Annotated in this window: 108 protein-coding genes and 5 pseudogenes (1 of these 113 cut by a window edge); 59 read left to right on the plus strand and 54 right to left on the minus strand. The window is 59.5% G+C overall.

The window, feature by feature from the left end; translation table 11 throughout:
• The 5 genes in view from FHT85_RS05240 to FHT85_RS05260 are tightly spaced (at most 19 nt apart) and all read right to left on the minus strand, a layout consistent with a single transcriptional unit that may run on beyond the window.
• Positions 1-606 carry the 5' portion of a ring-opening amidohydrolase gene (locus tag FHT85_RS05240; RefSeq protein WP_112410224.1) on the minus strand. Its footprint begins 450 nt before the window's first position, so the window shows 606 of its 1,056 coding nt (coding positions 1-606); the start codon lies at positions 604-606; the stop codon falls past the left edge of the window.
• Positions 606-1,319, minus strand: a complete 714-nt coding sequence (locus FHT85_RS05245) for a cysteine hydrolase family protein (RefSeq protein ID WP_112410225.1) — start codon at positions 1,317-1,319, stop codon at positions 606-608. The genes FHT85_RS05240 and FHT85_RS05245 overlap by 1 nt, the downstream gene beginning before the upstream one ends.
• An 11-nt stretch (positions 1,320-1,330) precedes the next feature.
• On the minus strand, positions 1,331-2,257 hold the full coding sequence (locus tag FHT85_RS05250) for an ABC transporter permease (protein ID WP_112398939.1): 927 nt from the start codon (positions 2,255-2,257) through the stop codon (positions 1,331-1,333).
• Positions 2,257-3,387, minus strand: coding sequence for an ABC transporter permease (locus tag FHT85_RS05255; protein ID WP_112336055.1), 1,131 nt, complete (start codon positions 3,385-3,387; stop codon positions 2,257-2,259). The genes FHT85_RS05250 and FHT85_RS05255 overlap by 1 nt, the downstream gene beginning before the upstream one ends.
• Before the next feature lie 19 nt (positions 3,388-3,406).
• Positions 3,407-4,534: a BMP family ABC transporter substrate-binding protein gene (locus tag FHT85_RS05260; protein ID WP_112398810.1), complete on the minus strand. Its 1,128-nt coding sequence runs from the start codon at positions 4,532-4,534 to the stop codon at positions 3,407-3,409.
• Between the two features lie 338 nt (positions 4,535-4,872).
• Between FHT85_RS05260 and FHT85_RS05265 the strand changes: the two genes are divergently transcribed.
• The 8 genes and pseudogenes from FHT85_RS05265 to FHT85_RS05300 all read left to right on the plus strand — a co-directional run.
• The gene (locus tag FHT85_RS05265; RefSeq protein ID WP_015343694.1) at positions 4,873-5,544 is read left to right on the plus strand and encodes a GntR family transcriptional regulator; all 672 of its coding nucleotides are present in this window, start codon (positions 4,873-4,875) and stop codon (positions 5,542-5,544) included.
• A gap of 357 nt (positions 5,545-5,901) precedes the next feature.
• Complete coding sequence (locus FHT85_RS05270; protein ID WP_112410226.1) at positions 5,902-6,705, plus strand: MetQ/NlpA family ABC transporter substrate-binding protein; 804 nt, start codon at positions 5,902-5,904, stop codon at positions 6,703-6,705.
• A complete protein-coding gene (locus FHT85_RS05275; protein WP_112410441.1) occupies positions 6,693-7,850 on the plus strand; it encodes a methionine ABC transporter ATP-binding protein in 1,158 nt (385 codons plus the stop codon). The genes FHT85_RS05270 and FHT85_RS05275 overlap by 13 nt, the downstream gene beginning before the upstream one ends.
• Entirely contained in the window at positions 7,831-8,484 is a 654-nt protein-coding gene (locus FHT85_RS05280) for a methionine ABC transporter permease (protein ID WP_112336051.1), read from the plus strand. Before FHT85_RS05275 ends, FHT85_RS05280 begins: the two co-directional genes overlap by 20 nt.
• 28 nt (positions 8,485-8,512) lie before the next feature.
• Positions 8,513-9,772, plus strand: coding sequence for an SfnB family sulfur acquisition oxidoreductase (locus FHT85_RS05285; RefSeq protein WP_112410227.1), 1,260 nt, complete (start codon positions 8,513-8,515; stop codon positions 9,770-9,772).
• Positions 9,763-11,022 (plus strand): SfnB family sulfur acquisition oxidoreductase, encoded by a 1,260-nt coding sequence (locus tag FHT85_RS05290; protein WP_246779888.1) that lies wholly within the window; start codon positions 9,763-9,765, stop codon positions 11,020-11,022. The genes FHT85_RS05285 and FHT85_RS05290 overlap by 10 nt, the downstream gene beginning before the upstream one ends.
• 17 nt (positions 11,023-11,039) lie before the next feature.
• Complete coding sequence (locus FHT85_RS05295) at positions 11,040-12,401, plus strand: LLM class flavin-dependent oxidoreductase (RefSeq protein ID WP_183774013.1); 1,362 nt, start codon at positions 11,040-11,042, stop codon at positions 12,399-12,401.
• Between the two features lie 65 nt (positions 12,402-12,466).
• Positions 12,467-12,628: pseudogene (locus FHT85_RS05300) on the plus strand (SDR family NAD(P)-dependent oxidoreductase); the annotation flags it as partial.
• 116 nt (positions 12,629-12,744) lie between these two features.
• Here the strand turns inward: FHT85_RS05300 and FHT85_RS05305 are convergent.
• Both FHT85_RS05305 and FHT85_RS05310 read right to left on the minus strand, forming a co-directional pair.
• Positions 12,745-14,193 carry an aromatic amino acid lyase gene (locus FHT85_RS05305; protein ID WP_112410230.1) on the minus strand — a complete coding sequence of 483 codons (1,449 nt, stop codon included), beginning with the start codon at positions 14,191-14,193 and terminating at the stop codon, positions 12,745-12,747.
• A 253-nt stretch (positions 14,194-14,446) separates the two neighbouring features.
• Positions 14,447-15,562, minus strand: a complete 1,116-nt coding sequence (locus FHT85_RS05310) for an NAD(P)/FAD-dependent oxidoreductase (RefSeq protein ID WP_112410231.1) — start codon at positions 15,560-15,562, stop codon at positions 14,447-14,449.
• A 212-nt stretch (positions 15,563-15,774) separates the two neighbouring features.
• Between FHT85_RS05310 and FHT85_RS05315 the strand changes: the two genes are divergently transcribed.
• Genes FHT85_RS05315 through FHT85_RS05330 form a run of 4 tightly spaced genes read left to right on the plus strand, consistent with a single transcriptional unit; the run spans position 15,775 to position 21,541 of the window.
• Positions 15,775-17,856, plus strand: coding sequence for a hydantoinase/oxoprolinase family protein (locus tag FHT85_RS05315; protein WP_112410232.1), 2,082 nt, complete (start codon positions 15,775-15,777; stop codon positions 17,854-17,856).
• A gap of 6 nt (positions 17,857-17,862) precedes the next feature.
• Complete coding sequence (locus FHT85_RS05320; protein WP_112410233.1) at positions 17,863-19,857, plus strand: hydantoinase B/oxoprolinase family protein; 1,995 nt, start codon at positions 17,863-17,865, stop codon at positions 19,855-19,857.
• Entirely contained in the window at positions 19,854-20,177 is a 324-nt protein-coding gene (locus tag FHT85_RS05325; RefSeq protein WP_112336043.1) for a (2Fe-2S)-binding protein, read from the plus strand. The genes FHT85_RS05320 and FHT85_RS05325 overlap by 4 nt, the downstream gene beginning before the upstream one ends.
• Entirely contained in the window at positions 20,174-21,541 is a 1,368-nt protein-coding gene (locus FHT85_RS05330; RefSeq protein ID WP_112410234.1) for an NAD(P)/FAD-dependent oxidoreductase, read from the plus strand. Before FHT85_RS05325 ends, FHT85_RS05330 begins: the two co-directional genes overlap by 4 nt.
• A 29-nt stretch (positions 21,542-21,570) precedes the next feature.
• Here the strand turns inward: FHT85_RS05330 and FHT85_RS05335 are convergent, their stop codons facing one another.
• Complete coding sequence (locus FHT85_RS05335; protein WP_112410235.1) at positions 21,571-22,479, minus strand: LysR family transcriptional regulator; 909 nt, start codon at positions 22,477-22,479, stop codon at positions 21,571-21,573.
• Positions 22,480-22,538: 59 nt separating this feature from the next.
• On the minus strand, positions 22,539-23,864 hold the full coding sequence (locus FHT85_RS05340; RefSeq protein ID WP_112410236.1) for an NAD(P)/FAD-dependent oxidoreductase: 1,326 nt from the start codon (positions 23,862-23,864) through the stop codon (positions 22,539-22,541).
• 225 nt (positions 23,865-24,089) lie between these two features.
• Between FHT85_RS05340 and FHT85_RS05345 the strand changes: the two genes are divergently transcribed.
• The gene (locus tag FHT85_RS05345; RefSeq protein WP_015343674.1) at positions 24,090-24,566 is read left to right on the plus strand and encodes an Lrp/AsnC family transcriptional regulator; all 477 of its coding nucleotides are present in this window, start codon (positions 24,090-24,092) and stop codon (positions 24,564-24,566) included.
• Positions 24,567-24,596: 30 nt separating this feature from the next.
• Here FHT85_RS05345 and FHT85_RS05350 read toward each other — a convergent pair whose 3' ends face one another.
• From FHT85_RS05350 to FHT85_RS05380, 7 genes are all read right to left on the minus strand, one after another.
• On the minus strand, positions 24,597-26,252 hold the full coding sequence (locus FHT85_RS05350; RefSeq protein ID WP_112410237.1) for an ABC transporter ATP-binding protein: 1,656 nt from the start codon (positions 26,250-26,252) through the stop codon (positions 24,597-24,599).
• Positions 26,253-26,254: 2 nt separating this feature from the next.
• Positions 26,255-27,106: an ABC transporter permease gene (locus FHT85_RS05355; protein ID WP_112410238.1), complete on the minus strand. Its 852-nt coding sequence runs from the start codon at positions 27,104-27,106 to the stop codon at positions 26,255-26,257.
• Complete coding sequence (locus FHT85_RS05360) at positions 27,103-28,053, minus strand: ABC transporter permease (RefSeq protein ID WP_112336037.1); 951 nt, start codon at positions 28,051-28,053, stop codon at positions 27,103-27,105. The genes FHT85_RS05355 and FHT85_RS05360 overlap by 4 nt, the downstream gene beginning before the upstream one ends.
• A 94-nt stretch (positions 28,054-28,147) precedes the next feature.
• A complete protein-coding gene (locus FHT85_RS05365) occupies positions 28,148-29,758 on the minus strand; it encodes an ABC transporter substrate-binding protein (protein ID WP_112336036.1) in 1,611 nt (536 codons plus the stop codon).
• Between the two features lie 64 nt (positions 29,759-29,822).
• Complete coding sequence (locus tag FHT85_RS05370) at positions 29,823-30,539, minus strand: HAD-IA family hydrolase (RefSeq protein ID WP_112410239.1); 717 nt, start codon at positions 30,537-30,539, stop codon at positions 29,823-29,825.
• A 230-nt stretch (positions 30,540-30,769) separates the two neighbouring features.
• Complete coding sequence (locus FHT85_RS05375) at positions 30,770-32,146, minus strand: aspartate aminotransferase family protein (RefSeq protein WP_112410240.1); 1,377 nt, start codon at positions 32,144-32,146, stop codon at positions 30,770-30,772.
• Positions 32,147-32,159: 13 nt separating this feature from the next.
• Positions 32,160-32,999: a GNAT family N-acetyltransferase gene (locus tag FHT85_RS05380; protein ID WP_112410241.1), complete on the minus strand. Its 840-nt coding sequence runs from the start codon at positions 32,997-32,999 to the stop codon at positions 32,160-32,162.
• Between the two features lie 325 nt (positions 33,000-33,324).
• Between FHT85_RS05380 and FHT85_RS05385 the strand changes: the two genes are divergently transcribed.
• Positions 33,325-33,993: a haloacid dehalogenase type II gene (locus FHT85_RS05385; protein ID WP_112336127.1), complete on the plus strand. Its 669-nt coding sequence runs from the start codon at positions 33,325-33,327 to the stop codon at positions 33,991-33,993.
• A gap of 14 nt (positions 33,994-34,007) precedes the next feature.
• A complete protein-coding gene (locus tag FHT85_RS05390) occupies positions 34,008-35,282 on the plus strand; it encodes an NAD(P)/FAD-dependent oxidoreductase (RefSeq protein WP_112410242.1) in 1,275 nt (424 codons plus the stop codon).
• Positions 35,283-35,424: 142 nt separating this feature from the next.
• On the opposite strand, the gene FHT85_RS05395 is transcribed toward FHT85_RS05390, so the two are convergent.
• Complete coding sequence (locus FHT85_RS05395) at positions 35,425-35,988, minus strand: TetR/AcrR family transcriptional regulator (protein ID WP_112410243.1); 564 nt, start codon at positions 35,986-35,988, stop codon at positions 35,425-35,427.
• 84 nt (positions 35,989-36,072) lie between these two features.
• On the opposite strand from FHT85_RS05395, the gene FHT85_RS05400 reads away from it, so the two are divergent.
• A complete protein-coding gene (locus FHT85_RS05400) occupies positions 36,073-37,137 on the plus strand; it encodes an aldo/keto reductase (RefSeq protein ID WP_112410244.1) in 1,065 nt (354 codons plus the stop codon).
• A 205-nt stretch (positions 37,138-37,342) separates the two neighbouring features.
• Here the strand turns inward: FHT85_RS05400 and FHT85_RS05405 are convergent, their stop codons facing one another.
• The 6 genes from FHT85_RS05405 to argE form a co-directional block, all read right to left on the minus strand.
• A complete protein-coding gene (locus tag FHT85_RS05405; protein ID WP_112410245.1) occupies positions 37,343-38,800 on the minus strand; it encodes an NAD-dependent succinate-semialdehyde dehydrogenase in 1,458 nt (485 codons plus the stop codon).
• Positions 38,801-38,821: 21 nt separating this feature from the next.
• Complete coding sequence (locus tag FHT85_RS05410) at positions 38,822-39,862, minus strand: tartrate dehydrogenase (RefSeq protein WP_112410246.1); 1,041 nt, start codon at positions 39,860-39,862, stop codon at positions 38,822-38,824.
• 11 nt (positions 39,863-39,873) lie between these two features.
• Positions 39,874-41,337, minus strand: a complete 1,464-nt coding sequence (locus FHT85_RS05415) for an aldehyde dehydrogenase family protein (RefSeq protein WP_112410247.1) — start codon at positions 41,335-41,337, stop codon at positions 39,874-39,876.
• 170 nt (positions 41,338-41,507) lie between these two features.
• Entirely contained in the window at positions 41,508-41,864 is a 357-nt protein-coding gene (locus FHT85_RS05420; RefSeq protein WP_112336026.1) for a cupin domain-containing protein, read from the minus strand.
• Positions 41,865-41,886: 22 nt separating this feature from the next.
• Positions 41,887-42,810 carry a 2-hydroxyacid dehydrogenase gene (locus FHT85_RS05425; RefSeq protein ID WP_112410248.1) on the minus strand — a complete coding sequence of 308 codons (924 nt, stop codon included), beginning with the start codon at positions 42,808-42,810 and terminating at the stop codon, positions 41,887-41,889.
• 27 nt (positions 42,811-42,837) lie between these two features.
• Positions 42,838-43,962 (minus strand): acetylornithine deacetylase, encoded by a 1,125-nt coding sequence (argE, locus tag FHT85_RS05430; protein ID WP_112410249.1) that lies wholly within the window; start codon positions 43,960-43,962, stop codon positions 42,838-42,840.
• A 220-nt stretch (positions 43,963-44,182) separates the two neighbouring features.
• On the opposite strand from argE, the gene FHT85_RS05435 reads away from it, so the two are divergent.
• From FHT85_RS05435 to FHT85_RS05470, 9 genes and pseudogenes are all read left to right on the plus strand, one after another.
• Positions 44,183-45,097 (plus strand): GNAT family N-acetyltransferase, encoded by a 915-nt coding sequence (locus FHT85_RS05435; protein ID WP_112410250.1) that lies wholly within the window; start codon positions 44,183-44,185, stop codon positions 45,095-45,097.
• Between the two features lie 112 nt (positions 45,098-45,209).
• Positions 45,210-45,614: pseudogene (locus FHT85_RS30960) on the plus strand (hypothetical protein).
• 275 nt (positions 45,615-45,889) lie between these two features.
• Positions 45,890-46,330 (plus strand): helix-turn-helix transcriptional regulator, encoded by a 441-nt coding sequence (locus FHT85_RS05440; protein ID WP_310233984.1) that lies wholly within the window; start codon positions 45,890-45,892, stop codon positions 46,328-46,330.
• 9 nt (positions 46,331-46,339) lie between these two features.
• On the plus strand, positions 46,340-48,148 hold the full coding sequence (locus FHT85_RS05445) for a hypothetical protein (protein WP_112410251.1): 1,809 nt from the start codon (positions 46,340-46,342) through the stop codon (positions 48,146-48,148).
• A 12-nt stretch (positions 48,149-48,160) separates the two neighbouring features.
• Positions 48,161-48,379 (plus strand): hypothetical protein, encoded by a 219-nt coding sequence (locus FHT85_RS05450; protein WP_112336020.1) that lies wholly within the window; start codon positions 48,161-48,163, stop codon positions 48,377-48,379.
• 14 nt (positions 48,380-48,393) lie between these two features.
• Positions 48,394-49,566 (plus strand): YcaO-like family protein, encoded by a 1,173-nt coding sequence (locus FHT85_RS05455; protein WP_112410252.1) that lies wholly within the window; start codon positions 48,394-48,396, stop codon positions 49,564-49,566.
• The gene (locus FHT85_RS05460; RefSeq protein WP_112410253.1) at positions 49,563-50,267 is read left to right on the plus strand and encodes a TfuA-like protein; all 705 of its coding nucleotides are present in this window, start codon (positions 49,563-49,565) and stop codon (positions 50,265-50,267) included. The genes FHT85_RS05455 and FHT85_RS05460 overlap by 4 nt, the downstream gene beginning before the upstream one ends.
• Before the next feature lie 105 nt (positions 50,268-50,372).
• The gene (locus FHT85_RS05465; protein ID WP_112336017.1) at positions 50,373-50,594 is read left to right on the plus strand and encodes a hypothetical protein; all 222 of its coding nucleotides are present in this window, start codon (positions 50,373-50,375) and stop codon (positions 50,592-50,594) included.
• A gap of 881 nt (positions 50,595-51,475) precedes the next feature.
• A complete protein-coding gene (locus FHT85_RS05470; RefSeq protein ID WP_112410254.1) occupies positions 51,476-53,815 on the plus strand; it encodes a methyl-accepting chemotaxis protein in 2,340 nt (779 codons plus the stop codon).
• Positions 53,816-53,931: 116 nt separating this feature from the next.
• Here FHT85_RS05470 and FHT85_RS05475 read toward each other — a convergent pair whose 3' ends face one another.
• The 3 genes from FHT85_RS05475 to FHT85_RS05485 are packed head-to-tail and all read right to left on the minus strand — an operon-like array spanning position 53,932 to position 56,100.
• A complete protein-coding gene (locus FHT85_RS05475; RefSeq protein WP_112410255.1) occupies positions 53,932-54,585 on the minus strand; it encodes an NADPH-dependent F420 reductase in 654 nt (217 codons plus the stop codon).
• A complete protein-coding gene (locus FHT85_RS05480) occupies positions 54,563-55,315 on the minus strand; it encodes an SDR family NAD(P)-dependent oxidoreductase (RefSeq protein ID WP_112336014.1) in 753 nt (250 codons plus the stop codon). Before FHT85_RS05480 ends, FHT85_RS05475 begins: the two co-directional genes overlap by 23 nt.
• A 50-nt stretch (positions 55,316-55,365) precedes the next feature.
• Positions 55,366-56,100: an SDR family NAD(P)-dependent oxidoreductase gene (locus FHT85_RS05485; RefSeq protein ID WP_112410256.1), complete on the minus strand. Its 735-nt coding sequence runs from the start codon at positions 56,098-56,100 to the stop codon at positions 55,366-55,368.
• 139 nt (positions 56,101-56,239) lie between these two features.
• On the opposite strand from FHT85_RS05485, the gene FHT85_RS05490 reads away from it, so the two are divergent.
• Entirely contained in the window at positions 56,240-56,818 is a 579-nt protein-coding gene (locus FHT85_RS05490; RefSeq protein ID WP_112336012.1) for a TetR/AcrR family transcriptional regulator, read from the plus strand.
• A gap of 190 nt (positions 56,819-57,008) precedes the next feature.
• Here the strand turns inward: FHT85_RS05490 and FHT85_RS05495 are convergent, their stop codons facing one another.
• Positions 57,009-57,806 (minus strand): TetR/AcrR family transcriptional regulator, encoded by a 798-nt coding sequence (locus FHT85_RS05495; RefSeq protein ID WP_409527322.1) that lies wholly within the window; start codon positions 57,804-57,806, stop codon positions 57,009-57,011.
• An 88-nt stretch (positions 57,807-57,894) separates the two neighbouring features.
• Here FHT85_RS05495 and FHT85_RS05500 point away from each other — a divergent pair, with 88 nt between their 5' ends.
• Positions 57,895-59,118, plus strand: coding sequence for a multidrug effflux MFS transporter (locus FHT85_RS05500; protein WP_112398844.1), 1,224 nt, complete (start codon positions 57,895-57,897; stop codon positions 59,116-59,118).
• A gap of 117 nt (positions 59,119-59,235) precedes the next feature.
• On the opposite strand, the gene FHT85_RS30790 is transcribed toward FHT85_RS05500, so the two are convergent.
• Both FHT85_RS30790 and FHT85_RS05505 read right to left on the minus strand, forming a co-directional pair.
• Entirely contained in the window at positions 59,236-59,496 is a 261-nt protein-coding gene (locus FHT85_RS30790) for an aldo/keto reductase (RefSeq protein ID WP_312861325.1), read from the minus strand.
• Positions 59,481-60,194 (minus strand): aldo/keto reductase, encoded by a 714-nt coding sequence (locus tag FHT85_RS05505; protein WP_281412920.1) that lies wholly within the window; start codon positions 60,192-60,194, stop codon positions 59,481-59,483. Before FHT85_RS05505 ends, FHT85_RS30790 begins: the two co-directional genes overlap by 16 nt.
• A gap of 174 nt (positions 60,195-60,368) precedes the next feature.
• Here FHT85_RS05505 and FHT85_RS05510 point away from each other — a divergent pair, with 174 nt between their 5' ends.
• Together FHT85_RS05510 and FHT85_RS30420 are read left to right on the plus strand one after the other, a co-directional pair.
• On the plus strand, positions 60,369-61,076 hold the full coding sequence (locus tag FHT85_RS05510; RefSeq protein ID WP_246779891.1) for an AraC family transcriptional regulator: 708 nt from the start codon (positions 60,369-60,371) through the stop codon (positions 61,074-61,076).
• 15 nt (positions 61,077-61,091) lie between these two features.
• Positions 61,092-61,268 (plus strand): annotated as a pseudogene (locus FHT85_RS30420) (helix-turn-helix domain-containing protein); the annotation flags it as partial.
• Positions 61,269-61,358: 90 nt separating this feature from the next.
• On the opposite strand, the gene FHT85_RS05515 reads toward FHT85_RS30420, so the two are convergent.
• The 6 genes from FHT85_RS05515 to FHT85_RS05540 all read right to left on the minus strand — a co-directional run bounded on the left by FHT85_RS05515 (position 61,359) and on the right by FHT85_RS05540 (position 67,825).
• Positions 61,359-62,609 (minus strand): MGH1-like glycoside hydrolase domain-containing protein, encoded by a 1,251-nt coding sequence (locus FHT85_RS05515; protein ID WP_112336008.1) that lies wholly within the window; start codon positions 62,607-62,609, stop codon positions 61,359-61,361.
• Positions 62,610-62,640: 31 nt separating this feature from the next.
• Complete coding sequence (locus FHT85_RS05520) at positions 62,641-63,699, minus strand: ABC transporter ATP-binding protein (protein WP_112410258.1); 1,059 nt, start codon at positions 63,697-63,699, stop codon at positions 62,641-62,643.
• A 13-nt stretch (positions 63,700-63,712) separates the two neighbouring features.
• Entirely contained in the window at positions 63,713-64,573 is an 861-nt protein-coding gene (locus FHT85_RS05525) for a carbohydrate ABC transporter permease (protein WP_405048029.1), read from the minus strand.
• Positions 64,570-65,421, minus strand: a complete 852-nt coding sequence (locus FHT85_RS05530; RefSeq protein WP_112410259.1) for a carbohydrate ABC transporter permease — start codon at positions 65,419-65,421, stop codon at positions 64,570-64,572. Before FHT85_RS05530 ends, FHT85_RS05525 begins: the two co-directional genes overlap by 4 nt.
• A 72-nt stretch (positions 65,422-65,493) precedes the next feature.
• On the minus strand, positions 65,494-66,768 hold the full coding sequence (locus FHT85_RS05535; RefSeq protein WP_112410260.1) for an ABC transporter substrate-binding protein: 1,275 nt from the start codon (positions 66,766-66,768) through the stop codon (positions 65,494-65,496).
• Positions 66,769-66,814: 46 nt separating this feature from the next.
• Positions 66,815-67,825 carry a LacI family DNA-binding transcriptional regulator gene (locus FHT85_RS05540; protein ID WP_112336004.1) on the minus strand — a complete coding sequence of 337 codons (1,011 nt, stop codon included), beginning with the start codon at positions 67,823-67,825 and terminating at the stop codon, positions 66,815-66,817.
• A 656-nt stretch (positions 67,826-68,481) separates the two neighbouring features.
• Here FHT85_RS05540 and FHT85_RS05545 point away from each other — a divergent pair.
• Entirely contained in the window at positions 68,482-68,778 is a 297-nt protein-coding gene (locus FHT85_RS05545; RefSeq protein ID WP_112336003.1) for a PRC-barrel domain-containing protein, read from the plus strand.
• A gap of 439 nt (positions 68,779-69,217) precedes the next feature.
• Here FHT85_RS05545 and FHT85_RS05550 read toward each other — a convergent pair whose 3' ends face one another.
• Positions 69,218-70,897 (minus strand): FAD-dependent oxidoreductase, encoded by a 1,680-nt coding sequence (locus tag FHT85_RS05550; protein WP_112410261.1) that lies wholly within the window; start codon positions 70,895-70,897, stop codon positions 69,218-69,220.
• A gap of 395 nt (positions 70,898-71,292) precedes the next feature.
• On the opposite strand from FHT85_RS05550, the gene FHT85_RS05555 reads away from it, so the two are divergent.
• On the plus strand, positions 71,293-72,315 hold the full coding sequence (locus tag FHT85_RS05555) for a FecR domain-containing protein (RefSeq protein WP_112410262.1): 1,023 nt from the start codon (positions 71,293-71,295) through the stop codon (positions 72,313-72,315).
• A gap of 136 nt (positions 72,316-72,451) precedes the next feature.
• Here FHT85_RS05555 and FHT85_RS05560 read toward each other — a convergent pair whose 3' ends face one another.
• The 8 genes from FHT85_RS05560 to FHT85_RS05590 form a co-directional block, all read right to left on the minus strand.
• On the minus strand, positions 72,452-74,626 hold the full coding sequence (locus FHT85_RS05560; protein ID WP_246779893.1) for a CHASE2 domain-containing protein: 2,175 nt from the start codon (positions 74,624-74,626) through the stop codon (positions 72,452-72,454).
• 639 nt (positions 74,627-75,265) lie between these two features.
• Positions 75,266-75,469, minus strand: a complete 204-nt coding sequence (locus tag FHT85_RS05565) for a hypothetical protein (RefSeq protein WP_112335991.1) — start codon at positions 75,467-75,469, stop codon at positions 75,266-75,268.
• Between the two features lie 43 nt (positions 75,470-75,512).
• On the minus strand, positions 75,513-75,755 hold the full coding sequence (gene rpsU, locus FHT85_RS05570) for a 30S ribosomal protein S21 (protein ID WP_015343608.1): 243 nt from the start codon (positions 75,753-75,755) through the stop codon (positions 75,513-75,515).
• A gap of 28 nt (positions 75,756-75,783) precedes the next feature.
• A complete protein-coding gene (locus tag FHT85_RS05575; protein WP_112335990.1) occupies positions 75,784-76,065 on the minus strand; it encodes a cold-shock protein in 282 nt (93 codons plus the stop codon).
• 110 nt (positions 76,066-76,175) lie between these two features.
• On the minus strand, positions 76,176-76,385 hold the full coding sequence (locus FHT85_RS05580) for a cold-shock protein (RefSeq protein WP_075852595.1): 210 nt from the start codon (positions 76,383-76,385) through the stop codon (positions 76,176-76,178).
• 481 nt (positions 76,386-76,866) lie between these two features.
• Positions 76,867-77,034 carry a hypothetical protein gene (locus tag FHT85_RS30350; protein ID WP_210293601.1) on the minus strand — a complete coding sequence of 56 codons (168 nt, stop codon included), beginning with the start codon at positions 77,032-77,034 and terminating at the stop codon, positions 76,867-76,869.
• Positions 77,028-77,285 carry a hypothetical protein gene (locus FHT85_RS30355; RefSeq protein ID WP_210293602.1) on the minus strand — a complete coding sequence of 86 codons (258 nt, stop codon included), beginning with the start codon at positions 77,283-77,285 and terminating at the stop codon, positions 77,028-77,030. Before FHT85_RS30355 ends, FHT85_RS30350 begins: the two co-directional genes overlap by 7 nt.
• An 84-nt stretch (positions 77,286-77,369) precedes the next feature.
• Positions 77,370-78,308, minus strand: coding sequence for an AraC family transcriptional regulator (locus FHT85_RS05590; protein WP_112410263.1), 939 nt, complete (start codon positions 78,306-78,308; stop codon positions 77,370-77,372).
• Between the two features lie 192 nt (positions 78,309-78,500).
• Between FHT85_RS05590 and FHT85_RS05595 the strand changes: the two genes are divergently transcribed.
• Positions 78,501-79,349 carry an oxidoreductase gene (locus FHT85_RS05595; protein WP_112398854.1) on the plus strand — a complete coding sequence of 283 codons (849 nt, stop codon included), beginning with the start codon at positions 78,501-78,503 and terminating at the stop codon, positions 79,347-79,349.
• 382 nt (positions 79,350-79,731) lie between these two features.
• On the opposite strand, the gene FHT85_RS05600 is transcribed toward FHT85_RS05595, so the two are convergent.
• Positions 79,732-80,532 (minus strand): BtpA/SgcQ family protein, encoded by an 801-nt coding sequence (locus FHT85_RS05600; RefSeq protein ID WP_112335981.1) that lies wholly within the window; start codon positions 80,530-80,532, stop codon positions 79,732-79,734.
• A 54-nt stretch (positions 80,533-80,586) separates the two neighbouring features.
• The gene (locus tag FHT85_RS05605; RefSeq protein ID WP_112398856.1) at positions 80,587-81,441 is read right to left on the minus strand and encodes a DeoR/GlpR family DNA-binding transcription regulator; all 855 of its coding nucleotides are present in this window, start codon (positions 81,439-81,441) and stop codon (positions 80,587-80,589) included.
• Between the two features lie 150 nt (positions 81,442-81,591).
• Here FHT85_RS05605 and FHT85_RS05610 point away from each other — a divergent pair, with 150 nt between their 5' ends.
• The 7 genes from FHT85_RS05610 to atzF are packed head-to-tail and all read left to right on the plus strand — an operon-like array spanning position 81,592 to position 88,866.
• On the plus strand, positions 81,592-82,407 hold the full coding sequence (locus FHT85_RS05610; RefSeq protein ID WP_112410264.1) for an SDR family oxidoreductase: 816 nt from the start codon (positions 81,592-81,594) through the stop codon (positions 82,405-82,407).
• A 42-nt stretch (positions 82,408-82,449) separates the two neighbouring features.
• Positions 82,450-83,613: an ABC transporter ATP-binding protein gene (locus FHT85_RS05615; RefSeq protein ID WP_112410265.1), complete on the plus strand. Its 1,164-nt coding sequence runs from the start codon at positions 82,450-82,452 to the stop codon at positions 83,611-83,613.
• A 14-nt stretch (positions 83,614-83,627) separates the two neighbouring features.
• On the plus strand, positions 83,628-85,115 hold the full coding sequence (locus tag FHT85_RS05620; RefSeq protein WP_112410266.1) for an FGGY-family carbohydrate kinase: 1,488 nt from the start codon (positions 83,628-83,630) through the stop codon (positions 85,113-85,115).
• Positions 85,112-85,723 (plus strand): HAD family hydrolase, encoded by a 612-nt coding sequence (locus FHT85_RS05625; protein WP_112410267.1) that lies wholly within the window; start codon positions 85,112-85,114, stop codon positions 85,721-85,723. Before FHT85_RS05620 ends, FHT85_RS05625 begins: the two co-directional genes overlap by 4 nt.
• Positions 85,720-86,391 carry a cysteine hydrolase family protein gene (locus FHT85_RS05630; RefSeq protein ID WP_112410268.1) on the plus strand — a complete coding sequence of 224 codons (672 nt, stop codon included), beginning with the start codon at positions 85,720-85,722 and terminating at the stop codon, positions 86,389-86,391. Before FHT85_RS05625 ends, FHT85_RS05630 begins: the two co-directional genes overlap by 4 nt.
• The gene (locus tag FHT85_RS05635) at positions 86,384-87,016 is read left to right on the plus strand and encodes a cysteine hydrolase family protein (RefSeq protein ID WP_112410269.1); all 633 of its coding nucleotides are present in this window, start codon (positions 86,384-86,386) and stop codon (positions 87,014-87,016) included. The genes FHT85_RS05630 and FHT85_RS05635 overlap by 8 nt, the downstream gene beginning before the upstream one ends.
• Positions 87,017-87,027: 11 nt before the next feature.
• Positions 87,028-88,866, plus strand: a complete 1,839-nt coding sequence (gene atzF / locus FHT85_RS05640) for an allophanate hydrolase (RefSeq protein WP_112410270.1) — start codon at positions 87,028-87,030, stop codon at positions 88,864-88,866.
• A gap of 136 nt (positions 88,867-89,002) precedes the next feature.
• On the opposite strand, the gene FHT85_RS05645 is transcribed toward atzF, so the two are convergent.
• From FHT85_RS05645 to FHT85_RS05655, 3 genes are all read right to left on the minus strand, one after another.
• Positions 89,003-89,809 carry a carbohydrate ABC transporter permease gene (locus tag FHT85_RS05645; protein ID WP_409527323.1) on the minus strand — a complete coding sequence of 269 codons (807 nt, stop codon included), beginning with the start codon at positions 89,807-89,809 and terminating at the stop codon, positions 89,003-89,005.
• Between the two features lie 11 nt (positions 89,810-89,820).
• A complete protein-coding gene (locus FHT85_RS05650) occupies positions 89,821-90,765 on the minus strand; it encodes a carbohydrate ABC transporter permease (protein WP_112336122.1) in 945 nt (314 codons plus the stop codon).
• A 170-nt stretch (positions 90,766-90,935) separates the two neighbouring features.
• Positions 90,936-92,153, minus strand: a complete 1,218-nt coding sequence (locus tag FHT85_RS05655; protein WP_246779924.1) for a sugar ABC transporter substrate-binding protein — start codon at positions 92,151-92,153, stop codon at positions 90,936-90,938.
• A 307-nt stretch (positions 92,154-92,460) separates the two neighbouring features.
• On the opposite strand from FHT85_RS05655, the gene FHT85_RS05660 reads away from it, so the two are divergent.
• A complete protein-coding gene (locus FHT85_RS05660) occupies positions 92,461-93,924 on the plus strand; it encodes an FAD-dependent oxidoreductase (protein WP_210293603.1) in 1,464 nt (487 codons plus the stop codon).
• Complete coding sequence (locus FHT85_RS05665) at positions 93,921-94,946, plus strand: questin oxidase family protein (protein ID WP_112410273.1); 1,026 nt, start codon at positions 93,921-93,923, stop codon at positions 94,944-94,946. The genes FHT85_RS05660 and FHT85_RS05665 overlap by 4 nt, the downstream gene beginning before the upstream one ends.
• Positions 94,947-94,989: 43 nt before the next feature.
• Here FHT85_RS05665 and FHT85_RS05670 read toward each other — a convergent pair whose 3' ends face one another.
• From FHT85_RS05670 to FHT85_RS05685, 4 genes are all read right to left on the minus strand, one after another.
• Entirely contained in the window at positions 94,990-95,688 is a 699-nt protein-coding gene (locus FHT85_RS05670) for a transporter substrate-binding domain-containing protein (protein WP_112335968.1), read from the minus strand.
• Between the two features lie 124 nt (positions 95,689-95,812).
• Positions 95,813-96,577 (minus strand): 4-hydroxy-2-oxoheptanedioate aldolase, encoded by a 765-nt coding sequence (hpaI, locus tag FHT85_RS05675; RefSeq protein ID WP_112410274.1) that lies wholly within the window; start codon positions 96,575-96,577, stop codon positions 95,813-95,815.
• 7 nt (positions 96,578-96,584) lie between these two features.
• Positions 96,585-97,367, minus strand: a complete 783-nt coding sequence (hpaH, locus tag FHT85_RS05680; protein WP_112410275.1) for a 2-oxo-hept-4-ene-1,7-dioate hydratase — start codon at positions 97,365-97,367, stop codon at positions 96,585-96,587.
• 20 nt (positions 97,368-97,387) lie between these two features.
• On the minus strand, positions 97,388-98,281 hold the full coding sequence (locus FHT85_RS05685; RefSeq protein WP_112410276.1) for a dioxygenase: 894 nt from the start codon (positions 98,279-98,281) through the stop codon (positions 97,388-97,390).
• A gap of 252 nt (positions 98,282-98,533) precedes the next feature.
• On the opposite strand from FHT85_RS05685, the gene FHT85_RS05690 reads away from it, so the two are divergent.
• The 10 genes from FHT85_RS05690 to FHT85_RS05735 are packed head-to-tail and all read left to right on the plus strand — an operon-like array spanning position 98,534 to position 105,897.
• Entirely contained in the window at positions 98,534-99,271 is a 738-nt protein-coding gene (locus tag FHT85_RS05690) for a GntR family transcriptional regulator (RefSeq protein ID WP_112410277.1), read from the plus strand.
• Positions 99,271-100,092 (plus strand): sugar phosphate isomerase/epimerase family protein, encoded by an 822-nt coding sequence (locus FHT85_RS05695; RefSeq protein ID WP_112410278.1) that lies wholly within the window; start codon positions 99,271-99,273, stop codon positions 100,090-100,092. The genes FHT85_RS05690 and FHT85_RS05695 overlap by 1 nt, the downstream gene beginning before the upstream one ends.
• 49 nt (positions 100,093-100,141) lie before the next feature.
• A complete protein-coding gene (locus FHT85_RS05700) occupies positions 100,142-100,810 on the plus strand; it encodes an amino acid ABC transporter permease (RefSeq protein ID WP_112335962.1) in 669 nt (222 codons plus the stop codon).
• Between the two features lie 9 nt (positions 100,811-100,819).
• Positions 100,820-101,470: an amino acid ABC transporter permease gene (locus FHT85_RS05705; RefSeq protein WP_112410279.1), complete on the plus strand. Its 651-nt coding sequence runs from the start codon at positions 100,820-100,822 to the stop codon at positions 101,468-101,470.
• Between the two features lie 44 nt (positions 101,471-101,514).
• Positions 101,515-102,339 (plus strand): transporter substrate-binding domain-containing protein, encoded by an 825-nt coding sequence (locus FHT85_RS05710; RefSeq protein WP_112410280.1) that lies wholly within the window; start codon positions 101,515-101,517, stop codon positions 102,337-102,339.
• A gap of 19 nt (positions 102,340-102,358) precedes the next feature.
• On the plus strand, positions 102,359-103,120 hold the full coding sequence (locus FHT85_RS05715; RefSeq protein ID WP_112336121.1) for an amino acid ABC transporter ATP-binding protein: 762 nt from the start codon (positions 102,359-102,361) through the stop codon (positions 103,118-103,120).
• 12 nt (positions 103,121-103,132) lie between these two features.
• Positions 103,133-103,993, plus strand: a complete 861-nt coding sequence (locus FHT85_RS05720; protein ID WP_112410281.1) for a shikimate dehydrogenase — start codon at positions 103,133-103,135, stop codon at positions 103,991-103,993.
• Positions 103,994-104,008: 15 nt separating this feature from the next.
• Entirely contained in the window at positions 104,009-104,377 is a 369-nt protein-coding gene (locus FHT85_RS05725; RefSeq protein WP_112410282.1) for a 5-carboxymethyl-2-hydroxymuconate Delta-isomerase, read from the plus strand.
• A gap of 30 nt (positions 104,378-104,407) precedes the next feature.
• Positions 104,408-104,857: a type II 3-dehydroquinate dehydratase gene (gene aroQ / locus FHT85_RS05730; protein WP_112335959.1), complete on the plus strand. Its 450-nt coding sequence runs from the start codon at positions 104,408-104,410 to the stop codon at positions 104,855-104,857.
• Between the two features lie 5 nt (positions 104,858-104,862).
• Positions 104,863-105,897, plus strand: coding sequence for a Gfo/Idh/MocA family protein (locus tag FHT85_RS05735; protein ID WP_112410283.1), 1,035 nt, complete (start codon positions 104,863-104,865; stop codon positions 105,895-105,897).
• Between the two features lie 75 nt (positions 105,898-105,972).
• Here FHT85_RS05735 and FHT85_RS30965 read toward each other — a convergent pair.
• Positions 105,973-106,097 (minus strand): annotated as a pseudogene (locus FHT85_RS30965) (transporter substrate-binding domain-containing protein); the annotation flags it as partial.
• 187 nt (positions 106,098-106,284) lie between these two features.
• Here FHT85_RS30965 and FHT85_RS05740 point away from each other — a divergent pair.
• The 8 genes and pseudogenes from FHT85_RS05740 (at position 106,285) to FHT85_RS05775 (ending at position 114,313) form a co-directional block, all read left to right on the plus strand.
• Positions 106,285-107,448 (plus strand): diguanylate cyclase, encoded by a 1,164-nt coding sequence (locus FHT85_RS05740; RefSeq protein WP_112335957.1) that lies wholly within the window; start codon positions 106,285-106,287, stop codon positions 107,446-107,448.
• A 41-nt stretch (positions 107,449-107,489) separates the two neighbouring features.
• Complete coding sequence (locus FHT85_RS05745; protein ID WP_112335956.1) at positions 107,490-107,681, plus strand: hypothetical protein; 192 nt, start codon at positions 107,490-107,492, stop codon at positions 107,679-107,681.
• A gap of 64 nt (positions 107,682-107,745) precedes the next feature.
• Positions 107,746-108,488 (plus strand): annotated as a pseudogene (locus FHT85_RS05750) (FadR/GntR family transcriptional regulator).
• A 169-nt stretch (positions 108,489-108,657) separates the two neighbouring features.
• Positions 108,658-109,725, plus strand: a complete 1,068-nt coding sequence (locus FHT85_RS05755; RefSeq protein WP_112410285.1) for an ABC transporter ATP-binding protein — start codon at positions 108,658-108,660, stop codon at positions 109,723-109,725.
• Positions 109,726-109,878: 153 nt separating this feature from the next.
• The gene (locus FHT85_RS05760) at positions 109,879-111,192 is read left to right on the plus strand and encodes an ABC transporter substrate-binding protein (protein ID WP_112335953.1); all 1,314 of its coding nucleotides are present in this window, start codon (positions 109,879-109,881) and stop codon (positions 111,190-111,192) included.
• Between the two features lie 66 nt (positions 111,193-111,258).
• On the plus strand, positions 111,259-112,194 hold the full coding sequence (locus FHT85_RS05765) for a carbohydrate ABC transporter permease (protein ID WP_112335952.1): 936 nt from the start codon (positions 111,259-111,261) through the stop codon (positions 112,192-112,194).
• A 15-nt stretch (positions 112,195-112,209) separates the two neighbouring features.
• Entirely contained in the window at positions 112,210-113,109 is a 900-nt protein-coding gene (locus FHT85_RS05770) for a carbohydrate ABC transporter permease (protein WP_112410286.1), read from the plus strand.
• 208 nt (positions 113,110-113,317) lie between these two features.
• Complete coding sequence (locus FHT85_RS05775) at positions 113,318-114,313, plus strand: aldo/keto reductase (protein WP_112410444.1); 996 nt, start codon at positions 113,318-113,320, stop codon at positions 114,311-114,313.
• Positions 114,314-114,383: the final 70 nt, after the last annotated feature.

Consider the following 114,383-nt stretch of genomic DNA (forward strand, 5'->3'; position numbering starts at 1 on the left):
TCCTTCGTCAACCTCGCCGAGCGCGACCGCCACGCCGAGCGCCGATGCGCCGCGCGACAGGCCCATCGATTTCAACGTGTCGCGGGTGGCGAGTGTCTTTCCCTCGGCTTCAGCCGCGCTGATGCGGCTGAGCGTGAGGAGCGGGCATTTGATCTGGACGAAATGGACATCGCTTGGGTCGTCGATGCCGGCGTCACGCATCGCTACACGCACAGCTTCAGCCACAAGCAGAACCTGTTCGCGCCGTCCGAGATGTTGGGCTGGCAGCGAAGGCGTACGCGCAACCCCGATCGCCAGCGCGCGTTCGGCCGGCGCATCTACCACTTCTCGCGCGAACACCGTCCAGTGTGGCGAGAGTGCCCCCTCCGTCCCCCCGGACATGACGAGCGAGACGTCATCGGCGCCGTGCTGTCGAAAGAGTGTTTCGAAGCTGCGGGTAGCATAGCCGCGGCTGAAATCGTTAACGCAGCCATTGCCCTCGGTCTTGCCGAGTATAGCTACGACATTCTTGGCCGCCAGGCCGTCGGCAAAAAGCGCTTCGACCCCGGAGGTATCGTCCGGTCCTTGCGCAGAAACACGATAGACATGGGCACGTAGTGAAGGCATCAGGGCAATGCCTCGATCAAGGCCTTGGAATTGGAAACCGAGCCGAAGACGCCGCCCTGCATCTTCACCATCTTGATGGCGGCAAGGTGATTTCCGTAATCGGTCGCGCCACAGCAATCTTCGAGCAACAGGCACTCAAAGCCGCGATCATTCGCCTCGCGCATGGTGGTGTGAACGCAGACGTCGGTCGTGATGCCGGTGAGAATGATGTTCTCGATGCGCTTCTGGTTCAGGATCAGCTCCAGATCTGTAGCACAGAAGGAACCCTTGCCGGGTTTGTCGATGATCGTCTCGCCGTCTATCGGTTTCAGTTCCTCGATGATGTCCCAGCCGGGCTCGCCGCGCACGAGGATGCGGCCACAGGGGCCGGGGTCGCCGATGCCGGCATTGATGCGCTGCGAGCGCCAGCGCTTATTGGCAGGCAGGTCGGCAAGATCGGGGCGATGACCCTCGCGGGTATGAATGATATGATAGCCCTTGGCGCGCATGGCGGCTAAAACCCGTTTGATCGGCTCTATCGGCGCGCGTACCAGCGAAAGATCATAGCCCATGTGATCGACATAGCCGCCAGGCCCGCAGAAATCCGTCTGCATGTCGATGATGATGAGCGCTGTGTTGTCCGGTCTGAGGGCGCCATTATAGGGCCATTTATAGGGATCGGCGTTGATGTAAGTCAGTTTCTGAACGATGGCTGCGGCTGCGAGACTGTTCATGGCTGATCTTCCTATTTGGTGAGCGAAAGCGCGCCGGGAGCGCCGCTAAGCGCGCGGGTGGGCGAGGAGGTGATGATCATGATGACGAGCGTCAGCACGTACGGAGCGGCGTAGAAGAGATAATATCCCTGCGTCACGCCGACGGATTGCAAAGCTGGGCCAAGCGCGCCGGCACCGCCGAAGAGAAGTGCGGCAACGAAGCAGCCGATCGGGTTCCAGCGCGCAAAGATCACCAGCGCCACGGCCATCAGGCCCTGTCCAGAGGAGATGCGCTCGTTCCAGGAGCCTGGATAGTAGAGCGATAGATAGGCGCCGCCGATCGCAGCCAGCGAACCGCCGACAGCGGTTGCCAGCAGCCGGACACGATCGGGGTCGATGCCCATGGCGCGCGCCGCGTCCGTACTGTCGCCCACGACGCGCAGCATGAGGCCGATCCTGGTGTTCCTGAATGCCCACCAGAGGACGAGGGCGAGAGCTGCACCGAGAATAAAAAGGATGTTGATGTTCAACGCTGCCTGTACCGGCTGCAGGTTTGACCAGAAACCGAAGGGGATCGCCGGCAGGTGCGGCGCGACAGGCTGGATGAAGGACTTGCCGAGAAAGAAAGCGAGGCCGAGGCCGAATTGCATCATGGCGATGCCGATGGCGATGTCGTTGACCTTCGGCCATTTGCAGATCCAGCCGTGTACAGCGCCGAAGATCGCCCCGGTTGCCATCGCGCCGAGCACGCCGAGCCAGGCCGAACCGCTCATCACGGCGACCGCATAGGCCGTCATGGCGCCGAATACGAGCGTGCCTTCAAGGCCGAGATTGATGCGGCCGGAACGCTCGGTGATCGTCTCGCCGAGGCTGACGAAGATGAAGGGCGTCGAGACGCGGATCGCGCCGGCGAGGATGGCGAGAGGCACGCCCCAGAGACCGATTGCGGTATCGTCCATCATGCGCTCCTTTTCCAAAGGTCGGGATTGAAGATCTTGAAGCGGCCATAGAAGGTTTCGCCAAAAAGGATGACGACGAAGAGCGTGCCCTGCAGCACGAGGACGGTCGCGTCGGGCAGGCCCATGCGGCGCTGGATCAGGCCGCCGGATGCGTCGATGCCGCCGAGAAGGATGGCGACCGGGATGATCGCAAGCGGATTGTGACGCGCCAGGAAAGCGACAAGGATGCCGGTATAACCATACCCGGCGGCAAGCGAAGCATTGGCACTGCCCTGGACCGCGGCGACCTCGATCATGCCGGCAAGGCCGGCGAAGCTGCCGGCAATTGCCGTGAAACCGGCAATCAGCCGCCCCACGGGCAAGCCCTGGATCTGCGCGGCTCGAACATTGCCGCCAGCGATGCGAGCGGCGAAACCGTAACTGGTCATCTCGAGCAATATCCACGAGAAAACACAGGCGATAATGCCGATGACGAGGCCCCAATGCACGTCCATGCCTGGAATATTGCCGAGCATATAGTCGTGTGGCAGTGGCTTGGTGGAGGGCTTGTTGAGGCTTGCCGGATCGCGCAGCGGTCCTTCGACGAACTGGTTCATCAAGGCGATGGCTATATAGGCGAGCAGCAGTGAGGAGATGGTTTCGTTGACGCCGCGATAATGGCGAAGGAAGCCGGCAAGACCGATCCAAATGCCGCCGATTGTCATGGCGGCAAGCGCCATGAGGACAAGAACGATGATCGGCGACAACAGGCCGATGATCGGCAATGTGATCGCCGCGGCCGCCACACCGCCGAGGACGACGGCGCCTTCGCCGCCGATGATGACGAGACCGAGTCTGGCCGGCAGCGCAACGCAAAGCGCAGTGAGTAGCAGCGGGGAGGCGCGGCTCAAGCTGTTCTGGATGGAAAACCAGCTGCCGAAGCCGCCGGCATACATGAAGCGAAAGAGGTCGGCCGGCGATTTGCCGACGGCCAGGATGAAGAGGGAGAACAGTGCGAGGCCGACCAGGATTGCGCCAAGCGTGATCACCACAGGCTCGGCCCGTCGCGCGAGCCATTCGAGGGCCGGGCGCAGCTGCGCCCGCCTCTGCTGGACGATGGACAATGCGGGCTCGTTGACTTCAACCGTCATGACGGTTCTCCCTCGATAATCAGGCCGTGGAGCCGACAACGCCTTCGACGAGATAGTTCATGCTTTCGAGTTCGATTGCGTCCTCGGCGAAGCTCTTGTCCGAGGTGATGACGACATTGCCCTTGTTGTCCTTGATCGGGCCTTTGAAGACCGAGAATTTTCCCGCCATCATCTCGGCAAGCGTCGCCTCGAATTTCTTGCGGGATTCATCCGAAACGCCGGGGCCGAGCGGGCTCATCTTGACGAAGCCGTCCTTCAGACCGCCGCGAACGAAATTGCCGAGCTTTCCGCCGGCCTGCGCCTTCTTGACGAAATCGGAGTACACATTCCCCCAGGCCCACTCCGCGCCAGTCAGATACTTCGCCGGTGCAAGGGGGCTCTGGTTGGCGTGATAGCCACAGACGAAGGCACCGCGGCCGGCGGCGGTTTCGACGACAACCTTCGGGCTGTCGACATGGCAGGTGATGACATCCGCCCCCTGGTCGATCAGCGCGTTGGTCGCTTCGGCCTCCTTGACAGCCAGTGACCATTCGCCCGTGAAGATCACCTGGCAGGTGATGGCCGGATCGACGGAGCGCGCGCCGAGCAGAAAGGCGTTGATGTTTTGCAAAACCTGCGGGATCGGCTTGGCTGCAACAAAGCCGATCTTCTTGCTCTTCGTGGCATAACCGGCGGTCACGCCGTTCAGATATTGACCCTGGAAAATGTAACCGAAATAGGAGCCGGTATTGACCGGGTTTTTGTCGGCCTGCCAGAGACCGCCGCAGTGGCGGAACTGGATGTTGGGATATTTGGCGGCCATGGCCAGCATATGCGGGTCGAAATAACCGAATGAAGTCGGGAAGATCAGCGTGGCACCGTCAAGGTTGATCATCGATTCCATCGTCTTTTGAACATCGACGGTTTCAGGGACGTTTTCCTCTTCGACTACGGTGACACCAGGAAGCGCCTTGACGACGGCAGCGCCTTCGGCATGGGCTTGGTTGTAGCCATAATCATCTTTTGGGCCGACATAGATGAAGCCGACGGTGAGGGCGGTTTGGGCGTAGGCGCGAGATGACAGAAGGCCCGGCGCCACACTGGTGACTGCACCTGCAGCCGAAGCCTGGAGAAAGTTGCGGCGAGTCATGTGAAGGAGTCTGGTCATGGGAATGCTCCTTGGGGCTGGCGCCCGGTTCGTAAAAAGGATCACATGAAAGTGTATGCAATCATCATGCCAGATATTAAGTGAATGATATCATTGTATTAAAGTCTAATAGAAGTCTTAGCCGCAAAAAGTGTATGCAGATTCTATTGAAATAATGCCCTGAAATAAGCAATGCACTTTTTTTAATCTTCATTTTGCGAGGAACGCCGCAGAGACCAATTCGACAGAGATTTTCTGTTAAAAAATATCATTGAAAAACAACTAATTAAATTGACAATTGACTTTGGTTCGTTCGTGCATACATCTGTATGCAAGATGTTGAGGATTCGCCTATTTCTGTGAAGCAGATCAAGCGTAGGGAAGTTGTGAGGCCGGGAACGACCGTCGAACAGATGGTGCGGGCTGTGGCCGATATGATTGTAACGGGAGCGCTCCTGCCGGGCGAGAAGCTTGACGAAATAACGCTGGCGGCCCGCTTCGAGGTATCACGGACCCCGGTTCGCGAAGCCTTACGCGAACTTGGCGCGATGGGGCTTGTCGGCCGTGAACCGAACCGCAGTGCTGTTGTGACGAATGTTAGTGGTGCCTATCTGCATTCGATGTTTGAGGCAATGGCGGAGCTTGAAGCCATTTGCGCGCGCCTATCGGCGGAACGAATGACCGTTGATGAACGTCGCACCCTTGAGCGCCAACATCACGCTTCCGCCCGGCTGGTGCGTGCCGGCGCCGAGGAAGATTATGCCACATACAATGTCGAGTTTCACAATCAGCTCTATCGTGGCGCGCATAACGACCATATCCTCGAGCTTGTGACGCAAACGCGCGCCCGGCTTGCCCCCTTCCGTCGCGCACAATTCCGCCTTCCCGGACGCCTTGCCAAGTCCTTCGATGAGCACGATATCATCGTCACCGCAATCATGCGCGCAGACGCCCAGGCGGCCAGACAGGCGGCCTATTCGCATGTCGCCATCGTCAGCGATGCCAGCGTTGCTTTTGTCGAACATCGTTAGCGATTTGAAGTCTAGGTGACCGCCAGCCCATAGGGGGCACAGGACATAACGGCGAGTGCGTCATTATCGATGCGGAAACGCCTCATCCATCATGGTCAGAAGCGATCGGTAAGCCGGGACGTTATATCGTCCGGCTTACCGAAGCCGACAGGCTAGTCCACCTTTTTCCTGCTCCCGATGCAATAGGGCGCAGAAGAAGGATTGCGGCTTTTGCCTAAGCAGTTTTGAGAGACATCATGGCAAATCGGACGGACTGGAGAAAAAATATTCCATATAGCCTCGATGGTGGGTATTTCCGTCTTTGCCTATAAAATTTGTGGTCTTTATCTTCCGTGTCATTGAACCCGAGAGGACGACATGAGAATTCATATTGCAGGTCTTTTTTCCGCAATTCTACTTGCAGCGACGGGGGTTGCACAGGCCGAGACAATCAAAGTGGGCGTTGTGCCGGGCGTTTATGCCGACTCCATCGAGGCGGTGATCCCCGAGGCAAAGGCCAAGGGCTTGGATATTCAGGTTGTCGAATTCAGCGACTGGACGACGCCAAACATCGCGCTTCAATCCGGCGATATCGATGTCAACTATTTCCAGCATCAGCCGTTCCTGAACAATGCGATCAAAGAACGGGGCTATGAGTTTGTCAGCGCAGGCATCGGCGTTCTCGCCAATATCGGTATCTATTCTTTGAAGTACAAGAATTTTGCCGATGTGCCGCAAAATGGAAAGGTTGCGATCGCCAATGATCCCGTCAATCAAGGTCGTGGGCTGCTCCTGCTGCAAAAGGCTGGGCTTATCAAGCTCAGGGATGGCGCGGGCTTCAAGGGCACGCTCGACGATATCGTCGACAATCCCAAGAAGCTGACCTTCAACGAAGTCGAGGGTCCACAGCTTGCGCGCGTGACCGGTGATGTCGACCTGGCCCAGGGCTATCCGCACTTCATCGTCGCATCCAAGGCCTTCGATCCGAGCTCGGGCCTTATCTATTCCGGTGTGGACGACAAGCAATTTGCTATCATTTTTGCAGTACAAAAGCAAAAGGTAAATGATGCCGGGATTAAGGAGCTCGTGGCGCTTTATCAGAATTCGCCGGCCGTACGGGCAGCAATCAGCAAAGCATTCGCCAATGATCAGAAGCTTTATACGCTCCCATGGCTGAATTGATCGAGCGGATAAGGCAGGATCCGGAACACAAGACGGCGGCGAGCGGCGGCACCTTGCAGCACGCCGCCGCTGTCGGTCAGCCGCTGTCAAGCTCTCCGATGGGGTCGGTAGCTTTTGACGGTGTCGAGAAGATTTATTCGTCGGCGGCTGGTCCGGTCCATGCCCTCAAGAACATCAGCCTCGATGTGCCGGCGGGTGCGATCTACGGTATCATCGGGCGAAGCGGGGCCGGAAAATCCAGCTTGCTGCGGACTATAAACCGCCTGGAAAAGCCGACCGGCGGAAAGGTCTTGGTCGACGGACAAGACATTTCGGTGCTCGATGAGGATGCGCTGGTCGCGTTGCGACGACGCATCGGCATGATTTTCCAGCACTTCAATCTTCTCTCAGCCAAGACTGTCTGGGGCAATGTCGCTTTGCCATTGATCGTTGCAGGCGTGCCGCGCCGGCAGATCGAAGAAAGAGTGGCCGAAGTCCTGTCGCTGGTGGGATTGGAAGGTAAGGAGCGCGCCTATCCGTCGCGCCTTTCCGGTGGTCAGAAGCAACGCGTGGGCATTGCGCGCGCACTTGTTCATAGGCCGGAAATCCTCCTTTGCGACGAGGCGACATCGGCGCTCGACCCGGAGACGACGCTTTCCATCCTGGGGCTGCTCAAGGACATCAATCGCCGTCTCAAGCTGACCATCATTCTCATCACTCATGAAATGAGCGTCATCCGTGAGATCTGCGACCACGTGCTAGTTCTCGATGAGGGTGAGATTGCCGAAGCCGGGCCGGTCTGGCGCATTTTCGGCAATCCGCAGCATTCTGCCACGCAGGCGCTCTTGCGACCCCTCAACCGCGAAATCCCGGAGGATATAGCCAGGCATCTGCGATCTTCGCTGCGCAACGAGCATTCGCAGGCTATCTGGGAACTGGTCTATACTGGTGAGGGTGGCTTGGAACCCGACCTTTCTAGAATAGCCAGCGCGACCGGCGCTTCCGTGCGGTTGCTGCAGAGCTCGCTCGACCGCATTGAGGGTCGCGTTCACGGCCGGCTGTTGATTGCAGTACGCCGGACGGGGAGCAATCCGACGGTCCCCTCGCAATTTGCCGATCTTGCTCATCAAGTCAGGGTATTGGGTTATGTCGACCATGATGTATGAACGCCTGTGGCAGGCGTTTCTTGATACGATTGCGATGGTCGGTGCTTCCGCTCTCATCGCATTTATCGCCGGCATTCCTCTTGCCGTCTTCCTAGTGCTTTCGGCGTCTGGCGGCCTCATCCATGCGCCGCGGTTGCATGGCATTCTCGCCGCAATCATCAACGGCTTTCGGGCCACGCCGTTCATCGTTCTCCTGGTGGCGTTGTTGCCATTGACGCGATGGCTCACCGGAACGACGATTGGTGTGTGGGCCGCCGTCGTGCCGCTTTCCATCAGCGCTACGCCGTTTTTTGCGCGCATTGCCGAAGTCAGCCTCCGCGAGGTCGACGGCGGGTTGATCGAAGCTGCCCAGGCGATCGGCTGCCGACGCTGGCACATCGTGCGCCATGTGCTTCTGCCAGAAGCGCTTCCGGGCATCGTCGGCGGCTTTACCATCACCATCGTCAGCATGATCGGCGCCTCGGCCATGGCAGGCGCGGTGGGCGCAGGCGGTCTCGGAGACATGGCGATCCGCTATGGCTATCAGCGCTTCGATACCACCGTCATGGCAGTGGTCATCGTCGTGCTCATTGCCATGGTCTGTTTGGTGCAGTTCGCAGGCGACCATGCCGTGCGGCGCCTGCGAGCGCGCTAATATCAGCGACAATATCCGGAGTAGCTCCATGACTGAACCTGATGCCGTGCCGGCTGCGTCCGGCTCGAAAGAAGAAAGCACCATCAGGCGCCCCTTGCCACCGCGTACTCCACATCTGATCCGCTCGGATGCCGAGGCGCTGGAGATTGCCCACGGCCTCGCGGTTCGTTTCGCGGCGGGTGCGGCAGAACGGGACCGCGTTCGTCGCCTTCCTTGGGATGAGGTGGAGGAATATACCGCAAGCGGCCTCGGCGGCATCACAGTGCCGAAGGAATTCGGCGGCGCCGACGTCTCCTGCGTAACGCTTGCCAAGGTCTTCGAAATCCTTTGCGCACCCGACCCTGCACTCGGTCAGATTCCGCAGAACCAGTTCGGCGTGCTGGCGCTGCTGCGCGATGTGGGGTCGCCACAGCAGAAAGCCCGTATCTACGGCGATATCCTTGCCGGTTATCGCATCGGCAATGCAGGGCCTGAGCGTGGCCAGAAGGCGATCAACCACAGCTCAACTCGCCTGGCGCGCGGGGCAGATGGATTAAGATTGACCGGGCGGCGCTTTTATTCCACTGGCGCCATTTTCGCTCATTGGATTCCGACGCGCGCCGTCGACGATGACGGGCGTGCGATCCAGGTCTGGGCTGCCTATGACGCGCCGGGCGTGCGCGTCATCGACGATTGGTCTTCTTTCGGCCAGCGTACGACGGCCAGCGGCTCGGTGGAATTTACAGACGTACCGATAGATGAAGCTTTGGTTTTCCCAGTCTGGTCCTATGCGGACAGACCCGGTATCTCCGGTCCCGTCTCGCAGCTCATTCAGGCGGCGATCGATTCCGGCATAGCAGCGGCCGCGATTGCCGATGCGGTGACCTTTGTCCGCGATCACGCAAGACCTTGGATGGATTCCGGCCTGCAGTCGGCCAGCGAGGATCCGACGATCCTGCATGAAATCGGTGACCTCCATGTGGATTTGCACGCAGCGCAAGCACTTCTTTATGAAGCGGGTGCCGTTATCGACGAGGTGGCAAAGGCGCCTGTCGGCGAAGCGGAGAGCGCCAGAGCCTCTGCCGCCGTTGCCGAAGCCAAGATATTGACGACGGAAGTCGCGCTGAAGGCGGCTGAAAAGCTCTTCGATGTCGCGGGATCCGCGGCGACGCGGGCCGCCCACAATCTGGATCGGCATTGGCGAAATGCGCGCGTGCATACGCTTCACGACCCCGTACGCTGGAAATATCATTTGCTCGGTAATTATCAGCTCAACGGCATATTCCCGGCCCGCCATCAATGGAACTAGCGAGGAAAACCGTGACTGATACCGACTTTCGCATCCCCGTCGAACCCGCACCGCCGCCGCTGCGGCGACCCGATCTCATCTCCGACGACGAGCAGGCGATCGCGGTGGCAACCGTCCTGGCGGCAGAATTTGCCGCCGGTAGCGCGGAACGGGACAGGGATCGCGTCTTGCCATGGCGTGAACTGGAGCGTTTCAGCGAAACTGGTTTGTGGGGCATTACCGTGCCGCGTGAGTTCGGCGGTGCTGATGTGTCGACGCACACGTTAGCTCAGTTGATTGCCATTATCGGTGCCGCGGATGGATCGCTGTCGCAGATTCCTCAAAACCACTTTTACGCGCTTGAAGTCTTGCGTGTCGGAGCCTCGGTCAAGCAACAACGCTTCTTTTTCGAGCGCGTACTGGCGGGCGAACGTTTTGGCAATGCGCTGGCGGAAATCGGCCAGCGCGATTTCAAGCGACGTACCCGGCTTTTTCGCGAGCGGGGAAAGTGGATAGTTCACGGGCAAAAATTTTACTGCACAGGCGCCATTTACGCGCACTGGATTCCGACCCTTGTCGTTGCTGAGGAGGACGCAAGGGACGTCGCTTATCTCGCCTTCATCCCACGAAATGCACCCGGTGTGACGATCGTCGACGATTGGGACGGCTTCGGGCAGCGGGTTACCGGAAGTGGCTCGGTCGGATTCGATCAGGTGGAGATCGATCCGGAATGGATCGTCCCCTTTCAGTCTTCCTTCGAACGCCCGACGACGATCGGTCCGGTCGCTCAAATCATGCATGCGGCCATCGATCTTGGCATAGGGCAGGGTGCCTATCGGGAAATGTTGCAGTTCATCCGCGAACGGGCCCGGCCCTGGCTGGATTCAAAGGTCGAACGTGCCTCGGAAGATCCCTTGACGCTGCAAAACGTCGGGAATGTCTGGCTGCGGCTGCGGGCTGCGGAAGGCTTGCTCAAGCGAGCCGCAGACGCAACGGATGCGGCTCGTGCTGATATGACCGAGGACAGCGTTGCCCACGCCTCGATCGCCGTTGCGGAAGCGAAGATATTGACGACCAAGGCAAGCCTGCTTGCCGCCAACAAGCTGTTCGAGCTGTCTGGCACCTCATCGACGCTTTCGGATGACAACTTCGATCGCTATTGGCGTAATGCCCGCACCCATACGCTGCATGACCCGGTGCGCTGGAAATATCAGGCCATCGGCAACTATTATCTCAATGGCAAACGGCCACCGCGCCACGGCGCGATCTGAAATCGGAATAGCTGAAGATGGCGACCAGGAAAAAACAGATATTGCTCAATGCGTTCAACATGAACAGCGTCGGGCACATCAATCACGGACTATGGGCGCATCCCAGGGATCAGTCGCATCGCTACAAGACACTCGACTATTGGATCTCGCTTGCCGCCACGCTGGAACGCGGGCTGTTCGACGGTATCTTTCTTGCCGACATCTTGGGCGTCTACGACGTCTATCAGGGCTCCGCCGATTTGACGCTTCGTGAATCCATTCAGTTGCCGGTCAACGATCCTCTCCTGCTCGTCTCCGCGATGGCGGCCGTGACCCGGAACCTTGGATTTGGCATCACCGTCAATGCCAGTGCTGACGCGCCGTATATTTTCGCCAGACGGATCTCGACCCTGGATCATCTAACCGATGGCCGCGTCGGCTGGAACATCGTGACGGGCTATCTCGACAGCGCGGCGCGCGGCCTGGGTCTTGACAACCAGATCGAGCATGACACCCGCTATGATCGCGCCGATGACTATCTCGACCTGCTCTACAGGCTGTGGGAGGAAAGCTGGGAGGACGATGCGGTCTTGATCGACAAGGAAAGGCGTATCTATGCCGATCCATCAAAGGTACACGTGATCGACCATCAAGGGCCGTTTTACCGCTCGCAGGCCTATCACCTGGCCGAACCGTCGCCCCAGCGCACGCCGGTTCTTTATCAGGCCGGAACGTCCGGCCGTGGGAAGCAGTTTGCAGCGCGACATGCTGAATGCGTCTTCATCGCAGCCCCTGACAAGAACTCCGCTCGCGCGGCCTCCCGTTCGTTGCGCGAGGCAGTGGCGGCGGCGGGCAGAAAGCCAGAGGACATAAAGATCTTCCTTGGTATCACCGTCATAACCGATCGCTCCGTCTCGGCGGCACGAGACAAGCACGCAGAATATCTGCGGTATGCCAATCCGGAGGCGGGGCTTGCGCATTTTTCGGCCGGCACGGGCATCGATTTTTCCAGGTACGATCTCGATGAGACCATCATCTACGGCAAATCCAATGCGAGCCAATCGGCAACGCAGATTGCTCAACAACGCGGCTGGACAAAGCGACAGTTGCTGCAGGAGCTCGCCATGGGTGGGCGTTACCCGGTCGTTGTCGGCGATGCCACGGAGGTTGCCGATGAGCTTTCGTCATGGATGGATGAAGGCGAGATTGATGGTTTCAATCTTACCCGCACGGTCGTGCCGGAGAGCTTTGAGGACTTTATCGACATTGTGGTGCCGGCGCTTCAGGAGCGCGGCCTCTACAAAACCGCTTATGAACAGGGCTCGCTTCGCAGAAAGCTTTTTGGTGAAGGTGACAGATTGCCGGATCGCCACATAGGGGCATCCTTTCGCCGTCCATGATCAGCCAGATCGGGCACGAGCAAACGCTGAACGCATGTTGAGGTCGGCGCCATCCACGAAAGGGCATGATTGCTCCCTTAGCCAGCAGCTTACGTCGCCAATATGGACGCATCGATATCCTGGTCAATAACTCGGGTGTCTATGAGTTTGGTCCGCCGGAAACGGTCACCGAAGCGCAGTTCTACAAGATGTTCGACAGCAACGTGCTTTATCTGCTCCTAGTCAGGCAGGCGGCTACGGACTGGCCTTCCCCTGGCGATGACATCGAAGCTCTCGTGATCAGCCAGGCGACCGTTCATGAGAACAAGATCCTGGTGATGACTGTGCGAAGACGCAGGGGGCGTCAGGGTGTGAATGCCTTCGAGGTGAACAGTGTTGCCAGGCGCGACAACTCCGGCCCGAGAACGCGATCGTCATCGACCGGAGGCACGACGCCGCGCACCTCCGAAACGAAATCATGCAATGCAGCCGGCGCCTGACGGCCGGTAACGTGAAGTGCCTGCGAAGCGATCATGGCAAGGCTCGCCAGGCAGGCGTCCAGGCAGCGGCCCGCTCGTTCTTCCTTGGCCCAGGCCAGGAAGGCGGTGGCGGCGACATCGTCCTGACCTGATCCTGCCGATTCCGTGCCGGGTATAAAGGTCCGCTGTGCGGCGAGTTTCGCCTGTTCGAGATATCCGGTTGTCGCCATCGGCACGTAGCCGAGGCTGCCGTGGCCATCGCTGTCGCTCGGATGACGGCCGACCATCAGCATGTCGGGCAGATGCGACACCGCGCCGTTCAGGAGCTTGGAGCCATGGCGGTCACACAGGAGGCAGATGTCGGCCCAGATGGCGGCAAGATCATCCAGCGCCGGCGCGGCCATCGCATTATGATAGCCACCCGTGCTGATGCACCGGCCGAGCGGATGCTCCTTGTCGGGCGGAATGTAGACTGGGTTGTCCGAGGCCGAGGCAAGCGACAGATTTGCCGCGCGCTCGGCGGCGGAGACGGCGCGATGGGCATGGCCCAGCACGCGAGGCACGATGCGATAGCTCACCGGAGCCTGATAGTTGCGGCGATCGCTGCCGGCGCCCGCGAGAAGCGTGCGCAATGCGCGAAGGGCGGCTGCTTCATGTTCGTCGCCCCAGAGCTGCTCTAGCGCTGCGTCATAATGCTCCATAGGCGCGCGGAACGCCTCGATCGACAGGGCGAAGACCTGTTCCACAAGATGAAGACGCCGCCGCGCTGCAAGGGCAGCATCCGCCAGAAGGGCCGCCGCGCAGGGCGAGCCGTTGATGAGGGATCCTCTTTCCTTGACTTCGAGGTCGAAGCGAGCCGTCAGCTCGGCAAACAGTGGATAGAGCGCAAGAATTTCTCCGGCGCCGCCTTGGCCTGACGATGCGACTGTCGGCAACGGAGAGCCATCGAGCATGTCGGCGACCGCCAGCGCGATACGTGGGGTGGTCGCAGCGTTGCCCTCGATGAAATTAGTAAGACGGGCAAACACCATCGCCCTGACGACACGTTCGGGATAGGGATCGCCGAAGGATGTCGCGGCGGCAAAGGCCTTGATCCGGGCGTGGCGGTCGCGCTCTTCCCGGGAAAGACGCGTGCTTGCCAGCTCTCCCATCGCCGTCGTGACACCGTAGATCATGATCGTCGGATCATTGTCGATCAGCAGCAGGAATGCTTCACGGCAACGGGCAATCTCGGCGATGGCCGCGTCGGAGATCTTCACATTCTCCCCCTGCCAGGCGACGCGAAGAACGGACTGGAGATTGATATCTGCCCTTTTCGTCAAAGTGACTGTCATGTTCGTTCCTTGAGGTAGGCGGGAATTGCATGGTGCTTGAGCGCGAATTGTTCATCGCTCACCGGAGGCGTCAAGCGGCGACAGGCACCTTCGCCGCTTGTTACGGCGCTATTCGCTGTGCACGATCCCTCTCGCCCTGACATCCAGATGAAAGCGGATCTCGGAGAGCGATCCCAAGTGCTTATGCGGCTCCGTCGTCGATTGTTGACGAAACCAGTTTAGCAGAAGCCGGCGAGGCAAATCGGCCTGAAAGTCAATTCGGCTTTGCGAAGCGCTCGATGCGGAACTCCTGCAGCGGAATATCCGTTTTCCCTGTCGCCATGATTTCCGCCATGACGTCGCCAACGCCGGGTCCGAGTTGGAAACCATGGCCGGAAAAGCCGAATGCGTGGAAGAGCCCCGGTGTCGTCGATGACCATCCCATCACCGGAAGGCCATCCTCGACATAGCCCTCGCAACCCGACCAAGTGCGTATGACCGCAACGTTTTTCAGCGCCGGCAAAATCGGCAGCAGCGAACGAAGCTGTCCCGGCAAGCGAGCCGGGTCTGCCTTGGCGTATCCGGTATCGAGTGAAACGTCGGTGCGCTCGGCGCCGCCACCGAAGACGATGTTGCCCCGTTCCACCTGCCGCAGATAACCGCCTCCGTGATCATGTGCCCAGACGCCGACGACCGCGAGAATGCGATAGGGGAGAGGTTCCGTCACGCCCATTTGCGGACCTTTGGCAACGATCGGAACCTCCTCCCCGAACAGGCTTGCGATGCGCGCACCCCAGGCACCCGTGGTGTTCAGCAACATCGAGGCTTCATGCGAACCCTTCGACGTTTCGACCTGAAATCCACAGGCACTTTTTCTGATGGCGCCGATGCCGACATTTTCGACGATGTCGGCGCCCAATTTTCGGGCGGCATGAGCGAAAGCCGGTGCGATAAGACGCGGATTGCCGCTTCCATCCTTCGGGGAAAAGGATGCCGCGATCGCATCGGGGCCAAGACCGGGAAAGCGAGACCGCACGTCTTTCGTGGTCAGCTCCTCCAGCTCCAGTCCCCACGGCCGGGCCTCCTTGACGAAGGATCGCATCGCGGCAAGCCCTTCCTGGCTGAACGCCAGCCGTAGATGGCCGGTTGCGCGGAATTCCACGTCTCGTCCCAGCATGGCCTCGGCCTCTCGCCACAGGGCAAGCGAGCGGTGAGCAAGCGGCAATTGCGGAATATACCGGCCGCTTCGTCTGACGTTGCCGAATGACGCTATCGTAGCGCCGCTCCCGACCCGATTGCGTTCGATAAGTGTCACGCGGATGCCGCGCCGGGCGAGAAAAAAGGCGGAGGCAGCTCCCATGAGCCCGCCGCCCAGCACGATAGCATCCATTGAGGATCTCCAGGGGCTGAAAACAGTCCCCATCCTGTCCGACCCGGCTCGGCGCTGTCAAAGTCGGGATTACGCAATGCCCATAAGTCCGGCCTATGGGGTTTGCCGGTCGTCAGAGCATAAGTCCGGCTTATGACATTTGGCGTTTTCGCTCTTGGACCTTGCCGACCCGTCCATGCCAGTTTCGGAACAGGCAAAGGAAAGGAACGGATATGGCGGATGCGGCAAGACAAGCAGTAGAGGCTTCGCAGCAGGATTGGAAGATCGGCGTCGATATTGGCGGCACCTTCATCGATTTCTGCGCGCTGGAAAGCCGCTCCGGTCGCATTGCTTCATTGAAGGTGCTGACAACGCCCGATGATCCGGGTGCGGAGTTGATGACCGGGCTTTCCCTGCTTGCCGAGCGCGAGGGGTTGCAGCCGGAGGCAATCAGTCGCTTCGTTCACGGCACCACGGTCGGTATCAACACCGTCATTCAGAGACGCGGCGTGTCGCTCGCGCTCCTGACGAATGCCGGGTTCGAAGATGTCATCGAGCTCGCACGGCTGAAAATGCCTGACGTCTATTCTCTTTTCTGCTCGCGGCCGGAACAGCTGATCGCACGCGACATGATCTTCGGCATCCCCGCGCGCTTGCGGGCCGATGGCAGCGAAGCGCGGGCGCCGGACATGAAAGCGGTTGCCGCGGCGGTGGCTGCCGCAAGAGCCAAGGGCGCGGCGGGCATTATCATATCCTTTCTGCATTCCTGGCGCGACGATGCTCAGGAAACCGCCATCAAGAGCGAAATCGAAAAACTCGCACCCGATCTCTTCGTTTTCACCTCCTCGGAAGTGTGGCCGGTCATTCGCGAATACGAGCGCACGACGACCGCGATCCTCAACGGCTACGTCCATCCGAGGGTTTCGGGTTACCTGACGGCTCTCGAAGACAAGCTCGCATCGCGCGGAGTGAAGGCGCCGGCCCTGCTGACGAAATCGAACGGCGGCGTCATGAACGCGGCGGAAGGAAAGCGTTCCTGCGTCCAGATGCTGCTTTCCGGTACGGCCTCGGGCGTGATCGGCGCCGCCTGGCTGGCGCGTCTCGCCGGTGAGAAACATGTCCTCACCCTTGACATCGGCGGCACCTCGGCAGACTTCGCGTTGATCATCGACGGCGAGCCGCAATTCGGGACAGGCGAATTGATCGGCGAGTTTCCGCTTCACATTCCCTCGGTCTCCGTCAGCTCCATAGGCGTCGGCGGCGGTTCCATTGCCAGCATCGACGCTCATGGCGTCTTGCGGGTCGGGCCTGAATCGGCCGGCTCGACGCCCGGTCCCGCCTGTTATGGCCGCGGCGGCACGCAAGCGACCGTGACCGATGCCATGGCCGTCTGCGGCTGGCTGGGGCACAGCGAAATGGCCTACGGTCAGTTGCAGGTCGATGTCGGGCTGGCGCGCGCAGCCGTCTCGACGCTTGCCGAGCGTATCGGTCGCTCGGTTGAAGAGGTGTCCCAGGCTATTCTCGATATCGCTATCTCGGAGATGTTCGTCGAGGTAGAGAAGCTGGCATCGCGGGCCGGGGTCGACCTGCGGGAGTTTACCCTCATGCCGTTCGGCGGTGGCGGCCCGATGCTGGGCGCGTTCCTTGCTCGCGAATTCCGCATGGCCAAGGTCATCGGACCGCCACGTCCGGGGGTGGTGTCGGCTCTCGGCGGTCTGGTCGCGGATCTGCGCGGCGACTTCATCAAGACGGTCTTCACGCATCTATCGCCGGCAGCCGTGCCGTTGCTGCGCGGTTCCTTGGAGGCGCTGTCGGACGAAGGGCGGAGCTGGCTCATCAAGCAGGGCCATGAAGGACCTGCCGAATTGCGGATTTCCGCCGACATGCGCTATGTCGGTCAAAGCTTTGAAATCGAGGTTCCGCTGCAGGCGGCCTGGGTAGCGGAAGGCAATCTCGCCGCGATGGAAGAGGCGTTCCATGCCATGCACGCCCGCCTCTATGATTTTGCCGACCCGGACGGCGGGATCGAGATCGTCAATCTCCGTCTGTCCGCCATCGGCGCCGGGCCGGCGCCGCAAACGACCGTCGGCCTCGACGAGATTGTCGGCATGGCCGAGCCGGAACGCGAAATACCGGTTTATACCGGCAAGGCATTCGAATGGATCGGGCTATACCGGCGGGACCAATTGCATCCGGGCGGCCGCTTCAGCGGCCCCGCCGTCGTAGCCCAGGACGATACGACTTTTGCCATTCCTGCCGGCACGCAGGTGACGATCGACCGCCACCTGAACCTTCATCTCACCTTTTCGGAGTAACGGCCCATGTTCGACCGTTCGAACCTTCAAGTGTTTGCCAACCATACCCGGGCTGCCGCCGAAAACATGGCCTATACGCTGCAGCGGACGGCACATTCGGCCTTCGTCAAGGAGACGGAGGATTTTACCGTCATGCTGATCAATCGCAAAGGGGAAACCTTCGGCGTCCCGATGAGCCTTGGCGCGACCTGGTATCCGGGGCTTACCTATACCCGGGCCATCGAAATGGTCGGGGATTACAAGCCGGGCGACGTTGCCTTTACCAATGATCCCTATTCCTGTTTCGTGGCGACGCACGCACCGGACACGCATCTCTGGAAGCCGGTTTTTTATGACGGCGAGATCATCGCCTGGACCGGCGGGCATATCCACAATACCGACATGGGCGGTGCCGTGCCGGCTTCCCTGTCGCGCGCGTTAACCGAGATCCATCAGGAAGGCATTCGCTTTCCGCCGATGAAGCTGGTCAACGAAGGCATCTTCGATGAAAACATCCTCAAAATCATGACTACGAATGTGCGTAAACCAGACCTCAACATCGGCGACATCAAGGCGTTGGTGGGGGCGCTCAACACCGGTGAGCGCAAGATCCTGGCGATGGTCGAAAAATTCGGCAAGCAGGCATTTCTCGAAGGCGCTGACGTGCTTCTCGATCACGCTGAAGCGCAGGCGCGCGATCTCCTGCGGACAATGCCGGATGGCACGTGGGAATTCGTCGATTATGCGGATGAGGATTCCGTCGAGGCCAATCCATGCCGCCTGAAGCTGACGCTGACGATCAGGGGCGATGCGGCGATCCTCGATTTTACCGGATCCGATCCGCAGCTTGGCTCGTCGCTCAACGTTCCCTCGGGCGGCGATCCGCGCCACACCATGCTGCTGGTCGGCGTCTACTATATTCTCTATACGCTGAACCCCAAGATCCTGCTCAACACCGGGCTGACCCGTCCTTTCACCTGCATTGCGCCGCAGGGAAGTGTTCTCAATCCGGTATCGCCGGCGGCTGTCGGTATGCGTTCGCTCACCTGCGCGCGCTTGCGGTCCGTGATCTTCGGCGCCTTCTGCCAAGCGGTTCCCGAGTTGTTGCCCGCCGCGCCGGCCGGCAACAATTGCATCGTCAACGTCATGACCACGGACGAGCGGACGGGCCGTAGCGTGATCGCCGCCGTCAACCCGGTGGTCGGCGGCGGCGGCGGGATGCCGCATCGCGACGGGACCAACGGTTCGGGTGCCGATGCAGGTTATCTGAAGAATACGCCGATCGAAATCACCGAAACCGAAGTGCCGATCGAGTTCGTCAAATACGGGCTTGCCAAAGACAGCGGTGGGGCCGGCCGTTGGCGTGGGGGTCTTGCGACCGAGATGGCGTTCCGCGTGTTCTCGCCCGGAAGCCGTATCACGGCCCGCAACCGCGACCGCAGCTTCTTCCGCCCCTGGGGTGTGCTCGGCGGCAAGGCGGCAGGGCTTTCCGACATGGTATTGAACCCGGGCCATGAGGATTATCGCCGGCTCGGCAATATCGATACCGCCGTCCTGCAGCCGGGCGATGTGCTCGAGATCCGTTCGGCCGGGGGCGGCGGTCGCGGAAATCCGCTTGAGCGCGAGGCCTGGCGCGTGCTGCAGGATGTGGAGCGCGGCTATGTTTCCTTGGAAGTGGCCGAGCGCGATTATGGCGTAGTCATTGGCGACGGCAAGGTGGACGAAGCCGAAACATCCCGTCTCAGGGCATCGCGCACGAGTCCAACGGCCCACTTTCACTACGGTGACGAGCGTGAAGGCTACGAGGCACAATGGACACCCGCGGCCTATAACCTGCTCACGGATATTCTCGCCTGTCTTCCGATCCATTGGCGCTTCTTCACCAAGACGGAGATTTTCCGCCGAATGAAGGGACGTGCGGGACATGAGGGCGTTGCCGCGGCTTTTGCCGATGTCCGCGCCCGGTTCCCGGAAATGCCGGAGGTTCGTCTTCAAATCAAAGAGGTGGAGGCGGCCGAATGAGCAAGGGGCCGCGTCCGACTGGAGAAACGGGGCGCATCGTCCGTCTCGCCGAACAGGACCGGCCATCCGTCCGCTTCCTGCTTGACGGCATAGAACGGGAAGCTTTGGCCGGTGACACGGTACTGACGGCGATGCTGACATTCTCACAGGTTCTTCGGCAATCCGAATTCGGGCCGGAGGGGAGGGCCGGCTTCTGCCTGATGGGCGCCTGCCAGGATTGCTGGGTCTGGCAGCAGAATGGAATCCGTCTGCGCGCCTGTTCGACCCTCGTCGGCAACGGCATGTCCCTGTTAACCCGGGCGCCGGGAGATTGGCCATGACGACGAATGATCGGAAGGCAACGGTGATTGTCGGCGCTGGTCCGGCGGGCATCCGCGCAGTCGAGCTTCTGGTAGCCGCCGGTATCCGGCCCGTCGTGATTGACGAGGGGATGAGGGCGGGCGGCCAGATATATCGCCGGCCACCGGCGGGGTTTATGCGGTCAGCCCAGCAGCTCTATGGTTCGGAGGCCGGCAAAGCCCTTGCCCTTCATTCCCTCTTCGATTGTATGGTCGCTCGCGGCGAGGTCGAATACCATCCTCAAAGTTCAGCGATGGCGCTCGCGGACAATATGCTGCAGGTGCTGACGCCCGCTGGCCGCTGGGAATTCGCCTATAACAGGCTGATACTGGCAACCGGCGCGACTGATCGGCTGGTGCCGATACCTGGCTGGCAGGCGCCCGGCGTCTATAGCCTCGGAGCTGCGCAGATCGCCCTGAAGGCGCAGGGCGTCGCCTTGGGGCGAAGGATCGTTCTCGCGGGTTCCGGCCCCCTGCTGACCCTCGTTGCGGCCCAGCTTCTGAAGGCCGGAGCGAATGTTGCTGCCGTTCTCGATACCGCCTCGCTTCGAAACCAGATCCTTGCGCTTCCGCACATGATGGCAAGGCCGGCTCTGGTCCTGCGGGGCCTGGCGATGCGGATGAAACTCGGCCTGATATATCGCGCGGGCGTGACGCTGACGGATATCGTCAGCGACGAGACCGGACCGACGGCTGTTCGCTGGCGGGATGCCGGCGGGGGCGAGCATCGCACCGAATGCGATATGGTCGGCATTGGCTGGCACCTGAGAGCCGAAACGCAGCTTGCAGGCCTGGTCCGATGCGCGTTCGATTACGATCCGGGCTGGGCCCAATGGCTCCCACGGGCGGATCGAATGGGCCGAGCTGCAGATGGCGTATATCTTGCTGGCGATGGCCTGAGGATCCTTGGCGCCGATGGCGCGGAGGTTGCGGGACGGCTTGCCGCGAGCGCCTGCCTTGCCGATATGGGATTGCCTTATCCCAATCCGGCACGGGACCTCCGGCGGCTCGCCCGCTATGAACGCTTTGCTCGCGCCCTTGCCCGCGCTTTCCCCTGGCCTGCCGGCATGGTCCGATCCGTTCCCGATGAAACGATGGTCTGCCGCTGCGAAGGCATCAGCGCCGGCGATCTGCGTGAAAGCGTCGACCATGCCGGGGGTGAGGCAAACCGGGTGAAGTCAATGGTGCGGGTGGGTATGGGACGATGCCAAGGACGGTTTTGTCAGCTCGCCGGCGCCGAACTGATTGCGGAGCGTGCGGGAATCCCGGTTTGCGAGGTCGGTCGCCTGCGTGAGCAGGCGCCTGTTCGTCCGCTGCCTATCGGATCCTGGATAAACGAGACCTGACCAAGTTCGTTTGGCTATGCCGACGCGATTTACTCCGGCGCGGCTTCGCCATTCTTCAGCACGCCGGCGCAGGCCTGGCGCAAATAGTCGCGCATCATAAGGTGGCTACCCGTCAAGGGGCGGTCCCGGCTGGTCAGCAGCGCGATCGGAACTGTCTTTCGTGGCAACAGCGGCCGGCGCACAAGGCCGGGAAACTGTTCCCACGGCAGCAGACCATCGACGATCGCGACACCGAAACCATTGCGGACGAAGGGCAAGGCGGTAATAGAGATATCGATTTCGATTGCGGGATTGAACGACTGATTTTCTAAAGCTGCGGCGTTGGCAAGCAGCTGGCCGGGGAAGGTATCGGCGCGGTAGGAGATCAGCGTCTCGTTCTGAAGATCGGCGAAGGTGATGTAGTCGCGCGCGGCAAGATGGTGCCCTTCCGGCACGATGCAGATGAGTTCGGCATATCCGAGCGTTTCGACATCGATGCCAGGCCGCGCAATATTGTTCATGACGATGCCGAGTGGGGCATCGCCATTGCGGATCATATCGACGACATTGATCAGCGGTGCGATCAGCGAACGGACGACGATATCCGGATATGTCGTTCTGAAGGCGAGAAGTGCCTTGGGAACGATCGACATGGCCGGCGGTGTCGTGGCCGCGATCCTGATCAAGCCGGTCCGCCCGAAGCGCATGTCGGTCGTTCGGCGCCGAAGCGCTCCGAGCTCGGAAAAGATGCGTTCGGCCTCCGGATATAATTCTTCAGCCTCTCTCGTCGGGACCAGCTTGCCGCGCACGCGGTTGAAGAGTTTGAACCCCAGCTGGTCTTCGGCATGCAGCAGGATTTGGCTTAGCGCCGGCTGCGTGATGTTGAGCATGGCGGCAGCGCCGGTCACAGTTCCGGATCGCATCAGCATGCAGAAGACTTCGAGCTGACGGGCCTGCATCAGGAAAATCCGTATTGTCTGGTTCGGTTGCCGGCGAAGTCTAGCATGGGTGACCCATTTCAGAAGTCGGCTACCTTGCCCCATGCGGATTGCAGGAAACGGTCTGGGTGATAGGGTTTCGGGTCGACCATCGGCGTGACGGCGGTGACGATATCGGCGATCAGGTGGCCGGCACCCGGTCCGATGCCGAAGCCGTGGCCGCTGAAACCGGCCGCCAGCACGAAGCCCGGTATGGATGCGATTTCGCCTATGCCGGGCACGCCGTCAGGGGTGGAATCGATATAGCCGGCCCAGCTTGCGGTGATGCGGCGGTTTGCGATGGCAGGAAGCAATTCGCGCGCACGGTCATAGGTAAGCTGGATCGTGCCTCTATCGACGGCCGGATCGAGGATACGCATCCGCTCCATCGGCGTCGGCTGGTCCAGACGCCAGCGCGCCAGGCTTTCGTGGCCGCTGCGAAAGCCCTCGACGCCGCCCAGCGAAAGCGCGCGCCAGCGGCGAACGAACATCGGCAGAAACTGTGCGCCAAACCGAATGTTCTGCGGCGTGGGATCGACGCGGCCCCGCCCGCTGATCGCGAGCGTATGGCCGCCATCGCCTCTGCGCGTCACCGAAACATACGCAGTATGAAGAGCATCCGGGAGCTCGCCGTTGCCGGGGCTGACGGAAAGGATCGATGAGCGGATCGACGCCTGCGGAAAGCGAACGCCAAGCTGACGGCAGAAGGACGAAGCCCAGGCGCCGCCCGACAGGACGGCAACCTTGGTCTTGATCGTGCCTTCCTCGGTCACGACGGCGGAGAGCTTCCCGCCTTCGGTTTCTATGCCGCGCGCCGCGCAATTCTGGCGTAGGCAGCCCCCCAGCTTCATCAGGGCGCGAGCGACAGCCGGGGCGGCGTTGGCGGGATCGGCAATGCCATCGGTTGGGGAAAAGACCCCACCCTTCCAGGTGCGGCCGGTCGCCTTGCCGCGTTCGCTGGCCTGAGCGCTATCCAGCATATGCGTGGTCACGCCCATGCCGCCGGCAAAGTCGCGCCAACGGGCCCATCCGGCAAGCTCTTCGTCACTATTGCTCAGATAGAAGAGGCCGCAGCGGCGAAAGCCGGTGTTCTCTCCGCTCTCCGCGGCGAATCGGTCCCAAAGCTCCAGGCTTTTCGTCGCCATCGGCAGCTCGCGGGCATCGCGGTTCTGCTGCCTGCACCAGCCCCAGTTGCGGCTGGACTGCTCGGCGCCGACGCGACCTTTTTCGAGGAGAACGACTTTGAGGCCCCGCTTTGCCAGATAATAGGCGGTAAAAACGCCGACAATCCCAGCCCCGATGACGACGACATCGGCAGAGGCCGGCAATTCCGGCGAGTTTTCGACAAGGGTAAGCGGTGCGGGCATGGATGCGGGTCTCCTATCGAGCCGACAGCATAGCCAAATGATCGGACATGAAGCTGCCGCACAACCGCGCCATGCGGCATAAGATTCTGCTCAGGGGGAACCAAGCGGTCGATTGTGCCGGTTCGATTCCTGCAGAATGAAATAGACAAGATGGACCATGGTGTTATGCTCAATCTTCGAGAATTCGCAGCATAAAATGCCGCCTTAAATGGGAAAGATCTGCCGATGAAGCTCGACCGTATCGACATCAAGATCCTGTACGAACTTCAGAAGAACGGCCGCATCACCAATGTCGAATTGGCGGAACTGGTCAACCTGTCGCCGAGCCCCTGTCTGATGCGAGTGAAGAAGCTGCAGCAGGAAGGCTATATCGAGGGATACTCGGCCCAGATCAATATCGGTAAACTTGGCCAGACGCTGACAGTCTTTACGGAAGTCACGCTCAAGAACCATCGGCAGATCGATTTCGCCCGTTTCCTTTCGGCAGTCGAAAAGGTCGATCAGGTCATCGAATGCCACCTCGTTTCGGGTGGCTACGACTATATGCTGAAGTTCGTGACGGCTGGGATCGGAGAATATCAGACGATCATGGAACGCCTAACCGACCTGGATATCGGCATCGACAAGTATTTCAGCTTCGTGGTGCTCAAGTCGCCGATCGTCAAGGCGCACATGCCCTTGACCAGCCTGTTTCCCATGTAGCGCCCAGTTGCATTTCCGGACTGTGTCCGGCTAGCCGTGGCCATACTCGCGCTTGAGTTCCGGGTCCTGGACGAGATTGTCGAGCCAAGTCGGATCGAGCTTGGGAACGGACCCGAACAGCAGCTGGGAATAGGGGTGGCGCGGCGCATCTGCGGCCTCGCGCGTGATCTGTTCGACTTTCTTGCCGCCATACATCACGACGATCTCGTCGCAGATCGCTTCGACCACCGACAGATCGTGGCTGATGAAGATGTAGGACAGATGCAGCTCCCGCTGCAGTTCCTTAAGCAGGTCGATAATCGCCGCCGCAACCACCGTGTCGAGCGCGGATGTGATTTCATCGCAAATGATCAGCCGTGGCTCTGCCGCAAGCGCACGAGCGAAATTCACGCGCTGCTTCTGTCCACCTGACAATTCCGACGGATAGCGATAGCGAAGTGCGCGCGGCAATCGCACCATGTCAAGCAACTCGTCGACTCTGGCCGCTCGAGCCCTGCGGTCCATCCCGTGATAGAAGGCCAGGGGCCGCTCGAGAATATCGGCGATCGATTTTGCCGGATTGAGCGCGGTGTCGGCATATTGAAAGACGATCTGCATCTCCCGCAATTGATCGCGCGAGCGCAATTTGGCAGCACGATTCATGTCGCTGCCATTGAAGCCGATAGTGCCTGATACGGCCGGCAATATGCCGGCAATTGCGCGCGCCAGCGTCGACTTTCCGCATCCGGATTCACCGATAATGCCGAGATTCCTCCCCTTTTCCACCTCCAGGCTTACGGATTGAACCGCACAGACCGCGGGTAGGCCATTAGTCTGGATATCGCCATAGCCCGCCACCAGATTGTCGATCCTCAGCACGGATGCAATCGTCCCACCTGTTTTACCGTCGCGGATGGCTTGCTTCGGCTCGAACGCCGCCAGCAGCTCGCGCGTATAGGGATGGCTCGGCTGTCTTAGGATCGTCTCCGTCTCCGCGATTTCCTGAATTTCGCCGCCCTTGAGCACGGCAATCCGATCGGCGATCTGTGCGACGACGGCCAGATCGTGTGAAACATAGACGCCGGCGATGTCGCCGGCACGGATGACGGATTTGAATGCCTTCAGCACATCGATCTGCGTCGTCACATCAAGTGCGGTCGTCGGTTCGTCAAAAATGACAAGCTTGGGTTCGCCGATCAGAGCCATGGCCGCCGCCAACCGCTGCAACTGACCTCCCGAGACCTGATGCGGATATCGTTCGCCGATCGTCTCCGGATTTGGCAGCGACAGCGCACGGAAGAGCTCGATCGCGCGCTGGCGAGCCTGTTCAGGCGGCATCAGCCGGTGAATGCGAGTGACCTCGATCACCTGCTCCATGATCTTCGTAGCGGGGTTGAAGGCGGCCGCTGCACTTTGCGGAATATAGGCAACCGTGGTGCCGCGGACCTTTGAACGCTCGCTTTCCGAAAGGGCGGCCATGTCCTGCCCATCGACTTGGATCTCCCCGCCGGAGATGCGACAGCCCTCGCGCGCATGCCCCATGAGCGTCAGCGCGATCGTCGTCTTGCCCGAGCCGCTTTCGCCGATGAGCGCGACAATCTCGCCCTTGGCAATGTTAAAACTGACGCCCTTGATGATCTCGACGATACGCCCGGAATCGGTCGTCGCCTCGACTTTAAGATTCTTGATTTCAACGAGGCTGGTCATCGTCATGCGCTCCTGTCTCTGATCCTGCGCGGCAGGTTGTCGATCAGCAGGTTGACGCTGATGGTGAGGCTGGCAATGGCAAAAGAGGGCACGAGTACGGCCGGGGCGGCAAAGGGCAGCCCGCCGATATTTTCGCGGACCAGGGCTCCCCAGTCGGCATAGGGCGGCTGCAGGCCGAGGCCGAGAAAGGATAGACCGGACAGCAGGAGAACGACAAAGACGAAGCGCAAGCCGAAATCCGCCAGAACCGGGCGGATGATGTTCGGCAGAATTTCCGAACCGATGATGTAGCCGACCCGCTCGCCGCGGGTGCGGGCAACCGTGATGAAGTCCATCGTGTTGATATTGACCGCGAGCGCGCGAGCAAAGCGATAGGCGCCGGGCGTATAGATGACGGCAAGCGTGATAATCAGCACCGGAATGGACGAGCCGACGGCGGCAACGACGACGAGGCCGAAAAGCTTGCTTGGAATGGAGTTCAATGCATCGAGAAACCGGCTCAGGATCGCGTCGAACCATCCACCGACAACTGCGGCGGTCATGCCGAGCGTCACGCCGCAAAAGCAGCACAGCGCGACCGCAGCCAATGAAATGCCGACCGTATAGCGCGCGCCCATCAAAACGCGCGAGAACATATCACGGCCGAGATAGTCCGAGCCGAGCCACAATTGCCGGCTTATAGGGCCGAAATAGTCCGTATCGACGATATCGCCGACGGAATAGGGGAGCATGTAGGGTGCGAACAATGCGACGATCGTCCAGCCAAGGATTATGGCAAAGGCCACGATGCCAATAAGGCTGACATTATAGCCGAGAAGGGAAGGGGTGCGGGAAGCCAAGCTGTTCGTGGTCATCGCAGCCTCGGATTTGACAGGATTGCGACGATATCGGCCATGGTGATCAGCAGGAGATAACCGAGGCAGAAAATCATTGCGCAGCTCTGGATGAGCGGGAGATCGCGGGTCGCGACGGCGTCCACCATCAATTTCGCGATGCCCGGATAATTGAAGATGGTTTCGACAATGATCACGCCGCCGACGAGATAGGAGAGCGACAGCGCGATCGCGTTGACGATCGGCCCCAGCGCATTGGGCAACGCGTGCCTGAACACCATGCGGCCGCGCGAGGCGCCCTTGAGCAGGGCCATTTCCACATAAGGCGTCTTCAACGTCTCGATCAGGGCCGCCCGGGTCATGCGGATCATCTGGGCTGAGATGACGAAGGTGAGCGTGATGACGGGCATGGCGTAGATCTTCAGAAGGTCGAAGACCGTATGCACCTGGCTGATGGAGGACAGTGCTGGCAGCCAGCGCAGATAGACGGCGAACAGCAGCACCGCAAGCGTTGCGACCATGAATTCGGGCACCGATATGACGCCGATGGAAATGATCGTGACAATCCGATCGTAATAGGAGCCTCGAAGCATGGCCGAAGTAATGCCAAGCAGGAGTGCAAGCGGGACCGAGACGAACGTCGTGATGGCGGCAAGCTCCAGCGTCGCAACCAGACGGCGGCCGATCAGCTCCGCAACGGGCATATTGTTTGCATAGGACGTGCCGAGGTCACCCCTGATCAGGCCCAGAAGCCATTCCAGGAACCGCAGGATCGCCGGCTCGTCGAGATGCATTGCCTTGCGCAAGCCGGCAACCGCTTCTGGCGTAGCTGCCTGGCCGAGCAGAATGGACGCCGTGTCTCCCGGCAGCATATTCGTTGCGAAGAAGACGGCGAATGACACGATCAGCAAGGTGATGAGCGCGATGAAGAGCCGGTTTAGGATGAGATTGGAGACCTCGGATCTCAATGGCGATGCTCCTGCGGCGATCTACGACACGAACGGCGTTCGCGAGACGGAGGTTCCCGGACGGGTTTGCGCCGTCCGGGGGGCTCAGCTGCCGTTAGGCATCGAGCCACAGATACTCCGCCATTGCATAACCCATCATGCCACCGAGCGGATTGGCTTCCAATCCGTGCACCTTGCCCGAAAGCGCATCCACATTCGAGATGTAAGCCGGGATGATGGTGCCGGCTTCTTCAGCGACCATCACCTGCATTTCGGCGTAGATCTGCTTGCGTTTGGCCTGATCGAGCAAGCCGCGGGCTTCGATCAGCATCTTGTCGAACTTTTCCGACTTGTACTGGCTTTCGTTCCACGGTGCATTCGAAGCATAGAGAAGTGAAAACAGGATGTCCGGCGTCGGGCGCGGATTAATGTTGCCGAAATGGATCGGTGCCTTGAGCCAGTAGTTATCCCAATAACCATCGGAAGGAACGCGTTGGACATCGAGCTTCATGCCGATGTTTGCACCGGCCGCCTGGATGATCATCGCCATGTCGATCGACGAAGTTGCAGCGTCGGAGGCTATCACCGGAATGGATTGTCCGAGCACGCCGGCCTTCTGGAAATGGAACTTCGCCTTGTCCGGATCGAAGGCCTTCGGCTTCAGATCGTTGTTGTGATAGATATTGGCGGGGGAAACGGGCTGGTCATTGGCAACTTCGCCAAGGCCGCGCAGGGCCGACTTGACGATCTGCTCGCGATTGACCAGCGACTTCATGCCATCGATGAAGTCCTTCTTGTTGCCCGGTGTCATGTCGAGGCGCATGTTCAGATTGGTGTAATTGCCGCTCGTCGTTTTCGACAGCGTAAAGCCCGACTGTCCGTCGATGAGCTTCATGGCGCGGGGATTGATCGAAGCTGCGTAGTGAATGTCGCCCGAAAGCAGCGCATTGACCCGGGCATTGTCATCGCTGATCGCAAAGAACTCAAATGACTCGAGGTAGGGCTGGCCGGACTTCCAGTAGTTCTTGTTCTTCACCACGACCGAGCGATTGCCCGGATCGAAGGTTTCGAGAACGAAGGCTCCGGTGCCATTGCCCTTCGAGAAGTCCGTCGTTCCGTTGGCGACGATCATGAAGTGATGCAGGGCGAGAATGGTCGGCAGGTCGGCGTTCGGGTCGGCCAACGCGATTTCGACCGTAGACTTGTCGACAGCCTTGAAGCCGGTCATCTGCGCGGCGATCTTGGCGACTTTCGAGCCGACGCCAGGATCGAGATGGCGTTTGAGCGAGAAGACGACATCATCGGCCGTCAGCTCCTTGCCGTCATGGAATGTTACGCCCTTGCGCAGCTTGACCGTCCAGGTCTTGGCGTCCTTGCTTTCGATGCTTTCGGCGAGTTCCATCTGCGTCACGCCGGCCTTGTCGATGAAGGTCAGGCGATTGTAGAGCGAGCAACAGCGCACATAGTCCGTCGACAGCGATGCCTTGGCGGGATCCAGCGTATCGGCGGTCGAGGACGACCAGCCGGCCGCTTTCAGATTGCCGCCGGATTTGGGCGTGGCCGCGACGGCATTCGATGCCCGGCCGAGTACCAGGCCGCCCGCCGACATGGCGACACCGCCTGCCAGAAGCATGGTGAGAAGTTCGCGGCGGGTGGCGCCTCGACGAATGGCGTTCTCGACCATCGCGTCATCCGAGGCAGTCCAGTTCATGATCTTGTCGTTCATGTCATTCCCCTTTTTTCTGGTTGGCAGTCTGCTTTTTATTGGATGCGACGATGATGACGGCTGGTCAGACCGCCTCCAGCGCCCTCACGGCTTCGGCAAGCTCGGCCATGGATTTGAAGTGGTAGTCCGGCGTGGTGAATTTGGCCGGTTCGATCGTGCCGCCGTAACCGGCCTGCGCGTGACGGCGCTGGATCCAGCAGTTCGTCATTCCCAATTGCCGGGATACGCCGATATCGTGGTACTGGCTCTGCGCCACGTGGAGAATATCGTCCTTGCTGGCATTCTCGCCGGCCACGAAGTCGAAGACCTTATGAAAGAACGCCGGATCGGGCTTTTCGGTGCCGGTGTCGTCCGCAGTGAAGGCAGCGTAAAACGGATGTCCCAGTTCCGCCGAGAAATGTTCGAAGGCCCAGCGTCGGGCGTTCGTCATGGCGATCAGCCGATATTTGCGGGCAAGCTGCGCCAGGGCTTCGGCACTGTCGGGAAAGGCTTTCCATTGTCTGGCGGAATCGCGCAGGCGTCGGCCATAGGCCTCTTCGGCCGGCAAACCGAGTTTTGGGGCGATGGCGAGATAGACACGCACGAGATCATCGGGAAACAGATCCGCATCGTCGGCGTAGCGCGCGGCTCGATAGAGCGCGAGCGCCTCCTCGCCGTCGATCGTCACCTTCGCTTCAGCTGCAATTTCGTTGAGGCAGGTTTTGAGGCCGCCTTCGAAGTCGACCAGAGTTCCGACAACGTCGAAGCTCATATATTTGAATTCTGCCAATGACTTAGTCATATCTTACCCCAGTCTGCTTGCCGGCGGCGCCGGGCGGCCGCCTTACGGAAGATTATGCTGTTCCCAGGTCCACTTGTTTTCTGACGCTCCCGAATTCGCCGGGATGGACCTTCATTAAGGATAAGTTTGGCACTTCGACCGCGCCGTTTGCGCCGAATCGGACTAGCGATGCGGCACAAAATTCTGAAAAACGCCTGCGCGCGGTATATCGATCCTAGCCCTCGGCCGGTTCAGTCCTTCAGCGCCCGGCGGATGTCGGGATCTTCGAGCGTCTGATCAAGCGTCGTTTCCGTTCGTTCGATGATCGCGTCGATATCGGCGTCCGTGCAGCAAAGCGGCGGAGCATACCCCAGCACGCCATTGGCGAAGGCGCGGACCACGAGACCGTTTTCCCAAGCCCGGTCGAAAATCCGGCGTGATGGCTGGGCTTCCGCCGGCAGCGGCGTTTTTGCGGCCTTGTCAACGACCAGCTCGATCGCAGCCAGCATGCCGCGGCCGCGGACATCGCCCACCAGGGGATGATCTCTCAGGCTCTCGAGGCCGGCCATCAGCCTCGCGCCGGCCTTTATGCCGTTTTCGAGCAGTCCGCCTTCATAGAGTTTCAAGACTTCCAGCCCGACGGCCGCGCTTACGGGATGGGCGGAATAGGTGTAACCGTGACCTACGGCAGAGGCTCCCGCCCCGTCGGCAATGACCTGATAGACATGATCGGCCATGAACACCGCGCCCATCGGAACGTAGCCGGAGGTGAGCCCCTTCGCCGTGGTGATGAAATCGGGAACGATCTCGTCTTCGGAACAGGCAAAAAGCGGGCCTGTCCGGCCGAAGCCGGTAATTACTTCGTCTGCGACGAAGAGAATGTCGAGTTCCTTGCAGAGCTCCCGCATGGCCTTCATCCATCCCTTCGGAGGGACGATCACCCCGCCCGAGCCCTGGATCGGTTCGGCATAGAAGGCAGCAACCCGGTTTGCTCCAATCGCTTCGACCTTTGCTCTGAGTGCTGCGAGAGACGCTTGGATGATGGCATTCGCATCCTGCCCGACGGGATTGCGATAAGGGTAGGGCGACGGAATTTTGTGCTGCCAGTCGAGCGGAACGCCGAAGCCGGCATGGAAGTTGGGCAGGGCGGTCAGTCCCGCGCCGACCGTGGAAGAGCCGTGATAACCCTGCTCCATCGAGATGAACTGATCGCGCTGCGCCTCACCGCGGGCAAACCAGTAGTACCGGATGAAGCGGACGGTACTGTCGATAGCGTCCGAGCCGCCCAGCGTGAAATAGATGTGGTTGAGGTCGCCGGGGGCACGTTCGGCGAGCTCGGCGGCAAGGCGGATGGCCGATTCACTGCCGAGGCCGAAATAAGCTGTCGCATAGGGAAGCTCGCGCATCTGGCGAGCCGCCGCCTCCACGATCGTTTCGTGACCGTAGCCGGCGTTGACGCACCAAAGCCCCGCGAAGCCATCGATCAACTGGCGGCCCTGAGCATCGGTGACCGTCGCTCCCTTGGCGGATGAAAGCACTCGCACGCCTTGCTGCTCATGGCCGCGATAGGAGGCGACCGGATGCACCAGATGGGCGCGATCGAGCTCGATGAGGGAATTGCTGTACATGGTCTTCTCCGGATCAGCCGAGCGCCTGGTTGGCGAGGGCGAAAGTAGTGACTTTCGAGGAATTGCTACGCTGGATAACGGGGTTCGCCATGGTAATGCCGCCACCGACATGGACGAGCGAATGGCTGGCGAGCCACGGTCCGAGACCGGTTTCCGCACTGGTGTCGACACGCAGGAACGCGCCGGTTTTCCGGCTCATGAAGTGGGACAGCAGCGATTTCGCATCTTCTATGTCTGGGGCGACGACCGGCCCCACGACCTCGCCTCGGCCGAAGGGACGAAGGCAGGCGAAGGCGGCGACCTTGCCGTTGCGGCGGATGATCGCAAATTCACCCAGATCCGCTAATCGTTCAATCAGGGCGGAACGGTCGGCGCCAAAGGCCTCGCGGTCGAGAGCTGTAATTGCCGAGATATCGGCCCTGGTCGCCGCTTCGGTGTTTGCCGGTTTCGCAACCGCCGCCACAAGACCTTGGTGCTGAACGACGGCGCCGGTCTGGCGAAATCCCAGCTTTTCATAGAGCGGCAGGCCATCGGAGGTCGCGGTGAGGCGCAGGGGGCGGGCATCCGCGAGAGCCAAGGCTGCCTCCATGAGGCGGCGTCCCAGTCCGCGTCCGCGCATGCTTGCAGCGACGATCACCATATTGATCGTCGCGCAGTCCGTTTCGTAAGGCGTCAGTAGCGTGGTGCCAACCACCTCACCATCGGCTCCGATTGCAACGACACCTTTGCTGAGGTCCAGGGCGACTTTCCAGTCCTCCAGGCGATGAGGCCAGCCCGCCTCTTGCGACAGCCGGACCGCAGCGTCCAAATGGTCGGGACCGAAAGGCCTGATTTCTATCTGTCGCTCCTGCATGGCGCTCCTCATATTTCTTTTGCCCAAGTGTCGGAGCGTCGGTGCCGGAAGATTATCTGAAGGCGATGTCCTTGACGGTATCTTTGGCCGTAGCTGCTTGCTCTTGCCGCATCTTATGCCGTCACAGTCGCTGACGGCGATCGCGAAACTGGGAGCGAAAGGCGTCTTCGTCGGCTGTCCCTGCAAGCAAATGCCAAACGAACGCCGCTATACGAAACTTTCTGCTCCGAACCTCGCAAAATCAGTGGGCTCACGCGCCGAAAGCAATCCTATTATCGTGTTCTCCACCAAACGCCTCGAGGGGCAACACGTAAGGACGAAGCGCATGACCACCTTCCGCCCGAAATATATTACCTTCGATTGCCACGGCACGCTGATCAATTTCCAGATGGCGGAAGCCGCCCGTGACCTCTATGGCGATCGTCTCGACGAGGCGGCCATGCTGCAGTTCATCAACAATTTCGCTGCTTATCGGCTCGACGAGATCATGGGCGCCTGGAAGCCCTATGCCGACGTGGTGCACAATTCGCTCGAGCGGACGTGCAAGCGCAACGGCGTTGCCTTCAAGGAGGAAGATGCCAAAATTGTTTATGAACGCGTCCCCACCTGGGGGCCGCATGCCGACGTTCCGGCAGGTCTTGCCAAGGTCGCCAAGGAAATTCCGCTCGTCATCCTTTCGAATGCGATGAATAGCCAGATCATGTCGAATGTCGCAAAGCTCGGCGCACCCTTCCATGCCGTCTATACGGCCGAGCAGGCCAATGCCTATAAGCCGCGCTTCCAGGCCTTCGAATACATGTTCGACATGCTCGGCTGCGGCCCGGAAGACATTCTGCACTGCTCGTCCTCCTTCCGCTACGACCTCATGTCGGCCCATGATCTCGGCATCAAGAACAAGGTCTGGGTCAACCGTGGTCACGAGCCGGCCAATCCTTATTATGGCTATGTCGAAATCGCCGATATTTCCGGTCTGCCGGGTGTTGTGGGGCTCTGAGAAAGGGCAGCCAGATGAAATATTCCTCCTATTGGCATGATACGGCGCCCCGCTTTGCGGGTGCCGCCGCCGGCCCCGTCGAAGGGCATTATGACGTCGTCGTCGTGGGCGGCGGCTTCACCGGGCTTGGCGCCGCCCGGCAGCTCGCCATGGCGGGGGCGAAGGTCCTTGTTCTGGAGGCTGAGACCGTCGGCTTCGGCGCGTCCGGTCGTAATGGTGGTCATCTGAACAACGGCCTGGCGCATAGTTACATCGCGGCAAAGGCGGAATTGGGCAAGGAGCGGGCCATCGCGCTCTATCGTGCATTCGATGCTTCGATCGACACGCTCGAAGCGATCATCGCGGAAGAGGGAATCGACTGCAATTTCCGCCGCGCGGGCAAGCTGAAGCTTGCCTCCAAGCCACAGCATTTCGAAGGTCTGGCCAGGAATTTCGAGGCGGTGCATGCCGAGGTCGATCCCGATACCGCGCTGCTTTCCGCCACCGATCTCAAGGATGAGATTGGCTCGCCGTTTCATGGCGCAATGCTCTCGAAGAAAAGCGCGATGATGCATATGGGTCGCTATGTCGCCGGATTGGCCGAGGCGGCCAGGCGACGCGGAGCGGTCATCGTGGAAGGCGCTGCTGTGACGGAGCGCAGCCAAGCTGGCGGTAGGCGCGTCCTCAAGACCACCAAGGGCACCGTCACGGCAGACCAGGTCATGATCGCGACCGGCGCCTACACGACAGCCAATTTCAGCTATTTCCGTCGCCGCATCATGGCGGTCGGCAGTTTCATCGTCGCGACCCGGCCCTTGACGGATGCGGAAGTCGCCTCGGCAATGCCCGGCAATCGCACCTGCGTGAACACGATGAACATCGGCAACTACTGGCGCCTGTCACCGGATAACCGGCTTATCTTTGGAGGGCGCGCCCGATTTTCGGCGACCTCGGATCAGCGTTCCGACGCCCGGAGCGGCGAGATCCTTCGCGAAAGCCTTGCCCGCATATTTCCCCAGCTCGCCGAGGTCGAGATCGATTATTGCTGGGGCGGTCTCGTCGATATCACCAAGGACCGCTATCCGCGTGCCGGCTATCATGACGGCATCTGGTACGCCATGGGTTATTCAGGTCACGGCGCGCAACTTTCCACGCATCTCGGCATGACCATTGCGGATGCGATCCTCGGAAGGCCTGACCGCAACCCGCTCAAGGGGCTCGATTGGCCGGCCGTTCCCGGCCATTTCGGCAAGCCATGGTTCCTGCCTTTGGTCGGCCTGTATTACAAAACGCTCGACAGATTTCAGTGATATCAGCCGGCAGTGGGTTTTGGCGAAAGCGTGACCGCAAAAGAGAGTGGTCGCGCTTGCGTCAGCCACTAACTTAAATGTGGAATCGTTGGCCTGACACACAGGTTACTCTCGGCGCAGTTCCATGGTTCAGAAAGCCAGCCTAGCCACTCTTGGCCCCCAATCCTCTGAAGATGAGTGCTATTATCCTCGCTGCCTGAGCATCGCTATCGGGATGCGATGGAATCTGCCAAAGGACTCCGAGAAGCATCAAAACATCGTCGGCATTTGCACCGCGATCGATCGCGCCGGCGGTCTCGCATGCAGCGATGAGTGAACGCACCGCCAACAGCATCTGCTGATAGGTCTCGCGTTTATCATCCTCGGACGTGGCCGCTTGCAGAAGTCTTGCCACGCCGCGCTTCATGGCGCTGGAATCAGCCACCTGGGCACACCACAGACGAAACGCCTCCAGCGGCGGATGCTCTTGCAAAAGCGTGGATGCGAGAGCCGCAAGGGCATTGATCTCCTTGCGATAAATGGCCAAGGCCAGAGCTTCCCGCGTCGGGAAGTGGCGATAGAGCGTGCCTTGCCCGACTCCGGCTGCCTTGCTGATGGCGCTGAGCGGCGTTTCGGGATCGGCGGTCAGGGCCTTTCGTGCCACCTCAAGTATGCGATCGCGGTTTGCGCGGGCGTCTGCTCGCAACCCATCCTCTTCTATAGCCATATCGCCTCTTGACTAAACGGACAATTGTCCGCTACTTAACGATAAACGGACATTTGTCCGAATATAGCGGATATGGAGACGGACATGCAATATACCAAGCTCGGCCGGACGGGCCTCGATATTTCGCCTATCGCTATTGGCTGTATGGGGTTCGGGGCCTCGTCGCGAGGTTACCCTTCCTGGTCTCTCGACGAGGAAGCAAGCCGACGTCTCGTTCGCCATGCACTTGAGGCGGGCATCAATTTCTTCGACACCGCCAATTTGTATTCAAATGGTTCCAGCGAGGAGATCCTCGGGCGGTCATTGAAGGACTTTGCACACCGTGAAAACGTTGTGATCGCCACCAAACTCAGCGCACCAATGCGCGATGGACCTAATAGTATAGGGCTATCGCGCAAGGCAATCATGACCGAAGTGGATATGAGCCTCAAGCGCCTAAGCACGGACTATATCGACCTCTACCAAATCCATCGTCGTGACAGGACTACCCCTTGGGAAGAAACGCTCGAGACCCTGAACGATGTCGTCAAGGCCGGCAAGGTCCGATACCTCGGTGCATCGTCTATGATGGCCTGGGAATTTGGCAAAGCGCTACACCTGCAGAAATCCAACGGCTGGACCCGGTTCGTGTCCATGCAGGATACCTACAATCTGCTTGACCGCGAAGAAGAGCGCGAGATGCACGCGCTTTGCATCGACGAAGGGGTGCAGACCATTATCTATAGCCCTCTCAACCGTGGTCGACTGGCCAGACCGTGGGGAGAGACCACGCCAAGAGCGGAAACCGAAGCTGTCTACAATCTGGGTGCAGCCACTGCCGACAGCGACGAGCTGATTATCGACGTGGTGGGCGCCATTGCGGAGGAACGGGGCGTCGGACGGTCAATGATTGCGCTTGCCTGGCTGCGTCGCAATCCCGTAGTGGCAGCTTCGATCGTTGGTGCACTGAAAGCGAAACATATCGATGACGCTGTGGCTTCCCTGTCGATCAGCCTCACCGACGACGAGGCAGCAAGACTGGAGGCGCCATATACGCCGCGGCTCGACCATCAGGGAGTGTCAGACCCGGCCATCCTGCGGCGCGCAGCCGAAGCAGCCACAGGACACAGCATCAGCCGTCTCCCGGTCCGGGCATCGCTCGCTAACTGACGTCAGCTCTCGAGCACGCCTTAGCCAAGATCGGACTGTCTCCTTCCCACGAATCCTGGACATGTCCATATCAGTCTTGCAATGGCGGCTCGGGCCATCAGCGGTCACGACTGAGAAATGTGGAACCGTAAAATTTTGCCGATTCCACATTTACGCTAGTGGCGGGCGCGCTTGCGGCCCTTTTTCCAGTCTGAGACGCGACAACTCAGTTAAGACCACCGATGTGGAAGGCCTTTGTTTCCAGATATTCCTCAATGCCGAGCTGAGAACCTTCGCGTCCGAGGCCCGATTGCTTGACGCCGCCGAACGGCGCGACCTCCGTGGAAATCAGGCCGGTATTGAGGCCAACCATGCCGAATTCGAGCGCCTCGCCCACCCGCCACGCGCGCTTCAGGCTCTCTGTATAGAAATAGGCCGCAAGCCCATAGGGCGTGCCGTTGGCAATAGTGATCGCCTCTTCTTCCGTCTCGAAGCGGAAGAGCGGTGCGACCGGCCCGAAGGACTCCTCGGCGGCGAGCTGCATGGCGGTGGTGGCCCCGGTCAGGACGATCGGCGCGGTGTATTGCGGGCCGGCCGGCAAGTCCCGCTTGGCTGTCACGATTGTCGCGCCCTTCGAGAGCGCGTCTTCGACATGGCGGTTGATCTTGGAGATTGCCGCATCGTTGATCATCGGACCGATCGCAACGCCGGCTTCGGTGCCCGGGCCAACCTTCATGGCATCGACGCGGGTGGCGAGCTTCTTGGCGAAAGCATCATAGACGCCGGCCTGGACCAGGATGCGGTTGGCGCAGACGCAGGTCTGTCCGCCATTACGGAATTTGGAGACGATCGCTCCCTCTACGGCAAGGTCGAGATCCGCGTCATCGAAGACGATGAAGGGGGCGTTGCCGCCGAGCTCGAGCGAAAGCCGCTTGATGCTGGCCGCCGCCCCGCGCATCAGCAGCGAGCCGACGGGCGTGGAGCCGGTGAAGGAAATCTTGCGTACGGTCGGATTGGCAAGGATCTCTGCGCCGATCTCGGATGGCATGCCCGTGACGATATTGATGACGCCGGCCGGAATGCCGGCCATTTCTGCAAGCACGCCGAGCGCCAGGGCCGAGTAGGGGGTGAATTCGGAAGGCTTCACCACGACGGTGCAGCCGGCCGCGAGCGCCGGCGCAAGCTTGCGCGTGATCATCGCATTCGGAAAATTCCAGGGCGTGATGATGCCGCAAACGCCGACCGGCTCTTTCAGCACAAGAATGCGGCGGTCGGGCGTCGGCGAGGGAATGGTCTGGCCACCGATGCGGCGGGCTTCTTCGGCGAACCATTTGACGAAGGAGGCGCCGTAGCGGATTTCGCCACGGGCTTCATCAAGCGGCTTGCCCTGCTCGATCGTCAGGATCAGCGCGAGATCATCGATATGCTCGAGCATCAGATCGTGCCAGGCTTCCAGCCGCGCTGCACGCTCGGCATGGGTCCGCTTCTTCCAGGAGCCATAAGCCGCCTCGGCGGCCTCGATTGCCGCCCGGGTCTCGTCGTCGCCCATGTCCGGCACCGTTCCGATGACGGCCTGCGTTGCCGGATCGACGACGGCCACGGTCTTGCCCGAACGGGCGGGAAGCCAGTCGCCGCCGATCAGCGCCTGCTCACGGAACAGGGATGGCATTTTCAGATTTTGCATGTTCGGATCCTTGATGAGACGTCAGATTGCGGCGAGCAGTGCCGTGGTGATCGCGTCGGTCCTGTCTTTGCCCGGAATCGTGCCGATGCCGTTTGCGGTTGTCGCCTCGATCGCCGCCATGACGGCATTTGCCGCGGCCTGCTCGCCCAGATGTTCGAGCATCATGGCGCCGGACCACACCGTTGCGATCGGATTGGCGATGCCGAGATGGGCAATATCGGGCGCAGACCCGTGCACGGGTTCGAACATCGAGGGAGCGTTCCGCTCGGGGTTGATATTGGCCGATGCCGCGAAACCGAGGCCGCCCTGGATTGCTGCGCCGAGATCCGTGAGGATGTCGCCGAAGAGGTTGGATGCGACGACCACGTCGAGGGTTTCCGGCGCCATCACCATGCGGGCGGCCATGGCATCGATGTGATAGCTCGTGACCTCGACATCGGGATAATCCTGCGCGAGCTGCCGGGTAATGTCGTCCCAGAAGACCATCGAATGCTTCTGGGCGTTGGATTTCGTCACCGAGGCGAGCTTGCCGCGGCGGTTCCTTGCTTGCTCGAAGGCGAAACGCAGGATGCGCTCGACGCCCTTACGGGTGAAGATCGACGTTTCGACCGCGACTTCGTCGAGCGTTCCCTGATGAACGCGGCCGCCGGCGCCGGAATATTCGCCCTCGGTGTTTTCGCGGATGCAGAGAATGTCGAAGGCCGATGCCTTGAGCGGTCCCTGGACACCCGGCAGCAGCCTGTGCGGGCGAATATTGGCATATTGTACGAAGTTCTTGCGGATCGGCAGCAGCAGCCCGTGCAGGGATACCGCATCCGGCACTTCGGCCGGCCAGCCGACGGCTCCGAGCAGGATGGCATCGAAACCGCGCAGCGTTGCAATGCCATCGGCGGGCATCATGGCGCCGGTTTCCTTGTAGAAGGCACAGGACCAGGGAAATTCGGTGCCGTCGAGCAGAAAGCCGCCGTTGCCAGCCGCCTTTTGCAGAACCGACCAGGCGGCGGCGGTCATGTCGCGACCGATGCCATCACCCGGGATCAATGCGATCTTGTAGGTTTTCATGTTCACTGTCCTTAAAGACTGATCAAAACGCTCTTGCTCTTGCGATTGGCCTGGAATGCCTCGCGGCCTAGATCCTTGCCGATACCGGACTGCTTATAGCCGCCGGTCGGCAGGATGTGGTCAAGTGAGCGGCTATAGCGGTTGACCCAGATGGTACCGGCTTGGAGACGGCGGGTCAGCCGGATGGCGCGGGAGAGGTCGCGGGTGAAGAGGCCTGCCGCGAGCCCGTAGCTTGGATGGTCGGCAAGCTGCAGGGCTTCTTCTTCCTCCTCGAATGTCTGGAGCGTCAGCACCGGACCGAAGATCTCCTCGATGATGGCTGGAGAAGTCTGATCGACTCCGGCCATCAGTGTCGGGGCGTAGAAATAGCCCGGTGCGTCCATGATCGCGCCGCCGGCAAGACATTCTCCGCCGGCCGCGACGGTGGCGGAGACGATCGCATCGATACGCTGTCTCTGCTTCTCCGATATGATGGGGGAGTAGCGGCTTGCGGCATTCCAGGTGGGACCGGGAGCAACACCCTTCATCCGATTTCGGATGGTGTCAACCAGTTCGGCCGCTATCTTTTTCTCGACGATGAGCCGCGATCCGGCCACGCAGGCCTGGCCGGCATTGCCGACGATACTGGCCGTAACGGCCGCGGCCGCCTTGTCGAGGTCCGCATCGGCAAAGACGATCTGCGGGCTCTTGCCGCCGAGCTCCAGCGTCATTGGCTTTATTCCCGTGCGGGCAATGTTTTCCATGATCGCCGATCCAGCCCGGCCCGAGCCGGTAAAGCTGATCTTGGCGATGTCGGGATGGCTGGTGATAGCCTGGCCGGTCGTCGCGCCGTCACCCAGTACCACGTTGATTAGGCCGGCGGGAAGGCCGGCACGCACGGCGAGCTCTGCCAGATAGATGGATGAAAACGGCGTCATTTCGGATGGCTTCAGGATGACGGCATTTCCGGCAGCCAGCGCCGGGCCAAGTTTCCAGGCGGCCATGTTGATCGGAAAGTTCCAGGGCGTGATGGCACCCACCACCCCGTAGGGCTCGGTCATGATCATGCCGATATTGCCGTCGTCGGTCGGCACGAGGTCGCTGCCTTCCTTGTCGGCGAATTCGGCGAAGAAGCGGATCTGCTCTGCCGAGATCGCGATATCGCCCTCGACAAGCTGGCCGACGGGGCGCGTCGAAGCGACGGCCTCCAGCCTTGCCAGCGTTTCGGCTTCCTCCTCGATGAGCTTGGCCCAACGGTGCAGGACATTCAGGCGCTCGCGTGGGCGGACGCCGCCCCAATTGCTTTGCTTCAGCGCGGCCTTGGCCGTCTGAACGGCCTGGTCGACAATGGAGGCGTCCGCGACCGGGCATCCGGCATAGGCTTTGCCATCGGAAGGGCGGTGCATCGGAATGACACCGTTCGCGGCGCTGAAATGCTCGCCGATGAAATGCCCGACGGGGAGCGAAAGACTATCTGGATCGAAGCTCAGGTCCATAATGATACCTCCGGTCAATTTACAGAGATGCTATAGGATCGGCGAAGTAGCTTGATCCGATCGCGTCGGCTGTCGCGGCGGAAAAAGCCGTTTTGAGAAGGTCCCGCAGTGTATTCTTTGGTCAGGCCAGATGCGGCGCGGGCTCAGAGGCCGCGCCGAGGTAGCAAAGCTCAAGGGGTGACGGTCACGTATATCTTCCGGACCGTTTCGATCGTCTTCCAGATTCCGACGAAGCCCGGTTTCATGACGAAGCTGTCACCTGCTTTATAGACGACGGACTCGCCGCCTTCCGGTGTCAATTCGACGACGCCGGAGAGAATATGGCAGAATTCGAAGGTTTCGCCCTTGATCGAACGGCTGACGCCGGGTGTGGCTTCCCATACACCGGTGTGCACAGTCTCGTTGCGCGCAACGTCCTGTGCCCAGGTCTTAAGCTTCGGATCGCCCGAGATCAGTCGCTCCGGCGCGACGACGTTTTCGCGCGGTGCGAAGGAAGGGTTGGGGTCAATCGTCTTGAGGAGGGACATGGAGTTCCTTTCGGGTTGGCGATCAGTAGCCGCGGCGGCGGTCGACGAGGCCGAACGGGTCCAAGCCCGCCCGGATCCGCTTGATGTTGTCGATGACGGTGCGTGCAGCGCTATGGGGCTGGGTGACGCTCGCAATATGCGGTGTCAGCAGGATGCGGTCGTGGTTCCAGAACGGATGTCCGGTCGGCAGCGGTTCGGGATCGGTGACATCGATCACGGCGCCGGCAAGCCGGCCGCTGTCGAGCGCTGCCAGGAGATCTTCCGACACAAGCTGCGGTCCGCGGCCGACATGCACAAGGCTTGCACCCTGCGGCAGTTTTTCGAAGAGATCGACGTTGAGAAAACCGCGAGTTTCGTCGGTCAGCGGCAGGAGGCAGATCACGATATCGGTCGTGGAAAGCATAGCGTGGAGTCCAGCTTCGCCGGCAAAACAGGTAACGCCCTCCAGTTCGCGTTGATTGCGGCTCCAGCCGGAAAGCACAAAGCCGAACGGCTTCAATCTTTCGAGCACGGCCTGGCCAAGGTTCCCGAGCCCCAGCACGCCGATGCGGCGTTCGGCGGCCTGAACCTGTGGCAAGGCATTCCAGACCTGACGGTGCTGCTGGCTGAGATAGGAGGGCAGATTGCGGTGGAGTGCGAGGACGCCGAGCGTCACATATTCCTGCATCATGCGCGTAATGCCGTCTTCGACCATACGCACGACTTTTACGTGATCGGGGACATTTGTCGTATCGAACTGATCGATGCCGGCACCGATTGAAAACAGAACTTCGAGATTGCGGTAGCGCGGCAAGTCGTCCGGAACCGTCCAGGTGATCAGATAGCGTACGGCATCCGGGTCGACGGACGTCGGATCCATAGAGAAGGGGAGATCCGGCAGCTCGCGGGCGAAGGCTTGCTGAAAGACATGGCCGCGGCGGGCATCCGAATTGAAGAGGAACGTCATGGGCTTCTATCCTTCGGTCTTACGGCATCACACCAGGCAACGACGGCCGAGAGCCTCGATCATGGCCTGGCAGGCGTCGAGTTCGTGCGTGAGGATGAATTCGTTCGGCTTGTGTGCGCGAGCGATATCGCCCGGACCGCAAATGATCGCCTCAAGGCCGGCACGCTGGTAGAGCCCGGCTTCAGTGCCATAGCTGACGGCTGCCAGCGGTTCGATGCCAGTCAGCTCGGCCAGCAGACCGGCAAGATGCGCTGTCCGCGGAAGGGAGAGGGCGGGGTAAGAACTCAGCTCCTCCCATTGCACCTGAAAGCCCCGACGCTCAAGCGCGGCGGCGGCCTCGTGCACCGGTAGGAGCAGTGCTGCCGGGTCCGCGCCGGAAATTGCCCGCGCTTCGACTTCGAGCGTGCAGAGATCTGGAATGATATTGATGGCCTGCCCGCCGTAAATGGTGCCGACAGAGATCGATGAATAAGGCGGCTCGAACTCCGCTTCGAATGGCCCCTGGGCCAGAGAATGCGCGGTCGAAACGGCGGCCTGCAAAACCTCGGCGGCGGCATGGATTGCGTTGAGACCGAGATCGGGCCGCGACGAATGACCGGAGCGTCCCTTCAGGGTGAGGCGGGCGGCTGATTTCCCCTTATGGGCGAGGATGGCCCGCATGTTACTGGGTTCTCCGACAATGATGCCGAGCGGCGTCTCGCAAAGCTCCGGCAGGCGCGCAATGAGATGCGGTACGCCGCGGCAACCTGCTTCCTCGTCATAGGAGAAGGCTAGATGGATCGGCCGCATCAGAGGGCTTGCGGCGAGCATTGGTACGGCCGCCAGAGACGCGGCCAGAAAGCCCTTCATATCGCTGGTGCCGCGGCCATAGAGTCTATCTCCATCGGCCCGCAGCACGAAGGGGTTGCTCGTCCATCCCGTTTCGTTTGCCGGCACGACATCCATGTGACCGGAGAGGACATAACCGCGTATATCACGGGGACCGATCGTGGCAAAAAGGTTCGACCGGTCTCCCTCGGGGCCAGCAAGGATATCAACCGTGGCGCCGAAGGACTTCAGGTAGGCGCCGATCCACTCGACAATCTCGGCATTGGGCGTTCCAACGACGGAATCGAAGCCGACCAGTTTTGCCAGAATGTCCGATGCCTGCATTGGTGTTGCCAATCTCCGATTGCCGTCCTCGTCTGTGCAAGCGACGTCTTGATCAAAGGAAGGTTAAGCCTCAATCAGTAGAATACCTGCCGAAAGTATGGATCATACGGTGAATTCTTGCGCCGCCGTTTGCATAGGCAGTGAAATGTTTCGTTGAGTCTCGGCTAAGCTCGCCAAAGCATGATGCCGGCGTGAGCGAATATGTAGCCGGGAGGATCGGATGGCGTCTGGATCACCAATGGAAAAAATACCCGAAAAGCTGCATGTCGATGCATTCGAACTGCGCTTTGCCGACATCTCAGAGGTCTCTTTGTCGCAGCTTCAGGCTCTCTCGATGTCGGTCGGGTGGCCGCATCGATCGCAGGACTGGCAGCACCTGCGGGATGTCGGCCGCGGCTTCGTGGCGCTTGACGAAATCGGCAGGGTTTCCGGTTCCACCATGTGGTTCCCGCACGAGGAGAGCTTCGCCACATTCGGAATGCTGATCACCGCACCGCGCCTGCAGACGAACGGTACGGCGGAGTGGCTGGTTAAACGGATGCTGGAGGAATGCCACCATGAACGGATACGGTTGAATGCGACAAGAGCGGCACGCCGGATGTGTGCAACTTTTGGATTTATGCCGAAACAGACGGTCTTTCAGTGTCAGGGGGAGATTCTATCCGTACCTCAGGCGGGCGATATCAGGCCGGGGCTTGATCTTAGGCGGCTCGAACGTAGCGATCTGGATGCGGTTGCGGCTCTGGATGAGCCGGCTTTCGGTACGCTGCGCTATCAACATCTCAAGCGATTGTTTGAAAGCTCCATCTGCTACGGTCTTTATGATGGTGGCAGGCTAATGGCTTATTCCATGCGGCGCCGGTTTGGCCGCGGTCACGTCGTCGGTCCTGTCGTCGCGTATTGCGAGGAAGACGCGATTGCTGTCGTTCATCCGCATGTCGTAGCGCATGTCGGCAGTTTTTTGCGCCTCGACACCCATTTTGGTGCCGGACTGTTCGCCAGTTTTATCCAGCAAAGCGGAATGTCCGTCTTTGACACCGTGACCACTATGGTTTCCTCTGAGAGGGCCTCCTATGGAGCCCCGAACACAGGTTCTCCGATCGTATTTGCACTTGCGTCGCAGTCTTTCGGATAATTGCAAGGAAGTCCCCTCAGTTATCAATAGCCTTGCCGGTGGAAGCTGAAGCTGCTTCCCCGGTGATGCGAGGTTAAAGGTGGCTGAAGCCCTTGGCTGATAATCGGCAGCCATGATCCAAGCCAGTGTCAGTTATAAGCGTCATCGTTTTCCGCCCGCTGTGATTGGCCATGCAGTCTGGCTATACGCGCGATTTCCGCTGAGCCTGCGGCTGGTGGAAGAGAGGCTGCTGGAGCGCGGCATCGTCGTTTCTTACGAGATGGTTTGATGCTGGGCGAGAAAGTTCGGCCCGGACTATGCCGGCCGTTTCCCGCGGAAATCGCCGAGCGCCAGCGATGTATGGTATCTCGACGAAGTGGCCGTGACGATTGGCGGATTGCAGCGTTTCGTGTCCGTCTTCTCGGCGGTCGGAAATCTCTTCGTTCCGCCTCACTCAAAACGCTCAGCTATCGCCGTCCATTTACATCGCCTAAGCGCCATATCGCATTGGAAGGCCGTTGCTGGCATGGCCAGCTGATCCAAGCGCATCTGTCCAAAATACTCTCCGCAGAATTAACCTGCCATCACCCACGAGAATGCTGCCGCTGAATCGCACAGAGTGAGGATGAGCCCGGTTAAATGCAAAACGACATTGGGAAACGGGCGCTCCCGGAGAAATATCTCGTTCTCGTCGAGAAGAATGTCGTCCGCGCGATGCAGCGGCGGCTCTCCGAATTTGCAGCCGCATAATATAGCGGATTGGAAACTCCTGGCGTTGTGTAAAATTGATCTTGGGTGCCTTGCTGGAAGATTGTGAATTCGAGGGAAACCTGCGAACATGAAGGCAGTTTTTCTCCTGATGGTTTCTTTATGAACAAAAAACCGGATGTAATCGACGTTGAGCTTGGATTGCGCATCCGGCTGCGTCGCGAGGAATTGTCAATTACGCAGGATGTATTGGCCGAGAAGCTTCGCATAGGGCCTCAAGAGCTCGAAAAATACGAATGCGGCTTCGAGAAAATCAGCGCCAGTCGCCTTCTGCATGTTTCCGAAATTCTCGATGTCCCAATCATGTTTTTCTTCGAAAGCGAATCGGACGAGGCGCTTCCCTCCAAGGAGGCGCTAGCTGGTTTTCGATTTGCGAAGCATCATAAAGCCGTTCTGCGAACAGCCTTATCGGGGATCGTGGACAAGCGGTTGCGGGCGAAGATCCTCGCCTTTGTGCAATCAAGCGAATCTGGTAGTGAGCGCTGATCTGGTAAAATGACATTTCATTTAACGACCCTCGGAAGCTGTGCCCTTTACGATGAGAAGGGCGATCGTGTGAATGCGCCGAAACAGGCGCTACTCATGCTTGCCTATCTCCGTGATTGCCGGCAATCGATACCACGCAAGGAGTTGGCAGCATTTCTCTGGTCCGGCAATGTTCAAGCGGCCGGCGTCAACTTGAGATCGACCCTGCTGCGTTTGGCGACTGCGACGTCCAAATCCCCCAAGCCGCTGATCAGCGGCGTCGCTGCGAACATCGCTTTGAATTTCGACGCGCTCCGCTGCGATCTGGATGCCATCGAAAATACGTCCGGCGTTGCCAAGCTTAGCGCCCTTAGCGATGCGGTTGCCAAGAATTTTCTACCCATTTACGGCAGCGGCTTTACAGCTGTGGCCGTCTGGGTACGCGACGTGCGCGCACGGCTCGCGGGAGAGCTGCGAACCGAATTCTTCAAGGCGCTGAATGCACCCTCGTCGCCTCAATATCGCGGTGAATTGAAGCGTGCAGCCATGCTTCTGTTGGATAGGGATCACTCCGATGATGAGGTCAGGATAGCGCTTGGCGAGAAAATCACCTCTTACATTCAGGTGATCGGCGAAACGAAAGATCCGACTTCAAGCCACCCGGCTGAAGACACGATTCCGCTCTCCGCCGACGGTAGGGTGCCCCGTATCGCCCTGCTTCCTCCCGAGACGCTGGAGGCAGCAGAGCGAGCCGGCTCGGTTGCCAATGCGGTCATCGAAGACCTCACGATCAGCCTTTGCGTCGATCGAAGCGTCTCCGTGGTCGCTCCCTACACGGCTGAGCAGATTCGGTCTTCCAACGACAAGGCGGGGCTTCTCAGGCAACATAACGTGGTCTACGCGCTCGATACGAAGAGGACTGGCGACAGTCTTTTTGCGCAGCTGATTTTCATGCCGCGCGACGAGATTGTTTGGGCAACGCGCGTTCAATTGGATAGCGCGGCCATAACGGAGCATCGCAACGAGATCGCCACTGCGATCCAGCACTCCATCATCGAGCGTGTGGGCGCCTTCCACCACATAGTTTCCGATTTCAGCTGCAAGCCTCAGGCCTATTTTGCTTATCTTGAGGGCGTGCAATGCCTGTCCCGGCTGGGCCTTCAGAATGTCCGCCGTGCGCGCAAGCACTTCAGGGAAGCTCTTGAGCACGAGCGCGGTTTCGCGGCGGCCCTTGCGGGCATCGCCCGAACCTTGACCATGGAATGGGTTTTGACGGCCCGGGGCGACAGCGATCTGTTGAGTCAGGCGGAAAAAATGGCGGCGGATGCGATCCGCGATGACAGTCGGTTTGCCGGAGGTTTCAAGGAAATTGGGGTTGCTCGGCTTTATCGCGGAAATATCGACGGTAGCCTGGAGGCCTTGTCGAATGCCGAGGATCTTAGCCCCCACTACGCGGACGTCATTTGTAGTCATGCCGACAGTCTTACCCATGGCGCCAATCCGAAAGCGGCATTGGCAAAGGTCGCAATGGCTCTCGATCTCAATCCGCTTGCTCCGGACTATTATTACTGGACCGCAGCGGGAGCCAGCTATTTCCTTGGGGAGTATACCGAAGCATTGGCTTATCTTGACAGGATGAGAGAGCCAGGGCCGGCAAGCAGGCTTGCGGCGGCAAGCTGGGCAATGCTTGGCGATGCTGCCAAGGCCAAGACATATCGGCTGCGCGCCTTACGCGATAATCCGAATTTCGATCTTGAGGCATGGCTGTCCATGATTCCAAACAAGGAAAAGTGGCAGACTGAGCATTACAGGGAAGGCCTGCTGAAGGCCGGGTTTTGAAAGGAAGATATTATGGCAGGCGCAGTGTTGCTTGGAATCAAGGGCCAAGAGGGGCTTTGGCTGGTTGACCTCGAAAAGGGGACTGTCGTCCGATACACGCGGCGGCTGTCGGGTGATCTGGCGAAGGCGGCGTCCTGGCGGGCCAAAGGGGTTAGAGTGGAGAAAGATGTCGATTTCGCTGTGGCGTTAAGGTCGGCAAGCTCCGCGGCCTCAGGCCTTTATGAGGGCTAGGCGCTCGTTCATCCGTGTCGAACAATTTTAGAGCATGCCCCCCTGGGGAAACCTTGTCGAGGGTTTCGCCCTATCTGGAGCGGCTTGGCATAACCCGTGTCGGCCGCCAGACCGAACTCGATCGCATAGGCATTCCCGTTTGGTGTGCCTACGCCCCGAATTCCAGGGCGATCGTCATCGCTCAGGGAAAAGGTCTGGACGACGTCTCCGCGAAGACATCTGCCGTGATGGAAGCGGTCGAGCGATCGGTCGCGACCCAACCTTTCTGTTCAGCATTGATGGCAAGCCAGGATGATCTTGCCGCAAGCGACCATGCCACGGATTGCCTGGAGGATCTGCTGGCGATCGGCGCGCAACCGGTAGAAGCCGGTGAACAGATCAGATGGTCTCAAGCCCACGATCTGGCAAAGAACGTCTCGATATTCGTACCTTTCGAGGCCGTTCATCTTGACAGGACGCATGTCAGCCCACGCTTTTGGGTATCATCGGACGGATTGGCGTCGGGGAATACCTGGCATGAGGCAGTCCTGCACGGGCTGTTGGAGCGGATAGAGCGGGATGCTTGCGTCCTTTGGAACGTCGACGAGCCAGAGTATCGATATGCGCGCCGGATAGATCCACAAAGCATCGAAGACAACGATATTCGCGAGATGCTGGAGAAGATTTTCTCCGCCGATTTCGATGTCGCCCTTTTCGATGTGACGAGCGATTTGGCCGTTGCCGCCGTCGTCGCGTTGCTACGGCCGAAAGGCGATGACGGTTCGCTCAGATATGTCGACTTGACCATGGGGGCAGGCGCATCCTTGTCCCCCTATGTGGCCGCAGCCCGGGCAATTTCCGAGGCCGTGCAGTCGCGGATGACCTTCATCGCCGGTGCCAGAGATGATCTTGTCCCGGAGTTGTTCTCACGCCGCGCTGATCCAGCCCTCCTGCTGTCGTTCCGGGCGCGATATACGACGAACCTCGATGAACTGCCATCGATGCCTATCGGGCCTGCGCAGGATGCGCTCGACCATCTTGTCGAGGCTCTGTCGGAGCGCGGGATCGACCAGCTTTATGCAATCGAGCTCGCACCTGAATGGCTGCCGGCATCGGTCGCAAAGGTTTTCGCGCCACAACTCGAACATCCGGATGGGAACCGCCGAACTCGTTTTGGCAGTCGCGCATTCTCGGCGAGCCTCTTATGAAAGTGATCTTTGTAGGCCCGAGCCTGCCCGATGCCGACGCTTTCGCAGACGACACGATGATTATACGGTCCCCGGCGCGTCAGGGCGACGTCGTCAGAGCCCTTGAGGATGGGGCGACGGCCATCGGCCTTGTCGACGGCCAGTTCGAGTTTGTCGCGCCGGTCTGGCATAAGGAGTTGCTCTTTGCCTTATCCAGAGGTGTCCCGGTGTTCGGGGCAGCCAGTATGGGAGCGCTCCGCGCAGTGGAGTGCCAGGCTTACGGCATGGTCGGCGTTGGCAGGATCTTCGATGACTACGCTTCTGGACGCCGGGTGGATGATGCGGATGTCGCCCTCCTTCATGGCCCGGCGGAACTGGGTTATCCGGCCTTGTCAGTCCCGCTGGTCAATGTTGATGCGACGATCGAAGCCGCAATTGACCAAGGCGTTATCGGTGGAGAAGTCGCTCTACAGCTCTCCCAAGCAGCCCGTCGTGTATTTTTCAAGGACCGGACCTGGAGGCGTGTTGCCGAAACCAGCAATATGGACACAGGGCAGGTTAGGGCTCTCGTCGCAACTGCGTGGAGTGACCAGAAGCGCCAGGATGCGATAGAGCTGATGCGCGCAATAGTGGAGATACCATCATCGGCACCTAAGGCGGGCTGGTCCTTCAATGCAACTCCGCTGTGGCGCGAACTCTTCCCACAATTTTGCCGCATGTAGCCGATTCTCTAATGCAGGCTTTGCGTGTGCAACGCCTTTGCAACGCACCTCACCACTTGAAATATGCCAATCTCGCCTCAGGAAATTTTGTTGGGGGCTTTAAGAGTGATTGATTTTGAAGGTCATGAGCGTCATTGCGAGATCTTGGCGCTTGTCAAAATGATGCAGTATGCCGGTCAGATCGCCAGCGGGCTCGATACACCGCAGGCCGTGTTCCTGATAAAGGAGGCACAAGATGCTCTTCTTTCCGTCTTGAAGACCGAAAGAGCGGCGCTCTCAAATGCACATCTGGGCGGGCTTGTCAGTGACACGCATGGTCACTGCTAGCAGGTTCGCGTCCTGCAGAAATTACCGATCAATACATTTAACCGATGCCGGCTTGGCACTTGGAACCTTCAAGAGGTCTAGTTTGCTTGGAAGAATACCAGCCAGGGTGAGCCGGTCCGCGAAAAAAGCAAGCTCCGCTGATACAGGGGACATTGTTCTGGAATTTAAGGACCCTCATGGAAATATGAGGGTCGAATTCGTTCTGCTTGCAGCGATTATTGTTGTGTGGCTTACGATTGCCTGCACCATCTGCCTGTCGTTGAACTGGTTCTGATTTCTGGCTCGTGGCTTGCAGCGCGGCTGCGATTGTAGATCGGGTGAAACGTCTTAAGCGAAGACGGCGCGTTCGCGCTCGTATGTGGCGCGGAAATTTCTGGTCCCTCGGTCCGGAGGAAGCGCAGACCATGATTTCTTCCCCGGATCCGGGCGACAGACATATGTCTATTCGCCAAGTAAGTTCAGCCCAAAGCTCTTCCCGATAGACTACGCGGTTCGCGCCTCAGCGATTTGCGTCCGGCAGGCCCGTGGCCGCAGTACGCAGTTCGCGATACCGGCTTGAGGTGACGTCGTAGCGCGGTCCTGCATGGAGCCGAAGCGTTGCAAATGTCGCTTTGGCTTGAAGCGTTTCACGATTCATTCTCGCCGCCGGACTGGGTGGTGCGAAACATCCCATATATTTTTAGGGGCATTAATCCTGTTTCAACAAAGCTGGGCTAATTATTCCTTTGATTGGGCAGGGCATGATGCGCCTGTGATCGGGCGGCGCCTCGATGGCTCACGGACTGCTTTTCTTTTAGAAAATTTCACCTCAAGAGCTCCAGAAGTACGTGTTTTGGCGAAGCGGGTTAGCGTTACAGCACCCCGAACGTAGGTGAGCAATTATGATTTTTTCTCTTCGCAATATACTTCTTGGGATTTTCCTTTTTCTCAGCATTGCCCTATGCGTGCTAACGGGATCTTCGACGCTTGATGCCTATCGCGATGCAGGCAAGTATGCCGACGTCTCGAAGTTCACCATGCTAGACCGCGCACTCTTCCAAACACTCGCGAATTTTCGCAACGAGCGAGGTGACGGGTCGTCGCTCGCCAAACTTGAGCTTGGCGCGCAAGATGCAACGCTTACCTTGCTGAAAACGGACAGGGGCATCGTCGACAAATATATGGCTGATGCAAAATCGGTCTTTGCAAACATCGACGACCCGACGCTCAAAGCTCCGATTGCCGATGTCATGAACGCCTATGATCGCGTGGTCGCATTCCGCTCAAAGCTCGACAACGAAGTCTCTAAGAAGCTTGCTGATCGTGACCCGACATTGCAGGCCACGACGCTGGACCTCGGTCAGCAGTTCTTGACCGCGTTGGAGACAGGTTCGACCGCCATTGAAAACCGGATTCGCGCGAGCGATCCTTCAATGACGGCCCTTATTCAGATCCGTGCGCTGACATGGTACACGCGCGCAACGGCCGGTGCTGCAAACTTGTTGTACGTCAACACACTCGCCTCTGGAGAGGCGATGAAGCCTGAGGACGTCAGCAAGATCCAACAATTCGATTACGCCGCGAACTTCACCTGGGGGCAGATCGGCACTCTGGTCAATCATCCGTCGACACCACAGGTCGTCAAAGACGCTTATAAGATCAGCAGTACGACCTTTTTCAGCGGTGATTTTGCAGCAAAACACAATGCATTGCTTGCGAAGTTCGCAGCCGGTGAGAAGAAAGCCATGTCTCTCGACGACTGGCGTCCGGTCGGCAATGCCGCCCTTCTGACGATCACGAACACCGCCGCGGCAGCAGCAGATGGCATGGTCGCCAATGCAGCCGCCAGCCAGAGTGATGCATTCGTCAGTTTCATCGCCTACGGGCTCACTTTCCTTGTTGCCGTCGCCCTGAGCATTACGGGCATCTGCGTCATCATCTATCGCGTCACCAAGCCCGTCGGGGTGCTAACTCATTCCATGACCGAACTCGCCCAAGGCAACCTCTCGGTCTCAATCGGTGGCGTCGAACGGCGCGACGAGATCGGCGCCATGGCGCGTTCCGTGCAGATTTTCCAACAGGCAGCCTTGCGCAACAAGGCGCTGGAAGCGGAAGCTGCCGAGGCACGCATTACATCGGAGAATGAACGCGTCGAAGTCCAGCGCCGTGTCGAGGCAGAGGCAGAAGAGAGGCTGCTGCAGGCAACGGGTTCGCTTGCGACGGGACTTCGTCATTTGGCATCCGGCAACCTGCGCTGTGAGATCGAAACGCCGCTGGCTGCGCAGTTCGAAGCTCTGCGTCACGACTTCAATTCATCGGTCAGCCAGCTGCGCGCTGCCATGTCCCAGGTCGGCCAGGCCGCGTCGCTGGTAAACAGCGGTAGCTACGAGATCTCGCAGGCTTCCGACAATCTCTCCAAGCGAACGGAGCAGCAGGCCGCCTCGCTGGAAGAGACAGCAGCAGCGCTCGAAGAGGTAACAGCCAATGTTCAGTCGACCTCCAAACGAGCTGGCGATGCACGTGACCTGGTACGTGGTGCCCGATCACGGGCAGAAAACTCCAGCCAGGTCGTCGGCAATGCCGTCAGCGCCATGGGAAGAATTGAGCATTCGTCCAAGCAGATCAGCCAGATCATCAGCGTGATCGACGAGATCGCCTTCCAGACCAACCTGCTTGCGCTTAACGCCGGCGTCGAGGCGGCGCGTGCGGGCGAAGCCGGTAAAGGCTTTGCCGTTGTCGCCCAGGAGGTCCGCGAGCTGGCCCAGCGTTCGGCCAATGCCGCCAAAGAGATCAAGGCCCTGATCGGCAACTCCGAAGTCGCAGTCAGCGAAGGCGTGAAGCTCGTCAACGACACCGGCGAGGGTCTCTCAGCTATCGCCGACCTGGTCCTGCAGATCAATCAGCACATGGATGCGATTGCAACCGCCGCTCAGGAGCAGTCCATGGGTCTTTCCGAGATCAACAGTGCCGTCAATCATATGGACCAGGCGACACAGCAGAATGCCGCCATGGTCGAAGAGATGAATGCGGCCGGCGCAGGTTTGGCCGAAGAGAGCAAGCGTCTTGGCGAGCTTCTGAGCGCATTCCGCACAGGCGAAGCCGAGCGCATGGAGCCGCAGGCGAGGCCCGTGGCCCGGCCTGCCTCCGCCCCGACAACAGGCCGGCTTGCTGCGCGCCCCGCTCCCGCTACGCAGGGCAATGCTGCACTTAAACATCTCCAGCAAGAGTGGTCGGAGTTCTGATTGGTCTGATGTGAAGACGGATGCCGCAATTCTACCACGGCTCATCAAGCGAAGATTGGCCCGGACACTTTGTGCGGGCCATTTTCGTTAAGCCAATTCGGCGTCTCGCGGCCGCATCACTCGAACTTGACTAAGTCCTTAAAGATCAAGTGCCCCCAGCTCTTTCCGCGCGCATGTACAAGCAATCCACCCTCCGAAAGTCTGCCAAGTTGGATGGGCGCGAAACCGAGCCTTTCCGCAAGCGCACCAATCTCGTCTGCCGCAGCGACGTCGTCGCTCGCCAGGAACACGACCCTCCTGCCGCCATGGACCGCCGGATCCTGGTCAAGAACGGCGGCAGCCAGATGGTTGAAGCCCTTGACCAACCTTGCGCCAGAGAAAGCCTGCCCGACGACCTTGGAAGAAGGCTGTCCTCCCAGTTGCTCAGGGGACACGCCGTAGGCATTGGTCACATCGACGATCGTCTTCCCCTGCCAGGTGAGGAGCGCCTTCGCGACCTCCGGGTGCTGTTCGAAGCGGACTGCCAAGAAGATGATGTCCGCCTTGACGGCTTCCGCTAATGTTTTTGCAATGACCTTAGGCCCGATCGCGGCCGCATCAGCTGCAAAGCTCTCCGGGTCCCGCGTGGTTGCAACAGATACTTCGATGCCCTTGCGGGCAAAGGCCTTGGCCAGCGCTCGGCCGATATTGCCGAAGCCGATGATTGCATAGCTCATAATGCTTTTCCTATCCTGTGTTGACGTTGGCTCAGACCTGCGCCCAACCGCCATCGACGGCGAGATCTATACCGGTGATGTAGGAGCTTTCATCTGAGGCGAGGAAGGTGAGGGCGGCTGCGATTTCCTCTGGCTTGCCCCTGCGACCCATTGGGATCTGAGACGCAAACTGGGCGACTGCCTCCTCGGCTTGCTCTGCGGTGAGGCCGGTCGTTGTCGCCAAGGCGGGAGTCTCGATCGCGCCAGGGCTCATCGTATTGACGCGGATATTGCGATCCTTCAGCTCTAGGGTCCAGGACCGCGAGAAGCTGCGAACAGCCGCCTTACTTGCTGCGTAGGCGCTGAACGCTGGCAGCCCCATCACGTTCGAGACCGAAGAGTTCAGGATAATCGATCCGCCGTCCTTGAAGAGAGGAAGGGCCTTTTGTACGGTAAAAAACAGCCCCTTCACGTTCACATCGAAGGTCTGGTCAAAATGAGCCTCAGTAGCTGCCGCGAGTGGTGCGACCGTGCCTGCGCCCGCGTTTGCGAAGAGAATGTTGATGTGACCATGTTTCTCCTTCACGATGGCGTAGAGCCGGTCCAGATCTTCCAAGCGCGAGACGTCGCCCACGACCGTCGTCACGTTTTTCCCGATAAAGGCGGCGGCCTCTTGTAAGGCTTTCTCGCGTCGCCCGATAATCACGACCTGCGCACCTTCCTCCACGAAACGCTTGGCTGTGGCCAAGCCGATCCCGCTGCTTCCGCCCGTGATGACTGCGATTTTACCTTCGAGTGCATTCATAATCTTTTGTCCTTCGTTGTGTGTGAGATAGGCACGGAACCGCGCCGGGGTCAGATTTGCGCCAGGCCGCCGTCGGCGGCGACCTCGCTAGCGGTCATGAAGCTGCTGTCCGAGGAAGCGAGAAAGGCAGCCACCGCTCCGATCTCAGCCGGATCGGCCATGCGCTGGAGTGGCGTGATCGCGCCGTAGGCCTTCTGGCCCTCCTCCCCAAGCGCTTCCTTCGCAAGTTCGGTCGCCGTCGCGCCGGGCGACAGCACGTTTACGCGGATACCGGTGCCCTTCAGGTCCTCGGCCCAGGTCCGCGCGAGATTGCGCACCGCTGCCTTGCTCGCGCTGTAGGCGCTGAATGCGGGGGCGCCCGTGGTGCCGGCGCTCGATCCGGTCAGGATGATCGAACCGCCGTCGCTCATCAGCGGTAGCGCCTTCTGGACCGTGAAGATCGTGCCCTTCACATTGGTGTCAAAGGTTTCGTCGATATGCGCGGCGGTGATCTGGCCGAGAGGAAGCGGGCTTCCTGTTCCAGCATTGGCGAACACGATGTCGAGGGTTCCGCGCTCGGCCTTCACCGCCGCATAGAGCCGGTCGAGATCGGCTTCATCGGAAACCGAGCCCTTCACTGCGCGGGCGTTAGGCCCAAGCTCGGCCACAGCCGCATCGAGTGCTTGCTGCCGACGGCCATAAATGAAGACGAAGGCACCCTCTTCGATAAAGCGCTTTGCGGCGGCAAGGCCGATACCGGTGGCGCCGCCAGTGATCACGGCGGTCTTACCCTCAAGCTTTCCCATGACTTTTCCTTTGTCGCGTCGGAGAGCGCCTGTTGCCATCTGCGCAGACGGACGCTACCTCAGTGGATCATCGATCCGCTTCATAACCGGATCGGCGATCCACATATATGGATCGCCGATCCATTTAACAAGGTAGTCCATGCGAGCCGACGCAGAAAAAAATCGCAGCCAAATTCTCACCGTCGCGCGTGACGTTGTCGCCGAGCATGGTGTGGACGCGTCGATGCGTGACATTGCCCGCCGGGCCGGCGTCGGGTTGGCCACGCTGCTCCGTCATTTCCCGACGCGAGAGGCGTTGTTCGAAGCGCTGCTGTGTACTCATCTGGACGCACTGACGCAGAGGGCAGCCGAACTCGAACGGTCAACTTCGGCCGACGAAGCGCTTCTCTCCTGGTTTCGAAAATTGGTGGAATTCACCCAAAGCTCTAGGGGCGTTGTCGCCATGATGGCGGCCGCCCACACGAACCCCGACTCCGCTCTTTATGCTTCGTGCGCAGCGGTGCACTCGGCAGGGGCGCGACTATTGCTCCGTGCTCAGGGCGAGGGGACAGCGCGCGTCGATATGAATGGGGACGACCTGTTCGCTCTGATAACGGCTCTCGGCTGGGCGGCCGACCAACCCTCATTCGCGCCACGGGCGGACCATCTTGTCCACCTTATTACAAGCGCCATCCTGACAAGTCGGTCTGGCGATGATGGCAAGAAGGGAATGACTTAAATTAGATCGGTATCCGAGGGCAGCAATGCGTCCCCATTCGGCCGAAAAGCCCGCAATGGCTCTTTCCCAAAAGCCGACGCTACCATGTTAACCGTCGGCGGTATCAATGCGCCGATATTGAGGAAACTCGAGCGGACGGCTTTTGCAACAACAGCGTCGCTGGTCTATTCCCTTCAAGAGCCTTCGAAAACTACTCGGCGGTAGTCACAGGAGCGGAGCCGACACCCGGTGCTTGGCGCTTGGCGAATGCGCGCAAAAAGGTCTTCGTTGCCTCTCTTGCCATACGGTCGACTTCTTCCTCTGGAGTTTGACGGCCGATCTGTTGGTTGATCCGCAGATCTGTTGCGAGCAGCGCCATATACTGGCGCGCGGCAAGTGCCGGATCCTCTATGTCGAGATGACCAGCGAGCGCGAGCTGCGCCAGGCGGGCCGCGATGGCGGGGTATTTCTTGCCCGGCCCGTATTCCTTCCAGGTCTCGAACAATTCGGGAAATCTGCCGCCCTCGGTCTCGACGAGCTTGCGTAGCCAGCGGCCATTCGGATCGCAGACAGCCTTGCGCAGGAGCCGCGCTGAGAACTCCGTCAGCTCCGTTTCCAGATCGATAGGCGCCACGGGAAATGTGTCCAACACCCGAAAGAAGTCGGCGCTCGACTTCTCGGTGATCTCCGCAACCACAACCTTGAACAGATTATCCTTGTCGCCGAGTTGATTGTACACCGTCTGACGGGACACGCCGGCTCGTGCTGCGATGGCATCGATGCTCGCCGCTGCAAACCCGTCCTCGGCAAAAACGTCTGCGGCCGCGTTGAGGATTGCCTGCCGTTTGCTGGTGGCGGGCGGACTCTCTGTCTCAGAAGAAACCGCTGCGGGCGAAGTTTTCATGACACCACCGTATAGGACTTGACCAATTGGACAATACTGTCCAAAATATTTTACAGGAATGACGGGCCATGCGTTGGAACCATCTCCGTCTTTCCGCTGTCCCATCTATAATCGCCCACTCAATCCCCGTCACATGCTTTTTGTATGAGACTTTGTTTCGTCCGGGGAATGGTGTGCGGGAAAGGTTTCTTCCGTGCAGAGCAAGGATTCCGTTTCATCCCTCGGGGCCGGCGGCTCCCACCATGCCATCGTCCTTGGCATTCTTTCAGCCGTGGGTCTCTTTGCCCTCGACATGTATTTACCTGCGTTGCCGACGATCAGCCTGGATCTTCGCGCTGACACCCATGCAGTCCAGGCAAGCCTGATCTCCTTCTTCGCCGCCATGGCCGTGTCGCAGATTGTCTATGGTCCATTGTCGGATATGTTTGGCCGCAAGCGGCCTCTGTATGTCGGTCTGGTGCTCTATATCATCGGCGCGATCGGCTGCGCGCTCTCCACCGATATTGGCTGGCTGGTCGCCTTCCGTTTCATTCAGGGCACAGGCGCCTGTGCCGGCGTCGTGATTGCCCGCGCCATCGTGCGCGACCTGCATACGGGGGCGGCCGCCGCGCAACTGATGTCGCGGCTTATGCTGGTCTTCAGTATCTCACCCATTCTGGCGCCGCTCGCGGGCAGCATCGTGACAATGTTCGGAAACTGGCGACTGATCTTTTGGGTCATGGTCTTCGCCGGCGTTGTCGGCTTCGTCGCGGGCCGCTTTTTCCTCGAGGAAACCCGGCCGGTTGCGGCTCGCAGTGAAAGCAGCCTCGGCGGGGCATTGAAGGCCTATGGAACACTCCTTAAGGACCCGTACTATCTCGGTCTGGTGCTGATGGCCTCCTTCGGCATGTCGAGCTACATGATCTATGTCGCCAACTCCTCCTTCGTACTCATCGGCCATTATGGGCTCTCTCCGAGCTTTTACAGCATGGTGTTTTCGGTGAATGCCGTTGGCTTCATCGGCATGTCGCAGATGAACGGCTGGCTTGCCCGCCGGATCGGTCTGCGCAAGGTGATCCGCGGTGCGGTTTCCGGTTATGCGCTGACGATGTTGGCGCTGGCTGTCGTGATGGCCGGTGGCGTCGACCGCCTCGACATTATGGCGGCCTTCCTGTTTGCGGGCTACGCTTTCCTTGGAATGATCGTGCCGAATGCGGCGGTGCTGGCGCTTGAACACCATGGCCGCATCGCTGGCACGGCCTCGGCGATGATGGGGACGGTTCAGTTCATGACATCGGCGCTGGTGGTTGGCATCGGCGGTATGTTTATGGACGGTACGGCGAGACCGATGGTGGTCGTCATCGCCATCTGCTCGGCCATCGTGCTTCTCCTTTCGATCGCAGTGCTGAAGAGCAGGCATGTGGTGGCAGCTGAATAGATCTTGCTGCCATCGATTGCTGCGGCCTATGTAGGCCGCTCGCACCAAGACCTCTTCAGTGCGAGCGAAGAGCGCCTTCGAGCGGCTCCAAAATCTTCGGACAGCGGCGCTGCAGGCTTACATCTCTTTTTCCCACCAGCCGCGGGTGCTCACGTCAGTGGCGTCAGCGAGAGCCTCCAGCTCCGCAATGTCGGCGTCGGTAAGGGTGATGCTGCCGGCTCGGATCAGACCATCGACATGATGGGGCTTGGTGACGCCGATGATCGGCGTCGTGCCCTTGGCGATGGCCCATGCCGTCGCGACATCGGGCGCTGCCGCACCCTGCTTCTCTCCGATCGAAGCGAGCTTATCCGTCAGCGCCTTCAGCTGAGGCAGCACAGCATGCCATTGTAAGCCTCCGCCCGTCTGCTTCCTTTAGGCAGCAGGTTCTCCGGACTGTACTTGCCGGTCAGGGCGCCCTGCTCAAGCACCATGTAGGCGAAGAACGGAATACCTCGGTTGCGGCAGTAATCCAGAATGCCAGCTTGCTCGGAGCTGCGGTAAAGAAGACTGTAGTGGTTCTGGATGGCTTCAACCCGGAATCCGGCTTCCCCGAGGATCCGGTTGGCGAGCTCGATTTCGCTCAGGTTGTGATTCGAAACACCGACATGTTTGACCTTTCCACTCTTCAGCAACGGTATCAGGTGCGGGGTCCACCGCGCCACATCGGCTGGATTGTGAATCCAGTAGAGGTCGATGTAGTCGGTGCCGAGGCGCGCCAGGCTTTGTTCCAGCATGTCCGCCACCGGATCATCACTGGTCCCTGCCGCTTGCGGGGTGAACTTCGTGGAGAGCTGGTAGTCGCTGCGAGCGTAGCGCTCCAGTATCTTCCCGAGCGTGGTCTCTGAACGGCCCATGCCGTATACCATGGCGGTATCCCACAGCGTAAAGCCGGCCGCATGCGCCTTTTCCGCGACCTCTTCGAGGCTGGCCTGAGTGAGGCGGCTGCCGAAGTAGCCGTCGCCAGCCTCGCCGCTGTCGCCCCAGGCCCAGGTGCCCAGTGCGACCATGGCGGTCCTCAGATTATCGATTGTCATGTTTGCTCCATACTTGTTCTGCAGCCAGGTTCGCTGTGACTCAGGCGCTGCAGACACTATGATGGGTGGCGACGCCGAACCGTTAGCCCGATGCGCCGCATTTACTGCCCAATCCTCCAGAAGCCGCGCCGATCCGCCTTGCTGCCCTCCCGCACGCGTGCGATGGTCCGCTTCATGGAAATACTGACCGAAATCTCTGCGATAATTGCCCGGTACGTCTCGAAGGATGGCTTCCACGCCACCGCACTCGAACGTGTGACGCTTGCTCGATCCTCCACGGTGACGATGCCGATGCCGAACGTATACCGGCCGCAACTATGCCTTGTCGCACAAGGGCAAAAGGAGGTTACGCTGGGCGACCGCGTGTTCAGATATGCACCGGGCCGATACAGGGTCGTGACTTACGACCTGCCGGTCACGGGCCAGGTGGTCGAGGCGACGCCTGATAAGCCCTATCTATGCCTGTACCTCGATTTCGATCCGGTCATGTTGGGACAATTGGCGTTGCACGTGCCGCCGTCGCCGGGGGTGCCCTCTCGGCCCATAGGCAAGACGGTGTCCGACGCCGGCGCTAGTCTGCTCGATTCGGTGCTGCGCCTGCTACTGCTGCTCGACGATCCGGCAGCGTTGCCGATACTCGGACCGCTTACTGAGCAGGAAATTCTCTATCGCCTGCTCGCCGGCCCGGACGGTGCGAGGATGCGCCAGATCACCTCCAGCCAGGGACGGGTGGCCCAAGTCGGCCGCGCCATTGCATGGATCGGGCAGAACTTCCGGGAACGGTTCAGCATCGAGCAGCTTGCTGCGGAAGTCGGCATGAGTCCGTCGAGCCTGCACGAGCATTTTCGCGCCGTGACGGCGATGACGCCATTGCAATTCTAGAAGCAGCTAAGGCTTCAGGACGCGCGCAGCCTGATGCTGGTCGATGACATCGACGCCACGACCGCCGCCTTCCGCGTGGGTTACGAAAGCCCGTCGCAGTTCACTCGCGAATATCGGCGCCACTTTGGAGAACCGCCGGCGCGCGACATAGCCCGCTTGCGCGCCTCGCCGGGCTTGGTAGGGGTAGCTTGATTTCAGCTTTCCGGCGAGTGTCTCTTCTTCTACTGCCTTGATTTGCTTGCACAATCTAAGATTTATGCGTAGCGCGACCGGCACCTAAATTTATGATGCGACGAGCCACATATAAGCTGCAGCCGTCCAGGAGAAGCCAAGGCCGCCGCAGCCCTCCCCGGTGACCGGGTCGAAATATTCGGCAAAACCCTCCGCCTCGATCGCCGTGATGGTCGACTTGCGAAGCTTCTCGGCATCGTCGACCCGGCCGTTGCGCTTCAGGCCGTCGATCAGCAGCCAGTTGATGATCGCCCAGGCCGGGCCGCGCCAGTAGCGTTTCGGCTCCCAGCTGGCGACGCCGGGCTTTACCGTCGGGAAGGCGACTTTCATCCCCTTGGACCATGCCTTCATTTCATCGACGAGAGCGCCGACGACCGCCTGGTCGAGATCGAGCGACAGAAGCGGGATGAAGCCCGCCTGTGTCGGAGCCTCGATATCCCAGCCCGAAACGAGATCGCGGGATACGAAACGTGACAGATTGGGTCGCCACTGGGCGAGGATCGCGTTACGAGTTTTTTCATTGAGCGCGGCGATTTCGGACGCGTCTTCCATGCGGCCGAATTCGTGGGCGAGCGCTTCGAGGTCTTCGCCGGCCTTGAGCAGGATCGCGGTGGTCTGGATCTCGGCGACCTTGAAGGGGGCCTTCGCCCACTGTCTGGCCGGCTCCCAGTCGCAGGCGGCATAGGTATCAACCAGGTGGATGAAGCGCTGATAGTCCTCGTTGCGGGGGCGCATCAAAGCGTTCACATGGCCGGTATCCTTGCGCACGACCGGCGTGTCGGTAGTGGTGGGAACGCGCGCGAGCGCGAGGTCCCATGCGGGAGAATTGTCGCTGCCGCTTTCCCAGGGATGAAGCAGGGCAACGAGGCCGGTCCCCTCAGGGTCGCGAGCCGCATACCACCAGCGATGCCATTTCAGGGCCGCCTCATAGAGCGGCAGGGTGCGGGTCTTGTCGCCGGTGGCTTCGTGCAGCTTGCGGAGCGCGATGGCGAAAACGGGCGGCTGGGTAATGCCGGAGGTGGGGATCGTATGGCGAGTGCGCCAGACGCTCGGGCCTGGAAAATAGGTATCACTCGGCTGGTGGAAGACGATATGCGGGATCATTCCGTCCGTCCACTGGCCCTCGATCAGCCGCTCCAGTTCGCGATAGGCGCGGTCCGTATCGTAGAGCACGAAGCCCATGGCGACAAAGGCGGAATCCCAGTTCCATTGGAAGGGATAGAGCCGGTCCGTCGGAACCGTATAGCCGCCGCGGTCGTTGGCGACGAGAATACGCTTGGCTTGATCGATATGCAGGTTCATGTCGGTACTCCGGTATCGGGGAGGGACGCCCCTAGGCCATCACGGCCGGAAAGGATTTGCCGCTTTCGGGCGAAAGCCAGGTGATGCGCTTGCGATCGAGCTTCAGGCCGATCGTATCGCCGCTCCCAACGGTTTCGGAGGCAGGCAGAATGACGCGGACGGGCTGATCGTGGATCGAGCCGGTCAGGAGCAGGTGCGAGCCCATCGGTTCGGCGACCCGCACTTTCATTTCGAGGCCCTCGGGCAGGCCCGCAAGCTCTACCGCCTCGCCGCGCAGGCCGAGGATGATCTCCTTGCCGGCTCCCTGCGGTGCATTCAGTTGCTCGATACCGGCGGAGACCTGGCCGTTCAGGACGGGTACCTTGATGAAGTTCATCGGCGGATTGCCGATGAACCCGCCGACGAAGCGCGTTGCGGGATGATTGTAGACATCGACCGGCGAGCCGACCTGCTCGACGATCCCTCCGTGCATGACGGCGATGCGGTCGGAAAGGCCCATCGCCTCCGTCTGGTCATGCGTGACGTAGATTGTCGTCGTGCCGGCTGATTGCAGCACCGTCTTGAGTTCGGTGCGCATTTCGAGGCGAAGCAGCGCATCGAGGTTGGAGAGCGGTTCGTCCATGAGGAGTAGCTTGGGCTCGACGGCAAGCGCACGGGCAACGGCGACGCGCTGGCGCTGGCCGCCCGAAAGCTTGTTCGGATAACGGTCGAGATACTGTTCGATATGCAGCAGGCCGGCGGCCTTTTCGACCTGCGCCTTGATGCGCGCGTCGTCTGCCTTTTGCATACGCAGCCCGAAAGCAACATTTTCGTAGACCGTCATATGCGGGAAGACCGCGTAGTTTTGGAAGACCATCGCGAGCCCGCGATCTTTGGGAGCGAGCCCGAGGACCGACTTGTCGCCGATGCGGACATCGCCGCCGGATGCGGTTTCGAGACCGGCGATGATGCGCAGGAGCGTGGTCTTCCCGCAGCCGGATGGGCCGAGAAGCGAGACGAATTCACCGTCGTTGATCGTCAGCGAGACCTCTTTCAGGGCCTGGAATGCCCCGAAACTCTTGCGGACACGGTCGATGACAATATTGGCCATGGAATTGGTCCCGTTATTTGGAGGAGATGCCCCAGATCGCGAAAAGGTAGCGCCTGACCGCGAAGATGAAGACAACCGAGGGAAGGATGAGCATCAGGCCGCCGGCGAAGCGATAATGCATCGGGCTTTCGGAAAGCACCGTCAGCAGATAGGCCGTCAGCGTGCGGTTGCGCACCGTCAGCACCGAGGCGGCGAAGACTTCGTTCCACGAGATGACGAACGCAAAGACGGCCGTCGCGACGATGCCCGGCAAGGCGAGCGGCGCAACGACCTTGAAAAAGGCCTGGATGCGGGTGCAGCCGAAAACCCATGCGGCTTCTTCCAGCTCTTTCGGGACGCCGAGGAAAATGCCCTGGGTCACTAGAGCCGCGAAGGGGAGCGCCAGGACCGTATGGATCAGGCCGACGCCGACGATCGTATCGTAAAGGCCGAGCCGGATGAAGGAGACGGTGAGCGGCAGCGCCAGGATCGCCAACGGGAAGGCGCGCGTCAGCAGGACCAGCAGCCGGTAGCTGTCCTTGCCCGGAAAATTGTAGCGGGCGAGCGCATAGCCCGCGGGCGCCCCGAGCAGGATGGAGAGGGCTACCGTGATGCCTGCGGCGCCCAGCGAATTGAGGAAGGAGCGGACGACCCCTTCCGTCTGCAGGAAGAGGATGAAGGGTTCGAGCGAGATGCCAGTCGGCAAGCCGGTCTTCGGCCAGATGTAGACGCCCTGTCGCCCGCCGAGTGCGCCTAGCGCCACGAGATAGATCGGCACCAGAACCCAGGCGCAAAGCGCGGCGATGCCGCTCCAGAGCAACCAGCGGCGTGATGATACGAAGCTTGCGGGATTGGCGGTGGCGGCTGCTTCGGAACTTATGGCTTGCATGTTCATGGCAGGCGCTCCGGATCGACCTTGAAGGCCTTGAGATAGACGAGGGTTGCGGCGAGCGAGATGACCATGATCAGAACCGCATAGGCGGCCGCGACGCTGTAATTCTGGTTCTGGTTCTGCCAGTTGTAGGCTTCGCCCACGAGAACCGGAAAATTACGGCCGCCCAGCGCATATACGACTGCGAAGACCTCGAAGGCGAGCACGGTGCGCAGGATGAGGGCCGATTGCAGCGCCGGGCGGATCAACGGCAGGGTTATTTTCCAGAAGCGCGTCCAGGGACCGGCCCCGAAGATTTCGGCGGCTTCCTTGAACTCCTTCGGCACCTGGTTGAGGCCGGCGACGATGATGACCATGACGATCGCCGTGCCGCGCCAGATCTCCGCCACCGCGATGGCGATGAAAAGCGCAACCGGCGTCTGGTAGGAGAGCCAACTCGCCTGGCGGCTGATCACGCCGATGCTGAAGAGCAGCGAGTTGAAATAACCGGTATTCTGAAGGATCGACAGCCAGACGAGGCCGGCGGCGAGATCCGAAATGCCGAGCGGGATCGTCCAAATCCACAGAATCGTCTCCCGCCCGCGACCGATCTTGGCGACCATCGTGCCCATGGCGAGCGCGATGGCGATCTGGACCGGTACGACCACGATCGTCAGCAGGAAAGTGTTGCGCACCGATTGCATGAAATTGATGTCCGACACCATGCGCTGCATGTTTGCAAGCGACGGTGCGCCATCATCCGAGACCGCCAGCCAGATCGTCTGCACCAGCGGCACGATGAAAAGCAGGCCGAGGAAAACGACGGATGGTAGGATCAGCAGATAGGGGATCCAGGGTCGGTTTTGGGTCATGGACTCCCGCCTCGAAAAGCAGGGTTGCAGAAAGAATGTCCGGGCATTCGCGCCCAGGCACTCCAGGGAGGATTATTGAACCGGGCAGGCGCCGTCACTCTTGGCATCCGGTGCCCAGCAGGGAGCCTTGGTATCGGTCATCAGCTTGGCCATGACGGCGCCCTGCTTGGCCAGCACGTCGCCGACGGGCTGGTTTTGCAGCACGATCAGCTGGAAGCTGTCCATATAGACCTTGTTGAACTCGCCGCCTTTGTCGCCGAGGCCGACTGGAAGAAGCGAGATCACGGCATCCTTGGCCGCCTGGGTCTTGGTGACGGCATCGGCGAGAAGTGCGACGCCCTTGTCGAGATCCGGCGGCAGCTGGACGTTCAGCGTCGGGAAGAAGCCGACCTTGGACGCGGTGAGCAGCTGGATCTTCTGGGTCGTCAGTGTCTCGATGATCTTCATCGCGCCCGCCACATCCGGGGCACCCTTCGGGATCGAAAGGCCCGCGAGAACGGGCATGTATCCGCGGCCCTTGGGGCCGGCCGGAGACGGGAATACGACATAGTCGTCCGGCGAGGCGGAAATGGCATTCTTCAGTCGGGCGACATGGTCCCAGGCGACCATGACTTCACCCGCGGCCAGCGGCTCCTGCATGAAGTCGTAATTGGTCGAGTTGGGATTTACATAGGCCCAGAGGGCTTTGAGTTTCTCCCAGCCTGCCGCGGCATCGGCGTTCTTGAAGGTGCGCACTACGCCGCCGGTGAAGGACGGGTAGAAATAACCCTGGAAGTAACGTGCCATCAGGCCCTTGGGACCGGCCGGGAAGCCGATCTGCGGCTGGCCCGTCGCCTGCTGCATGTTCTTGCCCCACTCGATCAGCTGATCGTAGGTGATGGCGTTGATATCGGCGCCCTTCGGCAGGTATTGCAGGGCTTCCTTCTTAGCGGCCATGACATAGGTTGCCTGCATCCACGGAATGTATTGCTGGGTGGATTTGCCGAGCTTGCCGAGATCGAGGAGCGATTGCGGCATGCCGCCGCCGGCGAGCTTCTTAGCGAGGTTATCAAGCGGTTCGAGCTGATCCTTGTCGGCAAGTGGCGAAAGCTCACCGTGCAGCGCGCCGACCAGGCTGACGGTGTGCTTACCGGTCTTGGCCTCTGCTTCCATGCGTACGGCGAACTGCGGCGGTTCTTCGACCACATAATCCACCTTGCCGGCATCCTTCAGCAGGTCCTGCCGCACGACGGTCGCCTCTTCGATCGGGCGAAGCTGGGTGGATACGAAAACCGTCTGGGCAAGCACCGGCGAAGCAAAGGCCAGCACAGTGGAAGCCAGAATTCCGAATGACGTGATGCGTTTCATATTCTCTCCTCCTTCATTGTTTTTATCTGTGATGCACTGTGTCGGATCATGCCGCCTTCATCGGACGGCGATGGCTGTCGCGATCGATGAATTCGATCGCGTGAAGCTCCTGCAGTTCCTCCGCAGGCTCGCCGGCGATTGCCCGCAACAGCAGCGAGGCGAAGCTCGCGCCGAGGTTTTCGCCGGTCATGCGCATGGTCGAGAGGGAAGGGCTGGTGAAAGCGCCCGTCGGCAGGTCGTCGTGACCGACAATGCTGATCGCTTCGCCGCCGTCGATCTCGCGTAGCGCTCTGAGCGCTCCGATCGCCATTTCGTCCGTGGAGCAGACGAGCGCGGTGGGACGCGAAGGCTGCCGGAGCAATTCCAGTGCGGCGAGATAACCGCCCTGTTCGGTGGGCGCGCCTTCGGCGCAGAGATCGGCATCCAGACCTGCCTCGTCCATCGCGGCCTTCCACCCCGTGCAGCGCACATGCGCGAAGTAATAGTCCTGCGGCCCGGCAATATGGCCGATGCGGCGGTGGCCGGCGGCCTGAAAACGGGCCGTTGCCGCGTGGAACCCGGCAAAACCGTCGCCGTCGATATAGGGATGCGGCACGAGGCTTTCGGTGCGTCCATTGGTGACGAAGGGGATGCCGCGCGACTGGAGAAATTCGACGCGTTCGTCCTGCCGCCTGGTGCGCACGAGAAGCATGGCATCGACGCGGCGGCCATCAACGAAACGACGGCAGATGTCGAGTTCGCTTTCACCGCGTGGCACAGGCGCGATAACCAGATTGAGGCCGGCACTCGCAAGATGCTCAGCACAGCTGGAGAGCATGTCGAGGAAATGCGGCGGACCGATATGGCCGGGGTCGCTCGGCAGCGTGATGGCAACCAGTTCGGCACGTTGCTTTCTCAGCCTGCGCGCCGATGCGTTGGGGCGATAGCCGACTATGTCTGCAGCCTCTCTCACACGCTTCCGGGTTGCTGCAGAGACGTCGTCGTAACCGTCGAGTGCACGGGAAACCGTTGTGATCGACAGTCCGAGCGACTGCGCGAGTTGCTTGAGATTTGCCAAGATCGTCCTCCCGAATGGCACAGAGGATTCTCCAAAACGTTTTGGTAGTCAAGTCAAAACGTTTTGGATTATCCTTCATGCATGGTCGCCACAATCATTCGAGAGCTAAGGACAGCTCGATACATCCGCCGTTGGGAAAAGGAGCGGCGCAGGCACCTAGTGTCGCATGAGCAAGCGCCTGAAACGCCTTGGCGCAATCGGCTTCGCCCGGGCGCAATATCGGCAATCCGGGCATATGCCCTAGGATGGTCCGCAAGCAGACGCAGCCAACAGCCTTCCTCGCCGAATACCACGCTCTGCATCTTGATGCCCGGACCGGGCGACCATTTCGATTTTGGTCGCATGCCAGCCATAGCGGCGTCACTACTAGTGATCTCTTAACCACGCAAAGTGAGCAAGACCCCGATTAAATGGCAGACGCCAAGTGTTTCCAGGGGGGGTGGCCGACACGCTGGCAGACGTCGGTCATAGGGACTGACTTCCGAACCGCGCCCTCCGGAACAAAGCTTTCGCAGGGCCGTTCGTTCTTTTGATGAACGGAAAAGGAAAGGCCAAGCCCCAGTGGCAATCAATCCAGGTAGACGGACACACGGGAATGCAAGGCCAATCACATCGCTAATCGACGCTACACCCGAAGCTAAAGGAGGAATAAACTCATGGATCATAGCAACCACATACGACTGACCGAAGAGGAGCTCACACAGGCTAATCTGGAAGGCGCATCGATCTATGGTACTGATGACGACAAGGTTGGCACGGTTGACCACGTGCATGGAGCCGGCATCAGCAGCAGCGTCGTGATCGATGTTGGCGGTTTCCTTGGTATCGGCGCAAAGCCGGTGTCCGTTCGAGTGACCGATCTCGATTTCATGCGCGACGAAAGCGGCGAGGTCCATGGGGTGACTTCCTGGACAAAGGACCAGCTGAAGGCAATGCCCGAACATCGCGATTAGGCTTTAGAAAGGAGCTTTCGCATGTGCGACGGGCTCCCGCTTCTAACCGAGATGTCCATACGTGAGAGGTATCGAAGCCCACTGTTGTGGACGCCGGACTGGTTTCGGCGCCCTTCATTACCGTCGACGACACCGGTGCCGGCCGTATCAGGCGCAACGCCTAAGCCGTATCCATCATTTGGTAGATCCCATCTGCAGAGCTTGCAGAAAATTGCGCGTCCCCTTGGGTTGGCGAGACCAGAAAGGTTCCAAACCGTGTCGGGAAATACTTAGAACGGTTCAGCTTTTCGCGGAATCCCTGAACCGCTCTATCTCCTTGTTTTCACGCAATTCCGGACGGAAAACCGCTACGCACTTTTCCTGGAACTCTAGGCATGCAGCCAAGCGTAAAAAAGGTAGGGATGCCGACAATAGCCAGCCGGTGATGACCGGTGGTCGGCTAGTGCTTATTTTGACCTCCGACATTTCGCGCCAGAAAGGAATGGATCTGAGCGATGACGGCCGCACCCTCACCGACGGCGGCGGCGACCCGCTTGGTGGAGCCGGCGCGTACGTCTCCGACGGCAAAAATGCCAGGGCAACTCGCCTCCAGCGGCAGTCGCTCGCCATCACTGATGCGGTCTCCTGTGAGAACGAAGCCCTTTCCATCAGTCGCGACACAGCCATCGAGCCAGCCGGTATAGGGATCGGCGCCGATAAACAGAAAGAGGTGGCGTGAGGCACATTCCTCGCTCTCTCCGGTTCGGACATTACGGAAGGTGGCACCGGTCAGACCTGTCTCTCGATCACCATGCAAGTCCGTAATCTCGATACCCACATGGAGTTCGACATTGGGCAATGCCGCTATCCGGTCAATCAGATATTGGGACATGGTTTGCTCGAGCGGCCGCCGGACCACGAGGTGCAGGCGGCTTACCTGCGGTGCGAGGTAAGCAACGGCCTGGCCGGCTGAGTTTCCGCCGCCGACCAGAGTGATTTCCTCTCCGGCGCAAAGGCGAGCCTCAATCGGGGATGCCCAGTAGGAGACGCCGGCCCCCTCCAGTTCTTCGACATTGGCAATATCGGGCCGACGGTAGCGCGCTCCTGACGCGATCACGATGGAACGCGCCCGTGCAGTATATCCGTTGCTAAGTTCAAGGGAGAATGGAGCCGCCGAATCGGTTCCATGGCAGCAAAGCTTTCCGACGGTCAGCGGGATCGCAAGCTCGGCGCCGAATTTCGCCGCCTGATTAAAGGCTCGACCTGCAAGAGCCTGTCCCGAGATACCGGTCGGAAAGCCAAGATAATTTTCGATCCGGGCGGATGCACCCGCCTGGCCGCCGAAGGCCCGGGAATCGACAACGAGAACAGACAGCCCCTCAGATGCCCCATAGACGGCAGTGGCCAGCCCAGCCGGTCCTGCACCGACAACTGCCACATCATAGACATTCTTCGGATCGAGATCCGGCATAATGCCGAGACAAGACGCCGCATCCGCGTCGCTCGGATTTCTGAGCAGCGTTCCGTTTGGGCAGATCATCAATGGCAGATCTTCCGGTGCGATGCCGAGCCGTTCCACCAGCTCGCGCCCCTCGACCTCGCATGCTGCGATAAGGGCGTGGGGATAGCCATTCCGGGTGAGAAATCCCGATAATCTCACAATATCGGGAGCATCCCGGCGTCCGACCAGAACCGAACCCGCACCTCCGATCCGCCCTTCTTCGATCAGCGCAACGCGACGGAGTATAAAGGCGCGCATGATTGCTTCACCCACATCCGCCGACCCGATCACCAGTGCACGCAGATGCGGCGCATCGAAAGGTATAGCCAATACGCCCTTATCGCCCGCGACGACCGATGCGAGGGTTGCGTGACCAGACAATTGATTGGTCTCGCCGGTGAACTGGCCGGGACCGTAGGTGCCGATCACGGATGATCTCCCAGTCGCGCCACGCTGAATTGCATCGGCCGAGCCTTCTAGAACTAGCCAGGCAGGGGCGTTGCGAGTGCCGATCTCGTAGAGTACATCACCTGGGCCGAAATGATGCGGCTCACCGCTCGCGAAGCGTCGCGCCGCACCGATTTGAAGAGCTGAAAGTGTTGGGTATGTTTGCTCCCACCGAGCATCGCTGATCGCCATGATGTGAACTCCGTATCGGCCTATACTTGTATGACAACATCCGGAACAGTTCGCCAGTCTACATTGCGCGCGACCAAAGCCAACTCTTTCGAGGGCCTCTGCCAGCCGATATTCTTACGCATTGTTCAAGGAGCCTGCCTCAAATTCTTCGAGCTCAGCAGCCTTGAATAGTCACCTCTTTTTTGAGTTATCCGCAAGAGTCTATGCCGGTATATTATTGTAATTACTGTATAAATTTCTTCCTGAATATATGTAAAAACATATTCTGCAGAATATACGCATGTTTTGGCGAATTTTAATTCGACAGTATAAAAATATACGCATTTGCAATCATGAATTACAATTGTATTTATTAAAATATTATGATAATATATAAATAATATTGGGAGGGTGCGGTGTTTTGTTTGCGTCACGCCGTGACCGTTGTGTTGAGCGCCATGCTGCTCGCACCATTGTCTTCGCAAGCCGCCGAGAAGGTCGGCCAGGCGGTGCTGATTAAAACCGAAGTTACGGGTGCTGGTGGTCCGCTCGCGGTCGACGATCCCGTTCATCGGGACGAGCAAATTCGCACCTCGATTTCGGGCCTCGGACAGTTCACATTTCGGGACGGCACGAGACTGGCTGTCGGAGCCGGATCGTCCGTTACCATCGACAAGTTCGTGTTCGATGACTCGGGCGCAGTGAAAAAGCTGACCATAAATGCAGCAAAGGGCAGCTTTCGCTGGATGAGCGGAAATTCGAACCACTCAGCCTATCAGATCGTGACGCCCGCCGGAACGATCGGCGTGCGTGGAACCGCGTTTGATTTTTATGTCGGGGCGAACGGCACGACGGCGGTCGTGCTGTTGAACGGCGCTGCGCAATTCTGCGGTGCTGGCGGCTGCAGGCAACTGAAACAGCAATGTGATTGTGTCGTTGCAAAGCGCAACGGTCAGATCAGCGAACCTCGCCGGGTCAATCGCGACGTCCTCAAAACGCTGGGCAATCAGCGGGCTCTGCCGTTTCTGTCCGGGAGCCAGCAACTTTCAGGGGGAATGGGTTTTGTCGGGGGCGGTGGTTGCGGTCTGTCGACGGCGATGAGGGGCCAGCCTAACGGGATCTCTCCGCGCAGCGCTCCGGAGAATAATCCTGCACCGGCACCGCACGATACGCCGAGCGCACCCAGCCCCCAGGAATCGCCACACGCCGAGGCGCCTGCCGCACCACACGAAACTCCCAGCACGCCGGATGTCTCGAATCCGCCAAGTGCGCCCGACAAGTCAGGCAAACCGCACGAGCATGATGGCGACGAAGGCGAGCATCACGACCATCATGGCAGAGGCGATCACGGACGGGGTGATCATCAAGGAGACGACCAGGATAGCCAGGGCGATGGCGGCAACCATGGCGATCACGGTGGTGGGCATCACCAGCGATAGCGCCGTGGGTTGCGCAGGATGGCTTCCAAATCAGATAGAGCATTTCCGCTTTTCTTCGAATCGCGAAAACGCTCTATCTTCTTGTTTTTACGCAGTTCCGGACGCAAAACCGCTCGGCACTTTTGCTGGAACTACTTTAGATGTCGGCTGCCTTGTCCTCCGCAGTCTCGTCGGCGAAGTGTCCGCCTCGTCGCGAAATGTGGCTGTAAAAGCCCTGCAACAGTCCTGTTGCCGCGGCTTGCGCTTTAAGTTTGGCGGCACTGATGAGTTTGCGGCTGCTCGCTGACCGAGTTCGCAGGGCATTAACAAGCTGCCTGTGCGTAGCCTGCAATTCGACAAATCCGACGGATCTCGCCACGCGTTCGTCGCCGACCACCGCAAAGAGCTTGGTTCGCATACTCTTACCCTTCAGCGTCAGCGCTCCCGCTTCGAGCAGGGCACAGTCGGGCAGCAAGCCCGCCGTCGGTTCGGATACCAGAATGTCGAAATTGATGTCCTTGCAGGCGGATTCGATGCGCGCGGCAATGTTGACGGCATCGCCAACTGCCGTGTAATTGAAACGGGTCTCGGCCCCCATATTGCCGACGCAGGCGAGTCCCGTATGGATGCCGATCCCTATTCCGACCCGTCGCGCGTCTCCGAAACCGAAGGCATCGTCGCCATTGAGGCGGGCCAGGGTTTCCCGCATGCCGAGAGCCGCTCGCACGGCCTTGCCGGCATGATCGGAGACATCGACGGGGGCATTCCAGAAGGCCATGATCGAGTCTCCGATGAACTTGTCGAGCGTGCCTTCATTGGCGATGACATGGTGGCTGAGCGCATCGAGCAGCGTGTTCAAAAACGCGACGACGGCGCTCGGGCTCATCTCCTCGCTAATCTGGGTAAAGTTTCGCACGTCGACGAACATGACCGTCAGCTCGCGTTCATCTCCCCCGAGGCGCAGGGCATTGCGCGTATGCTCGATGCGATGGAGTAGCGATGGCGAGAGGTAATGCCCGAAAGCCCGCCGCACGTCGCGCCGCTCCCGATCCGTCACGAGAAAGCGGAATGCCGTTGCAGCGAAGTGCGTGATTGATCCCGAGACGATCGGTGCCAGCGGGTCGAAGAGAAGCCCCCCATAAAGAAAGGCAGCCCAGGAGGCCACAAGGGCAAAAAAGGTAATCAGCAGGCCGCAGGCGAGGGCCGTGGCCGGATTGACGAAGGTGGTGACGATCACCAAAAGGCTGCCCAGGACGGCGATGGACAGGATTTCCAGTCCGTCTGCCCAATCCGGTCGGGAAAGGAAGCGGCCTGACAGGATCTGCTCGACGATCTGCGCGTGGATTGAGACACCCGGCACATTCTCGTCAAGGGCCGTCGTGCGGACATCTTGGAGGCCAGAAGCGGAGGTTCCGACGAAAACGATACTGCCTTCGATGGCGGCTCTAATATCGGCGGAGGCGCCTTCGGTCGCGAGTATCTTGCTTGCCGAAATATAGCGCTCCGCGGTGTCGCGGCTGACATAGAGCCACAGCTCGCCCGCGGCCGTTACCGGCACGACGAAATTGCCGATCTTGACCCGGGTGAGCGTATTGGGTGTGTGCGGCGCAGCGTCAAGCACGTAGGTGGAGGCTCCCTGTGCGACGCGAAGCGCCTCAAGCGCGAGACTGGGATAAAGCTGCTTGCCGTCGCTGAGAAAAAGCGGAACCGCACGCACCACCGCCGATGATGCGCCCGGATTGAGGCTGATATGGCCGAGCCCCGCAGCATTGGTTTCCAATTGCGGCTGCAACGGCGTGGCGGCCTTGATCGCCGGCGGCGCACCGGAGGGATCTTCGCCGGTATAGGCAAATCCTGCCTTGACCGGCGGCAGATAGTTTCCTTCGTTGGAGAGGCCGAAGCCCAGAACTACCGGCCTTCCCGACAGCGATTGGGAAAAAATCTCATCATTATCCGGTAGTTTGCCAAGCAGTGACGGATCGACGCCCATGACATCGCGAACGACGTTGCGCGGCGACAGACGATCCGGCTCGGCGAAGAGGATATCGAAAGCGATGGCGGCCGCGCCCAGATCCGAAAGCCTGTCGACAAGCGCGGCAATCCGGTTTCTTGGCCAGGGCCATTGACCGAACTCCCGCAGCGACGCCTCGTCTATGTCGACGACCCGGACAGGCTGGTTTTCGAACGTCCGGGGCACCAGGCGCTGATACTGGTCGAATGTCAAATCGCGGGCGAGCCTTAGCAACGGAGGATCGCTTGCCCGCAGGGTCGTCAATGCCGTGACGAAGGCCAGGCCGATAACGACGCCAATTTGCTGCGCACGCGTCACCATTATGGTGTCAGCCCCTTTGGCCTGCATCTCCGGCAATAAGTAACGGTCCGAAGAAATACAAAAATCTATTGGTCTGCTACACAGGGAATAATACGCTGCTTTGTTCCCGTGCACGATGCAATGATGAAAATATTGAAGAGATGGAGAGAAGAATTTTGCACGGCGATAGTTGAGGCAATGCCGCAGGTTAGCTAAGACTTCGCGAAATCCATCGCTTCAGCCCAGGCATGGGTCCATTCCCGGGAATCGAACATGGCTGTTCGGGCTGTCGAGACGTTTGTAAGACCGGGTCCAAATCTTAATGTCGAAAGGCAGGACTGTGCATCTTGCCTTTTACGACAAAAGCACGATGGACCTGGCGTCGACATCGAAGCAGGCCGGCAGGGCGCTCATGGCCGCAGCCTCTTCAGTGCGAGCGAAATGCGCCGTCTAAAAGGTGATGATGCTTGGAGGAAATGGAGACATTATTTAGGTGTTGTCGCGCGGTTGGTACGAGCGCGACGATTGACTAGACCTGATGAGGCCGGCCCAATTGTTGGGCCTCGTGCCGCCGGACGACGACATTGCCTCCTAATCCTCACATAGTGCTCCGCCGCGGGAAAGCGAGCGGTTGTCTGGCGAAGAACCGCCAGACAACCGCTATCCCTTCCTGTCTTTCTTTTTTGCTTTCGGCGCTGGCACAGGCTCCTGCGCCAAACGAAGCGCGCGAAGCCTGTCCGTCTTCTTCTGTCGAGCGGAGGCCTCATCGGCCAGGATATCCTTGGCAATCGACGTCGTCTGTTCGGACTTGGTCTGCGCTGACAGCTTTTCAGGCTTGAACAGATTGTCTTTCGTCTTTGTCATGCTTCCTCCATTTCAGCAGGCGCGTTCCAAAAGACGCTGGACGTCAGCGAGCTCGCGCCATGACTTTCTTCTTCGGCGCCGGCAGCAAGCCTTCGCGTTGTGCCTGCTTACGGGCAAGCTTCCGCGCGCGGCGGACCGCCTCGCCCTTTTCGCGAGCGCGCTTTTCGGACGGCTTTTCATAGGCGCTGCGGGCCTTCATTTCCCGAAATACGCCTTCGCGCTGCAATTTCTTTTTCAGAACGCGGAGCGCTTGATCGACATTGTTGTCTCTGACCAGAACCTGCAAAACTTCTCCTTCTCAGCTCGCGCTGGGTTTATTTCTTGGTGCGGATTGAATTCGAGTTGATCCAGCTCGATTTCGATGTTTGCGATATTTCGGCTTGCGCCGGTGAAAGCGACGATGGTGACGCCCCGGCATCGATATCGTCCTGACGGACGCTCCGCTCGAAACTCTCACTTTGGAAGCGGACGCGATAATGGACAACGCCCTGTGACACAGGCAGCACAGACACGATGCGGCCGGCCGGCTGGGCGTTTCCGAAAATTCCAGGCTTCAGGACGATGCTGTCGCCCGGCCGGTAACGACCATTTGCCATGTCGTTCTCCGTTCGAAATGAAAAACAAAAGGCCGGGACGTATCCCGACCTTCCTCGGTCATGGTTTCAGCGCGCCAGTACATCCGTGGTCGCACAAAGCCGTGACAAACTTATGCGGCCCGAAGATTGTCAGCCGAGCTCTTGCCGGATCTGCGATCCTGCACGATGTCGTAAGTGATCTTCTGACCATCGTTGAGCGAACGCATGCCGGCGCGCTCTACCGCGGAGATATGGACGAAAACGTCCGTGCTGCCATCATCAGGCTGAATGAAGCCGAAGCCCTTGGTGGAGTTAAACCACTTTACTGTACCAGTGTTCATAACGATTTCCTTTCATAGCAATCGTTGTTTGCCCCGCGATACCTTGCGGGATTAGATCGATTATTTGAGAGGAAATCCAGCGAGGGCGCAGAGGCTCCTCGACGATGTCGCAAGCAATGGTCGATAGACCTTATATAGGTTGAATTGAAATATTGGCAACAGAGGTGGCGGAAGAGAAGATTTTCGGCAGGTCGCGATGCTTGTCGAACCGCCGCTGCCATCGGGTCGAAGTGATGCATGATTTCCCGATCATCGGCCGGCGCTGTTGATTTGCGCTGGGAACTGACTGGGATTGGCTTGTCTTCTCCGCGAAGGCTGCTTCATCGTCACTTTCAAAGGTTCTCTCGAGCCGGGGATACGGACCAACTGGATCGGAAGCCTGGAGCTCGTGGTGACTCGGCGGCCGACTCGATCACCTTGGCAACCTGCGGCTCAATCGGTCCGACGCCAATCAAGGTGACCGAGTAACGTCCCGATGTCGTTAGCCGCGTAAAGCCGTCGCGACGAGGCTCTGCATCGATTTGGTTGGACGACCGATCAGCCGACCAAGAGCGCCTCCGTCGTCGAACAACGCTCCATGCGACGCTGCGGCATCGGCATCGGCCAGAAGCGCAGCGAGATCGGCCGGCAGGCCGGCGCCCGTCAGCACATCGCGATAGGCGGCCTCGGAAAGATCGTTGTAGACGGTCGCCTTCCCGACTGCCGCGAGACCTCCGCGGCAAGCTCGGCAAGGGTAAAGGCCTGGTCGGCTGCAAGCTCATAGGTCTTCCCGGCATGCCCATCAGTCGCCAGCACCACAGCCGCGGCCTCGGCATAGTCCTGCCGCGCCGCGGACGAAAAGCGCCCATCCTTCGCAGCGCCGACGAAGGCGCCGCGCTCAAGCGCTGCCGGTAGCGCCATGAGATGGTTCTCGGCGTATCAGCCATCCAGCTGCAGAACGGGTCAATTGAAGCTTAGATCTCATCGTTGAAAGACTCCACTCGCTCAGATCTTTAACGGGCGCTCCACTGGCGCTTCCTTCACGCCAGCTTGTCGGGCAGGGTTAGACGGTCCGATGCCCTTCAGATAGGCGGCGTCCCGGACGGGTGGCCGGCCGAACAAGCGTCTGTACTCGCGCGTGAACTGCGTCTGGCTGTCATAGCCGACCTCGAAGCCGACTGTTCGGGCACTCGATCCGCCAGTCAGCAAGCGTTTGCGCGCCTCCTGAAGCCTGACATGCGTCCTATATTCAAGCGGCGTCATCAGTGTTGTCGCCTTGAAATGGCGATGAAGTGATGTCGCACTCATGCCTGCGAGGTCGGCAAGCAGGCCGATCGTCATAGGCTTATTGTAATGCTCCTTTATCCACGAGGTGACCCTCCCAATCTGGGCGATCCTCGTGTCCATTGTGGCGTAGTCTCTTAATGTTGCACCATGCTCACTCCGGAGAAGCCGGTAATAGAGTTCAGTCGTTGCTGGCTTGAGAAGTGCGGGCAGATCCTCCGGGCGGTTGAGAAACAGTATGAGGCGATGAAGTGCGCCCAGGATGTCTTCTGTCTGACGCCCTAGCGACAGACCCTCTCTGTGCGCTGCAGCAGGGCGGACCGCGACATTCGGAAGCAGTTCGGCCAGGTCCTGCCGGTTAAGTTCGAATGAGAGTGCATAATGCGGATGGTCGCTGGAAGCGGCGGTTATCCGGGCCGAAACCGGCAAATTCACTGAAGCGATGAAGTATTGCGTGTCATCAACTTCGAACGCGCGACCGCCCAGCAAAATTTCCTTTCGGCCCTGGATCACAACGCAGAGGCGGGGAGTGTAAATGCTCTCAACAGGAAGGGTCGGCGCTTCGACCCTGAAGATCGAAAGACCAGCGATTGGGGTTTTTTGTTTCGGCGCGGCAGCGTGTCGATCAATGATCGCGACAAGCTCTTCCTTGGTACTCAACCTGTTTCTCCACGATCTCCCGGCAGAGCCTCCAATATAGGCAGTGCCAGGAGATTTGGTAGGATCGTACGAAAGATTGGGTGTTTCGCCATAACGCGCCCGTTCTCCGGTTTGTATCTTTCGTCAAAGGCAACCGGTCCTGACACCGGCTCTGCAGCCATGAGCGTCAGCAAATCAGAAGGATGATCGAAAATGACGAATAAACCCGTATGGTTCATTACCGGCGCCTCGAATGGCCTCGGCTTCGAGATCGCAAAACACGTGCTCGGTCTCGGTTACCGGGTGGTCCTGACGGCAAGGAATCCCGCGCAACTGGCCGGGCTCGCCAACCAGTTCAAGGAGCAAGCGCTCGCGCTGAAAGTCGATGTCACCGATCGCTCGACGATCAGGAGCGCTGTTGCCGAAACGCTCTCGACGTTCGGTCAGATCGACGTTCTCGTCAACAATGCCGGCTACGGCTATCTCGCAGCGATCGAAGAGGGAGACGAGGAAGGTGTTCGCAGCCAGTTCGACACCAACCTCTTCGGGCTCATCGATGTTACGAAAGAAGCCCTGCCTGCCATGCGGGCGCGCAGAAGCGGTCATATTGTAAACGTCTCTTCGCTTGGCGGGCTCATGGCATTCGCAGCGACCGGTTACTACCACGCCACAAAATTTGCAGTCGAGGCCGTTTCAGAGTCTCTCGCCCAGGAGGTCGCTCCGCTCGGCATCAAGGTAACCATTGTCGAACCCGGCGCATTTCGCACCAACTGGGCTGGAAGCTCGATGGCGGAATCTCCCATCGTCATTGATGATTATGCCGAGACGGCAGGAAAGCGTCGGATATCGACGAAGGCGGTTTCCGGCAATCAGCCGGGCGATCCCGCCCGCGCCGCAGCGGCTATCCAGATGGCGGTTGAATCGAAAGCGCCTCCCCTGCGGCTCCTCTTGGGCGGCTCTGCTCTGGATCTGGCCTATAAGCGCCTTGAAACACTTCGGAAGAATTTCGACGAGTGGAGCGATGTGACCCGCAGCGCCGATTTTCCTGAGTTTCAAAGATGAGACTCGTGATCACGCGTGCTTGTATTTCGACAGGAGAAAATGACGTTCGATACCCGCTGCGGCCAGCGACCGCACGGCTGCCAGCTGGAGAGATTGTCGGCCTGTTCGCTGGAAGCGGCGATTGAGCAGGTCACGGCGAATAAGAGGCAGGCTCTGAGGGAAATCAGGATTGCGTCATGATGATAAATAGGGTCGGCCGTGGATCCGCGCGGACGGCCCTCTCAGAAACCGCCGAGCCCACGAAGAGATTGGAACTATGATGATTTTCCAAGCTTCCTCCTCGGGTACTTCCCTATGCGGACTCCGTCGCTGGTGTGGAGGCGTCCACATCGTCACTCCACTCATGACTTTATAAGATGGAGACTTTTGAGCCAGAGCGTCGTCAGCGAATAGTGCTTACGACGTCCATGAAGCGCTTGACGCGGGCGGGCTCGACCTTGTTCCAGGTATTGCCCTCATATTTGAAATGAGTGCCGATGACGACGCCGCTGGCGCAGGAGAGGATGCCGGTGACATTATCCTTGTTGACGCCCGTATTGGCGAAAACGGGAACATCCGTCACGGCTTCACAGACCTTGCGCAGGCCGGACTGGTCGACCGGCTGGCCGGTCAGCGGGCCGGATACAAGGATGGCATCGGCAAGCGAGGAAAACACGGCGCTCTTTGCGCGGAGCTCGATCGGGCGCTGGTCGAGCGAATGGGCGAATTCCGCATTGATGTTGAACAGCATCTTCATGTCGGTGCGGCCGAGCTTTGCGCGCAGCCGGGCCGGCGTCGCGCAATCCGGCGCCCAGATACCCATGTCGGAGGCGAAGACGCCGGTGAAGATCTCACGCACGAAGCTTGCGCCGGTGGCGGCACCGATGGCAACGCTGGCTGTCGGATCCCAGAGATAGTTGACGCCGAAGGGAATCTTGAGCTCCGCCTTCGCAGCCTGGACGATCGCCGTCATCGCAGCAATACCTTCCGGAGGCGCTTTCAACTCGTAAGGCCGGTCATTCTCGTTGCCAAACATGATGGCATCGACGCCGCCTTCCTGCAGCGCGCGAATATCTTCCATCACGTCGTCGATGAGCTTCGAGACGCCGCCTTTCGGATCATAATTCGGCGAACCCGGCAGGGCGCCGATATGCGCCATGGCAATGATGACCTTCTTCTTGTCACCAAAAAATTCAAAAACCATCGAAAGCTCCGAAATTGGGCGTTAGAGAAAGCGTGTTTTCACAAACCGGATGTTTCAGGAGGGCGAGCCGGCGACCATCACTTCGACCTTGGCAGCCTCAAGCGCTTCGGCCAGTTCGGGCGGCGGCGATGCATTGGTGATCAGCATGTCGAATTGTGAAAGCGGCGCGATGTGGACGAGCGACATGCAATCGAATTTCGATGCGTCGCAGAGAACGACCTTCTTTGTCGAGCGGCGGAGATAGACGCGCTTCATCTCCGTATCATCGAAGGAATAGTCATAAATACCATCCGACGTCAGTCCGGAAACGCCGACAAAGGCGATATCAAACCAAAGTGCTTCGAACTGGGAAATCGCCGTCGCATTGGAAATCGACAATTCATCGTTTCTCATGCGCCCACCCGGCAGGTAGACTTCCGCCAAGCCTTCGCCAAGCTGGGTAGCGTTGCGCACGCTGTTGGTGAAGAACTTTACATGCTGCTGGCCGGCGAGCAACCGGGCAAGCAGGAACGTTGTCGTGCCGACATCCAGCGCGATGGTGCGAAGTCCGGAAGCGACCTGTGCCGCCGCTTCCGCAATCAACCGCTTCGGCAATGCGTTCTTGGCAAGACGGGCCTGAAAGGTCGGCTCGTTGAGGCGCGAGGTGGTTGCTGAAAGGCCGGGTTCGACAATTGCGGTAAGATCGGTGCTGACTGCTCCGCCATGGGTGCGGGCAAGCCGTCCTTCCTTTTCCAGTTCGGTCAGGTCGCGCCGCACAGTCATTTCGGACACGCCGAGCTGCGCAGCAATTTCCGTGACGGATACGGCGCCCGTTTCGGCCACCGCATCTAAAATGAAGGCGCGGCGCGTGCGCGCAAGAACTTTCGTCCTTTCGATTGTCTGCGTTTCAGCGTCATGGCCTGCGATCATTGGTCTGTCTTTCATTTAGAAAAGGCGGCTGGGTGATTGCGGCCGCATACACCCGAAGTCCAGTCCTCCCATTACATGATCAGTGCTTAACTCAGAAAGCGAACAAATTCAAACATAAATTTCGATTGATTTGTACGTTTTTGTTGCTATATGATCGACGTGTTCTTTTGGTCGGAGACATGGTTCGTGGGACATCCGAAATTTGCGGAACTCGAGGGTTTAAAGGCCATCGTCACCGGCGGGGGCAGTGGAATAGGCCGCGCAATCGCGCGGGCGCTGGCAAAACAAGGCGTCAAGGTCACCATTTGCGACATCAATCTGGACGCGGCGAACACAGTCGCACAGTCGATTTCCGGCCACGCTCTGGAGATCGATGTTCGCTCACGTTCCTCCGTGGAAAAGACATTCGAACAAGCAGCCGATATCATGGGCGGCTACGATATACTGATTGCCAATGCCGGTGTCTCCACCATGCAGCATGCGCTGGAGATCACCGACGAGGAGTGGGATTTCAACTTTGACGTCAATACCCGCGGCATCTTTCTGACGAACCAGATCGCTGCGCGCCGCTTCGTGGCGCAGGGCCAGGGGGTGATTGTCAACACGGCCTCGCTTGCCGCAAAGGTCGGCGCGCCGCTGCTGGCGCATTACTCTGCCAGCAAGTTCGCCGTTCTCGGCTGGACACAGGCGCTTGCCCGCGAATTGGCCTCGAAAGGCATCCGCGTCAATGCCGTCTGCCCGGGTTTCGTCAAGACCGGCATGCAGGAGCGCGAGATCGATTGGGAAGCCAAACTGCGCAGCGTCAGTCCTGAACGTGTCGTTGAAGACTACATCGCCCAGACGCCGCTCGGACGACTGGAGACGCCCGAGGACGTCGCCGATGTCGTCGTTTTCCTCTGCTCGGATTCCGCCCGTTTCATGACCGGCCAGGGCGTCAATGTCACTGGCGGCGTTTATATGACCTGACGGGCAAGCCGGCCGCCCAAGCCGCATCATATCGGAGAGATCATGGCATCCATCGTCTTTGAGGGAGTGGAAAAACGTTATCCGGACGGATATGCGGCAATCCAGCACCTCGATCTCACCATCGAGGATGGTGAGTTTCTGGTTCTAGTCGGCCCGAGCGGCTGCGGTAAGTCGACCGCTCTCCGAATGATTGCGGGTCTGGAGGATATCACCGGCGGTCGCCTGTTGGTTGGCGATACCGTTGCCAACGGCCTTGCACCCCGCGATCGCGATATCGCGATGGTCTTCCAGTCCTACGCGCTTTATCCGCATATGACGGTCGCCGAGAATATCGGCTTCGGCTTGTCCGTGCGCGGCGTCGACAAGACGGAGATCGACCGCAAGGTCAGGGACACGGCCAAGCTTCTCGAACTCGATGCCTATCTCGGCCGCAAGCCAGGGCAGCTTTCAGGCGGTCAGCGACAGCGCGTGGCGATGGGCCGGGCGCTGGTGCGCGCGCCCAAGGCGTTTCTGATGGACGAACCTTTGAGCAATCTCGACGCACGGCTGCGAGGCCAGATGCGGGCCGAAATCGCCCGGCTGCAGAAGTTGAGCGGTATTACCACCGTCTATGTCACGCATGACCAGATCGAGGCCATGACCATGGGTGATCGCGTCGCCGTGATGCGCGCTGGCGCTTTGCAGCAGCTCGGCACGCCGCGCGCGCTTTACGACACGCCCGCCAATCTCTTCGTTGCCGGCTTCATCGGCACGCCGTCGATGAACTTCCTGAAAGCGACGCTGGTGGTCGGCGAGGGCAGTCTGGCTGCTGCCGCTGGCGGGTTCACCCTGCCGGTACCCGAGCCCGTCGTTGTCACGCGTCCGGCGCTTGCGCGTCATGTTGGCAAGGAGATCATTGTCGGCGTGCGTGCCGAAGCGTTGAGCGCCACAGACGCCGTTGATCCCGGTTTCGGGCGAATTGAAGGAACGATCGCCTTCATTGAGGATTTCGGTGCCACGAAACTCGTCCATCTCGATATTGGCGGGGCTGGCAAGCTGGAGGAGGTGACGGCGGAAGCCGACGAGGTTTCGCTTTCCGGGCCTCGATTGCGTGTCTCTGTTCCGGCCACGTATGCGCTTCGCCTCGGCGAGACGCTATCCCTGTCGGTCAATCCCGCAGAACTGCATTTCTTCGACGCCGAGACCGAAAACGCGATCCGCGACTGAAAGGTTCTTCCGCCATGCCAGTGTTCATCGGCATCGATATTGGCACGACCTCGACGATCGCGGTAGCGATGTCGGAGGCCGGCGAGCCCCTGGCCTCGGCCTCGCGCCCCTCGCGCTTGTCCTCGCCGCATCCCGGCTTTGCCGAGGCCGATCCCGGGCAATGGTGGGCGAACACGCAGGTCGTGGTGCGGGAGATGATCACCCACTTGCCTGAGGGATGCGAACTTGCCGGTGTCTGCGTCACCGGAATGCTGCCGGCTGTGGTGCTGCTCGATCGCGCACGCCGCGTACTGCGCCCGAGCATCCAGCAGAGTGACGCGCGTTGCGGGGCGGAAGTCGAAGCCATGAAAGCGGCGTTGGACGAGACGCGCTTCCTTAGCCGCACCGGCCAGGGCCTGACCCAACAATTAGTCGCCCCGAAACTGCAATGGCTGAGGGCGCATGAGCCGGATGTCTATGGCCGGATCGCCCATGTCCTCGGCTCCTATGATTTCATCAACATGCACCTGACCGACCGTCTGACGGTCGAGCGCAACTGGGCGCTTGAAGCGGGCTTCATCGATCTTGACGATCACCGGATTGCGGATGACCTCGTGGCGCTGTCGGGACTTCGCTCCGGCGTCCTGCCGGAGTTGGTCGCCTCGCATGAGGTCATCGGCGCGGTGACGGCGGAAGCGGCGGAACTGACCGGCCTGCCGGAAGGCCTGCCCGTCTTTGGCGGAGCCGCGGACCATATCGCCTCCGCGCTGGCGGCTGGCCTGACGCAGGCTGGCGATGTCCTCCTCAAATTTGGTGGGGCAGGCGACATCATCGCCATTGCCGGCCGGCCGGAGCCCGACCGCCGGCTTTTCCTTGATTACCATCTCGTTCCCGGCCTTTATGCGCCGAACGGCTGTATGGCTTCCTCAGGCTCGCTTCTCAGGTGGCTTGCCGCCCTCATCGGCGGCTCGGAAGGCGACGATGTTTTAAAGCAGCTCGACCAGGAAGCGGCGACCGTGCCCGCTGGCGCGGACGGCGTGCGCGCACTGCCCTATTTTCTCGGCGAGAAGACACCGATTCATGACCCGCTGGCGCGCGGTACGATCACGGGCCTCAGTCTCGGTCACACGCGCGGCCATATGTGGCGCGCGGTGCTGGAAGCGATTGCCTGCGGCTTCCGCCATCATCTCGATGTGCTTGCGGAAACCGGGCGTCCGGCAACACGGCTGATCGCCTCCGACGGGGGAAGCCGAAGCCATGTCTGGATGCAGATCGTCGCCGATGTCTGCGGTCAGCCGGTTCATGTCTTGTCCGACGCCTTCGGTTCGTCGATTGGCGCGGCCTGGGTGGCGGCGGCCGGATCAGGCGTGGCGGCGTGGGAGGATGTCGCGGCCTCCGTGCGTTTTGGCGCGGTGCTTCAGCCTTCGCCTGAAGGTGTTGCCGCCGGTGACCGGATCTATGCCGACTACCGCGATCTCTACCGGTCGCTGAAACCCTTCTTCGCGCGTGGAGACCAGCCATGATCAAGGCAATCGCCTGGGATATCGACGGGACGCTGATCGACAGCGAACCGGTTCACCACAAGGCGCTGATGGCCGTCTCGGAGCGCTATGGCGTCAACATCGCCGCCGATGATACGCGTTTCATCGGGGTGGCAATGAGTGATGTCTGGACGGTGCTCGCACCGCTCTATCCGCCCGGACTTCGCCCCGAGACCTGGAACTCCGAGATTGTCGAGGCCTATATTGAGCGGACCGCCGAGTTGCAGCCGATGGCGGGCGCGCCGGAGACGGTGCTTGTGCTTGCCGCGGCGGGGCTTGTTCAATGCGCGGTTTCCAACTCGTCTCGCCGCATTGTCGAGGCCAATCTCAAGGCCATGGGGCTCGACCGCGCGATGGCCTTTGCGATCGGGTGCGAGGATGTGATGCATGGCAAGCCTGATCCCGAGCCCTATCGGCTTGCCTGCGAGCGTCTTGGCCTTGATGCTTCGCACGTGCTGGCCGTCGAGGATAGCGTCGTGGGCGCGGCCTCGGCACAGGCGGCGGGCATGCCTGTGCTGCGCTATGGCGCGGATTTCACCGACTTCTCGGCGATCCTCGATCTCGTTGAAGAGCGTAGGCTTCGTGCATGATGAATTTCTGGCCATGCAACCCGCCTGAACGCGCCGCTACGGCGGCGCTTGTTGTGATTGACATGCAGGTCGATTTCTGTGCGCCGGGCGGGTGGGTCGATCAATTGGGCGAGGATATCAACAATACGCGCTCCGTCATTCCGGCCGTTGCGGAGGCTCTGGCAATCGCACGGGACGCGGGCCTCGCCGTCTTCCATACCCGGGAGGGCCACAAGCCGGACCTATCGGATCTCCCCGCTAACAAGCAATGGCGTACCCGCGTCCATGGGCTGGGCATCGGTGATGAAGGTGCTTCGGGGCGCATACTTGTGCGCGGCGAACCTGGCTTCGAAATCGTTCCGGAACTTGCGCCACTTGCGGACGAAACGGTGATCGACAAGCCGGGTAAGTCGAGTTTCCATGCGACCGATTTCGATGCGCAGCTGAAGGCTCAAGGCATCACCCATCTGATCGTCATCGGCGTCACCTCCGATTGCTGCGTGCAATCGACTTTCCGCGATGGATTCGAGCGCGGCTATGAATGCGTCATTCTCGAAGATTGCACGGCCGCGGTCGAAACGACCAATCACAAAGCGACGATGGATATCTTGAAAGCCTTCGGCGGGCGCTGGGGGACTGTGTCCGATCTCGTGGGCTTCCGCGCCGCTATGGAGGCGCTTCATGGCTGACAGCTTCGCCGGCATTGCCGCCACTCCCTATTCCTGGCCCTTCGATGGGCGATGGAGCGCCGCCGATAGCGCGCTTCTTATTCTAGGGTTCCAGAACGGTACGATCGCCGCACTCGGTGCGGAGCCGGAGGCCGCTGTCGCGGCAAGGTTGATCGCATGCGCCCAGGAGGCCGGCCTGCCGGTGATTGCGAGCCGGCGCGGCCGCAGCGAGGCGCTTTCCCCGGTTGCCGCCCGCCGCGCCGTCCTGGGCGATCCGATCTTTGCGCCGGGGACGCCGGAATGGCAGCTTTCAGACACGCTCGGCCTGCAGGCGGAGGCTTCGATCTTCGATCATCCGGGCGACAACGCCTTCTATTCGACCGGGCTTGATGCCTGGTTGCGACGGCGCGGCATCCGCAATCTGGTGCTAGCCGGTATTCCAACCGAGGGCCTGCTGCACGCGACCCAGCGTGCTGCCAACGACATGGGTTTCGAATGCATCGCCGTTTCCGATGCTTGCAAGGGAACGACGGATGCCCGTCATGCCGGGCAATTGCGCATAACCGTCTTCGGCAACGGGCTTTTCGGCACCGTGGCGCGCTCGGATCAACTGTTCTCGTCGCCGAGGGCGCCCATCCCGACCTGAAGAGGATCGACATGTCTGATTTTCATTGGCCGGCCGAGACCGGCAGCCTCGACTTCCATACGCTGACGGTTGCCTATGCTTCAGGTCAGCTCAAGCCTTCCACGGTCGTCAATGCGATCTATGATAGGATCGAGGCGCGGGGTGACGACCATGTTTGGATCTATCTCGTCTCCCGCGCCGATGCGCTGAGGGCCGTCGAGGAACTGGAGAATGCCGGCTATGACGGCCGTCCTCTCTGGGGCATTCCTTTTTCGATCAAGGATTGCAACGACGTTATCGGCCTGCCGACGACCAACGCGTTGAAAGAGGGGGCCTATATCGCTGAAAGCACCGGTCAGGCCGTGACGCGCCTTTTCGACAATGGTGCAATCCTGATCGGCAAGACCAATATGGACCAGTTCGGCATCGGCCTTGTCGGCATGCGCACGCCGTATGGTGCATCCTCGTCGGTGTTCAACGATGACTATATTTCCGGCGGTTCCAGTTCCGGTTCTGGCGTTTCGGTGGCGGCCGGGCTTTCCAGCTTCTCCATCGCCAACGACGCTGCCGGCTCCGGCCGCGTGCCGGCGGGTTTCAACAATATCGTCGGGATCAAGCCGACGCCGGGCATTGTCAGTAATGCCTGCGTATCGGGCGGCGGCTGCGTGAAGACGATTGAGACCGTATCCGTCTTCGCGCTGACGGTGGAGGATGGCATGGCGGTTCTGCGCATCATCACCGGCTACGATCCGACCTATCCCTTTTCCAAGCCCGAGGCCGATCATGTCGCGCTCGACATGCAGCCGGCCCCGCCGAAGTTCCGCTTCGGCGTTCCAGCCGGCGCTTCGCTTCGCTTCTTCGGCGACAGCGAGGCGGAGCGGCTGTTCCAGGAAGCCATCAAACGACTGGATGCCATGGGCGGCACGGCGGTCGAGGTCGATTTTGCCGCGTTCGAGGAAACCCAGCGCATTCTCTATGAAGGCCCATGGATTTCGGAGCGCGCGCTCAGTCTCGACAAGGTGCTGGCCCAGCATGGCGACGCGATCCATCCGGTGACAAAGAAGATTCTCGAAAACGGCGGGCAATATTCATCCCTCGATACGTTCCGCGCCATTCACCGCATCGCCGAGTTGAAGTGCGCGACACGCCCGATCTGGGACGATATCGAAGTGCTTCTGGTGCCGACGACGCCGACGATCTATCGCAAAAGCGAGATTCTCGCCGATCCGATCGCGCTCAATGCGCGGCTCGGCATCTATACCAATTTCGTCAATCTGATGGGCCTTTGCGGGATAGCCGTACCGAATGGTTTCCGCGCCGATGGGCTGCCCTCGGGTGTCACCTTCCTCGCCCCCGGCATGGCTGAAGCGAAAGCGGCGGCGATCGCGGCCGAATTCCACCGTCGCGCCGGCATCGGGCTCGGCATGAACCTCCATCCCTATCCGGCCTATAGCACACCAACGGAAATTCCGGCCGGTCACCGCGAGATTGCCGTTGTCGGCGCACATCTGTCCGGCATGCCGCTCAATCATGAACTGACGGAGCGCGGCGGCATATTCCGTGGCCAGACCCGCACGACAGGTGATTATCGGCTTTATGTGCTCACCGGCACGACACCGGCCAAGCCGGGTCTCATTCGTGATCCAAGCGCCAAGGGGCCGGGCATCGAGGTCGAGATCTGGTCACTGCCGCTTGCAGGCTTTGCCGATTTCGTCGAGCGCATTCCGCAGCCGCTGGGGATCGGTAAGGTCACGCTTGAGAACGGTCGCCAGGTATCCGGCTTTCTCTGCGAGACCGTAGCGTTGGACGGCGCGATCGACATTACGGCGCATGCCGGCTGGAAGAATTACCTGGCTTCGAAAGCGGCCTGAGAAAGGTTCTCGGGGGAGGGTTTCCGGTAAAAACGAAATCGCCTGAAGCGCTCTTTACGTTTTTGTTTGACTTGTTCGAAATGACGAAAGACGGCTCCGCGAGGTGACGCCTTTTTAATCGCCAATGTTTGTTCGCTCAGTTGATGCCTTTGGTCAGTCCCTGCACGAAATAGCGGTTGAGGACGAGCACGATGAGCACGATTGGCACGGTCGAGAAATGCGCCAACGCCCCGAGCGTCCCCCAGGTGATGTCCTTTGTGCCGTAGGCCGACAGCAATGCCACCGAGATCGGCTTGGAATCGAGCCGCGTCAGGAACATGGCGAAGAGGAAATCGTTCCACGAGAAGAGCACGCAGAAAAGCGTAGAGGCGATGATGCCGGAACGCACCGCAGGCAAGGATACTTTCCAGAACGCGCCGAACTGCCCGCAGCCATCCGTCAACGCCGCTTCTTCCAGCTCCTTCGGCAGCCCGCGGAAGTAGGAAAACATCATCCAGCTCACGAAGGCGGTATTGAGCACGCAATTGATCAGGACGACGCTGAACCAACTGCCGATGAGGCCGATATCGCGCATGAGCAGATAGAAAGGGATAAGCGCCGCGACAGCGGGGACCATGCGGATCGTCATGAAGAAATAGGCAACGCCCATGGCGGCAGGATGTGTCGAGCGAGCGAGCGCATAGCCGGCCGGAACGCCGAGTATCAGCGAAAGCAGCATCGAGCCGCCTGCAATCAGGAGACTGGAAGTGATGAGGCTGCCGACATCGAAGATGCGCAGTGCATTGCGGAACTGGTCCAGCGTCGGTGCGAAGAAGAGATGGGGCGGAATGGAGAAGATCTCGTTCGACGGTTTGTAGGCGGTCATTGCGAGCCACAGGAAGGGCAGCAGGAAGAAGGCGAGAGTAAGCAGCAGGAAGCCGCGCCGTGCCGTATCAAAGACCATGGAGCGTGTCGTCATCGACCGTTGGCCTTCTTGTCGAAATGGCGGATCATGAGGATGAAGCAGGTGGCAATGATCGCTACGCAGAGAAGTGCGATGTTGGAAATCGCCGACGCCTTGCCGATATTGAAAAAGCTTAGGCCCTCCTTCACCGCATAGACCATGAGCGTGTTGGTGGAATTGCCCGGTCCGCCGCCTGTGGTCACGAACACGCTGTCAAAGACGCGGAAGGCGTCGATGGTGCGTAGCGTCAGCGCCAGCATGACGGCGGGGAGCATGAGTGGCAATGTAATGGAGCGGAAAGTGCGCCAGGCGGTTGCTCCGTCGACGGCGGCGGCTTCCAGGAGATCTCCTGGGAGTGCCTTTAGGCCGGCCAGTAGAATAAGCGCGACGAGCGGCGTCCATTCCCAGACGTCGATGAAGATGAGCGTGGCCAACGCAGTCGACGGCGTGGCGAAGAGGCCGCGCGGATCGGTGATACCCCACTGCGCAAGATAATAGCCGACCATCCCGTAGTCGGCGAGCAGCAAGCCTTTGAAGATGAGGCCGACGACCAGCGGCGTAATGGTGACGGGAACAAGGATCAACGTCAGGCAGACGCGATTGAACCGGTCGTCGCGCCAGAGCGCCAGCGCGATGACAAAGCCGAAGACGAGTTCGATGGCGACAGAAAAGACGGTGAAGATCACCGTATTGGCGATGGCGCCGCGAAAATCGGCATCTGCCAGCAGGTTGATGTAATTGTCGATGCCGACGAAATGCGTTCGCGCCGGCTTCAGGAGATTGTATTCGTAGAGGCTGTACCAGATGCCCTTTACGAGCGGGAAGACGCCGAGCGCGATCACGTAGGCGACGGCGGGGAGCGCCATGGCAAACAGGAAGAATTTTCGTCGCGTGGCAAAAGAGACCGAGGGGAAGCGCGTGGCCGCCTTGCTGTCAACGGAACTGGTCAGGTTCATCGCGTAATTCGTCATCACCGAATGGCCAATTGCTTCGCGTTTCGATCTGAGAGGAAAACGGGCCGGTGCGCAAACGGAATCTTGCCTTCAGCGTGCCGCTAAAGCCGGCCCGACCATCGCCCTCGAAATGAAAGGCCCGCTTCACGGTCTTTCGTGAAGCGGGCCTGTTCTTAGAACAGCTTGGCGGCTGCTTCCTGCGCCGCATCAAGCGCGGCCTTGGGCTCAGCCGTACCGACGAGGACAGAGTTAACGGCTGTGCCCAGCATGTCCTGGATTTCCGGATATTCCGGAATGCGTGGGCGGTAGTCGCCGTCGCCGTTCTCGAAGACTTCGTTGAGAACGGGCAGGAACGGATACTTGGCGTTCAGTTCCTTGTCCGCGACCGTGCTCTTGCGGATATAGCTGCCAGCGCCGAGCATGTTCATCTCCTTCTGGATCTTCGGACTGGTGACCCACTTGATGAAGGTCCAGGCGGCTTCTTTCTGCTTGTCCTTCGCATCGGCGTTGATGGCCATGCCCCAGCCGCCGATTCCGTAGATCTTCGGCAAACCCTTGCCGCGCGGGGCAAGCGCGACGTCGACCTTGCCGACTATCTTGGATGTCTTCGGATCGTAATAGCCAGGCGCGCCGACAGACCAGGTCTGCATCGTGGCGGCGATGCCCTGGCGGAAGCTTTCCTCGCGGCCGCCCCAGTCATAGTCGGCGGCACCGGGAGGGGCTGCCTTCTTGAAGAGGTCGCGATAAACAGTCAGGCTCTTGATATTGGCTTCGGAATTGAGCGCCGGCTTGCCGTCCTTGTCGAGGATGGCGCCGCCCATTTCGGCGTTATATTGCATCCAGTCCTGAGCGACCGCCGGGCCTTTCTGGCCGTTAGCGACAAAGCCGTACTGTTTCTTGGCCGGGTCGGTCAGCTTATAGGCCGCGGCAACCAGGTCTTCCATCGTTTCGGGAGCCTTCAGGCCGGCGGCATCGAAGAGATCCTTGCGATAGGCGAGGACGTTGGCATAGCCGGCAAAGGGATAGGCGACCTGCTTGCCTTTGTAATTGCCGAGCGCTTCCGTGAGCTTGGGATAGATGTCGGCGGTATCCAGCTCCTTGGCGTCGCGCTTCATCAGGTCGTTGAGATCGATCGTATAGCCATTGGCGGCGAACTGCCCTGCCCAGACGATGTCCATGGTGATCAGATCATAACCGGCGGTGTGCCCCACGAAATCGGCGGTCGTCTTCGTCAGCAGAGAGCCGTAGTCCATGATGTCGACCTTGAGTTCTGCGCCGGTCGCTTCCTTGAACTCGGGCGCGATCTGCGCCAGCACGGCCGAAAATTGGTCGTTCATGGATGCAAGATTGAGTGTGATGCCGGTCAGCGGCTTGTCGGCGGCCTGCGCCATGCCCGCTGACAGGGCAACGATGCAAACGGTAGCAAATTTCTGAAAATTCCCCTTCATGAATGTCATTAGTGTTCTCCTTTTCATGATTGGTTGCCACTATACATCAAACAAAAACGCACTCAAGTACACTTGACAAAAAAGCAATAACGGCCTGAATATAACAAAATTGAACAATATCGCTCATTTTTTGCTTGACGATTGTGCAGTATGCCTCGTTTTTGCGCATTCGCCGGGTTGCTTAAAAGACTTGCGGTCATGGCGGGCTTAGCGTGAGGCCGTATTGAAGAAAGAAGTGTCAGGATCGAACATGAATGGCGCTCTCAGCATATCGCGACTTGAAACGCTCGAAAAACGGCTTGTCGGCGAAATGGAGGCGACGGAAGCGCTCGGGCGGGTCTGGGCTTCAGCACCAGAGCCAGGACCTGCTCGCGTCGCACGCTATAATGTCGTGATCTGTGGGGCTGGCATGTCGGGACTCGCTATCGCCTTCGGCCTGAAACGGCGCGGCATTGAGGGCGTTCAGGTGATCGACAAGGCCGAGAAGGGGCGGGAAGGGCCTTGGATCGGCTGCGCGCGGATGAAGACGCTGCGCTCGCCGAAATATCTCGCGGGGCCGGATTTCGGCCTGCCGTCGCTGACGCCGCGTGCCTGGTACGAAGCGGTCTATGGCACAGACGCCTATGAAAGCCTCGACAAGATGTCACGGCAAGACTGGATGGCCTATCTCGGCTGGTATCGCGCGGTGACGGGGCCGGATGTCTCCAACGGCACGAGCCTTGTCGGGATATCGCAAGTCAAAGGCTGGCTGCGGCTTGTGCTTGAAGCGGACGGTGAAACGCAACAGATCGAATGCCGTCGGCTTGTGCTGGCGACCGGTATTGATGGCGGCGGCGCGCTGATGATTCCCGATTTCGTTCGTACCTTGCCCAAGCCATACTGGACCCATAGTGCCGAGATCGCAGACGATGGCCGTCTCAAGGATCGAAATGTCGCCATTCTGGGTTCGGCGACTTCCAGCTTCGACTGGGCGGCAACGGCTTTGGAAAAGGGCGCAAAAAGCGTGGCGATGATCGGCCGCTCACGCAATTTCGGCCGGACGGAAGTCTTGGCCTGGACCAATTTTCCGGGCTTCCTTGGTCATTTCGGTGACCTGTCGGACCTACAGAAATGGCGCTATATCCGGCTCTACAATGGCTTCAAGATCCCGCCGACACAGGATCAATTCGATCGTGCAGTGTCCGATCCGCGCTTCACCATGGTGCTGGGTCATAAGGTGCGGTCCGTGACATTGGATGCCGGGCGGGTTGTGATCGAAAGCGACAGCGGTACATTCAGCGCCGATCATCTTCTGCTTGGTACCGGTTATACGATCGATTTCACCCGGCGCGCCGAATTGAAGAGCATTGCGCCGCATGTGGCTTTCTGGTCCGATCGCTTCACGCCGCCGGATGGCGAGGCATCGGCCGAGATCGCGGCCCATCCCTATCTCGGGCGCGGCTTCGAACTGACGCCGAAGAATGCGGTGACCCATGGCTGGCTGTCGCATATCCATTTGTTCAACTGCTCGGCCCTTGCCAGCCTCGGCCCGATCAGTAACGGTGTGACTGGCATGAAATACGGTCTGCCGCGTATCGTCGATGCGGTGGTGGGCGGTCTCTTTCACGAGGCGGCCGACGATTTTCTCCGTGACCTTGCGGCCTATCAGGAGCATCATTTCGATCCGCGCGGCCACGGCGGAGACTTTGAAGGCATAAAGGAAGTGTCATCATGACAATCATACCAGCGTTTCCGCTCGGCCGAGTTCTGGAGAAGACCCGGTGTGAGAGTGTGGAATTTCCCTATCTGTTGGCCAATCACGCTCCGATGGTCCTCGTAGCACTCGATCGCATGGGCGCATCCCCTGAGCGTCTCGACGAATGGTATGAGATTTACCGCGTGGCAAACCAGCTTGTTCCCGCGCCGCCGCCCGTGGCTCCGATCGAGCGTGCGCGTTGGGATGCGGCGCTGGGTGACCGGACGCGGGAATCCGATTATCGCGCCTATTTCATCGCCGAAGTCGAACGGCTCGGAACCGACGCCGCGATCCGCCATTATTTGCCTCTGCTGATCCAGGGCGTCGCTGGCAGTGCGCTGCACCCGCTGATGCGGCTCGCCTACGCGGTACTCAACAGCGACGTGAAGGAAGTGGGAACGGCGCTCGGATACTGGGCGACGTGTTATCTGCCCTTGTCGGATCCGACTGGAATAGAGCCGGAGACGGATGATCCGGCAGCAATTCTCGCTGCCATGAATGATGTTGCCGGCGCACATGACTATGTGCCTGAGACCGATCTTCTCTGGCACAACATACGCGAAGTCGCCGCCTTACCGGACTTTCCGCCAGTGATCGATCGTTTGCGCATCGATGAAGCGACACCGAGACGCATGGCGGAGACGGCGCTCGCCCTATTCGCCTCGACCATGGATTTCTCGGCGCTCCACGCCGTTACCGGCTTGCATTGGGCTCGGTTGGTCGCGGCGCATCTGGATGATCCCCTGCCGCTCTACCGTGCCTTCTGGCAGGTGATTGCCACACTCGTTCCGAAAATCGGCTTCCCGGCGCTTCCTGCCGCCGAAGCGCTTCAGGCGATGCGTGAAATGCGGGTACCAGACTGGCCAGAGATAAGGGCCACGGCCGTGGCCTCCAACGACGAACACGACATTAGCTTGGTCTTTTCGGCATTACAGGAACAACTGGTCTGGGGTGATCCGCTTTATCGGGTTGTGGCGGCACGGCGCGTTCGGCTGATCTAGAGGTAAACTCCGCCAGCGCAGGGTTTATGCATAGAGGCGGGTTTCACGGAACTCCGTTTTTTTCTTCCCCAGCATCCGCGCCACCGAGCCGCCGCACGAAGTCCGCGAAGAAGAGCGAGGCGTTAGTGGCCCGTTTATGCACCGCGATGGTCTGAGGAATTTGCGAAAACACCCCATCTACCACCCGGAAGCCTTCCATCCGCTCCGAGGCGTTGAAGAGGAATTCGGTCAGTCCAGCCGCCGCGTCGCATTCTCGGTTTGAGAGAAAGTCGAGGGCCGCCGTGGGGCTGTCGACATGCAGCACCGTCGCTCGCTTGAGTGTTCGCTCAAGCTGCTTCGTATAGGCTGCGCTACGCGCGGAAGCGATGCGAATTCCAGTGGTATCCAGCTCGTCCGCCGTCCGGTAGGATGAAGTTACCGGAACCAGGTAGGTGGCCTCGACCGAGATGTAGGGGGGCGAGAAGCTGAAGCGATCGGTTCTTGATGGGTCTGACGCGATGAAGGCGATGTCCCACTCGCCGCCGTCCGCAGCGGAAAGAATATCCGCCGCGGATCCGTATCGTATGAGGGAAAGCCCCCGATCAAGTTCGCGGGCGATCCTATCCGCAATTTCCGCGCTCGGTCCCACTAGGGCGCCCGCGTTTTCGTCCCAGCGGATCAATGCTGCGTTCGACATATTGACGGCAGCCCTAATGGATCCAGCCGGCGCTATTTCCGACCGGACCTGCTCCAGACTGAACATGCTACGTCTCCCTAGAGCGTGATGCCGAAAAGTGTAGGCGGCTTTCGGACGACATCCGGCTCTACTTCTTTGAGTCTAGAGCGGATTCAGATTTTAGGTCGAACAGACCTAAAATCAGCCGGCTCTAGTGCGAAAACCTGGACGCAAGTGCTTCCGATCCTCTGGCAAGGAGAGCAACATCGACGCCAACTGCGGTGAACAGCGTTCCCTGCGCAATGCAGCGAGCCGCAAACTTCTCGTCAGGCGTCAAGATGCCCGAGGGCTTACCGACGGCTTTCAAGCGCTCGATCGCATTCTCGATTGCCGAAACTACCTCGGGATGTCCCGGTTGGCCGGGATAACCGAGGCTGGCTGCAAGGTCTGCCGGACCGATGAAGATCCCGTCGACTCCGTCGACCCCTGCAATGGCTTCAAGCCGATCGAGCGCCTCTCGTGTCTCGATCTGCAGCAAGAGGCAGATTTCCTGTTCGGCGGTCTGCGTGTAGCTCGGCACGCGCCCGAAACGGGTGGCGCGGGTGAGGGCGGATACGCCGCGGATACCTCGCGGTGCGTAACGCGCCGCCGCCACGGCCGCCTTCGCCTCCTGTTCATTCTGCACATATGGAATGAGAAGCGTTTGGACGCCGATATCCAGAAAACGCTTGATCAATACGGGGTCGTTAAAGGCTGGGCGAACCACGGGGGCGACGTCGTACGGCGCGACCGCCTGCAACTGTGGAAGCACAGTAAGAACGTCGCTGGGAGAATGCTCGGTATCGAAAAGCAGCCAGTCGAAACCGGACGGTGCGACGATTTCCGCTGTATAGCTGCCCGGAAGGCCGCACCACAATCCGATCTGACTTTGACCGGCCTGGAGTTTTCGCTTGAAGCTGTTGACGGGGAGTTCCATTAGATCCTCACACGAATGAGACGCCAATTGAGCCGACGGGACCGTAGTCGGCCTGGATCACGTCGCCGTGGGCTATGTCCACAGGGCGGGTGAAAGAGCCGGCCAGCACGATATGCCCCTTTTTCAAACCGCCGCCCACAGCATGGAGCTTGTTTACCAACCAGGCGATCCCGGCTGCCGGATGGCCCATGATCGCTGCAGAAACACCGGATTCCTCGATAATGCCGTTCTTCGAGAGGGTGGCGCCCACCCAGCGGATGTCGATGTCCATTGGGCGAATGATGCGCCCGCCAATAACGATCGCTCCGAAAGCGGCATTGTCGGCAATCGTGTCGGTGATCGCCCTTGGGACCTCGGTGCGATAGTCGATGATCTCGAGAGCCGGGACTACGAATTCCGTCGCCCTCATCACGTCGTAGATCCGCGTACCAGGCCCCTCGAGATCCTCGCCCATCACAAAGGCGAGCTCGACTTCGAGGCGGGGCTTGATAAAAAGCTCCGCCTTGATCTGCGCTCCGTCGTTGTAGAGGGCGTCGTCGAGGATGACGCCATAGTCGGGCTCGGTCATCTTGGATGCCATCTGCATCGCGCGCGATGTGAGGCCGATCTTGTGGCCGACGACCCGAGCACCCCTAGCAGTCCGAGCCTCCGACCAGAGCGCTTGAATTTTGTAGGCGTCTTCAAGCTCCAGGCCGGGATAGGTCTTGCTCGGTTGAACGATTGGCTTGCGGTCAATTTCTGCCTTCAGAAGGGCGTTGGCCGCCTCTCGGCGTTCCTGTTCTGTGATCATCGGTTCGGCTCTGTCGTTGGTTATTTGATTGGCGGGCGCGGCAGCACGGCTTCGCCGGGCTCCATGACGTAGGTGTAGTCGAGCGAGAACCAAGGCCCCTCGATGCCGGGTTCGGACGGATGCGGTTCGTCATGGCGGACGAAGTCGCCGGTCAGGGCTGCCGTCACTCCAAACTGAACGTCGGAATCGATGTTGGGATCGCTTGGATCGAAGACCTGGGAAATCAGCGTCTTGTATCCCTGCTTGAAGATCAGGGCGTGAAGATGCGCTGGTCGGTACGGGTGACGTCCCTGCGCTTTTAGCAGTCGGCCGACGACGCCATCGACCGGGATCGGGTATCCGACCATCTTCACGGTACTGAACCAGAAGCGGCCGTCGGCGTCCGTGGTGAATTTGCCCCGAAGGTTCATCTCAGCCTGATCGGGGTCCTGATTTTCATAGAGCCCAACAGGAGAAGCATGCCAAACATCGACCTCGGCACTCGCGATCGGCCTGCCGTCCCGGTCTACGACCCTGGCGCGAACATAGAGCGGCGTGCCTGGCGTGTCGGAGCGGATGATCGTGCCGCCGTTTTCGACACGGGGAGAGTTCAGGCGCCAGAACGGGCCGAGAAGCGACTGCGACGTCTCCGTCTGGCCACCGTCGCCGTTGTTCAAAAGGCAAACCAGCGAGGACACGCCGAGAGATCCGGCCATGAGAACAAACTCGTTGTGGCTGTCCGTCTGCAGTTGTCCGATCTCGTTGAGTATCGCCGTGGCTTCGCGGAACTCGACTTCGGACAATCTCACCTCCCGTACGAATGCATGGAGATGCTTCACCATTACTACGAGGATTTCTCGCAGACGTGGATCCTCGGTTTTGTTCATCACCGCGAGGACGGCAGGCGTCAACTCGCTTTCAGTTTTTATGGCCATAAGGGTACCTCCCGCTGGCGCTGACTATTAAAAATAATCGATTATCTGTCAATGAATGTTGCGACGACTTTTTCCATTGGTGGGAGGAAAATTGGCTCTGCATTATATTAACTTACTGAATTCATTATATTGAATCAGGGAGGCGATCGAGTTTTAGCTACAAAACGGGCTCTTCCTCGCTTTCTCGTTGACATAAATAATCGTTTATCATATCGATCATCGACAGTTGATCAGAATTGTCAGGGAGTAGGGATGAGCTCGACCGACGACAGCGCCTCTGCGCCAATGACAGACGAGGAAACAGCGGCCACAGGTTTTTCCGATGATGGCAAGAACACGATCGGAAGTCAGTTGGCGTCGCGGCTGCGCGAGGCGATCATTTCCGGCGAGTTGGAGGCCGGCAGCAAGATCAATCTCGACAAGGCGCGCCGCACCTTCAACGTCAGCTTAAGTCCTCTGAGGGAGGGGCTTGCTCGCTTGATCTCGGACGGCCTGGTGGAGTTTCAGGACAACCGCGGCTATCGCGTAGCGCCGATCTCGCTGGCGAATCTGGAAGAAATCACGACGCTCCGCGAAGAGCTGGAAGTCTTCGCGCTGCGGGAATCCATGCGTATCGGCGATGTCGAGTGGGAGGGCAATATAATGCGCTCGCTCCATCGCCTGAACCGCACGGAACGAGATTCCTCACGGCCTGAGACGCTCGAGCAATGGGAGACTCTTCACCGAGAATTCCATCTCACACTCATTTCCGGTTGCGGCAAACCGCTTCTGCTGCATTTCTGCGGCCTCTTGCTGAACTTGAATGACCGATACCGCCGGGTCTTCCTCATCAGGACTTCCGGCGACCGGAACGTCGGGCAGGAGCACAGCGAGATTGCGCAAGGAGCGGTCGCGCGGGACATCGAATACGCCACCGAGAAACTGCGACAGCACATCCACCGTACTGGAACGAACCTTCGAAATCATCTCGCGACGAAAGGGATCGTGTGATGGTGACGCCTGGATCGAAATCAGAGCAACAGATTGGCGTAGCGCACTTCTCCGCCATCTCCCTGGCGCCGAGCGATTTTGCGAAGGCTGCAGCGGGGGTGGGCTTTTCCAGAATTGGGCTGAGGCTGAATCCGGCATTTCCTGGAGCGCCATACTACGAGCTGCCTGTAGGCGGCCGCGCAGCGGAAGAATTGAAAGCCGTACTGCGCGGCGAAGCGCTCGAGGTTTTCGATATCGAGTTCTTTGTCATCGACCCATCGTTCAATGCCTTGTCTCTGGAGCCCGTAGTGGCCGCGGCTGCCAACATCGGTGCCAGGCGTCTGAGCGTGTGCGGCGACGATCCGGAGCGGAGCAGGCTGCAGTCGAACTTCACCGAATTCTGCGATCTTGCAAGCGGCTACGGATTGGCAGTCGATATCGAGAACATGGGATGGCGGACGGTCAGAACCTTCGCTGACAGCGTCGATCTCCTGAAATCGAGCGGCGCGTCCAATGCCGGCGCACTCGTTGACGGAGTTCATTTCTTCAGGAACGGCGGAACGTTGACATCGCTGCGCGACGAGATCGATAGGGTCAAGCACGTTCAGTTGTGCGACGTCATCGGACCCGCTCCGAGCACGGCGGAGGCCATGATCGCTGAAGCCCGAGGCAAGCGTCTTGCTCCTGGCGAGGGCGAATTGCCCTTGGGCGAACTGGTCGCGATAGCCAACGGGGCAGCATCGGTCTCGGTCGAAGTACCTCTTTCAGGCTCGGCAGACGCGGGGGAGCATTTGAAACGCCTGTTCGAAGGGGCCTTACGAATATTTAAGCCGGGTCAGTGATCGCGGCGGCGGCGAGGCGAGAGCTGCGCCGAAGGGAGGAAGCCAGCAGATGGGTTACAGGTTTGATTTCGGCGCGGTCTTCGACCGCGCCCCGGAATTGTTTTGGGGTTCGCTCGGAACGTTGGGTCTCGCCTTCGCCGGGATGCTGCTCGCTCTCGTGATCGGAATCCTGGGCGTTGCAGCAAGAACGTCGAAGACCGCGTGGGTTCGCGCTCCGGTGATCGCGTTCGTCGAAGTCGTCCGCAACACGCCGTTCCTGGTGCAGATCTTCTTCATCTACTTCGCCCTCCCGCTTATGGGCATCCGCCTGAACCCGACGGTCACCGCAATCATCGCGCTGGGGATCAACGGAGGCGCCTACGCTATCGAGATCATCCGCGGGGGCGTTGAGAGCATCAGCAAGGGACAGATCGAAGCCGGTTTTGCGCTCGGGCTGCACAAGGCCGACGTCTTCCGGCTCATCGTTCTGAAGCCGGCACTGCGAGCGATCTACCCCTCTTTGACGAGCCAGTTCGTGATGCTGACCTTGACCACGTCGGTGTGCACCTCGATCGCCGCATATGAGCTGACTTCCGCGGCGCAACGCATCGAGTCGGATACGTTCCGAAGCTTCGAAGTCTACTTCACGGTGACCGCAATCTATCTGGTCATCTCAAGTCTGATGATGGGAATCTTTGCTCTGATCTCCCGTTCCTACTTCAACTATCCGACTCGATAGGAGGCGCTCATGGGTCCCATCGGCGAAAATGAGCTGTTCTTCATCCTGCAAGGTCTGAAATGGACCGTATTGCTGGCGGTTATCGGTTTCATCGGCGGAGGCGTGTTCGGCATTTTGATCGCGCTTGCGCGCACGTCGAAGCATCGGTTCGCCCGGCTTGCATCATCCGGCTATATCGCGCTCTTTCAGGGCACGCCGCTCCTGATGCAGCTCTTTGTCGTCTACTACGGCGTTGCCTTGCTTGGCATCGACGTCAACGCCTGGGTCGCTGTCGCGATCGCGTTCACTCTCCACGCAAGCGCCTTCCTCGGCGAGATATGGCGCGGTTCGATTGAAGCCGTTCCCAAAGGGCAGACCGAAGCCGCGAACGCTCTTGGCCTGCATTACGTCTCCCGAATGAAGGACGTGGTTTTGCCACAGGCTTTGAAGATTTCGATGCCTGCAACCATCGGCTTTCTCGTGCAGCTCATTAAGGGGACCTCGCTTGCTGCGATCGTGGGCTTCATCGAGCTGACCCGGGCTGGCCAGATCATATCGAACCAGACCTACCGCCCGCTGCTCGTCTTCGGGATCGTCGGAATAATCTACTTCATGATTTGCTGGCCTCTTTCCCACGTCGGAAGCGGCCTTGAGAAACGGATGGCAAAAGCCGCCCGCTAAACCTGCTTCGGGAGAAGTAAACAGCACAAGAGGAGGAAAGTGCAATGAATACCAATCGTCGGAAATTTCTCGGTCTAGCGCTGGCAACCGCTACCTTCGCCGCCGTTGGCGCTGCGGCAGCCAACGCGGCATCTGTTGAGGAGATCAAGTCGAAGGGAACGCTCGTCGTGGGCATTCAGGGCGACAACGCGCCTTGGGGCTTTGTGAACTCGAGCGGCAAACAGGACGGCTTCGACGCCGATGTGGCCACGCTGTTCGCCAAGGAGCTCGGCGTGAAAGTCCAGTTCCAACCGCTCGCGGTAGCGAACCGTATTCCCGCGCTGACGACCGGCAAGGTCGATATTCTCTTCGCCACGATGGCGATGACGGAAGAGCGCGCCAAGGCGATCCAGTATAGCAAACCTTATGCGGCCAACACGATTTCGCTTTATGCCGCCAAAGCCGACGCCGTGAAATCGCCGGCCGATGTGGCTGGTTGGGAAATAGGCGTGCCGAAGTCCAGCTCGCAGGACAAGGCCGTAACCGACGCGGTCGGATCGAAGGCCACCATCCGCCGCTTCGACGATGACGCGGCCACTATCCAGGCCCTGATCTCTGGACAGGTAAAGGCAGTGGGCGGCAATCAGTTCTACGGGCAGAGGCTCGATGCAGCCAGCGCCGGCACGTATGAACGAAAGATCGACTTCCTGACGACTTACAACGGCGTGGGAACGCGACTCGGCGAGAAGGACTGGAACGAGACCGTCAACGCCTTCCTCGACAAGATCAAGGGCGACGGGGAACTCGCAGCCATCACCAAGAAGTGGATGGCAATCGATCTTCCCAAGTTCCCTGAATCCATCCCCAACATCCCGTTTACGGTCAAGTAAAGCATAAATGGAGGGCGCCGTGCTCAATTCCCCCAACGATCAGTCGACCTTGATATCCCTTGATAAAGTGGAGAAATGGTACGGCGCCTTCCATGCCCTGAAGAACATCAATCTGTCGGTTCGTAAGGGAGAGAAGATCGTCCTTTGCGGACCATCCGGTTCCGGCAAGTCCACCCTGATCCGCTGTATCAACGCTCTTGAACTGATTCAGGGCGGCAAGATCGTGGTGGAAGGTCAACTGCTGGACGGCACCACCAAGGCGGTCGATGCCATTCGACGTGAAGTCGGAATGGTTTTCCAGAACTTCAATCTGTTCCCGCACATGACCGTCCTGCAAAACTGCGCGCTTGCACCCATGAGAGTGCGGGGCGCAAGCCGCGCCGACGCGGAGAAGTTGGCACGAAAATATCTCGAGCGCGTTCGCATCCTCGATCAGGCGGAAAAGTATCCGGCACAACTCAGCGGCGGACAGCAGCAGCGCGTCGCCATCGCGCGTGCCCTGTGCATGGAGCCGAAAGCGATGCTTTTCGACGAGCCCACATCCGCCTTGGATCCCGAAATGGTCAAAGAGGTTCTCGACACCATGATCGGCCTCGCAAGAGACGGCATGACCATGATCTGCGTGACCCATGAAATGGGCTTCGCCCGGCAAGTTGCTGACAGGGTCATCTTCATGGCTTCCGGAGAGATCATCGAGGAGGCGGAGCCCGAAACCTTCTTCAAGAATCCCACGCATGAACGGACGAAGGCATTTCTCGGCGAAATCCTTGCGCATCACTGATCGGGCAGAGACATGGACAACAACAAATTTCTGGTCGGCCTCATCGGCGCCGACATCCAGATGTCAAAGTCGCCGGCGCTCCATGAAACGGAAGGGCGCCACCTGGGGCTTGATTACGAGTACGAGCTCGTGGACCTGGCGGAGCGCGGATTGCCTGCTTCCGCGCTGCCAGATCTTTTAAACGAACTGGAAAGCCGCGGCTTTGCGGGAACCAACATCACCCATCCATGCAAACAGACCGTGCTGCCTCACCTGACCCGCCTGTCCGAGGATGCTAAGATGCTTGGGGCCGTAAACACGGTCGTGCTTCAGAACGGCGAGCGGATCGGACACAACACCGACTGGTATGGCTTCTACAAGAATTTCGAGCGCGGCTTGCCCGACGTCGCGAAGGCTCATGCTGTTCTGCTTGGGGCTGGCGGCGCTGGGGTGGCCGTTGCGCACGCTGCCGTGAAACTCGGCATGGAAAGGCTCTCGATCTTTGATCAGGACGAGCGTCGCGCCTCCACGCTCGCCGATCAGCTCAACGAGAGATTTTCAGGAGAGGTTGCAAGGTTGGTCCGGGACGTCGGTGCTGCGCTCGCCAGCGCAGATGGCCTGATCCACGCCACGCCGACTGGTATGCCAAGCCATCCGGGGCTTCCGATAGATCCCGATTGGATACAGCATCATCACTGGGTGGCGGATATTGTCTATATGCCGTTGGTGACCGAGCTCCTTGCGTTGGCAAAGCAGAAGGGGTGCCGAACACTCCCAGGCGGAGGAATGACCGTGTTTCAGGCGGCCGCAGCCTTCGAGCTTTTCACAGGCCTGTCGCCTGATACGGAACGAATGTCGCGCCATTTCGACGAGCTGTGCAGAGTGACAGCCTGATCGGGGGACTACTCCATGCCGCATATTATCATCGACTACAGCCGAGGCGCAGCGGAACGCGTCGCCATCGAAGAGCTGACCCGCGCTGTTCATCGCCGGGTCCGCGACGGAGGGCTGGTCAAGCCAACCGTGGTGCGTACCTTCGCTAGAGAAGCCACCGTCTCCTGCGTCGGGGACGAACATCCCGACAACCACTTCGTGCAGATAATTGTACGCATGGCCCCAGGCCGTCCTGCGGAGGTCAAACTAGAGCTGCTGAAATCGGTGCTCGAAGCTGCGCGTGACGTCGCGGCTTCCGCACTGGAAACCGGCCGGCTTGGGCTTCGCGCAGATCTCTACGAATCCGACCCAAACTTCGCGTTTCAGGACATAGCCTTCGCCTGATCCCTGCAACGCCCAACAAGGATAAATGCAATGAGCATCATCTACGTTCTCAACGGACCAAACCTAAACCTCCTCGGCAAGCGCCAACCACATATCTACGGGCACGAGACATTGGCTGACGTCGAGGCGGACTGCCGAAAGTTGGCATCGGAGCTGGGGCACGAGATCCGTTTCCATCAAAGCAACCGCGAATACGAGATCATCGACTGGATCCACCAGGCACGCGAGGACGGCGCCGGCATTGTCATCAACCCGGCCGCGTTCACGCACACTTCGCTCGCTATCCTTGACGCACTGAATACCTTTGAAGGCCCCGTCATCGAGATCCACATCTCCAACGTCCACAAGCGCGAGAGCTTTCGCCACCATTCCTTCGTGTCCCACCGGGCCGACGGCGTCATCGCTGGTCTCGGCACCGAAGGCTATCAACTCGGCATCCGCAGAGTTGCGACCATGCTCAAGACTGCGAAGAAGGACTGATAGCGATGGCGAGCCGGGTCAAGCTGGCAGTCCTTGGGGCGGGGCTGATCGGCAAGCGTCATATCAAGCACGTGATGGAAGAGCCCGCCGCAGAGCTGATGGCAGTTGTGGATCCCACGCCAGTCGGCCAGGCGATCGCGAGTGAGGCTGGTGTCAAATGGTTCCCCAGTTTTGCCGACATGATGATTTCCGGGCGCCCCGACGGCGTCATCATCGCGACGCCGAACCAGGTGCATGTTCAAAATGGGTTGGAAGCGGTGGAGGCGGGCGTCCCGGCGCTGATCGAAAAGCCGATCGCGGACGATATCGCTGCCGGCGAGAAGCTTGTACAAATGGCTGAGGCCAAAGGCGTGGCGCTGCTGACGGGACATCACCGCCGGCATAATCCGATGATGCAGAAAGCGAAGGAGATTATCGACAGCGGGACGCTCGGTCGGATCCTGATCGTGAATGCGATGTTCTGGCTGTTCAAGCCGGACGAATACTTTGACATCCCCTGGCGGCGAGAGCGTGGAGCGGGGCCGGTCTTCCTCAACCTAATTCACGACATCGATAACCTCCGTTTCCTTTGCGGCGATATAAACGCGGTACAGGCACGTGAATCCAACGCTGTGCGAGGCAATGCCGTCGAGGAAACCGCTGTTATCCTCATCGAGTTCAAAAGCGGTGTTCTCGGTACTGCTTCCGTGTCCGATTCCGTTGTCGCGCCATGGAGTTGGGAGATGACGACGGGAGAAAATCCCGCTTATCCGAAAACTCAGGAGATTTGCTACATGATCGGCGGAACACACGGATCTATGGCCGTGCCGTCGCTAGAAATATGGAGCAATGCCGAGAAGCGAAGCTGGACCGAGGCATTTGAGCACGACCGGGCCGCATTCGAAAATAAGGACCCGCTTGTTATGCAGATCCGTCAGTTCTGTAGCGTCATTCGGGGCGAGGAAGCTCCTCTAGTCAGCGGCCGGGAAGGCTTGGAGACATTGAAAGTCATTGAGGCCGTCAAGCGCTCGGCCGCGATGGGAGGACGCATCGTCCTCTAGACAGCAGTGAAGGCAAGCGGCGAGAAAACGCATAGTGGTTCCATAATAGCTCCTCGCCGCAAAAGGCATGTAAGTGAGATAGCCATCAGAGAAATCGACCTTCTCCTGCCTGCCTCGGTCGCTCCGATCACCACCGCAGCAATGTCGAAGCGCCGATTGGCGACCGACGGCAGCCGGGCGGGAAATTCCTGGCCAGTGAACCTACGTCGGTTCATATGCGATCGCCCTGCCTAACCGACGAGGGGCGATACGAGATCGCCCTTCACATCAATTGTAATTCCAGAAAGCCCTCAGAATTAGAACAAAATTCCACTCCTCTGGGGATATTCGCAAAAAATTCAAGAATACTGGATATTGCGGTGCTGACGAATGACCCCTTGGTGTTGAATGACCAACGAACTTGATCTTCCGACTGTCCTCTTCTTGCAGAAAGCGTCCTATATCGCTGGCGCTTTGACTTTGGGCTATTTGCGGCTCACCTCGGCGGAAAGCCGTGGGGTCGGGCTTCTCGCAGCGAGCTTTATGGTCCTTGCCGCGGGATCGACACTGGCGGGGTATGCAGAGCTTTATCCAGCACTTTACGGCTTTCTAAGTCTCGTCAATATCGTGCTTGGGGTTCTGGGGTATTGCCTTCTTGCCTTGGCCTTTGTCCTGATCAGCGATCCCGATCGTAAAATCAATCCATGGCTTGTATTCCTGCCAGCAATCGGAACTTTGGCTGCTGGATTGATCACAGCATTCCATCTGACTAACACCTACCGGGCGACAACTTTCACTGTTCTCGGTTGTTTGACGATGGCTGCTACCGCCGTTGTCGTGTTTCGGGATGCATATCGTGAGCCGCTGCCGATCCGCAGGTTGATTGTAGGACTGCTTGCCGCCGCCAGTCTGCTTTCGTTAATTATGGCGCTGGAATTCTCCACCAGGTCCTTTCCTGTGCTCGCTGTGGCTAACGGCTTCCTTCTGATGATCATTTCCAAGTTCGTGCTTGCGATTGCAATCGTGATCTTCATCAGCGAGCGTCAACATGCCAAGATTAAAAACCTTGCTGACCGCGATCACCTCACAGGCCTCTACAATCGTCGCTTTTTTAATGCAAACGCGCCTAGCCAGCCACATCCCGGAGACGCGGTTCTTTTTCTGGACATAGATCATTTCAAGCAATTGAACGATCGCTGGGGGCATGCAGCGGGCGACGAGGTTCTTTCAACGATGGCGCAGGCGGTGCAGTCAACCTTACCGAAAGGGGCGTTGCTAGCGCGCCAAGGGGGAGAAGAGTTTATCGTCTTCCTTCCGGCAAAGGTGGGGGACGCGTTATTTTATGCGGAGCGGATCCGCAAGACCGTGGCCGAACTCCGCTTTCCTACACTTGATCCCGAGATTACGGTGACGATAAGTGGTGGGGTTGCAAGAGCTTTCCACGGGACTGAACTTGCGAGCCTTTGCCGGGAGGCTGACCAAGCATTGTATCTGGCAAAAGCTGCGGGACGAGATCGCATATGCGATGCTGACCTCGACGCAGTTCCGCAAAACCGCCTGCGATTGGCTTAACGCAAGACCAAGGGGGCTTCTCTTGGCAGGCGCTCGCCGAAATGCTGTTGAACAAGCTGGACGATAATTGGCGCAAGATCGCGCAGGTCGGAGCTGAGGGCAGAAGAGCGCCGCAAGCCTCTCGGCTCGCCGCCATCGTGGCCAAAGGCGAGACTGCAACGAAAAAGAATCCTCTTCAGCGGCAGCGCTTTTTGATTAGGCTCTCGTCGGTTGCGGCAACGAAATTGTCTTGACGGATTTCCTCAACGATCTTTAATTAACTGATCTGCTGGACCAACCAGTGGACCGGGGGGCGCGATGGACGAAAGTCCGATCTTGACCGAGGTGCCGAATATCGCGCGGAGTCTCGCCCGCCGAACGGCGCGTGATGTCATCGCCGAGAAGCTGATGGTCCTGATCGCCACCAACATGTTGCGACCGGGCGACGAGCTGCCGGGCGAGCGTGAATTGGCTAACGTTCTTCATGTCAGCCGCGAAACGGTGCGTGGCGCTATTCAGGCGCTCGCCGCGCAGGGCATTATCGAAGTTTCGCATGGCAGCCGCAGCCGCGTCTGTGAGGTCGATCTCAGCCACATTACGGTGACGATCGCCTCTCCCAATGCAATCGACGGCTATGATCTGGAATCCGTCCACGCTGCCCGTCTTCACATCGAACTCAAGGTTGTCCGCGACGCCGCCGAGCGCATCGATGACGTCACCCTGGCAAAGCTGCAGGCGCTGCTGGAGGCCCAGCGTCTCGGGGGCGACGATGCGATGCGTTTCCTGATCTGCGACCGCGAATTCCACGTGGCCATCTATCGGGCCTGCGGAAACCCGCTCCTCGCTGCCTTTGTCACCGATTTATACACTTACATGATGAATTACCGCCGCCATGCCATGGCCAAGCCGGGTGCCGTCGAGGCGAGCTACAGCGATCATCTGGCGATCTTTGAGGCGCTCGCTCGCCATGCCAAGATGCCGTCGTTGCGGCGTTCGAGCATCATCTGACGCGTATTTACGACACGACCAAGGTTCAACTGGCGAGCGGCAATCCGGTCTGATCTGGCCAGTATGAGGAGATATGGCTGAGATGCACGTGAGAGAGATAAAGATGCCGGTCGGCGGCGGGGGATAGGACGTCGAAGTCGGATTAATGCATTCTGGCGGTTCGTGCCTCGGAGGAGGGCTGACCGCAAGTCAGGCAGGTGAAAGGTTCTGGGAGGGGCTTTTATGGCAGGTGTCGAGTTTGTCGATGTCAGGAAATCATTCGGGGCGTTCCCGGTTATCAAGGGTGTGAATATCGATATTGCGGACGGGGAATTCGTGATCCTGGTCGGACCGTCCGGGTGCGGAAAGTCCACGCTTCTCAGAATGCTTGCCGGGCTCGAGAATATTTCCGCCGGCGAGATCCGTATCGGCAATCGCGTGGTCAATGGAATGGCGCCGGGCGACCGCGACATAGCCATGGTGTTTCAGAATTATGCGCTCTATCCGCATATGTCGGTGGCCCAGAACATGGCTTTCTCGCTGATGCTCAAACGCGCGCCGAAAGCGGACATGGACCAGCGCGTCAAGAAGGCGGCTGAAATCCTGGGGCTGACCAAACTTCTCGACCGCTATCCCCGCCAGCTTTCCGGCGGTCAGCGCCAGCGTGTCGCCATGGGCCGCGCGATCGTGCGCGATCCCCAGGTCTTCCTCTTCGACGAACCGCTTTCCAATCTTGACGCCAAGCTCCGGGTTGCCATGCGCGCGGAAATCAAGGAGCTGCACCAACGTCTCGGCACCACGACCGTCTACGTCACGCATGATCAGATCGAGGCCATGACGATGGCCGACAAGATCGTCGTCATGCATGATGGCGTCGTAGAGCAGGTGGGAAAGCCGCTGGATCTCTACGACACGCCTGCCAATCTTTTCGTCGCGGGTTTCATCGGCTCGCCGGCGATGAACATGATCAAAGGCCGCCTCGATACGGAGAGCGATGGCCGGTTCATCGCGTCGGATGGAACTGTCCTGCCGGTTGCAAATCCGCCCGCTGGCGCCAGAGCGCGCGACCTCGTCTATGGGCTGCGTCCGGAATACATCACGCTCGACCCCGAGGGGCTGCCCGCGGAAATCATCGTGATCGAGCCGACGGGCTATGAAACGCAGATGACGGTCCGGTTCGGCGGCAGCGATGTCAATTGCATCTTCCGGGAGAGGATCAATGCCAAACCCGGCGATACGCTGCGCATTTCCATCGATGTGCCGCATGTCCATCTCTTCGACGCCGAAAGCGGTCAGAGATTGACGATTTGATGCCGCTTCGGTGCGGAGCCGGAAGAAGAGGAGTCTTCCTGCTCACCCATCGATGCGGAAGCATTCGGCCGGTTCGAATGCGATAGTCGTCGTTCACCAAACGGGAAGGTGGGCGCCGGGGGAATTTGCTCCCGTTTTCAAAGGAGGAGTATCATGCCATTCAAGAGACGTGACTTTCTTGCCGCATCGGCGGCCGCCGCCGGCATCGCCGGCCTCTCGCCACTCGGTATACGCCCATCTTTCGCCCAGGCCGAACCGGGCTATACGCCCGAAAAGGGCGCAAGTCTCCGGCTGCTTCGCTGGACACCCTTCGTCAAGGGAGACGAGGATGCCTGGCTTGCCAATACCAAGAAATTCACCGAGGCGACGGGCGTCGAGGTTCGTGTTGACAAGGAAAGCTGGGAGGACATCCGACCGAAGGCTGCCGTCGCGGCCAACGTCGGCTCCGGTCCCGACATGGTGATGTGTTGGTTCGACGATGCTCATCAATATCCTGACAAACTCGTCGACCTGACGGAGCTCGCCACCTATCTCGGCAATAAATACGGCGGCTGGTATGACGGCGTGCGCGGGTATGCAACCCGCGGCGACAAGTTCATCGCCATGCCGCTGACGGCCATCGGTAATGCCGTCGTTTATCGCGACAGCCATGTCAAGGCCGCCGGTTTCAGCGAATTCCCCAAGGATACCGCGGGATTCCTTGAGCTTTGCAAGGCCATGAAGGCGAAAGGTACGCCCGCCGGCTTCCCGCATGGCAAGGCGGTCGGTGACGGCAACAATTACGCCCATTGGCTGCTTTGGAGCCATGGCGGCAAGATGGTGGACGAAAGCGGCAAGGTGACCATCAACAGCCCTGAAACGCTGGCGGCCATCCACTATGCGCAAGCCCTCTATGCAACCTTCATCCCCGGCACAGAGAGCTGGCAGGACATCAACAACAACCGGGCCTTCCTTGCCGGGCAGGTATCGCTGATCGCAAACGGCGTTTCGGTTTATTACGCAGCTAAAAAAGATCCGAAGCTTGCCGAAATCGCGGCAGATATCAGAACCACAAACTTCCCGATCGGCCCGGTCGGCAAGAGTGTCGAACTGCACCAGACGAGCTCGCTGGTTCTATTCAGCCATACCAAATATCCGGAAGCAGCCAAGGCCTATATCAAGTTCATGATGGAAGGCGACCAGATGAACGCCTGGATCCAAGGATCGAGTGCCTATTGCTGCCAACCGTTGAAGGCCTTTGCCAACAATCCTGTCTGGACCGCCGATCCCGTTCACGCACCCTATGCACGCGCCTCGGAAACGCTACGCCCGAACGGCTATGCCGGCCCACTCGGCTATGCTTCGGCAGGTGTGATGGCCGATTACGTGCTCGTCGACATGTTCGCGGCCGCCGTAACCGGCCAGATGACGCCGGAGGATGCGATGAAAGAGGCTGAGCGACGCGCAAACCGTTATTACAAGGTTTGATCCCCCCAGAAGATCTGCAGCATGCCGGCGCCGGCATGCTGCGACCGTTCATCAGGAGATAATGCCATGTCGACCGTGACATCCGGCGATACGACGCGCGGCCCGATCAGATCGCTCATGCAGAACAACAATATGCTCGGCTTCCTCTTCATGTTGCCGGCAGCCATCTTTCTGGTTTGCTTTCTCACCTACCCACTGGGACTTGGGGTCTGGCTCGGTTTCACGGACACGCGGATCGGGCGCGCCGGCAGTTTCATCGGCTTGGAGAATTATCAATACCTGGTCAATGATTCCGTCTTCTGGCTGTCGGTCTTCAATACACTGCTCTACACTTTCGTAGCTTCCGTCCTGAAATTCGTGCTAGGCCTTTGGTTGGCGCTGCTTCTCAATCAGCACCTCCCATTCAAATCCTTCTTCCGGGCAATCGTGCTCCTGCCCTGGGTCGTGCCGACGGTGCTTTCGGGATTGGCATTCTGGTGGATCTACGACTCCCAGTTTTCCATTATCTCGTGGTCCCTGATGAAAATTGGCCTGATCCATAGTCCGATCAATTTCCTCGGCGATCCGACCAATGCAAGGATCTCGGTGATCATCGCCAATGTCTGGCGCGGCATTCCTTTCGTCGCGATCTCGCTGCTCGCCGGCCTGCAGACGATTCCCGCTTCGCTTCAGGAGGCGGCGTCCCTTGATGGCGCTACGAGTTGGCAGCGTTTCCGGTATGTAACGCTGCCGATGTTGACGCCGATCATCGCCGTCGTGATGACGTTCTCCGTGCTGTTCACATTCACGGATTTCCAGTTGATCTATGTGCTGACCAAGGGCGGGCCGGTCAACGCGACGCATCTGATGGCGACGCTTTCTTTTCAGCGCGGCATTCCGGGCGGTCAGCTCGGCGAGGGTGCGGCAATCGCGGTGGCAATGATCCCCTTCCTGCTTGCCGCCATCATGTTCAGCTTCTTCGGTCTGCAGCGCCGCAAATGGCAGCAGGGTGGACAGGACTGAGATTGGGAGAACGCCATGACCATAAAAACCGAAACGGCCAATCCCATTCTTACCGACGACATCCAAGGCATGGGCTATCTGAACCGGCTGCCTCGCCGTATCGTCATGCTCTATCTGCCGATGGCGGTCTTTGTCTTCATTCTTCTGTTTCCCTTCTACTGGATGGCCATAACGGCGATCAAGCCGAACGCACAGCTGACCGACTACAATAACTACAGCCCCTTCTGGGTCGTGGAGCCGACGCTCGATCACATTAAATACCTGTTCTTCGAGACCTCCTATCCAGGCTGGCTCTGGAACACGATATTGGTGGCGGTGGGATCGACGGTGTTGTCGCTGCTGGCGTCGATTTTTGGCGCCTACGCAATCGAGCGGGTGCGCTTTACCGGCTCTCGTTCGATCGGGCTGCTGATTTTTCTGGCCTACCTCGTTCCGCCTTCGATCCTGTTCATTCCCTTGGCTTTCATCGTCTTCAAGCTGGGAATTTACGATTCCAGACTTGCTCTCATCTTCACCTATCCAACCTTCCTCATTCCATTCTGCACTTGGCTATTGATGGGCTATTTCAGGTCGATACCCTTCGAGCTGGAAGAAAGCGCGCTGGTCGATGGCGCCAGCCGCTGGCAGATCCTTGTCAAAATTATTCTGCCCCTGGCGGTGCCCGGACTGATCTCGGCCGGCATCTTCGCCTTTACGCTGTCCTGGAACGAATTCATCTATGCGCTCACCTTCATTCAATCGTCGGAAAACAAAACGATCCCGGTCGGTGTTCTGACGGAGTTGGTTCGCGGCGATGTTTTCGAGTGGGGGTCGCTCATGGCCGGCGCATTATTCGGTTCACTGCCGGTCGTCATCCTCTACTCTTTCTTCGTCGACTACTACGTTTCGTCGATGACCGGTGCCGTGAAGGAGTGACGAATGCCGCGGCGGCGGATCGCTGATGCAGCGGTCCGCTTCCTTGGGGCCTTCTGGCATTCAACTCCGTCTTGGTTGCGTCTCGTCCCTCGGAACGGTTGAACCACTGTTTTTCATGAATGAAAAACACCCTGCAGATTTGGCTGTTTATCACTCCGGCATCTCTGCCTATGTCTGCCTGCAACGGTGGATGATCGTGGAGGATGACATGCTGACCAAAGCCGATAGCGTGACCAAAATAACGCTCTGGAATGACCGGGAAATTCCACGCCTTGGCATGGGATGCTGGGCAATCGGCGGACCATTTTACGCTGGCGACGTGCCTCTCGGCTGGGGCGAAGTCGATGACGATGAATCGATCCGTGCTATCGACCGGGCGGTGGATCTCGGCATTCGCTTCTTCGACACTGCCTCGAATTACGGGGCTGGGCATTCTGAAGAGGTGGTTGGCAGAGCGCTCGGCAATCGCGACGATATCATCATCGCCACCAAATTCGGCTTCGCGACGGACGAGAAGACCAAGCAAGCGACAGGCGCTTTCTCCGATCCCGCCTTTATCCGGCGGTCCGCCGAGACATCCTTGCGCCGTCTGCGCCGCGATCGTCTGGATCTGCTGCAGTTCCATCTCAACGATTTTCCGCTTGAAGCGTCTGACGAGGTATTCGAGACACTCGAAACGCTCAAGGCTGAAGGCAAGATTGACGCCTTCGGCTGGAGCACTGACCACCCGGATCGTGCGGCACGTCATGTGCATCGCGCAGGGTTCGTCTCGGTTCAACATACGATGAACGTCTTCGAGCCGGTTCCGGCGACGATCGATGTCATCGAGCGCAACGGCTTGATTTCCATCAATCGCGGTCCGCTTGCCATGGGGCTGCTTAGCGGCAAGTTCACGCCTGACAAGGCTATCGGCGAGAAGGATGTGCGCGGTGCGAGCCTCGACTGGATGGTCTACTTCAAAGACGGCAGGATCGCGCCTGAATTTGCTGCTCGCCTGGAGGCGATCCGTAATCTGCTGACCGAGGATGGACGTACGCTTACGCAGGGTGCGCTTGCCTGGTTATGGGCGCGTTCGCCCCGCACGCTGCCAATTCCCGGCTTCCGTACAGTTGCCCAAGTCGAGGAAAACGCCGGTGCCCTGGCAAAGGGACCCTTGCGAGCAGATGTGATGGCGGCGATCGATCAAGCGTTGGCCGGCCTGTAGATCGGTCCATACATATGCCGAGAGACGGATCGTCGCTATCACATATTCCCAAAAACTCGTCCTTCGCCAT

Source organism: Rhizobium sp. BK312 (assembly GCF_014193605.1).
GTDB lineage: Bacteria > Pseudomonadota > Alphaproteobacteria > Rhizobiales > Rhizobiaceae > Rhizobium.

Coding starts and splice junctions, on each gene's coding strand:
- FHT85_RS05425 (WP_112410248.1), bottom strand. CDS start 42,810: ATGACGTTCCTCTTCAATTCGGATGCCCGCCGCGGCCATGTCTTTCAG.
- FHT85_RS05660 (WP_210293603.1), top strand. CDS start 92,461: ATGAATGGCGCTCTCAGCATATCGCGACTTGAAACGCTCGAAAAACGG.
- FHT85_RS05460 (WP_112410253.1), top strand. CDS start 49,563: ATGAAAGTGATCTTTGTAGGCCCGAGCCTGCCCGATGCCGACGCTTTC.
- FHT85_RS05720 (WP_112410281.1), top strand. CDS start 103,133: ATGGACAACAACAAATTTCTGGTCGGCCTCATCGGCGCCGACATCCAG.
- FHT85_RS05250 (WP_112398939.1), bottom strand. CDS start 2,257: ATGGACGATACCGCAATCGGTCTCTGGGGCGTGCCTCTCGCCATCCTC.
- FHT85_RS05670 (WP_112335968.1), bottom strand. CDS start 95,688: ATGTTCAGTCTGGAGCAGGTCCGGTCGGAAATAGCGCCGGCTGGATCC.
- FHT85_RS05745 (WP_112335956.1), top strand. CDS start 107,490: ATGCTGTTGAACAAGCTGGACGATAATTGGCGCAAGATCGCGCAGGTC.
- FHT85_RS05325 (WP_112336043.1), top strand. CDS start 19,854: ATGAGCAAGGGGCCGCGTCCGACTGGAGAAACGGGGCGCATCGTCCGT.
- FHT85_RS05635 (WP_112410269.1), top strand. CDS start 86,384: ATGGCTGACAGCTTCGCCGGCATTGCCGCCACTCCCTATTCCTGGCCC.
- FHT85_RS05330 (WP_112410234.1), top strand. CDS start 20,174: ATGACGACGAATGATCGGAAGGCAACGGTGATTGTCGGCGCTGGTCCG.
- FHT85_RS05445 (WP_112410251.1), top strand. CDS start 46,340: ATGACATTTCATTTAACGACCCTCGGAAGCTGTGCCCTTTACGATGAG.
- FHT85_RS05350 (WP_112410237.1), bottom strand. CDS start 26,252: ATGACCAGCCTCGTTGAAATCAAGAATCTTAAAGTCGAGGCGACGACC.
- FHT85_RS05665 (WP_112410273.1), top strand. CDS start 93,921: ATGACAATCATACCAGCGTTTCCGCTCGGCCGAGTTCTGGAGAAGACC.
- FHT85_RS05495 (WP_409527322.1), bottom strand. CDS start 57,806: ATGGGACAGCGGAAAGACGGAGATGGTTCCAACGCATGGCCCGTCATT.
- FHT85_RS05405 (WP_112410245.1), bottom strand. CDS start 38,800: ATGCAAAATCTGAAAATGCCATCCCTGTTCCGTGAGCAGGCGCTGATC.
- FHT85_RS05600 (WP_112335981.1), bottom strand. CDS start 80,532: ATGGTTTTTGAATTTTTTGGTGACAAGAAGAAGGTCATCATTGCCATG.
- FHT85_RS05740 (WP_112335957.1), top strand. CDS start 106,285: ATGACCAACGAACTTGATCTTCCGACTGTCCTCTTCTTGCAGAAAGCG.
- FHT85_RS05655 (WP_246779924.1), bottom strand. CDS start 92,153: ATGGCGCAGGCCGCCGACAAGCCGCTGACCGGCATCACACTCAATCTT.
- FHT85_RS05480 (WP_112336014.1), bottom strand. CDS start 55,315: ATGAATGCACTCGAAGGTAAAATCGCAGTCATCACGGGCGGAAGCAGC.
- FHT85_RS05505 (WP_281412920.1), bottom strand. CDS start 60,194: ATGACAATCGATAATCTGAGGACCGCCATGGTCGCACTGGGCACCTGG.
- FHT85_RS05320 (WP_112410233.1), top strand. CDS start 17,863: ATGTTCGACCGTTCGAACCTTCAAGTGTTTGCCAACCATACCCGGGCT.
- FHT85_RS05435 (WP_112410250.1), top strand. CDS start 44,183: ATGGCGTCTGGATCACCAATGGAAAAAATACCCGAAAAGCTGCATGTC.
- FHT85_RS05530 (WP_112410259.1), bottom strand. CDS start 65,421: ATGACCCAAAACCGACCCTGGATCCCCTATCTGCTGATCCTACCATCC.
- hpaI (WP_112410274.1), bottom strand. CDS start 96,577: ATGGAACTCCCCGTCAACAGCTTCAAGCGAAAACTCCAGGCCGGTCAA.
- FHT85_RS05615 (WP_112410265.1), top strand. CDS start 82,450: ATGGCATCCATCGTCTTTGAGGGAGTGGAAAAACGTTATCCGGACGGA.
- FHT85_RS05370 (WP_112410239.1), bottom strand. CDS start 30,539: ATGACTAAGTCATTGGCAGAATTCAAATATATGAGCTTCGACGTTGTC.
- FHT85_RS30355 (WP_210293602.1), bottom strand. CDS start 77,285: ATGGCGCTACCGGCAGCGCTTGAGCGCGGCGCCTTCGTCGGCGCTGCG.
- FHT85_RS05625 (WP_112410267.1), top strand. CDS start 85,112: ATGATCAAGGCAATCGCCTGGGATATCGACGGGACGCTGATCGACAGC.
- FHT85_RS05575 (WP_112335990.1), bottom strand. CDS start 76,065: ATGGCAAATGGTCGTTACCGGCCGGGCGACAGCATCGTCCTGAAGCCT.
- FHT85_RS05340 (WP_112410236.1), bottom strand. CDS start 23,864: ATGCCCGCACCGCTTACCCTTGTCGAAAACTCGCCGGAATTGCCGGCC.
- FHT85_RS05420 (WP_112336026.1), bottom strand. CDS start 41,864: ATGTCCCTCCTCAAGACGATTGACCCCAACCCTTCCTTCGCACCGCGC.
- FHT85_RS05535 (WP_112410260.1), bottom strand. CDS start 66,768: ATGAAACGCATCACGTCATTCGGAATTCTGGCTTCCACTGTGCTGGCC.
- FHT85_RS05270 (WP_112410226.1), top strand. CDS start 5,902: ATGAGAATTCATATTGCAGGTCTTTTTTCCGCAATTCTACTTGCAGCG.
- aroQ (WP_112335959.1), top strand. CDS start 104,408: ATGAGCATCATCTACGTTCTCAACGGACCAAACCTAAACCTCCTCGGC.
- FHT85_RS05755 (WP_112410285.1), top strand. CDS start 108,658: ATGGCAGGTGTCGAGTTTGTCGATGTCAGGAAATCATTCGGGGCGTTC.
- FHT85_RS05705 (WP_112410279.1), top strand. CDS start 100,820: ATGGGTCCCATCGGCGAAAATGAGCTGTTCTTCATCCTGCAAGGTCTG.
- argE (WP_112410249.1), bottom strand. CDS start 43,962: ATGCAGGCATCGGACATTCTGGCAAAACTGGTCGGCTTCGATTCCGTC.
- FHT85_RS05525 (WP_405048029.1), bottom strand. CDS start 64,573: ATGAACATGCAAGCCATAAGTTCCGAAGCAGCCGCCACCGCCAATCCC.
- FHT85_RS05510 (WP_246779891.1), top strand. CDS start 60,369: ATGGAAATACTGACCGAAATCTCTGCGATAATTGCCCGGTACGTCTCG.
- FHT85_RS05295 (WP_183774013.1), top strand. CDS start 11,040: ATGGCGACCAGGAAAAAACAGATATTGCTCAATGCGTTCAACATGAAC.
- FHT85_RS05390 (WP_112410242.1), top strand. CDS start 34,008: ATGAAATATTCCTCCTATTGGCATGATACGGCGCCCCGCTTTGCGGGT.
- FHT85_RS05690 (WP_112410277.1), top strand. CDS start 98,534: ATGAGCTCGACCGACGACAGCGCCTCTGCGCCAATGACAGACGAGGAA.
- FHT85_RS05550 (WP_112410261.1), bottom strand. CDS start 70,897: ATGGCGATCAGCGATGCTCGGTGGGAGCAAACATACCCAACACTTTCA.
- FHT85_RS05355 (WP_112410238.1), bottom strand. CDS start 27,106: ATGACCACGAACAGCTTGGCTTCCCGCACCCCTTCCCTTCTCGGCTAT.
- FHT85_RS05380 (WP_112410241.1), bottom strand. CDS start 32,999: ATGCAGGAGCGACAGATAGAAATCAGGCCTTTCGGTCCCGACCATTTG.
- FHT85_RS05645 (WP_409527323.1), bottom strand. CDS start 89,809: ATGGTCTTTGATACGGCACGGCGCGGCTTCCTGCTGCTTACTCTCGCC.
- FHT85_RS05385 (WP_112336127.1), top strand. CDS start 33,325: ATGACCACCTTCCGCCCGAAATATATTACCTTCGATTGCCACGGCACG.
- FHT85_RS05285 (WP_112410227.1), top strand. CDS start 8,513: ATGACTGAACCTGATGCCGTGCCGGCTGCGTCCGGCTCGAAAGAAGAA.
- FHT85_RS05620 (WP_112410266.1), top strand. CDS start 83,628: ATGCCAGTGTTCATCGGCATCGATATTGGCACGACCTCGACGATCGCG.
- FHT85_RS05410 (WP_112410246.1), bottom strand. CDS start 39,862: ATGAAAACCTACAAGATCGCATTGATCCCGGGTGATGGCATCGGTCGC.
- FHT85_RS05365 (WP_112336036.1), bottom strand. CDS start 29,758: ATGAACGACAAGATCATGAACTGGACTGCCTCGGATGACGCGATGGTC.
- hpaH (WP_112410275.1), bottom strand. CDS start 97,367: ATGATCACAGAACAGGAACGCCGAGAGGCGGCCAACGCCCTTCTGAAG.
- FHT85_RS05335 (WP_112410235.1), bottom strand. CDS start 22,479: ATGCAGGCCCGTCAGCTCGAAGTCTTCTGCATGCTGATGCGATCCGGA.
- FHT85_RS05470 (WP_112410254.1), top strand. CDS start 51,476: ATGATTTTTTCTCTTCGCAATATACTTCTTGGGATTTTCCTTTTTCTC.
- FHT85_RS05545 (WP_112336003.1), top strand. CDS start 68,482: ATGGATCATAGCAACCACATACGACTGACCGAAGAGGAGCTCACACAG.
- FHT85_RS05280 (WP_112336051.1), top strand. CDS start 7,831: ATGTCGACCATGATGTATGAACGCCTGTGGCAGGCGTTTCTTGATACG.
- FHT85_RS05490 (WP_112336012.1), top strand. CDS start 56,240: ATGCGAGCCGACGCAGAAAAAAATCGCAGCCAAATTCTCACCGTCGCG.
- FHT85_RS05290 (WP_246779888.1), top strand. CDS start 9,763: ATGGAACTAGCGAGGAAAACCGTGACTGATACCGACTTTCGCATCCCC.
- FHT85_RS05450 (WP_112336020.1), top strand. CDS start 48,161: ATGGCAGGCGCAGTGTTGCTTGGAATCAAGGGCCAAGAGGGGCTTTGG.
- FHT85_RS05735 (WP_112410283.1), top strand. CDS start 104,863: ATGGCGAGCCGGGTCAAGCTGGCAGTCCTTGGGGCGGGGCTGATCGGC.
- FHT85_RS05515 (WP_112336008.1), bottom strand. CDS start 62,609: ATGAACCTGCATATCGATCAAGCCAAGCGTATTCTCGTCGCCAACGAC.
- FHT85_RS05610 (WP_112410264.1), top strand. CDS start 81,592: ATGATCGACGTGTTCTTTTGGTCGGAGACATGGTTCGTGGGACATCCG.
- FHT85_RS05765 (WP_112335952.1), top strand. CDS start 111,259: ATGTCGACCGTGACATCCGGCGATACGACGCGCGGCCCGATCAGATCG.
- FHT85_RS05725 (WP_112410282.1), top strand. CDS start 104,009: ATGCCGCATATTATCATCGACTACAGCCGAGGCGCAGCGGAACGCGTC.
- FHT85_RS05315 (WP_112410232.1), top strand. CDS start 15,775: ATGGCGGATGCGGCAAGACAAGCAGTAGAGGCTTCGCAGCAGGATTGG.
- FHT85_RS05395 (WP_112410243.1), bottom strand. CDS start 35,988: ATGGCTATAGAAGAGGATGGGTTGCGAGCAGACGCCCGCGCAAACCGC.
- FHT85_RS05760 (WP_112335953.1), top strand. CDS start 109,879: ATGCCATTCAAGAGACGTGACTTTCTTGCCGCATCGGCGGCCGCCGCC.
- FHT85_RS05650 (WP_112336122.1), bottom strand. CDS start 90,765: ATGAACCTGACCAGTTCCGTTGACAGCAAGGCGGCCACGCGCTTCCCC.
- FHT85_RS05580 (WP_075852595.1), bottom strand. CDS start 76,385: ATGAACACTGGTACAGTAAAGTGGTTTAACTCCACCAAGGGCTTCGGC.
- FHT85_RS05770 (WP_112410286.1), top strand. CDS start 112,210: ATGACCATAAAAACCGAAACGGCCAATCCCATTCTTACCGACGACATC.
- FHT85_RS05400 (WP_112410244.1), top strand. CDS start 36,073: ATGCAATATACCAAGCTCGGCCGGACGGGCCTCGATATTTCGCCTATC.
- FHT85_RS05560 (WP_246779893.1), bottom strand. CDS start 74,626: ATGGTGACGCGTGCGCAGCAAATTGGCGTCGTTATCGGCCTGGCCTTC.
- FHT85_RS05700 (WP_112335962.1), top strand. CDS start 100,142: ATGGGTTACAGGTTTGATTTCGGCGCGGTCTTCGACCGCGCCCCGGAA.
- FHT85_RS05710 (WP_112410280.1), top strand. CDS start 101,515: ATGAATACCAATCGTCGGAAATTTCTCGGTCTAGCGCTGGCAACCGCT.
- FHT85_RS05520 (WP_112410258.1), bottom strand. CDS start 63,699: ATGGCCAATATTGTCATCGACCGTGTCCGCAAGAGTTTCGGGGCATTC.
- FHT85_RS05260 (WP_112398810.1), bottom strand. CDS start 4,534: ATGACCAGACTCCTTCACATGACTCGCCGCAACTTTCTCCAGGCTTCG.
- FHT85_RS05375 (WP_112410240.1), bottom strand. CDS start 32,146: ATGTACAGCAATTCCCTCATCGAGCTCGATCGCGCCCATCTGGTGCAT.
- FHT85_RS05485 (WP_112410256.1), bottom strand. CDS start 56,100: ATGGGAAAGCTTGAGGGTAAGACCGCCGTGATCACTGGCGGCGCCACC.
- FHT85_RS05605 (WP_112398856.1), bottom strand. CDS start 81,441: ATGATCGCAGGCCATGACGCTGAAACGCAGACAATCGAAAGGACGAAA.
- FHT85_RS05255 (WP_112336055.1), bottom strand. CDS start 3,387: ATGACGGTTGAAGTCAACGAGCCCGCATTGTCCATCGTCCAGCAGAGG.
- FHT85_RS05415 (WP_112410247.1), bottom strand. CDS start 41,337: ATGGACCTGAGCTTCGATCCAGATAGTCTTTCGCTCCCCGTCGGGCAT.
- FHT85_RS05685 (WP_112410276.1), bottom strand. CDS start 98,281: ATGGCCATAAAAACTGAAAGCGAGTTGACGCCTGCCGTCCTCGCGGTG.
- FHT85_RS05275 (WP_112410441.1), top strand. CDS start 6,693: ATGGCTGAATTGATCGAGCGGATAAGGCAGGATCCGGAACACAAGACG.
- FHT85_RS05305 (WP_112410230.1), bottom strand. CDS start 14,193: ATGACAGTCACTTTGACGAAAAGGGCAGATATCAATCTCCAGTCCGTT.
- FHT85_RS05345 (WP_015343674.1), top strand. CDS start 24,090: ATGAAGCTCGACCGTATCGACATCAAGATCCTGTACGAACTTCAGAAG.
- FHT85_RS05245 (WP_112410225.1), bottom strand. CDS start 1,319: ATGAACAGTCTCGCAGCCGCAGCCATCGTTCAGAAACTGACTTACATC.
- FHT85_RS05630 (WP_112410268.1), top strand. CDS start 85,720: ATGATGAATTTCTGGCCATGCAACCCGCCTGAACGCGCCGCTACGGCG.
- atzF (WP_112410270.1), top strand. CDS start 87,028: ATGTCTGATTTTCATTGGCCGGCCGAGACCGGCAGCCTCGACTTCCAT.
- FHT85_RS05565 (WP_112335991.1), bottom strand. CDS start 75,469: ATGACAAAGACGAAAGACAATCTGTTCAAGCCTGAAAAGCTGTCAGCG.
- FHT85_RS05775 (WP_112410444.1), top strand. CDS start 113,318: ATGCTGACCAAAGCCGATAGCGTGACCAAAATAACGCTCTGGAATGAC.
- FHT85_RS05595 (WP_112398854.1), top strand. CDS start 78,501: ATGACGAATAAACCCGTATGGTTCATTACCGGCGCCTCGAATGGCCTC.
- FHT85_RS05695 (WP_112410278.1), top strand. CDS start 99,271: ATGGTGACGCCTGGATCGAAATCAGAGCAACAGATTGGCGTAGCGCAC.
- FHT85_RS05475 (WP_112410255.1), bottom strand. CDS start 54,585: ATGGCGGTTGGGCGCAGGTCTGAGCCAACGTCAACACAGGATAGGAAA.
- FHT85_RS05310 (WP_112410231.1), bottom strand. CDS start 15,562: ATGGATGCTATCGTGCTGGGCGGCGGGCTCATGGGAGCTGCCTCCGCC.